General features: G+C 40.4%; 106 protein-coding genes (2 of these 106 cut by a window edge). 64 read left to right on the top strand and 42 right to left on the bottom strand.

The window, feature by feature from the left end:
• Positions 1-743 carry the 3' portion of a trans-sulfuration enzyme family protein gene (locus tag AAU57_RS13250; RefSeq protein ID WP_055413368.1) on the top strand. The gene continues 424 nt to the left of window position 1, outside the view, so only the last 743 of its 1,167 coding nucleotides appear in the window; the start codon falls outside the window, past its left edge; the stop codon is at positions 741-743.
• A 36-nt stretch (positions 744-779) separates the two neighbouring features.
• Positions 780-1,652 carry a cation diffusion facilitator family transporter gene (locus tag AAU57_RS13245; protein ID WP_055413367.1) on the top strand — a complete coding sequence of 291 codons (873 nt, stop codon included), beginning with the start codon at positions 780-782 and terminating at the stop codon, positions 1,650-1,652.
• A gap of 172 nt (positions 1,653-1,824) precedes the next feature.
• On the opposite strand, the gene AAU57_RS13240 is transcribed toward AAU57_RS13245, so the two are convergent.
• The 4 genes from AAU57_RS13240 to AAU57_RS13230 all read right to left on the bottom strand — a co-directional run bounded on the left by AAU57_RS13240 (position 1,825) and on the right by AAU57_RS13230 (position 5,367).
• Positions 1,825-2,244 (bottom strand): META domain-containing protein, encoded by a 420-nt coding sequence (locus tag AAU57_RS13240; RefSeq protein ID WP_055413366.1) that lies wholly within the window; start codon positions 2,242-2,244, stop codon positions 1,825-1,827.
• A 108-nt stretch (positions 2,245-2,352) separates the two neighbouring features.
• Positions 2,353-2,892: a DUF4136 domain-containing protein gene (locus tag AAU57_RS13235; protein WP_055413365.1), complete on the bottom strand. Its 540-nt coding sequence runs from the start codon at positions 2,890-2,892 to the stop codon at positions 2,353-2,355.
• 97 nt (positions 2,893-2,989) lie between these two features.
• Positions 2,990-3,145 carry a DUF5522 domain-containing protein gene (locus AAU57_RS15215; protein ID WP_172443334.1) on the bottom strand — a complete coding sequence of 52 codons (156 nt, stop codon included), beginning with the start codon at positions 3,143-3,145 and terminating at the stop codon, positions 2,990-2,992.
• Positions 3,146-3,222: 77 nt separating this feature from the next.
• Positions 3,223-5,367 (bottom strand): hypothetical protein, encoded by a 2,145-nt coding sequence (locus AAU57_RS13230; protein WP_055413364.1) that lies wholly within the window; start codon positions 5,365-5,367, stop codon positions 3,223-3,225.
• Between the two features lie 361 nt (positions 5,368-5,728).
• Here AAU57_RS13230 and AAU57_RS13225 point away from each other — a divergent pair, with 361 nt between their 5' ends.
• The 3 genes from AAU57_RS13225 to hemL are packed head-to-tail and all read left to right on the top strand — an operon-like array spanning position 5,729 to position 8,983.
• A complete protein-coding gene (locus AAU57_RS13225) occupies positions 5,729-6,859 on the top strand; it encodes a 1-aminocyclopropane-1-carboxylate deaminase/D-cysteine desulfhydrase (RefSeq protein WP_231717825.1) in 1,131 nt (376 codons plus the stop codon).
• The gene (locus AAU57_RS13220) at positions 6,843-7,688 is read left to right on the top strand and encodes a glucosaminidase domain-containing protein (RefSeq protein WP_055413363.1); all 846 of its coding nucleotides are present in this window, start codon (positions 6,843-6,845) and stop codon (positions 7,686-7,688) included. Before AAU57_RS13225 ends, AAU57_RS13220 begins: the two co-directional genes overlap by 17 nt.
• Positions 7,689-7,690: 2 nt before the next feature.
• Positions 7,691-8,983, top strand: a complete 1,293-nt coding sequence (gene hemL, locus AAU57_RS13215; RefSeq protein ID WP_055413362.1) for a glutamate-1-semialdehyde 2,1-aminomutase — start codon at positions 7,691-7,693, stop codon at positions 8,981-8,983.
• A 41-nt stretch (positions 8,984-9,024) separates the two neighbouring features.
• Here hemL and AAU57_RS13210 read toward each other — a convergent pair whose 3' ends face one another.
• A complete protein-coding gene (locus tag AAU57_RS13210; protein ID WP_055413361.1) occupies positions 9,025-9,405 on the bottom strand; it encodes a hypothetical protein in 381 nt (126 codons plus the stop codon).
• Between the two features lie 111 nt (positions 9,406-9,516).
• Positions 9,517-9,966 (bottom strand): hypothetical protein, encoded by a 450-nt coding sequence (locus AAU57_RS13205; RefSeq protein ID WP_055413360.1) that lies wholly within the window; start codon positions 9,964-9,966, stop codon positions 9,517-9,519.
• A 91-nt stretch (positions 9,967-10,057) separates the two neighbouring features.
• Here AAU57_RS13205 and AAU57_RS13200 point away from each other — a divergent pair, with 91 nt between their 5' ends.
• Positions 10,058-10,333, top strand: coding sequence for a hypothetical protein (locus AAU57_RS13200; protein WP_055413359.1), 276 nt, complete (start codon positions 10,058-10,060; stop codon positions 10,331-10,333).
• Positions 10,334-10,409: 76 nt separating this feature from the next.
• Here AAU57_RS13200 and lysS read toward each other — a convergent pair whose 3' ends face one another.
• A complete protein-coding gene (lysS, locus tag AAU57_RS13195) occupies positions 10,410-12,101 on the bottom strand; it encodes a lysine--tRNA ligase (RefSeq protein ID WP_055413358.1) in 1,692 nt (563 codons plus the stop codon).
• A 204-nt stretch (positions 12,102-12,305) separates the two neighbouring features.
• On the opposite strand from lysS, the gene AAU57_RS14910 reads away from it, so the two are divergent.
• The 3 genes from AAU57_RS14910 (at position 12,306) to AAU57_RS13180 (ending at position 14,387) form a co-directional block, all read left to right on the top strand.
• The gene (locus tag AAU57_RS14910; RefSeq protein ID WP_082438635.1) at positions 12,306-12,464 is read left to right on the top strand and encodes a YqaE/Pmp3 family membrane protein; all 159 of its coding nucleotides are present in this window, start codon (positions 12,306-12,308) and stop codon (positions 12,462-12,464) included.
• A 68-nt stretch (positions 12,465-12,532) separates the two neighbouring features.
• Positions 12,533-13,231 (top strand): lipoyl(octanoyl) transferase LipB, encoded by a 699-nt coding sequence (gene lipB, locus AAU57_RS13185; protein ID WP_055413357.1) that lies wholly within the window; start codon positions 12,533-12,535, stop codon positions 13,229-13,231.
• A 67-nt stretch (positions 13,232-13,298) separates the two neighbouring features.
• Positions 13,299-14,387 carry a DNA topoisomerase IB gene (locus tag AAU57_RS13180; protein WP_055413356.1) on the top strand — a complete coding sequence of 363 codons (1,089 nt, stop codon included), beginning with the start codon at positions 13,299-13,301 and terminating at the stop codon, positions 14,385-14,387.
• Between the two features lie 28 nt (positions 14,388-14,415).
• Here AAU57_RS13180 and AAU57_RS13175 read toward each other — a convergent pair whose 3' ends face one another.
• The 3 genes from AAU57_RS13175 to AAU57_RS13165 all read right to left on the bottom strand — a co-directional run bounded on the left by AAU57_RS13175 (position 14,416) and on the right by AAU57_RS13165 (position 17,993).
• Entirely contained in the window at positions 14,416-14,883 is a 468-nt protein-coding gene (locus AAU57_RS13175) for a hypothetical protein (protein ID WP_055413355.1), read from the bottom strand.
• Positions 14,884-14,893: 10 nt separating this feature from the next.
• Positions 14,894-17,326, bottom strand: coding sequence for a hypothetical protein (locus tag AAU57_RS13170; protein WP_156340183.1), 2,433 nt, complete (start codon positions 17,324-17,326; stop codon positions 14,894-14,896).
• Positions 17,327-17,393: 67 nt separating this feature from the next.
• Positions 17,394-17,993 carry a ribonuclease HII gene (locus AAU57_RS13165; protein ID WP_055413353.1) on the bottom strand — a complete coding sequence of 200 codons (600 nt, stop codon included), beginning with the start codon at positions 17,991-17,993 and terminating at the stop codon, positions 17,394-17,396.
• Between the two features lie 125 nt (positions 17,994-18,118).
• Between AAU57_RS13165 and AAU57_RS13155 the strand changes: the two genes are divergently transcribed.
• The 5 genes from AAU57_RS13155 to AAU57_RS13140 all read left to right on the top strand — a co-directional run bounded on the left by AAU57_RS13155 (position 18,119) and on the right by AAU57_RS13140 (position 24,741).
• The gene (locus AAU57_RS13155; protein WP_231717824.1) at positions 18,119-20,095 is read left to right on the top strand and encodes a putative porin; all 1,977 of its coding nucleotides are present in this window, start codon (positions 18,119-18,121) and stop codon (positions 20,093-20,095) included.
• A 179-nt stretch (positions 20,096-20,274) separates the two neighbouring features.
• Complete coding sequence (locus tag AAU57_RS13150) at positions 20,275-21,300, top strand: hypothetical protein (RefSeq protein WP_055413350.1); 1,026 nt, start codon at positions 20,275-20,277, stop codon at positions 21,298-21,300.
• 88 nt (positions 21,301-21,388) lie between these two features.
• Complete coding sequence (locus AAU57_RS15120) at positions 21,389-21,676, top strand: hypothetical protein (protein WP_156340180.1); 288 nt, start codon at positions 21,389-21,391, stop codon at positions 21,674-21,676.
• Between the two features lie 51 nt (positions 21,677-21,727).
• Entirely contained in the window at positions 21,728-24,169 is a 2,442-nt protein-coding gene (locus AAU57_RS13145) for a TonB-dependent receptor (RefSeq protein WP_055413349.1), read from the top strand.
• A gap of 11 nt (positions 24,170-24,180) precedes the next feature.
• On the top strand, positions 24,181-24,741 hold the full coding sequence (locus tag AAU57_RS13140; protein WP_055413348.1) for a hypothetical protein: 561 nt from the start codon (positions 24,181-24,183) through the stop codon (positions 24,739-24,741).
• 71 nt (positions 24,742-24,812) lie between these two features.
• Here the strand turns inward: AAU57_RS13140 and AAU57_RS15325 are convergent, their stop codons facing one another.
• The 6 genes from AAU57_RS15325 to AAU57_RS13120 all read right to left on the bottom strand — a co-directional run bounded on the left by AAU57_RS15325 (position 24,813) and on the right by AAU57_RS13120 (position 29,461).
• Positions 24,813-24,947, bottom strand: coding sequence for a hypothetical protein (locus AAU57_RS15325; protein ID WP_262491941.1), 135 nt, complete (start codon positions 24,945-24,947; stop codon positions 24,813-24,815).
• A gap of 30 nt (positions 24,948-24,977) precedes the next feature.
• Positions 24,978-25,145, bottom strand: a complete 168-nt coding sequence (locus AAU57_RS15115; RefSeq protein ID WP_156340177.1) for a lmo0937 family membrane protein — start codon at positions 25,143-25,145, stop codon at positions 24,978-24,980.
• 137 nt (positions 25,146-25,282) lie between these two features.
• Complete coding sequence (locus AAU57_RS13135; protein ID WP_055413347.1) at positions 25,283-26,824, bottom strand: cryptochrome/photolyase family protein; 1,542 nt, start codon at positions 26,822-26,824, stop codon at positions 25,283-25,285.
• 361 nt (positions 26,825-27,185) lie between these two features.
• Positions 27,186-28,496, bottom strand: coding sequence for a DASH family cryptochrome (locus tag AAU57_RS13125; protein ID WP_055413345.1), 1,311 nt, complete (start codon positions 28,494-28,496; stop codon positions 27,186-27,188).
• Between the two features lie 154 nt (positions 28,497-28,650).
• Positions 28,651-28,794 (bottom strand): DUF2256 domain-containing protein, encoded by a 144-nt coding sequence (locus tag AAU57_RS14905; protein ID WP_082438634.1) that lies wholly within the window; start codon positions 28,792-28,794, stop codon positions 28,651-28,653.
• 22 nt (positions 28,795-28,816) lie between these two features.
• Entirely contained in the window at positions 28,817-29,461 is a 645-nt protein-coding gene (locus AAU57_RS13120) for a flavin reductase family protein (RefSeq protein WP_055413344.1), read from the bottom strand.
• A gap of 83 nt (positions 29,462-29,544) precedes the next feature.
• On the opposite strand from AAU57_RS13120, the gene AAU57_RS13115 reads away from it, so the two are divergent.
• Together AAU57_RS13115 and AAU57_RS13110 are read left to right on the top strand one after the other, a co-directional pair.
• Complete coding sequence (locus tag AAU57_RS13115; protein ID WP_055413343.1) at positions 29,545-30,339, top strand: class I SAM-dependent methyltransferase; 795 nt, start codon at positions 29,545-29,547, stop codon at positions 30,337-30,339.
• An 85-nt stretch (positions 30,340-30,424) separates the two neighbouring features.
• Positions 30,425-31,951, top strand: a complete 1,527-nt coding sequence (locus tag AAU57_RS13110) for a GH3 auxin-responsive promoter family protein (protein ID WP_055413342.1) — start codon at positions 30,425-30,427, stop codon at positions 31,949-31,951.
• Between the two features lie 54 nt (positions 31,952-32,005).
• Here the strand turns inward: AAU57_RS13110 and AAU57_RS13105 are convergent, their stop codons facing one another.
• The 3 genes from AAU57_RS13105 to hemG form a co-directional block, all read right to left on the bottom strand.
• Positions 32,006-32,590 (bottom strand): hypothetical protein, encoded by a 585-nt coding sequence (locus tag AAU57_RS13105; RefSeq protein ID WP_055413341.1) that lies wholly within the window; start codon positions 32,588-32,590, stop codon positions 32,006-32,008.
• A gap of 134 nt (positions 32,591-32,724) precedes the next feature.
• Positions 32,725-34,935 (bottom strand): TonB-dependent receptor family protein, encoded by a 2,211-nt coding sequence (locus AAU57_RS13100; RefSeq protein WP_055413340.1) that lies wholly within the window; start codon positions 34,933-34,935, stop codon positions 32,725-32,727.
• A gap of 163 nt (positions 34,936-35,098) precedes the next feature.
• Entirely contained in the window at positions 35,099-36,406 is a 1,308-nt protein-coding gene (hemG, locus tag AAU57_RS13095) for a protoporphyrinogen oxidase (protein WP_055413339.1), read from the bottom strand.
• A 174-nt stretch (positions 36,407-36,580) separates the two neighbouring features.
• Here hemG and guaB point away from each other — a divergent pair, with 174 nt between their 5' ends.
• The 10 genes from guaB to AAU57_RS13050 all read left to right on the top strand — a co-directional run bounded on the left by guaB (position 36,581) and on the right by AAU57_RS13050 (position 44,190).
• Positions 36,581-38,056 (top strand): IMP dehydrogenase, encoded by a 1,476-nt coding sequence (guaB, locus tag AAU57_RS13090; RefSeq protein WP_055413338.1) that lies wholly within the window; start codon positions 36,581-36,583, stop codon positions 38,054-38,056.
• Positions 38,057-38,671 carry a fumarylacetoacetate hydrolase family protein gene (locus tag AAU57_RS13085; protein ID WP_055413337.1) on the top strand — a complete coding sequence of 205 codons (615 nt, stop codon included), beginning with the start codon at positions 38,057-38,059 and terminating at the stop codon, positions 38,669-38,671.
• Complete coding sequence (locus AAU57_RS13080) at positions 38,668-39,000, top strand: Hpt domain-containing protein (protein WP_055413336.1); 333 nt, start codon at positions 38,668-38,670, stop codon at positions 38,998-39,000. The genes AAU57_RS13085 and AAU57_RS13080 overlap by 4 nt, the downstream gene beginning before the upstream one ends.
• Positions 39,001-39,003: 3 nt before the next feature.
• Complete coding sequence (locus AAU57_RS13075; RefSeq protein WP_055413335.1) at positions 39,004-40,260, top strand: competence/damage-inducible protein A; 1,257 nt, start codon at positions 39,004-39,006, stop codon at positions 40,258-40,260.
• A 59-nt stretch (positions 40,261-40,319) separates the two neighbouring features.
• Positions 40,320-40,559: a 50S ribosomal protein L28 gene (rpmB, locus tag AAU57_RS13070; protein ID WP_055413334.1), complete on the top strand. Its 240-nt coding sequence runs from the start codon at positions 40,320-40,322 to the stop codon at positions 40,557-40,559.
• 20 nt (positions 40,560-40,579) lie between these two features.
• The gene (gene rpmG / locus AAU57_RS13065; RefSeq protein WP_055413333.1) at positions 40,580-40,762 is read left to right on the top strand and encodes a 50S ribosomal protein L33; all 183 of its coding nucleotides are present in this window, start codon (positions 40,580-40,582) and stop codon (positions 40,760-40,762) included.
• A gap of 6 nt (positions 40,763-40,768) precedes the next feature.
• Entirely contained in the window at positions 40,769-40,921 is a 153-nt protein-coding gene (locus AAU57_RS14900; protein WP_082438633.1) for a DUF4295 domain-containing protein, read from the top strand.
• A gap of 215 nt (positions 40,922-41,136) precedes the next feature.
• A complete protein-coding gene (gene ftsY / locus AAU57_RS13060) occupies positions 41,137-42,090 on the top strand; it encodes a signal recognition particle-docking protein FtsY (RefSeq protein WP_055413332.1) in 954 nt (317 codons plus the stop codon).
• A gap of 84 nt (positions 42,091-42,174) precedes the next feature.
• Positions 42,175-43,854: an amidase family protein gene (locus AAU57_RS13055; protein WP_055413331.1), complete on the top strand. Its 1,680-nt coding sequence runs from the start codon at positions 42,175-42,177 to the stop codon at positions 43,852-43,854.
• Between the two features lie 3 nt (positions 43,855-43,857).
• Entirely contained in the window at positions 43,858-44,190 is a 333-nt protein-coding gene (locus AAU57_RS13050; RefSeq protein ID WP_055413330.1) for a hypothetical protein, read from the top strand.
• Positions 44,191-44,207: 17 nt separating this feature from the next.
• Here the strand turns inward: AAU57_RS13050 and AAU57_RS13045 are convergent, their stop codons facing one another.
• A complete protein-coding gene (locus AAU57_RS13045; protein WP_055413329.1) occupies positions 44,208-45,395 on the bottom strand; it encodes a hypothetical protein in 1,188 nt (395 codons plus the stop codon).
• A gap of 256 nt (positions 45,396-45,651) precedes the next feature.
• Here AAU57_RS13045 and rimO point away from each other — a divergent pair, with 256 nt between their 5' ends.
• Positions 45,652-46,956 carry a 30S ribosomal protein S12 methylthiotransferase RimO gene (gene rimO / locus AAU57_RS13040; RefSeq protein ID WP_055413328.1) on the top strand — a complete coding sequence of 435 codons (1,305 nt, stop codon included), beginning with the start codon at positions 45,652-45,654 and terminating at the stop codon, positions 46,954-46,956.
• On the opposite strand, the gene AAU57_RS15110 is transcribed toward rimO, so the two are convergent.
• The 7 genes from AAU57_RS15110 to AAU57_RS13010 form a co-directional block, all read right to left on the bottom strand.
• Positions 46,953-47,117, bottom strand: a complete 165-nt coding sequence (locus AAU57_RS15110; RefSeq protein WP_156340174.1) for a hypothetical protein — start codon at positions 47,115-47,117, stop codon at positions 46,953-46,955. The two genes, rimO and AAU57_RS15110, sit on opposite strands and share 4 nt — an antisense overlap.
• Before the next feature lie 76 nt (positions 47,118-47,193).
• Positions 47,194-48,060, bottom strand: coding sequence for an outer membrane beta-barrel protein (locus tag AAU57_RS13035; protein ID WP_197275417.1), 867 nt, complete (start codon positions 48,058-48,060; stop codon positions 47,194-47,196).
• Between the two features lie 33 nt (positions 48,061-48,093).
• The gene (locus AAU57_RS13030; RefSeq protein ID WP_156340172.1) at positions 48,094-55,929 is read right to left on the bottom strand and encodes a hypothetical protein; all 7,836 of its coding nucleotides are present in this window, start codon (positions 55,927-55,929) and stop codon (positions 48,094-48,096) included.
• Positions 55,930-55,949: 20 nt separating this feature from the next.
• A complete protein-coding gene (locus AAU57_RS13025; RefSeq protein WP_231717823.1) occupies positions 55,950-56,543 on the bottom strand; it encodes a phage tail protein in 594 nt (197 codons plus the stop codon).
• Between the two features lie 480 nt (positions 56,544-57,023).
• Complete coding sequence (locus AAU57_RS13020) at positions 57,024-57,713, bottom strand: ABC transporter ATP-binding protein (RefSeq protein ID WP_055413325.1); 690 nt, start codon at positions 57,711-57,713, stop codon at positions 57,024-57,026.
• Positions 57,714-57,761: 48 nt separating this feature from the next.
• Positions 57,762-58,541, bottom strand: coding sequence for an O-methyltransferase (locus tag AAU57_RS13015; RefSeq protein ID WP_055413324.1), 780 nt, complete (start codon positions 58,539-58,541; stop codon positions 57,762-57,764).
• Positions 58,542-58,850: 309 nt separating this feature from the next.
• A complete protein-coding gene (locus AAU57_RS13010; protein ID WP_055413323.1) occupies positions 58,851-60,728 on the bottom strand; it encodes an ABC-F family ATP-binding cassette domain-containing protein in 1,878 nt (625 codons plus the stop codon).
• 951 nt (positions 60,729-61,679) lie between these two features.
• On the opposite strand from AAU57_RS13010, the gene AAU57_RS13000 reads away from it, so the two are divergent.
• The 6 genes from AAU57_RS13000 (at position 61,680) to AAU57_RS12975 (ending at position 69,120) form a co-directional block, all read left to right on the top strand.
• Positions 61,680-62,465, top strand: coding sequence for a polysaccharide biosynthesis/export family protein (locus AAU57_RS13000; protein WP_055413321.1), 786 nt, complete (start codon positions 61,680-61,682; stop codon positions 62,463-62,465).
• Positions 62,466-64,934, top strand: a complete 2,469-nt coding sequence (locus tag AAU57_RS12995; RefSeq protein WP_055413320.1) for a polysaccharide biosynthesis tyrosine autokinase — start codon at positions 62,466-62,468, stop codon at positions 64,932-64,934.
• 15 nt (positions 64,935-64,949) lie between these two features.
• Positions 64,950-65,804, top strand: a complete 855-nt coding sequence (locus AAU57_RS12990) for an ABC transporter permease (protein ID WP_055413319.1) — start codon at positions 64,950-64,952, stop codon at positions 65,802-65,804.
• 37 nt (positions 65,805-65,841) lie between these two features.
• The gene (locus tag AAU57_RS12985) at positions 65,842-66,786 is read left to right on the top strand and encodes a glycosyltransferase family 10 domain-containing protein (protein ID WP_055413318.1); all 945 of its coding nucleotides are present in this window, start codon (positions 65,842-65,844) and stop codon (positions 66,784-66,786) included.
• A 217-nt stretch (positions 66,787-67,003) separates the two neighbouring features.
• The gene (locus AAU57_RS12980; RefSeq protein ID WP_055413317.1) at positions 67,004-67,831 is read left to right on the top strand and encodes a polysaccharide pyruvyl transferase family protein; all 828 of its coding nucleotides are present in this window, start codon (positions 67,004-67,006) and stop codon (positions 67,829-67,831) included.
• Positions 67,828-69,120, top strand: a complete 1,293-nt coding sequence (locus tag AAU57_RS12975) for an ABC transporter ATP-binding protein (RefSeq protein WP_055413316.1) — start codon at positions 67,828-67,830, stop codon at positions 69,118-69,120. Before AAU57_RS12980 ends, AAU57_RS12975 begins: the two co-directional genes overlap by 4 nt.
• A 32-nt stretch (positions 69,121-69,152) precedes the next feature.
• Here AAU57_RS12975 and AAU57_RS15210 read toward each other — a convergent pair whose 3' ends face one another.
• Positions 69,153-69,971, bottom strand: coding sequence for an FkbM family methyltransferase (locus AAU57_RS15210; protein WP_197275416.1), 819 nt, complete (start codon positions 69,969-69,971; stop codon positions 69,153-69,155).
• 242 nt (positions 69,972-70,213) lie between these two features.
• Here AAU57_RS15210 and AAU57_RS12965 point away from each other — a divergent pair, with 242 nt between their 5' ends.
• From AAU57_RS12965 to AAU57_RS12840, 25 genes are all read left to right on the top strand, one after another.
• A complete protein-coding gene (locus AAU57_RS12965; protein ID WP_055413315.1) occupies positions 70,214-71,167 on the top strand; it encodes a glycosyltransferase family 2 protein in 954 nt (317 codons plus the stop codon).
• A 76-nt stretch (positions 71,168-71,243) separates the two neighbouring features.
• Positions 71,244-72,101, top strand: coding sequence for a glycosyltransferase family 2 protein (locus tag AAU57_RS12960; protein WP_055413314.1), 858 nt, complete (start codon positions 71,244-71,246; stop codon positions 72,099-72,101).
• Between the two features lie 70 nt (positions 72,102-72,171).
• Positions 72,172-73,014, top strand: coding sequence for a glycosyltransferase family 2 protein (locus tag AAU57_RS12955; RefSeq protein WP_055413313.1), 843 nt, complete (start codon positions 72,172-72,174; stop codon positions 73,012-73,014).
• Complete coding sequence (locus AAU57_RS12950; protein ID WP_055413312.1) at positions 73,011-73,943, top strand: glycosyltransferase family 2 protein; 933 nt, start codon at positions 73,011-73,013, stop codon at positions 73,941-73,943. Before AAU57_RS12955 ends, AAU57_RS12950 begins: the two co-directional genes overlap by 4 nt.
• Before the next feature lie 205 nt (positions 73,944-74,148).
• Positions 74,149-75,000 (top strand): glycosyltransferase family 2 protein, encoded by an 852-nt coding sequence (locus AAU57_RS12945; protein WP_197275415.1) that lies wholly within the window; start codon positions 74,149-74,151, stop codon positions 74,998-75,000.
• A 1-nt stretch (position 75,001) separates the two neighbouring features.
• Positions 75,002-75,877: a glycosyltransferase family 2 protein gene (locus tag AAU57_RS12940; protein WP_055413310.1), complete on the top strand. Its 876-nt coding sequence runs from the start codon at positions 75,002-75,004 to the stop codon at positions 75,875-75,877.
• The gene (locus AAU57_RS12935) at positions 75,877-76,659 is read left to right on the top strand and encodes a glycosyltransferase (protein WP_055413309.1); all 783 of its coding nucleotides are present in this window, start codon (positions 75,877-75,879) and stop codon (positions 76,657-76,659) included. The genes AAU57_RS12940 and AAU57_RS12935 overlap by 1 nt, the downstream gene beginning before the upstream one ends.
• Positions 76,660-76,673: 14 nt before the next feature.
• On the top strand, positions 76,674-77,738 hold the full coding sequence (locus tag AAU57_RS12930) for an acyltransferase family protein (RefSeq protein WP_082438632.1): 1,065 nt from the start codon (positions 76,674-76,676) through the stop codon (positions 77,736-77,738).
• A gap of 12 nt (positions 77,739-77,750) precedes the next feature.
• Positions 77,751-78,707 carry a glycosyltransferase family 2 protein gene (locus tag AAU57_RS12925; protein WP_055413307.1) on the top strand — a complete coding sequence of 319 codons (957 nt, stop codon included), beginning with the start codon at positions 77,751-77,753 and terminating at the stop codon, positions 78,705-78,707.
• A gap of 38 nt (positions 78,708-78,745) precedes the next feature.
• Positions 78,746-79,858 carry a glycosyltransferase gene (locus AAU57_RS12920; protein WP_055413306.1) on the top strand — a complete coding sequence of 371 codons (1,113 nt, stop codon included), beginning with the start codon at positions 78,746-78,748 and terminating at the stop codon, positions 79,856-79,858.
• Between the two features lies 1 nt (position 79,859).
• On the top strand, positions 79,860-81,320 hold the full coding sequence (locus AAU57_RS12915; RefSeq protein ID WP_055413305.1) for a hypothetical protein: 1,461 nt from the start codon (positions 79,860-79,862) through the stop codon (positions 81,318-81,320).
• Between the two features lie 22 nt (positions 81,321-81,342).
• Complete coding sequence (locus AAU57_RS12910) at positions 81,343-82,470, top strand: glycosyltransferase family 4 protein (protein ID WP_231717822.1); 1,128 nt, start codon at positions 81,343-81,345, stop codon at positions 82,468-82,470.
• A 56-nt stretch (positions 82,471-82,526) separates the two neighbouring features.
• Positions 82,527-83,687 carry an acylneuraminate cytidylyltransferase gene (locus AAU57_RS12905; RefSeq protein WP_055413303.1) on the top strand — a complete coding sequence of 387 codons (1,161 nt, stop codon included), beginning with the start codon at positions 82,527-82,529 and terminating at the stop codon, positions 83,685-83,687.
• Positions 83,684-84,838: an acyltransferase family protein gene (locus AAU57_RS12900; RefSeq protein ID WP_055413302.1), complete on the top strand. Its 1,155-nt coding sequence runs from the start codon at positions 83,684-83,686 to the stop codon at positions 84,836-84,838. The genes AAU57_RS12905 and AAU57_RS12900 overlap by 4 nt, the downstream gene beginning before the upstream one ends.
• Before the next feature lie 37 nt (positions 84,839-84,875).
• Positions 84,876-85,754 (top strand): N-acetylneuraminate synthase family protein, encoded by an 879-nt coding sequence (locus AAU57_RS12895; protein ID WP_055413301.1) that lies wholly within the window; start codon positions 84,876-84,878, stop codon positions 85,752-85,754.
• Between the two features lie 340 nt (positions 85,755-86,094).
• Entirely contained in the window at positions 86,095-86,403 is a 309-nt protein-coding gene (locus tag AAU57_RS12885) for a GIY-YIG nuclease family protein (RefSeq protein WP_055413299.1), read from the top strand.
• 352 nt (positions 86,404-86,755) lie between these two features.
• Positions 86,756-88,177, top strand: a complete 1,422-nt coding sequence (locus AAU57_RS12880; protein ID WP_055413298.1) for a hypothetical protein — start codon at positions 86,756-86,758, stop codon at positions 88,175-88,177.
• Between the two features lie 2 nt (positions 88,178-88,179).
• A complete protein-coding gene (locus AAU57_RS12875) occupies positions 88,180-88,893 on the top strand; it encodes a glycosyltransferase family 2 protein (RefSeq protein ID WP_055413297.1) in 714 nt (237 codons plus the stop codon).
• Positions 88,894-88,928: 35 nt separating this feature from the next.
• Positions 88,929-90,077 (top strand): glycosyltransferase family 4 protein, encoded by a 1,149-nt coding sequence (locus AAU57_RS12870; protein WP_055413296.1) that lies wholly within the window; start codon positions 88,929-88,931, stop codon positions 90,075-90,077.
• Positions 90,074-91,552: a glycosyltransferase family 2 protein gene (locus tag AAU57_RS12865; protein WP_055413295.1), complete on the top strand. Its 1,479-nt coding sequence runs from the start codon at positions 90,074-90,076 to the stop codon at positions 91,550-91,552. The genes AAU57_RS12870 and AAU57_RS12865 overlap by 4 nt, the downstream gene beginning before the upstream one ends.
• Positions 91,542-92,546: a glycosyltransferase family 2 protein gene (locus AAU57_RS12860; RefSeq protein ID WP_055413294.1), complete on the top strand. Its 1,005-nt coding sequence runs from the start codon at positions 91,542-91,544 to the stop codon at positions 92,544-92,546. The genes AAU57_RS12865 and AAU57_RS12860 overlap by 11 nt, the downstream gene beginning before the upstream one ends.
• A complete protein-coding gene (locus AAU57_RS12855; protein WP_055413779.1) occupies positions 92,543-93,091 on the top strand; it encodes a serine O-acetyltransferase in 549 nt (182 codons plus the stop codon). Before AAU57_RS12860 ends, AAU57_RS12855 begins: the two co-directional genes overlap by 4 nt.
• Positions 93,088-94,581 carry a glycosyltransferase gene (locus AAU57_RS12850; protein WP_231717821.1) on the top strand — a complete coding sequence of 498 codons (1,494 nt, stop codon included), beginning with the start codon at positions 93,088-93,090 and terminating at the stop codon, positions 94,579-94,581. The genes AAU57_RS12855 and AAU57_RS12850 overlap by 4 nt, the downstream gene beginning before the upstream one ends.
• Positions 94,582-94,774: 193 nt before the next feature.
• Positions 94,775-95,845, top strand: coding sequence for a glycosyltransferase family 4 protein (locus tag AAU57_RS12845; protein ID WP_055413292.1), 1,071 nt, complete (start codon positions 94,775-94,777; stop codon positions 95,843-95,845).
• Entirely contained in the window at positions 95,842-97,194 is a 1,353-nt protein-coding gene (locus AAU57_RS12840) for an O-antigen ligase family protein (RefSeq protein ID WP_055413291.1), read from the top strand. Before AAU57_RS12845 ends, AAU57_RS12840 begins: the two co-directional genes overlap by 4 nt.
• A 237-nt stretch (positions 97,195-97,431) precedes the next feature.
• Here AAU57_RS12840 and AAU57_RS12835 read toward each other — a convergent pair whose 3' ends face one another.
• Positions 97,432-98,184, bottom strand: coding sequence for a hypothetical protein (locus AAU57_RS12835; RefSeq protein WP_055413290.1), 753 nt, complete (start codon positions 98,182-98,184; stop codon positions 97,432-97,434).
• 632 nt (positions 98,185-98,816) lie between these two features.
• Between AAU57_RS12835 and AAU57_RS12830 the strand changes: the two genes are divergently transcribed.
• The 3 genes from AAU57_RS12830 to AAU57_RS12820 are packed head-to-tail and all read left to right on the top strand — an operon-like array spanning position 98,817 to position 101,595.
• Complete coding sequence (locus AAU57_RS12830) at positions 98,817-99,056, top strand: hypothetical protein (protein WP_055413289.1); 240 nt, start codon at positions 98,817-98,819, stop codon at positions 99,054-99,056.
• Positions 99,056-100,168, top strand: coding sequence for a glycosyltransferase family 4 protein (locus tag AAU57_RS12825; RefSeq protein WP_231717820.1), 1,113 nt, complete (start codon positions 99,056-99,058; stop codon positions 100,166-100,168). Before AAU57_RS12830 ends, AAU57_RS12825 begins: the two co-directional genes overlap by 1 nt.
• A gap of 35 nt (positions 100,169-100,203) precedes the next feature.
• Positions 100,204-101,595 carry a sugar transferase gene (locus AAU57_RS12820; protein ID WP_055413288.1) on the top strand — a complete coding sequence of 464 codons (1,392 nt, stop codon included), beginning with the start codon at positions 100,204-100,206 and terminating at the stop codon, positions 101,593-101,595.
• A 154-nt stretch (positions 101,596-101,749) separates the two neighbouring features.
• Here the strand turns inward: AAU57_RS12820 and lnt are convergent, their stop codons facing one another.
• Together lnt and AAU57_RS12810 are read right to left on the bottom strand one after the other, a co-directional pair.
• Entirely contained in the window at positions 101,750-103,357 is a 1,608-nt protein-coding gene (gene lnt / locus AAU57_RS12815) for an apolipoprotein N-acyltransferase (RefSeq protein ID WP_055413287.1), read from the bottom strand.
• 68 nt (positions 103,358-103,425) lie between these two features.
• Complete coding sequence (locus AAU57_RS12810) at positions 103,426-104,496, bottom strand: PorV/PorQ family protein (RefSeq protein ID WP_055413286.1); 1,071 nt, start codon at positions 104,494-104,496, stop codon at positions 103,426-103,428.
• Positions 104,497-104,614: 118 nt separating this feature from the next.
• Here AAU57_RS12810 and AAU57_RS12805 point away from each other — a divergent pair, with 118 nt between their 5' ends.
• Complete coding sequence (locus AAU57_RS12805; RefSeq protein ID WP_055413285.1) at positions 104,615-105,376, top strand: CDP-alcohol phosphatidyltransferase family protein; 762 nt, start codon at positions 104,615-104,617, stop codon at positions 105,374-105,376.
• On the opposite strand, the gene lptB is transcribed toward AAU57_RS12805, so the two are convergent.
• Positions 105,373-106,119, bottom strand: a complete 747-nt coding sequence (gene lptB, locus AAU57_RS12800) for an LPS export ABC transporter ATP-binding protein (protein ID WP_055413284.1) — start codon at positions 106,117-106,119, stop codon at positions 105,373-105,375. The two genes, AAU57_RS12805 and lptB, sit on opposite strands and share 4 nt — an antisense overlap.
• 83 nt (positions 106,120-106,202) lie before the next feature.
• Here lptB and AAU57_RS12795 point away from each other — a divergent pair, with 83 nt between their 5' ends.
• The gene (locus AAU57_RS12795) at positions 106,203-106,433 is read left to right on the top strand and encodes a hypothetical protein (RefSeq protein WP_055413283.1); all 231 of its coding nucleotides are present in this window, start codon (positions 106,203-106,205) and stop codon (positions 106,431-106,433) included.
• On the top strand, positions 106,426-107,001 hold the full coding sequence (locus AAU57_RS12790; RefSeq protein WP_055413282.1) for a phosphatase PAP2 family protein: 576 nt from the start codon (positions 106,426-106,428) through the stop codon (positions 106,999-107,001). Before AAU57_RS12795 ends, AAU57_RS12790 begins: the two co-directional genes overlap by 8 nt.
• Here AAU57_RS12790 and meaB read toward each other — a convergent pair.
• From meaB to AAU57_RS12740, 10 genes are all read right to left on the bottom strand, one after another.
• Complete coding sequence (gene meaB / locus AAU57_RS12785; protein ID WP_055413281.1) at positions 106,984-108,000, bottom strand: methylmalonyl Co-A mutase-associated GTPase MeaB; 1,017 nt, start codon at positions 107,998-108,000, stop codon at positions 106,984-106,986. The two genes, AAU57_RS12790 and meaB, sit on opposite strands and share 18 nt — an antisense overlap.
• Positions 108,001-108,039: 39 nt before the next feature.
• Positions 108,040-108,384, bottom strand: a complete 345-nt coding sequence (locus tag AAU57_RS12780) for a DUF3140 domain-containing protein (protein ID WP_055413280.1) — start codon at positions 108,382-108,384, stop codon at positions 108,040-108,042.
• Between the two features lie 70 nt (positions 108,385-108,454).
• Entirely contained in the window at positions 108,455-108,976 is a 522-nt protein-coding gene (locus AAU57_RS12775; RefSeq protein ID WP_055413279.1) for a hypothetical protein, read from the bottom strand.
• Between the two features lie 81 nt (positions 108,977-109,057).
• Positions 109,058-112,474 (bottom strand): preprotein translocase subunit SecA, encoded by a 3,417-nt coding sequence (gene secA / locus AAU57_RS12770; protein WP_055413278.1) that lies wholly within the window; start codon positions 112,472-112,474, stop codon positions 109,058-109,060.
• Positions 112,475-112,591: 117 nt separating this feature from the next.
• Positions 112,592-112,813 (bottom strand): DUF2795 domain-containing protein, encoded by a 222-nt coding sequence (locus AAU57_RS12765; protein WP_055413277.1) that lies wholly within the window; start codon positions 112,811-112,813, stop codon positions 112,592-112,594.
• 191 nt (positions 112,814-113,004) lie between these two features.
• On the bottom strand, positions 113,005-113,577 hold the full coding sequence (locus AAU57_RS12760; RefSeq protein ID WP_055413276.1) for a cob(I)yrinic acid a,c-diamide adenosyltransferase: 573 nt from the start codon (positions 113,575-113,577) through the stop codon (positions 113,005-113,007).
• A gap of 5 nt (positions 113,578-113,582) precedes the next feature.
• Complete coding sequence (locus AAU57_RS12755) at positions 113,583-114,050, bottom strand: PH domain-containing protein (protein ID WP_082438631.1); 468 nt, start codon at positions 114,048-114,050, stop codon at positions 113,583-113,585.
• 17 nt (positions 114,051-114,067) lie between these two features.
• The gene (locus AAU57_RS12750) at positions 114,068-114,424 is read right to left on the bottom strand and encodes a carboxymuconolactone decarboxylase family protein (protein ID WP_055413274.1); all 357 of its coding nucleotides are present in this window, start codon (positions 114,422-114,424) and stop codon (positions 114,068-114,070) included.
• A 3-nt stretch (positions 114,425-114,427) separates the two neighbouring features.
• On the bottom strand, positions 114,428-115,261 hold the full coding sequence (tatC, locus tag AAU57_RS12745; RefSeq protein ID WP_055413273.1) for a twin-arginine translocase subunit TatC: 834 nt from the start codon (positions 115,259-115,261) through the stop codon (positions 114,428-114,430).
• A protein-coding gene (locus AAU57_RS12740) for an SIS domain-containing protein (RefSeq protein ID WP_055413272.1) crosses the window boundary here: on the bottom strand, positions 115,262-115,343 show its 3' end. 887 nt of this gene lie beyond the right edge of the window; the window shows 82 of its 969 coding nt (coding positions 888-969); its start codon lies off the right edge, out of view; the stop codon is at positions 115,262-115,264. It lies immediately after the preceding gene.

The raw sequence follows: 115,343 nt of genomic DNA, 5'->3' as shown, positions 1-115,343 counted from the left end.
CAGAGACTAAGGTGCTTTACATTGAAACGCCTACAAATCCTGCGATTGATATTCTGGATATGGAAAAGATAGGTGCGATTTGTAAAAAGCACGATATCATATTCCTGGTGGACAATTGTTTTGCGACTCCATATCTGCAGCAACCCATCAAATATGGAGCAGATCTTGTCATTCACAGCGCCACGAAATTACTGGATGGTCAAGGCCGTGTTTTGGGTGGTGTAACCGTTGGCAGGAAAGATTTGATGCGTGAAGTGTATTTATTTGCACGCAATTCTGGTCCAGCGATGTCACCCTTTAACGCCTGGATACTTTCTAAAAGTCTGGAAACACTTGCAGTAAGAGTTGATCGTCATTGCGACAATGCTCTCAAAGTTGCTGAGTTTCTAGAGCAACAGGATAAAATATCCATGGTGAAATACCCGTTTCTCAAATCTCATCCGCAATATGAGACGGCCAAAAAACAAATGAAAAAAGGTGGTAACATCATTGCGTTTGAATTAAAAGACGGGCTTGAAGCTGGACGAACCTTTTTGAATAATATCAAGATGTGCTCGTTAAGCGCCAATTTAGGAGACACCAGGACCATCGTGACCCATCCAGCATCTACCACGCACGGCAGGCTTGCTGTAGAGGATCGTCTAGCTGTTGGTATCACTGATGGACTTGTACGTATATCAGTTGGCCTGGAGCATGAAGAAGATATCATAGCAGATATCAAGCAGGCGCTTGCAGCCGAGTGATAGAGCCGTACTTTTGCGATTCTATATTTGTAATTGATGAGTAACGAACAGTCTGCCATAAGAACCACCTATTTTAGTATCATAGGCAACACGTTACTGGCTATAATCAAAGGTCTGGCAGGAATTTTTGGTAATTCCTATGCGCTTATTGCAGACGCTATTGAATCTACTACAGATATTTTTGCATCGGTATTGGTGCTTTTGGGTTTCAAATATGCCAAACGACCTGCCGATGAAAACCACCCTTACGGTCACGGTAAAATAGAGCCATTGGTCACTTTTGCGGTGGTGGCTTTTTTGGTAGTTTCTGCTACGGTTATTGCTGTTGAAAGTATCGAGAATATACATACGCCTCATAAGGTTCCCAAAGCCTGGACGCTTATTGTTCTAGGCGTGATTATCATCTGGAAAGAAGTTTCCTATCAAATTGTGATCAGAAAAAGTCGAACCACCAATAGTTCCAGCTTAAAAGCAGACGCCTGGCACCATAGAAGTGATGCATTTACATCCATCATGGCTTTTATAGGAATTAGCATTGCGATTACTTTTGGAAAAGGTTATGAAACGGCAGATGATTGGGCAGCATTGCTAGCTTCTGGATTCATCCTTTACAACAGCTATTTGATTTTACGACCGGCATTAGGTGAGGTCATGGACGAGCAGATCTATGACGAGCTCATTGAGCACATACGTTCTAGATCCTTGGATGTCGAAGGCGTGTTGGACACCGAGAAATGTTTTGTTCGCAAGTCTGGAATGAAATTTCACATTGATCTACACGCTATCGTCGATGGAGATATTTCCGTGAAATCAGGCCATGATATTGCTCATGATTTGAAGGATTATCTAAGAAAGGAAATCCCTAGTTTAGGTCATGTGTTGATCCATGTGGAGCCTTTTGAAGAATAACTGGATTGCAAAAAATAAAAAGTTGAGAATTCTCGAAAGCTGTGATCACTTTCTGCATAGATCGCGTATTCAATTTAATTTTGAGATTTCGCAAAAGCTTATTTGATTTTCCATGAAATAAAAAACCCGATGCTTTCTCAAGCATCGGATACAATTCTTAAAACTAAATTAGTTAATTAGCCGCCGCAGCCTTGATCACAATGTTATTGTTGGCGTCTAGTAAGTTTAATGTCCCATCTGTCTTTTGGTAGGAAGTGACTTTGTCAAGAGCTGCTAGAAAATCATTTTCCGCTTTCATATCCGGACAAGATTTTCTGGTCAATGCTACATCACCTATGGTAAGCTGATAGGTCTCAATGGTAAATGAAGCATTGTAAGTATTGCACCCAGCATTTCCGCTAACCGTTTTACCCAATCCGTTGAAATTGATGGTTTGGTTGTTGTTGACCGTAGTGCCGTTCAATTGGGTCACATTGTAGCTGCCGTTTAATTCCACACGGCTACCAGTATTTAATACCTGGCGTGTCTCATCACAGCTGTTGAGCGAGATTAAGAGAAAACCTACTAGGAAAATTGAAACGAATGTTTTCATGATTTTTATTTTAAAAGTAATCTCTTTAGAAGATCGCTTATCTCAAATTATTGATAAAAAAAATGGCTGCGATAACTTATCGCAGCCGTTTTTTAATAATTGAATGTCTTATCTTTTAGGTTTTGGTGGGAATTGCATCAATATCTCACGTACCATTTCATTGGTGCGTTCGACCTTTTCCTCAGGAGAAGATTTTAGGGATGCAGTACCTACACCTTGCCAGATCAACTCCTTATCTTTTGCATCAATAAGATCTATATAGAGAACACCTTCAGTAGTTCTATTCACATTGTTGTTGAATGGGCCGTTGATTCCAAAGCCGCCCCAGCCGCCCCAACCCCAGCCAAAGCCCCAGCCGAAATTGTTATAAACATCTACACGTTCTTTAGTATCAGTAAAAATGCTTACCAAAACGTCTGGATTCTCAGACTTAGTAAAACCTCTTGCGCCCATCTCACTGTCAATGGCTCTAAGAATTCGCTTTTTATCCAATTCAGAAATCTTCGCCTCATCAACACCTTTCTTGAAGTAGGCATACGTTTTATATTGATTGAAATCAGTACCTATCGCATAATCTTGAGAGACACGCACGGTCTGGCATCCTACCAGAGCGACAAAGGCAAATAAAAGTAAAAATGTATTTTTCATAACTTGAATGAATTAGGGTAAGTTCGCTTTCGCGAAAGCGCAATTATTTTCAGTCTATAGCATCAAAATTAATGCCGCTTTACATTCTCAAGCCTATCTAATTCTTATTTTTCTTGTTGAAGCCATAAGGACAATGACGACAACCACTCTCGCAACAATAGCCTCGTTTTAAGTGATATTGCTCAGTAAAACACCGGTAACCATCTGGAGTTAGATAATAATCGCCATCCTCAAGAGGAATGAATTTTTTCATGTGGTAATGGTAACTTTAACCAAATAGATAAAAAAAAACCGCTGCACGGGCGCAGCGTTTTTTTTAATGAAAATGATTTATCTGTGAATTACAGCTTGAATGCTATCAAAAGTTGTACCTCCGAACCTGACATCATAATCATAACTTCCGCCTAATACTCTAGTTTTAAGCGTTATAGTATGTGTTCCTGCTGGAAGTTCTACATAACCGCTTCCACTTAGGTAATAAAATCCTGAAGCGTATGTTCCTGAAGGAGCGCTAGGGTTGTTAGTATAAGTACCTGTATCATACCCATAATGATTTGAAGTGTCTGAATTTACTTCAAACCAAGATCTATATAATCGTGAAGCCCCATCGGTGATAGCTGTTCCATCAAATCTTCTCAATGTGACACTAAACTGATAAGTGTAATGTACGAGAGATCTTTGTGTTAATACTATCGTCGAGGTATTAAGATTGGTATCAACTGTTGCACCAGTACTAGAACTAACAGAAGTTTCAGGAATTGGGTTTCTTAAGTTCAATGGCATAAAGCTTTGTACCAAAGAAGGTTGAGTAACAAGATCTCCATCGTTATTTACATAAACGGGTACAGGGTCTGCTGCAATATTGTTAGCATTGTTTGCCGTGCTCAACCCATCAATCCTCATGGTAGAGTTGGCACCTGCAATATGGATTTCTCTTTGAGGTGCATTATTTTTTATACCTACGTAACCTGCGGGATTTAAGTTAATATCATCTTGAAACTGTCCGGTACCGTCATTTTCAATTCCAATGGTTAATATCGCATTCTCATCTGTTGTGCCATTACCAGACCCATCGTCTTCAAACCTTATATATCCATAGTCGCTGTTGTTATTTACACGACTTTTGAACACAATGGAAGATGCACCACCTGTATTCCCGTGTTCCAAAGTAATGGAGCCGTTAGCGGCACTTCCAGCATTTCCAGTAGCTTCAACAATATGCAGTGAAGAAGCGGGATTATTGGTGCCAATGCCTACATTGCCATTGGTCCAGATGTTATCGTCAATACTTGCAGGAGCGGTTGTTGTATTAGAAGTAAACCAATCTGCATCACTATCGATGACAGGAGCGGAGCTAACGACGTTACCAGCTGCATCTAGACCCAAAATTCTAGTAGGAGTTTCGTTCTGGAAATTACCAACATAAGATGGTAAAGCAAGCTGAGAAGTATTAAGAATTGTTAATGCATCGGTATTATCCGTTCTAAAATTGAAAGCATTGTTTGTTTGGAAAGTAAAAGGAGTATTAATATCTGTAATGTCTGGTTGTAATATATTTAAGGGCCTCCCAGAAGATGTATTTATTTGAAATATGATGTGGTCCAGGTCGGCAGAGTCCTCGTCGATTTGTAAACGAGCATTAGGATTTACGGTACCTATACCAGTATCACCATTAGCGTTTACTCTAAAATTACCGCCAGTGTAAGTTCCGTTAGAGCTTGGTAAGGCACCTAGTTGGATACCGCCAGTAGACCAAAAATCATTATCGGTAATATCTACTCCCCAAAAGGGTGCGCCTTCATCTACAGTTCTACCAGAAATCCAATATTTGTTAGCTCCAGGATCTGAAGAAGTGCTAGCCAATTCAATTAGGCTAAAACCGTTATCACCAGAATTGATGGAACCGCTTTTTAAAACTTTTAAAACAGAGCTGTGATCCTGACTGCCACCACCTACATCTTGATCTTCAATGGTAAAAACATCTCTTTCGCCAGTAAGATTATCTGTTTGAACAAATCTAAAGGCGTCTTCATTTAGAGCGCCTCGAGCGTCCAGTCTTCCAGATGGGTTGGGATTGTTGATACCGATCGAACCATTTGTAAAATTGAGGTCTTGCCCATCAATATCATAAGTTCTCACCGCATCATCTTGGGTCAAGTCGGTATTTCCTAAATTTGTGTCTGGACCAGCGCCTACGGCGACCCAAAGAGTACCATTCCAATAATAGAAGCCTAAAGGATGCGCGCCAGCGGAGTTAAATACCATGGTTCCTACTTCTGGAGTAACTGTTAATGGAGCCATAGTATTTAGGTCATCAATTTGAACTCTTGGGATCAAAACACCTTTATCACCTTGGCCATCATCCACGTGCAACAAAGTAGCACCAGACGGCATAGCGGTACCAATACCTACTTGTGCGATAGCGGGTGAGCTAATGATTAGTAAAAAAATAAAATAGAGTAGACGTGTCATCATGTTATGCAACATTTGTAAAACAAATATAGCTACTACCATCGATAAAACGCTAATAATCAGGTTAAATGAAATATTAAAATACTTAAATATCTGAAAATTAGATAAATAACATTTAACCTTGTTAAGGTCAATTCAACCATTCATCGATAATTTGATCTTGAAGTACGAAATAATCCATTACTTTTAACTATTAGATGCATTTGCTGATTTGAATTATTTCATCACATTTCGATTCCTATCCGTATTCCGAATTTCAGGTATAACTCTATACCCATTTGTCTTAATTACAAGTAAGCATTTAACAAAGAATGAGACCTTTATCAATCATGAACGTATTCATCTAAGGCAGCAACTGGAGTTGTTGATTTTACCCTTTTACCTTTGGTATCTTGTAGAGTACCTCATCGGTCGTTTGACAATGAATCACGATCAGGCCTACCGCAATATCATCTTTGAACGCGAGGCCTATGCCATGGAAAATGACCTGAACTATTTATCTAAAAGGTCTAGGTGGAGCTTTTTAGACTTCTACGGTAAGTCTAACCAGCAAGAACTCTTTAAATGCGCCCGATCCAAAATCCAATCGTTCGCTTCATTTCCTGAACAACAGATCACTATTGATATCAAAAGAGAAGACCTGTTGCACCCAACAGTTTCAGGCAACAAGTTGCGTAAATTGAAATACAATTTGCAGGATGCTATAGACCACGGCTTTGACCAAATCATTACTTACGGTGGCGCTTATTCCAATCATATCGCTGCGACCGCAGCCGCGTGTCATATTTTAGGAATCAAATCCATAGGTGTTATTAGAGGTGAAGAGTTGGGGATTGATCTAGAAAAAACATTGTCACAAAACGAAACATTAAAAACAGCAGCCAGTAACGGCATGAAACTGGTTTTTGTCACAAGAGAAGAGTACAAAAAAAAGGATTCGGTACTTTTTGAGGAAAAACTAAGGGCGATGTACGGAACCAGTTATTTTATTCCAGAAGGTGGTACGAATGATCTAGCGGTCAAAGGAACGGCAGAGATTTTGACATCCAGAGAAAAACAACATTATCAGTTTGTTTGCGTTGCAGCCGGTACTGGTGGTACGGCCGCGGGAATCATCAACAGTACTGCAGATCACCAGCACGTTCTCGTTTTTTCTGCGTTGCAAGGTGATTTTCTCAAGAAAGAAATTGAAAAATATACCGACAACAAGAATTTCACGTTAATTCCTGAAGATGCATTTGGTGGATATGCAAAGTCTACAGATTCCTTGATAGATTATTTGAATGTTCGCTTTCGCGAAAGCGAAATTCCACTCGATCCCATCTACACGGGTAAAATGATGTATCGTATAGAACAGATGGTGGCAAGCGGCTTTTTTAGCGACAAAACCCGTATTTTAGCCATCCATACAGGCGGTCTTCAGGGTATCCCTGGATTCAATCGCAGACTAAGGAAAAAAGGACGTCTACAACTACAGTATGAAGATTACATTTAAGACTTTTCTCATTTTATTTCTAGCTTCGGGACTGCTGGTTTCCTGCGGTTCCAAGAACAAAGTGGTCACCACAAAGAAACGAAGCAGAACCACAAAAACGGTCAAGAAATCTCCAGATGAACGGTCTGTCGTGGTTAAGGAAACTGATGAGAAGGTCACCAGGACCGTCACGCCATCAGATAAGGATGATGTGAGTATCTACATCGACAATTTTGCTGCAGATGCCATGAAGGAAATGCAGCTGTATAAAATCCCGGCAAGTATCACTCTCGCTCAAGGGATTCTGGAAAGTGGATCTGGAAAGGGCCGCTTGGCCGTTGAGGCGAACAACCATTTTGGTGTTAAATGCCATACGGGTTGGACCGGTAATAAAATCTATCACGATGACGATGAAGACCAAGAGTGTTTTAGAAAATACAAGGACGCTTCTTATTCTTACAGGGATCACAGCCTTTTCCTGACTGAAAGATCTAGGTATCGTGATTTATTCAAATTGGATGCTGACGATTATAAAGCCTGGGCAAAAGGTCTAAAAGATGCCGGTTATGCTACAGATAGAAGGTATCCAGATAAATTGATAAGCCTCATAGAGCGCTATCGACTCGATCTGTACGATGCGCAGGTACTGGGCAAAGCACCTAAAGCCTTATCAAGAACAAACAACGATAGTTCTCAAATCAAACATACGGTTGTGAAAGGTGATACCTTGTACGGCCTTGCGACAAAACATAATACTACCGTAGAGCGTATCAAGCTTATCAACGGTTTAAGGGACAATTCCATTAGTCTAGGCTCGACACTTTTGATTGAGCCCAATACAAAAAATTAAGCATGTCATTTACTTACAAAAGAAGTAGCTCTCTATTTAATGAGGCTCAAAAATATATTCCTGGTGGTGTAAATTCTCCAGTTCGAGCATTTAACGCTGTAGGCGGTGATCCCGTTTATGTCAAAAGCGCCAAAGGCGCCTATTTGCATACAGAAGATGGTCATCAACTTATTGATTACATCGCTTCATGGGGTCCCATGATTTTAGGTCATGCCTTTGAACCAGTTGTAGATGCTGTGATTGAAGCTACAAAAAAGGGAACGTCTTATGGAATGCCAACAGAACTGGAAACTCAAATTGCAAAATTGGTAGTTTCCATGGCGCCTAATGTAGATCAGGTAAGAATGGTCAATAGCGGTACTGAAGCTTGTATGAGCGCCGTGCGACTCGCTCGCGGGTTCACAGGTCGTGATAAGATCATCAAATTTGCGGGCTGTTACCATGGTCACAGCGATTCCTTTTTGATCCAAGCAGGTAGTGGTGCGGTCACCTTTGGTAGTCCCAACAGTCCTGGAGTGACTAAAGGAACGGCTCAAGACACCTTACTTGCTGCTTACAACAACCTAGATCAAGTTGCGGAAATTTTTGAAAAAAACAAAGATCAGATCGCCTGTGTCATCATTGAGCCTATAGCTGGCAACATGGGTTGTATCGTACCTCAAGAAGGATTTCTGGAAGGAATACGAGAACTGTGTGATGCTAACGGTGCATTATTTGTTTTTGATGAGGTGATGACAGGTTTTAGACTAGCTCGCGGTGGTGCCCAAGAGACCACTGGCGTCAAAGCAGATATTATCACTTATGGTAAGGTTATAGGTGGTGGTTTGCCGGTAGGTGCTTTTGCCGCAAGACAGGAAATTATGAACCATCTGGCACCTTTGGGTCCTGTATATCAAGCAGGAACTTTGAGTGGTAATCCATTAGCGATGAGCGCAGGATTGGCCATGCTGGAGCATCTCAATGACAACCCAGATGTCTTTGTCAATCTCGCTCAAAAGACCGAACATCTACATAAAGGTATTGAGAGCGTGCTTTCAACAAAGGGAATCGATTACCAGATCAATAGGTACGGTAGCATGATGTCGGTTCACTTCACAGACCAGCCAGTAATTGATTTTGAATCGGCTGCCACGGGTAATAATGAGTGGTTCAAAAAATTCTTTCATGGCTTACTGGATCGTGGCATCTACTTGCCGCCTAGCGCCTTTGAAAGCTATTTCCTTAATGATGCGTTGAGTTATGAAGATCTTGACAGCACAGTGACTGCAGTAGAAGAGGTCGTTTCTAAGTGGTAGAAAGATTTTGGTTTTTTCGCTTCCGCGAAAGCGAATTCCAATTAATCGGTGTGAACAACGACCAGCAGCTTTCTGTAGTTATCCTCGCCTAACAATTGTTTGAGTTCAAACTTATAGCGAGTTTCCAGCTCTTTGAGTTCCATTTGTTGCTCACGCGTTAAAGTGGCACTCTTGCGATACTTGTTGGAAGCCTTGGCGTGATTTTTCACCAGCTGCTTTAAAACTGTTGCGGCTTCTTTATCAAGATCAGTTTTAGAAAGGATGAGTTGGGTTTCCTTTTTTGCATCCACGGGCTTTAAAGTGTTCTTGATGGGATACTGGACTTCAAAGTTGGTATTTTCTACGGTTTGCTGCTCCTGCGCGAGTCCTACAATAGGGAATGTGATAAGAAAAAGTAGAAAAAGTGATGTGAGATGGTTCAAGGTGATGACTGTTTAAATGCTGTAACGTAATATAAGAAAGGATCGTATACTAGAAAAGCTCTAAAATCTTAAAAGATTCTAGAGCCATTCATCAACCAACCAACCATTAATTTATTTTCTGGCAACGCGAGTTTTAGCCATGCGTCCACGCTTGTTGCGTTTTTTCATATGCGCCATTTTTTCAAATCGAGCATATTGTTCATCATTTAAGATGTCTTTAAAAGCACTTTTAGTGGCTATCTTTTCGTCCATTCTTGCTTCGGCTTGTGCTACTTTTTCTTCTTTAGAAAGTTCCTTGCGGTCTTTTCTGGTAGCCATTATTTCCTTTCTCTTGGTAGCGTTGGCCAGTAGTACTTTTTCTACTTGGGCTTCTTGCTTGTCACTCAAGTCAAGAGCTAGAGTCATTCTTTTGGCGTGCATAGAGGCCACAACGGCTGGATCCATTTTTTCCATACGCTCACTGCGTTTTTCCATGCGATTCTCTGCACGTTCTGGATTCTTTTGAGCGGTCATGGCAGTTATTCCCAGCAGCATCATGAAAGGGAGCATTAGATTTTTCATTTTTTCTTTGTTTTTATTTGTTCAACGGCATTGTGACCTATCATTAAAAGAAAAGTTTAATTTTATGAATTAACCAACCAAAACCAACTTTATGGAAAGTGATCAATTTTTACAGCACCATCAAACCGAACCCGTAATAACGCCTATGAAATGGGTTCTCTATTTTTTAGTTACCTCGCTACCGATAATAGGTACTGTTTTATTGCTGGTATGGGCTTTTAGCAATGATGGCAGACCTACCAGGCAAAATTGGGCAAAAGGCATGTTATTGTTCTATGTGTTGACCATCATAGTGCTAGGGCTACTCTTTTTACTTTTTGGAGCTGCAATTCTTGCCGCAGCCGCATCTAATGAGTCCAATTATTAATTAGAGTCTTAAATGAGAAAGCCCTTTTCAATTTTGAAAAGGGCTTTTTTTGATCGCAGCTGATAATTTATCTTTCCTAAACCACTTCTATAAAAAGGCCATCATCGGTTTTGGAGACTTTAGCAACCTTTTTGCCTGTCAATCCTTTGACGGCTTTATCCCATTTTTTGTTGGATAGACCACTTTCATCCTTGAGTTGATTTAGGTCTACTTTTTCATGTTTCTTAAGACGCTCGAAAACTACTTTTTCGTCTTCATTTAGCTCAACACCAGCTTTTTTCTCTGGACGCATCTGCGGGAAAAAGAGTACTTCTTGAATCGATGGATTATTGGTCAAGAACATGATCAATCGATCCATACCTATTCCTAATCCAGATGTAGGTGGCATACCATATTCCAGAGCTCTCAAGAAATCTTGATCGATAAACATTGCCTCGTCGTCACCACGATCTGCAAGGGCAGCTTGGGCTTCAAAACGTTCTCTTTGATCAATAGGGTCGTTAAGCTCGCTGTAGGCATTGGCAATTTCCTTACCGCAAACCATCAATTCAAAACGCTCTGTCAATTCTGGATTGTTGCGGTGAGTTTTACATAAAGGGCTCATTTCTTTAGGATAGTCAGTAATAAAGGTAGGTTGGATAAAATTGCCTTCGCATTTCTCACCAAATATCTCGTCAATCAACTTTCCTTTACCCATGGACTTGTCGACGTCGATGCCTTGCGCTTTCGCGAAAGCGAACAACTCTTCCTCACTTTTACCCGTGATGTCAAAGCCGGTAAATTGCTTGATCGCATCTGTCATGGTCACTCGTGGATACGGTGCTTTCCACTCGATCTCGTGCTTGCCAAAGGTGCTGGTCGTCTTTCCGTTCACTTTCATGGCGCAGTGCTCCAGCAAATTCTCGGTAAACTCCATCATCCAGTTGTAATCCTTGTAGGACACATAGATTTCCATGGCAGTAAACTCTGGATTGTGGGTACGGTCCATACCTTCATTCCTGAAGTTCTTGCTGAATTCATACACACCATCAAAACCACCAACAATCAAACGCTTTAAATACAGCTCGTTAGCAATTCTCATGTATAAGGGTATGTCCAGGGAATTGTGGTGCGTCACAAAAGGTTTTGCCGCAGCACCACCAGGAATAGGCTGCAAAATGGGCGTTTCTACCTCAAAATATTCACGCTCATTAAAAAAGGAGCGCATGGCGTTGAAAAGTTTAGTACGCTTGACAAAAACATCTTTTACTTTAGGGTTGACCACAAGGTCTGCATAGCGCTGGCGGTAGCGCATCTCGGGATCGTTGAACTCGTCATAGGTGTTGCCATCGGCATCAGTCTTGGGCAATGGCAATGGTTTCAATGCTTTGCTCAGTAGCTCAAAGTTTTTGACCATCACGGTTTGCTCGCCCACATTAGTGGTAAAAAGCTCGCCTTCAATCCCAATGAAATCGCCTATGTCGAGAAGCTTTTTATACAGATCGTTGTAAAGCGACTTGTCCTCGCCGGGACAGATCTCATCACGGTTAAAGTACACCTGGATTCTTCCCTTACCATCCTGAATCTCTGCAAACGAGGCTTTTCCCTGTATTCTTCTGGACATCAAGCGGCCAGCGATGACCACTTTTTTTCCTTCTTTAAAATCTGCTTTAATGGATGCTGTGGTAGCGTCCACATGATATTGAGCCGCAGGATACGGGTCGATTCCCATCTCGCGTATTTTCCCTAGTTTTTCACGGCGTACGATTTCTTGTTCAGAAAGTGGCATTTGGCAATTGATTTAAGCGTGCAAAGATAAGTTTGTAAAGTTGTGCTGCAAAACCTATCTATGGTTCGCAAGGCGGTTTTATGGGATATCGCTTTCCTGCCTGCCGGCAGGCAAGGCGCAAAAGCGAAACATCTATCAATCTTTTGCTTTTTCATGTAACAAAGTCTTTATTTTAAGGTCTATTACATCAAACACTTTTGCCGTATGTCCATCTGGAGAGTCATCCTAGCCATCATATTGCCGCCACTAGCCGTGCTGGACAAAGGCTGCGGATCCATTGTAATTGTTTTTATACTCACGCTACTGGGTTGGGTGCCCGGCGTGATCGCTGCGCTGATTATCTTGAATAATCCTAATCGATAGGTTCTAGCTGCAGTTAACAAAGTGCTGGCCGGTAATTTCTTCTGGTTTATAGATATTACCTTTGCCCCATGAACAAAACCGTCCATTTTCAAGATCTAGGCCGCAAGGATTACAAGGAGACTTGGGATTTTCAAGAACAACTTTTTAAGGATATTTTGGATACCAAAATCAAGAATAGGAGAGAAGACGCCGGTCTTGAAACCCAAAACCACCTTTTGTTTGTAGAACACGATCATGTGTACACTTTGGGAAAAAGCGGTGATGAGGAAAATTTACTGGCCAATAAAGAATTGCTGGAACAGATAGGTGCCACCTATTACAAGATCAATCGTGGTGGCGATATTACCTATCACGGGCCTGGACAGATTACGGGCTATCCCATTCTGGACCTGGAAAACTTCTTTACTGATATCCATAAATACCTACGATTCCTAGAGGAGATCTTTATAAAAATCCTTGCAGATTATGACTTGAAAGGCGAGCGCAGTCCTGGCGAGACTGGCGTATGGCTGGATGTAGGCACGCCATTTGCACGCAAGATTTGTGCATTGGGCGTACGTGCCAGCCGCTGGGTGACCATGCATGGCTTTGCCTTTAATGTCAATACAGATTTGGGCTACTTTGATCACATTATTCCTTGCGGGATTCAAGACAAAGCGGTGACTTCACTGGCGTCAGAGTTAAAGCGCAAAGTAGATCCTAACGCGGTCAAGGATAAAATCAAACAGTATTTTAGTGAGTTGTTTGAGGCGCAGCTCGAGGATTAAACTTCAACTCGATTAAATTGGCGTTTTATTAAGTGTCCGCTTTTTCCTACTGATTTATTTTTAGGTCATGACGCTTACTCCAGAACAAATTAAAAATGCCCTAACCGAGCCAGAAATGGCGGCGCATCTTGCCGATCTTGTGTATATACAGGACGAACATCTTTCTATTTACAGAAAAAAATACGGCAAGGGCTTCACCTATCTCATCAACAACAAGGATCGGGTGACGGACAAGAAGGAACTCAAGCGCATCAAGTCGCTAGTGATACCTCCAGGATGGAGCGATGTGCGTATTTCGGGAATTGAGAATGGGCACCTGCAATCTGTTGGGCGTGACGATAAAGGTCGCAAGGTGTATAGGTATCATGACTTATGGAATGTTCTTAGAAACCAGACCAAGTTTTTTAAAATGTCCGCTTTCGCGAAAGCGTTACCCAACATAAGAATCCAGCTAGAAAAGGACCTAGAATTGTCTGGAATGCCACTTAACAAGTGCCTCGCGATCGTCCTATCGGTCATGGATGCGACCCACATTAGAGTTGGGAATGAACAATATGCGCGCAAAAACAAAACGTATGGGCTTTCCACGCTTAGAACCAAACATCTGGATGAAACCGATGATGGTGTAGAGTTCCATTTTAAGGGAAAAAAGGGCGTGCAACAAACCAAAAGTATTATCGATGCAGACCTGGTAGAATTGATTCATCAGTGCGAGGAAATTCCGGGCTGGGAACTCTTTCAATATTATGACGAGCAAGGCAAGCATCACGGCATTGACAGCGGCATGATCAACGATTACATTCACAGAATAGGTGGCGAGATCTTCACGGCAAAAGATTTTAGAACTTGGGGTGCGACGACTACCTTTTTTGAAACAATGCTGGAACTTCCAGAACCAAAAACGGAAAAGGAAGTGGATAAAAATATTTTAAAAGGATACGACGCTGCTGCCGAAGAATTAGGCAATACAAGAGCCGTGTGTCGTCAATATTATGTGCATCCTGAAGTGCCCAACATATACAAGGACGGTAATTTTGAGCCTTATCGTAAAAAAGCCAAAACCTATAAAGACAAAAACCATCTCACGGCAACTGAGCGCTGCGTGAAGGAAATCATCCAAAAATTTGAAATTGAGTTTAAGGTAGAGGAAGATTAAAAGACCTTTTCATTTGGCTTGAAATGGGTTAATTTAAATCCAATTCGTGCCAACCTTTCTTACCACTCATTCCCATTCTGCGAGAATTGACACGACCTTTTTTAAACTTCAACTCGACCAGAACAGCTGCATTTTCAGTCACTCTATTCCAGACTAGATCATTTTTAATAAACTGTTCGAGGTCCGCGATGCCTATTTCGCTTGCTGTTTTGTTGGTTTTATTTTCATAGCTTAATAAGCACGAAGTATTGTCTTTGTACGCTATAATTTGAAGTTTAATGGTGCCCTTGAGTTTTTTGAAAGTTTCTTGGTTAATGTTCTCTACGATCAGCCCTTGTAACTCCTCCTTATCCATGATTGCAGTTGGTTTATCACGCTCCAGTGCAAATCGGCTGGTTTCACAACCTTTCAAGTGAGTTGAATAAATATGCTGGGCGTTAGACCATTGACTTAATAGTATTACGGCGATTGATATTAGAAGAAAGTTGACTTTCATTTATTTGTTTTTACCATTTATAGATTAAGACTTCATTCCCATCTAGAGTCACCAGATATCTAGATTTACCACCAGCGATTTGTGCAGCCGTATTTCCATAGACCGGTAGAAAAGGAACGGTTTCTCCTTGATCGTTAAGTATATAGACCTTGTTTTCTCCATTATCAATAATCGTCACGTAATCCTTGTTGTTGATTCTTGACAAACGAGCTGGAAGATAGGTGCCGTAAGGCAAACTACTCTTGGTCCCATTGATCTGCAATACATTTTTATTCTGGATGAGCTGGCTGCGTGAGGTAAAACCTATGTTTGAATCGGTATCAAGGGAAGTATTGGTAACAGTTACTTTTCCAGTTGATGGATTCACGTGCAGGAGCTTATCTTCAGAATTCACAAACTGAATTAGGTTGTTGTAAAAATAGAGGTCTGACTTGGCCTCGATTTTCGTTTTAACGCTGGTTCTGGTTTCACCGGTACGATTGATCAGTTTGAGCTCTTTTTGATCTGTAGTAAAAGCGATGTAATCCTTGTTTCCTTTTCTAAAATGTTGCGGGCTATTTAAAATAATACCATCTGGTCTATAATTAAAACCACTGACTTTGTTGCCTTTTGAATCAAGCATGGTGAGATCCTTACCTGTGGTTATGACAAACCTGTAGTTGCGGTTGTTGTCATAGTCAAATACACTCAATGGCTGAGTTATATCCTTTTTAGGATTGAACGGGAACTTGTCCACGTCGTTCCCTTTTCTGTCGAGTAGGTACACTTTCTCTTGGTTGGCAAACAATAGCTGCTTGCGATCATTTTTGTAAACATCAACACTTTGGATCTCTCCTAAGATTTTGGCATTTAATTCCTTAGTCCAGTGCACTTCGCCTGTTTCAGAAAGCAAAGTCAACTTAAAATCTTCAGTTTGTATCGCGACATCATAGGTGTTGTTCAAATGGTTGGGAAATAGAAACGGTCCTGCGATGATACTACTTTCGGATTTGCTAGAACCTATCTGGGCCACTAGCGGCTGCTCTGCAGCTGTAGATCCATAAGGGATCTCGAGTCTGTAAAATGCATACGCATCTTCATGCACATACTGACTGATCATGGCTTTAAGAGTAGTGTCATCCATGGACTTCAATACCTTGTCATCTTTCTCGTCAATACTTATGAAGGGATTTTTAAATTTTTCAAGACTTGTGACATTCAAAAGAGAGCTGCTGCTACTCATTTTTTCCCGAGCTTCTTTCCACCAGTTTTGACTGGAAAGCGTGGTGCCGTTTTGATAACCTGCAATAATTTCTTCCAATGTTTCCTGATTGGCAGAAAGTACCAGGAACCGATCGACCAAGGTCAAGTACCCAACAGAAAGATTGGGAACCAACGGTGCGATTGATTTTGACTCCAATGGTGCAGCCAATGTGTACAGCGCCACATCGCGATAAGTACTTTTCGCCGCGCTCAAGCTATCGAGATCCACAAATAAATCTTCAAAAGGCAATAGCGAGAATGCGACCGCAGTGCCGTTCTCCAATTCGATAGTCGATACCTCTTGAGAATTGACCATCAAATCCTTAAGTAATTCCGGAATGACTGGTTTTCTATTGTGGTATCTTAATAGATTGCCTATCAATTGTTCTGGATCGCTATACGTCGTTGAGGACAAAAACCTGAATGTCGCTGGCGCTACTTGATCCAACTGATTTTCCCTAGCATCCAGATCATTGTAAAGACTATGCTTTTGATTTAAACTATCCTTATAGACAATTAGCCCATCCATGTAAATGGAGTTACCGGTCATACTAGGTTCCAGCTGGTACCACTCACCATAATTGTGAGCATCGGTTTTGTTTTTACCTAGTAAAAACTGATATAACCATTGCTCGTCAGAGGCGTTAACGTAGACACTTATATCATCGTGAGTACGCTCATATAATGTCACAAAGGATTCATCAAAAACATAATCGGCTAGATTGCGGCGTATCAAGCTTTCCAGAACCAATATGGAAGAGCTCGCCATGTGTGATCCATTTTTATTGGCGCTGTAATACGTATTACCATCGGCTGTTTTTTCCAGGATCTCTACATCGTTATACTCGATACGTTTCACTACGGTAGTAGAATCGGATTGAGAATCGTGTACCTCAGTCAATAGCGTGATGGCCACTTGATTCTTTCCTTCTATACTTAAGGTCACAAAGGATTCTGACTTTAGATCGTAGGTATTCAAAAAAGAGCTCGCGCTTTTGATTTCCTTGACTCTAGAGAGCGACTCCAACTGGTCAAATACTGGGTTGTTCTCCAGTAGATCAGTCACTTCTTGTATGTCTGAGAGCGCGATGACAATTTTGGAATGGTCTGGAATATTGTAAACGAGAGCTGTATCCTTAACCTCATTATCGCAACTTATAAATACCGCGAGAAGAAAAAATAAAGTGAGTAATCTGTTCATACCTAGGAAAAATCGCATCTGGCAAAAATAGAATTTATGACCTCAAACGGCTTGGTTTTTAAGAAACTTATAGAGGCATTTTCAATTGCTCTGGCAATAGCTTGAAACTCATGCGGTGATAAGTAGTGGTACCGTGTTCCCGTATGGCGTCGCGGTGTTGTTTTGTGGGGTAACCTTGATTGTTGCGCCAGTGATACATGGGAAACTCTTGATGTATCTTTTCCATGAACTCATCGCGATAGGTCTTGGCAAGAATGGAAGCCGCAGCGATATGTAGGTATTTGCCATCGCCTTTGACCACGGTGGTGGCTGGAATATCTGGATATGGATGAAAGCGATTCCCATCCACAGCGATGTGCTCAGGTGTGATTTTAAGACCCTTTATGGCAAGGTGCATGGCCTGTATACTCGCGTTGAGAATGTTGATTTTGTCGATCATTGCTCTATCCACATGGGCTACATGGTATGATAAAGCTTCTTTTTCAATGACCTCACGTAGTTGGTTTCTTCGCTTTCGCGAAAGCGTCTTACTATCATTCAAACCTGCACATGAAAAACCTGGTGGTAGTATCACGGCTGCAGCAGTGACCGGTCCAGCGAGACAGCCGCGGCCAGCCTCATCTGTACCGCATTCTATTAAATTCGAATGTATTTTTTCAATCAGCATGGGTTGCAATGATATGGAATTTATCAAATCTGCTGATGCGCTGCAATATCCAAAGCAATTCAAAGTTCATAAAAGGTCGCTTAAAATTGGATGCGGCAATATGTATAATACCTATTTTTGGCATCGTGTCAACATTGATAAAATCCTTCTTATTATTCTCGCTACTCATGGCAACGGCCAGTGCGTATGCGTTGCAGCAACCGGTTAGAGATAACCTGGGCAATAATGGACGTCAACGTCCCTTGAACAATAAAGAAGTAAGTGTTGAGGGCGAGAAGCCACCTATTACAGATTACCTTATCATAAGTCAGGACAGAGACACGACCTATGTCGATACCACATTGTCCATGGCTAAGGAGTTTAAGTTCAACTACCTGCGTCAAGATAATTTTGAGTTGATGCCGTTTCCTAATATAGGGCAACCTTACAATAGATTGATCAAGCGCTTTGATATGGAGCAGCTCACGCCTCGCATGGGTGCCGAAGCGCGTCACGACAATTACTATGAAATTAGCGACATCAACGATTATTACGTCCCAACACCTCTTACAGATCTCTACTTCAAAACGGCGATCAATCAAGGACAGCAGCTGGATGCGCTTTTCACATCAAATATATCTCCTCAATTCAATTTTTCCATCAGTTATAAAGGGATGCGCAGTGCTGGAGACTTTGTCAACACCTTGACCAGTACGGGTAATTTTAAATTCACGTCAAATTATTTTAGTAAGGATAAAAGGTATCGATTACGACTACACACGGTCTTTCAGGATTTGAGCAATCAGGAAAGCGGTGGCCTGTCGCCTGATGCGCTTCAAGGTTATCTGGATCAAGATGAAAACCTTGATGATCGAGGTCGTCTGGAACCTAATCTGGATGATGCCGTGAGCTTACTGGACGGGAAACGATTTTACATCGATCAAGACTTTGAATTATTAAAATCTGCAGATAGTTTAAAGAATTACAGCTTGCGCGTTCATAACAAGATGTATTTTGAGGATAAATTCTATAGATATGAAGAGGACAACGCTTCTACCGAATTTTTAGGAGAGGCCTATCAGTCGACCAATATTAAAGACAAAACCAACTATGAGGAAAGCTATGTAGAAGTTGGGGCATCGCTCGATCATTACTTATTTGGTTATATGAAAGCTGGTATAGCTAGGTTGGATTACAATTACGGCTATGACCGCATCGTAAATCGCGGCACAGAAGTGATCACTAACCGACTCGCATCTGAGGTTTACCAATTCAAAGCAGCATTTGAAAAACGTCTAGGTGTCTTTGAATTTCAAGCCCATGGTGGTATCAATATCGCTGGAGAGTTAGACGGTCAATATCTCAACGCTATGGCCAGTGTGGATTTTAAAGATTTCACCGTTGCGGCTGGTGCAGGCATAAGTTCTAGAGCACCTAATTTTAATTTGTTGCTTCACCAAAGTGAATATGAGGAATACAATTGGCAAAATTCATTTAACAACGTAGAGAAGCAACAACTCAATCTGCAAGTAAAATCAGAGAAATATTTTGATGTGGAACTAGAGGTAAACACGATTCAAGATTACGCTTATTTCGGAGAAAGAAATCGTGAGGATGTTGCTCTCGATTTTACAGGTTATGTGGTTGGGCCTTTTCAAACCGACGAGCAGCTTACCTATCTCAAAATAAAAGCGCACAAATCCTTTGAGTTTTTAAGGTATTTTGGAACGGACCACACGCTGGCCTTTCAAACCGTAGACCAAACTGCTGATATCATTAATGTACCTAGCTTTGTAACTCGCAACAGTATATACTATAAGGATCGCTGGTTCAAGAAAGCGATGCTGGTGCAAACCGGTATTACTCTAAAATATTTTGATGAGTATAATATGGATGGATATGACCCAGTGTTAGGGGAATTCTATTCTCAAAACTCCGTCAAATTGGGAGCTTTTCCATTGGTAGATATTTTCTTCAATGCAAAAATCCAGCAAACTAGAATATTTGTTAAGCTGGAAAATGCAACCTCGCCGTTGGGTGAGCCTAATTTCTTTAGCGCACCTCGAACGCCATTTAGAGACTTAAGTTTAAGATTCGGTCTTGTATGGAATTTCTTTCTTTAGAAGCACGGACGCTCAATACAGAAAATTAAAGTTCTGCTAAAATCGTTAAATCTGCTTTGTAAAAACGCTTGTTTTTCAGTCTGTTGCAGGAATTTTTTGTTAATGTTTGGTTTTCCTTGAGAAACCGTTGAGAACTACGGTAAGCGATCTAGCGTAAGTTTGGGCAAAAATCAAATACTATGAAATTTACCAAATTAACAATCGCACTTCTATCTGCTGCAACTGTATTCGTATCCTGTAATGATGACGACGATCTAGGAGATGGACGTTTTGACCGTGCAGAGCTTTATGCTACCAGTAACACTAGTGGTAACATTACTGTTTATGACTTCTCTGACGATGATCAAACAACTCAAACTTCTTTAACTGTGGCAGGAACACAGAATAATGAAGGTATCGTTTATGATGAAGACAATGACCAACTCATCTTTGCTTCAAGAACTACCAACTCTGTTCACGTAGGTGACAACATTGAAGACCTTGTAACAGGAATCACATCTGCTTTAAGCGTAACTGCAACTAACGGAGAATTGGCTAGTCCACGCTCTGTAGCTGTAAACGGAAACATTGTTGTTGTTGCTGATAATGATGGTGATATGGCAGGACCAGATGGGAATGAGCTTTACGTATATGTACGTTCAGGTTCAACTTTGACTTTGAGAAATACACTCAATGTAAATTTCGGTTTGTGGGAAATCCAATTTAATGGAAATGACCTTTACGCTGTTGTAGATCAAACTAACGACATCGCAGTATTCAATAACTTTGCCGCTGCCAACACTTCAGACGGTACAGTAACTCCTTCTAAAAGAATTACTATTGAAGGAATCGTAAGAACTCACGGTCTTGTTTACAACAATGCTGATGACATCATGATCCTTACAGACATAGGTGATGCAGCTGTAGATAATGATGGTGGATTCCATATCATTACCAACTTCTCTAATAAATTTGGTAACGTAGCAAATGGAGGAACTCTAGCAGTACAAGGTAACCAAGTTAGAGTTGCAGGTTCAAACACTTTCCTAGGTAACCCAATCTCTGCTACCTACGATTCAGAAACTAATACCATATTTATTGCTGAAAGAGCAAATGGCGGTGGACGTATCCTTGCTTTTGATGCAAGTGCAAGTGGTAACGCATCTCCATCGATCAACAATCCATTAGCTGGTGCTAGTTCTGTTTACTTTTATGGTGAGGACTAATCCACGATAAAATTTAAAATTCTTAAAAGCCTCCTAATTTTAGGAGGCTTTTTTATGTTACAATTTTTGACACTCGTATCTTTAAGCCGTGCAAAAGGTTAGAACATACATATCTGTAGGCTTCATTCTACTATTTCTATCCATGCAACTGGGCTCTCTGCACCAGTTCACGCATGATGATGGTAGTTCGCCATGTACGATATGTTTGGTTTCCCAGCATGCACAAACTCTAGACTACACGCCGGCAAACTTCATAGAGGCGCCTGTTTTCTTTATGCCTCATGTAGAGCAGGATGTCGTTATAGAGTACGCTTTCGCGAAAGCGGAACATCTTTCCCACTATCATTTATCCAGACCGCCACCGGTAGATTGCTAAAAAGTCAAGGACACGTTTGCCGTGTCATTTTTAGTAATCAATTTTTATATCATGTTTAAACAACTAGGTATAGTTGCAGCAATGTTGTTTTTTGCCGTAACTGTAAATGCTCAGGACTGTCGTATTGAGCTTAAGGGAACTATCACAGATTTTCATGATGGTGAGCCGCTTGCATTTGCACAACTTTATATCAAGGACCTGCAAAAGGGTACTTCTACCAATGAAAAAGGTGAGTACGTATTGCGCAATCTTTGTGCAGGTGATTATGACATGGTCATCACACATTTTGAGTGCGAGACTAAAACCGTTCGCATAAGCATACGTGATGATATGGTTCAGGATTTTACTCTTGAGCACCATATCAATGATCTGGATCAGGTAAAAGTGGTTGCAGACATACACGATGACCATGAGTCGACTCAATCCTCCACACGCATAGATGAAAAGACGATCAATGAATATAGTGGTGCGACGCTGGGCGATGCACTGGCGACTGTTCAAGGAGTTTCTGTCTTAAAGACGGGAAATAGTGTGACAAAACCGATTATTCACGGGCTTTACGGGAGCCGTGTGGCTATTGTCAATGACGGTTTGCGCCAGCAGGATCAAGAATGGGGCGTCGAGCATGCTCCTAATATTGATATCAACAGCGCAAGCAATATTAGGGTTGTGAAGGGTTCCAGTGCATTGCGCTATGGTGGTGATGCCATAGGCGGCACGATATTGATTGATCCAGAACGAGTGATCGTCAAAGACACTTTGAAAGGAAAATTCATATCACAATTGCAATCCAACGGTCGTGGTGGTAGTGCAACAGCATCAGTGGGAAATTATCATGAATCAGGCTGGTACCAGCAAGGAACCTTGACCTATAAACGTCTGGGCGACTATGATGCTCCTGATTATGTGTTAAGCAATACAGGCAGTTCAACCTATGCCGCAAATCTGGCATTAGGCTATCAAAAGTTTGAATATGGTGGTAGTATCAAGTATTCTTTCTACGACAGCGAGTTGGGAATCCTGCGCGCCTCACATATAGGGAACAGTGCAGATCTAGTGCGCAGCATCAATTCTGGGCAGCCTACTGTTATCAACGAGTTTACCTATGATATAGAACCACCTAAACAAGCAGTGCAGCATCATGGCTTACAAGTGAATGCGTATAAGAGACTGGAAGGTCTAGGTAAATTAGAGTTGGATTATACGTTCCAATTCAACAATAGATTGGAGTTTGATATACGCCGTGGAGAGAATGCGGGCAAGGCGTCTCTGGATATAGATTTGCAAACGCAAACCCTAGGAACCTATTTGCTAATTGACCGTATTGACGATACTGAAATCGAATTGGGTATCGATGGTGTGACGCAAGCCAACAGGCCCAACGCAGATACAGGAATACGCCGATTGATACCTGATTATGACAGTTATAGAGTAGGTGGTTTTGCAGGTATCAATCATCGACCCAGTGATAATTGGTTGCTGGATGCAGGTGTACGGTATGATTATTATAATATCAGTGCCACAAAATTCTACTTTACCTCACGCTGGGAAGGTTTAGGCTATGATCAACAATTTCCTCAATTTGAGGTAGGTGAGATCAATAACCAGATTGAGACCGTTCCAGAGTTTGGTTATGATTTGTTTGCCTTTAGCGCTGGAGCCAAGTATTTTGCTGGAGATCATTACGATTTCTCTGTAAACTTGAGCAGTGCTAATCGTGCGCCTAATCCTAGTGAGCTGTTTAGTGATGGATTGCACCATGCACTAGCGACCATCGAGTTGGGGAAACTGGATCTGAGAAAAGAGCAATCCTATAAACTGAATTTTATAGCTCATAAATCAGCTTTGGAGCGTTCGACTGGTGTTGATGTTGAGGTGAATCCTTATATCAATTTTGTTCAAGATTATATCCAGCTTATACCTACCGGACTGGAGACGACCATACGTGGTGCGTTTCCCATCTATCAATACGAGCAGGTCAATGCGGTACTTGCGGGTGTTGATGTAGGTGCTAATTGGAATATTTATGAGAGTGCACTAGATGGTGTGGATAACCTAGATAAGCTGGCGCTCCATTCTAGGTTTTCATACATCTATGGGCAGAATCGTACCAACGATGAGCCGTTGATCAACATGCCGCCAGCCCAGTTTTTTAATGAGTTGATATGGAGCAACGGCCTGGTCAATAATCTTGAGTTGAGACTTTCCAATCAAAGTGTACTTAAACAAACCCGTTTTCCTGATAATGATTACTTGACTGACATTCGCATTGATCAGCAAACCATTGAAACGGTACTGGTAGAGATATCAGAATCACCAGCTGCCTATAGCTTGTGGAATGTAGGTGCTGGTTACGCTTTCGCGAAAGCGAAAATAAATCTAAGAGTCAACAACGTGTTGAACACCACTTACCGCAATTATTTAAACAGACAGCGATTCTATGCAGAAGATATAGGTCGCGACATTCAATTACAATTCATCTATAATTTTTAAAAATATCAATTATGAAAAAATCAATTTTCAAATTAGCTTTTGCCAGTATTTTATTTATCTCTTTAGCAAGTTGTGTGGACGACGATGCTCCTACAATCATCAATGAAGAAGAGTTGATCACGACGGTAGAGTACACACTTATTAACCGTGCTAATGTCAACAATGTTGTGGTTTATAGGTCTGTAGACCTTGATGGTATCAATGGTCCTGACATGCCAACGACAACGGTTACCGGTACACTCAATGCCAATGCGATTTATGATGGAACCGTACGTTTCCTAAATGAAACCGTATCGCCAGCAGAAAATATTACTGAAGAAGTTTTAGAAGAGTCACTGGAGCACGAGGTGTTTTATTTTAGCGATCTGGCGAGTGTACAGATAGAAAAAGTGGACACTGATAGCGATGGCAATCCATTAGGCTTAAGAACCGTATTCACTACTGGCGCGGCTGGCACTGGTAATGTTAACGTGGTACTGATTCATGAGCCTATCAAACCTAACAATGGTACGCTGGCAGATGCTTCTGGTGAGTCTGATGCAAATGTCACCTATGACATCGTGGTGCAATAAGCCTGTTTTATAGTCCATAAAAAAGCCGTTTCAGTCCAACTGAAACGGCTTTTTAATATAGTGAAAGTAGATTAGTCTACTGCATCTTCTACATCGTCAGCAACATCTTCCATTTTGTCACCTACAGATTCTTCCTCTTCTCTACAGCTTGTGATGCTTACAGCAAACAAAGCTATCATACTCAAAACTAGAAATTTCTTGATCATGGGTTTGAATTTAAAAAATTGGAAAAATGATTATAGTGGTCTACGACCAGATATAATATTAATTAGTATCACGATTACCGCGATTACCAATAAAACGTGAATCAAGCCACCAGTTCCTATTCCAGGTACAACACCTAATAGGCCCAGCAACCAAACAACGATACAGATTACAGCTACAAGCCAAAGAATACTTCTCATAATAGTTAGTTTTTTTAGTTAACAGGATGAATTTACTTACATTAAAAGGCAGCTCTTGTTAACAAAATGGCAATTAATTAAAATTTAATAGGATTCCTTGTAAGGTTTTTAATAAAACCGTTGCAGACGTTAATTTTTTAATACTTTGAGGGATTCTCTATAACATCCTGAGCGCGTTCTTGATGAGCCTTAATTGTATCATCGTCCATCTTTTTAAGTAACGACATCATCATATTCATACGCTGGTTATTGGCAAAGTGCTCTTTCTTTTCTTCCAAAAAATTCCAGTAGAGCGAGTTGAATGGACACGCATCATCCTCTGCCTTTTTCTTGCTCACCTTATAGGCACAACCCTTGCAATAGTTGCTCATTTTATTGATATAACTACCGCTGGAGACATAGGGTTTTGTAGCTACAAGACCACCATCTGCCCATTGAGACATACCACGAGTGTTAGTGATTTCTACCCATTCAATAGCGTCTATGTAAATGCCCAGATACCATTCATCCACATAGCTGGGATCTGTCATGGTAAGCAAGGCATAATTTCCCGTGATCATCAACCGTTGGATGTGGTGCGCATAGGCATTATCCAGTGAGTTGTTGATGGCATTGCTCAGGCAGTTCATCTTGGTCTCGCCAGTCCAGTAAAAATCGGGTAGAGGGTTCTTGTTTTCCAGTTTGTTAAGCGTCTGGTAGTCTGGCATTTCCTTCCAGTAGATGCCGCGCATGAATTCTCTCCAGCCCAGTATTTGTCGTACAAAACCTTCCACTTGCGAGATGTGTATGTCGGTATCGCTTTCGCGAAAGCGAGAAACCGCAGCCTCAATCACTTCTAGCGGGCTTAGTAACTTACTGTTCATGGCAAAACTCAATCGCGAGTGGTACAGATATTCCTGATCTGTGTGCATCGCGTCCTGAAAATCACCAAAGCGCACTAACAGATGCTCACAAAAGTAATTGAGCACGTCTAGCGCATCCTGCCGCGTAGTAGGCCAGTTGAAGTTGGTCTCGTCAATCCTACCAAAAGTCTTGACGCCTTCCTTTTCCAGTAGTTGTACAATCCCAGCAACATCCTTGCGGAAACCGCGCTCGTGCGGAATCTCTGTATCGCCATCCCATTTTTTGCGGTTGCTCTGATCATAGTTCCATTTACCGCCTTCGGGTTCTTTGTCGCCTTCTATCATGATGTCGTATTTCTTGCGCATATCGCGATAGAAATATTCCATGGTGAGTCGTTTTTTACCTTCAAAGAAGGTTTCAACGTCCTTGCGTTTAGTCAAAAAATGTTCTGTGTCAAATCCTTCCCATTCTATGTCCAGCGACTTACAAAAATCCCTTAGTTGCTGGTCCAGTCTCCACTCGTCTGGAGCTAGGTATTCAAATTTTTCAATATCGTGATCCCTGATCAGTTTCTTGAGATTCTTGACCAGGTCCTGGCTGTTGTCCTTATGGTCCAATTCATAATATAGCGTGTTGAAACCTCTGTCAATCATCCATTCATTGAAAGATCTCATGGCGCTAAAGAAGGCGACTACCTTTTGAATGTGGTGTTTGACGTAGTCGGTTTCCTGGCGCATTTCGGCCATGTGATAGGTGATATTGTCTTGATCACCATTAAACCAACTGTGTTTGTGGTTGAGTTGATCACCTAGGATGAGACGCAATGTTTTTGCCATGTTGTACTATTTTAAATTTTTAAGAATCACGATATCAATGTGATCTTGAACTTTTTAGATTAATAATAAAACGGAATCCAGTTGTTCGTTATCGTAGATAATTCAACAACTGGTTCACCTTTTGTAACAAATCATCTCTTCAAACTACTCATAGTTCAAATAGATGATCATGAAAAGAATTCCTAAACTTACTCTACTATTGACCGCAGCCTGGCTGCTTATTCTTTGTTATTTTTCTTTTTTCACGTCAGCCTCAGCAAATACCTTGATGATTATTTACATCACAGGTCAAGGTTTTTTGACGGCTCTTGTTATCAGTCAATGGAACAAGAAGCGTATTTCGTGTAAAAAGACCGCATAATTAGTCCAGCCACAAGTTTCTATACTCTTTGTCGCCATCATAACGATCTGCCTGTGACTGAATATTGAAGGTGCGGTTTCTGGGATCATTGCCCACGCCGCTATTGTACATCCAGTTTCCATAATTGGAATGCACGTCATAATCAATCAATATGTGTTCAAAATAGGCAGCGCCTATGCGCCAGTCCTGTTCTTGATGCATGGACCAGTAACTCGCCACATTTTGACGCCCACGATTGCTCATGAATCCTGTCGCAGCGATTTCTTTCATGTTGGCATTGACAAAATCCTCATGCGTCTCTCCTTTCATCCACTTTTCAAGCGCTCGCTCACTGGATTTCCATTCGTAATCCTTTTCTAAAATACCGCCCAAAGCGAAGATTTTTTCCTCATTTTTAAGGGAAACGTATTTGAAAAAATCTCTCCAGATCAATTCAAAGATGAGCCAATAGGTATCTTGATTTTTCTTGATTTCCTTTTCAAACTTTTTGACTTCCCAGTAGATCTGTCGGGCGCTTAGGTTACCTACGGCGAGCCAGGCACTAAACTTACTGCTGTAGTCAGTGCCCACAAGACCGTTGCGAGTTTTCTTGTATTCTTGTAGCTTTTTCGTTTCCCAAAAGTAATGTTGCAGTCGTTCCCAGGCGCTGGCCTCGCCGCCAGACCATGGAAAAGCACTGCGAGAATCTTTTTCAAATTTTTCTAATTCCAGATCTTCAAGGCTTGGAATAGTGGTCTCTGGCACATTTGGTTGTTCTTGTTTGTAATCATCAATGTTTACTACATCTCTTACTTCACATTCTTTCTCGAGTTTTTTTCTAAACTGAGTAAATACCTGTGGTATCTGCTTTTTGGAATACGGCACATCATCTGGATGATATAGAAATTGATCGTAGACTCGATGGCCCTTGGGTTTTTTGTCCAATTGATCCAGCTCAATCCCTAATAATTGTTCTTGGTCGGTTTCATCACGGGTCCACTCTTTTTGCAGAAAAATATCGGTGACATCGTATTCCTTAACCAATTGTGGGATCACTTGGTCAGGCGCGTCGTGGTAAACCATAAGTGGTATGTGATGTTTGGCAAGTTGGTTTTTTAGATCTTCTACAGCTTCTCTAATGAATTGAGCCCTGAATTTTCCTGTTTTACCAAAAGGCAGGTCGATTTCTAGATCCATCCCAAAATCACTTCCTTGATAAAATCGTGGGTCAAAAAAGTAAACTCCTATGACATCGCCATCTGCATCACAAGCTGCTTTCAAGCTATGATTGTCTCTTATCCTTAAATCGTTTCTAAACCAAACTAAGTTCATATCTCTTTATAATTACAAGTCCCATTGAACATTTAAAATTATTAGCCGCTATAGGCGAATAACTTTAAATCAAAACCTTTTCTCGACTATCGCTCGAAACAGGTTTGTCAACATCTTTCTTAACTCTTAACTCTTAACTCTTAACTCTTAACTCTTAACTAGACTTACTACACTTCTTGCTGCAATACTTCACATGTTCCCAATTCTTTTCCCATTTCTTGCGCCAGGTAAACTCGCGTTCACAAACTGGGCAAACTTTGGTAGGCAGGTTATTGGGGTTTCTGGCGCTTTGCTTCATTTTTTTATGGATAGTCGCAGTTTTAGTTGATATCCAACTCCTTGAGCTCTTCATCTACCTTGGCATAACTCAATCGTTTTTCCATTTGAGTTGTGGCATAACCGTCCAGACCGTTGATCGTAACCGTTCCGGCTTTTTCCAGATGCAGCCATCCATCTTCAGTTTGTATGCCTTCTTTGATAAAAATATCGGTGATGCGGCATATGACCAGGATGCAATCATTTTCCTTAAGATAATACTCGCTTTCATATTGCGCTGCAACTTGGATGGCAGCGTTTTTTACAAACGGAGCAGTAAAACCTTCTCGCACCTGTTTTTCTATCTGGAGATGATCAAATTCTGAAACATTGGGATCATACTTTGCGCTACTTTGGTGCGCACGATCCACGAGTTCACTATTAATGTGGTTGAGCGTTAAGATGCCGGTTTCCTTTAGGTTCTCATAGGTGTGATCTACACCATAGCCCAGCGGTCGCTGCACAAAACTAAAAAGCGGCGGATTGCTGCCCAAATGTGTCACACTACTAAATATGGCGACGTTATCAACGCCGTCTTTAGATTGGGTACCTAACAAATTTGCACTCTTGAAACCTGTCACGCAATTGATCAAATTACCGCGATAGATGCGTTCCATGGATGAGAGGTCTGCACTGTTAAAATGAGTCATGTGTGGAAGGTTTACACTCAAAGGTAGAACAAATGGCTAGCGACCTTAGGTTTAGCAATTCTAAAACTTTGCTAAATTGCCACATGGATCTGCATAAGGCGTTTGCTACAAATAAAGAGACTTGGAATGCTCGCACGCAGTTTCATTATGACAGTCATTTTTATGATAAGTTCGCTTTCGCGAAAGCGAAAAACTCGCTAAACCATTACGAGCAAGAAGCTTTAGGCGATGTCCTAGGCAAGAGTATGCTGCATCTCCAGTGCCATTTTGGGCAGGATTCCCTAAGTTGGGCGCACAAAGGTGCTGTAGTAACTGGCGTAGACATTAGCGACACGGCTATTGAACTCGCGAGACAGCTAAGTCAAGAACTTTCCATCCCAGCAGATTTTGTGTGCTGTAATGTGCTGGACACTTCACAATACATCCAGCAGAAATTTGATATCATTTTTACCAGCTATGGTACGATAGGATGGTTGCCAGACCTTAAACCTTGGGCAACCATGATTGCTCAATGCCTTCAACCTGGCGGCACATTTTATATGGTAGAATTTCATCCCATTGCCTGGATGTTTGATTACCAAACATCACCACCGCAAATGACTTATCCTTATGCCAATACTGGAGTGATCTATGAAGATTACAAAGGCAGCTACGCCAGTCCAGATGAATCATTTCAAAGTCGTGAATACTGCTGGAACCATAGCCTGAGCGAGGTCGTCCAGGCCTTGATTGATGCTGGTTTGCAAATCACAACCTTATCAGAGCATGACGGTAGCCCATACAATGTGTTCCCAAATATGATAAGTAAAAGCGGGTTGTTTTACCTTGAAGAAGCTTTGTATCCTACGATCTTTGAGGTCAAGGCCGTGCTCCAATAGTCTTTGGTTAAAGCTATATTAACTTTTGTGCATTGCGAATTATCGCACAATCAATAACCTTATTTTTGGATCAAAATCTAACCTTATGGCTATTCTCGGACCTATTATTAAAGCTGCACTTAACATCCATGAATTTTTCACTCATGTAGATGATCATAAAACAGCTCAAGAAAAGGTACTTAAGAAATTGCTGGAAAAGGCTGCTGATACGGCTTTTGGAAAAGAATATGATTTTAGTTCCATCTTGAAAGAAGATGATCTTCATGAGGCTTTTGACAATGCAGTTCCGTTTCATGATTATAACAGCATGGATGAAAAGTGGTGGAGCAGAATCAAAAACGGTGAGGAAAATGTAACCTGGCCAGGAATGCCTGGCTATATGGCACGCAGTAGTGGTACCACTGGCAAGAAAAGCAAAATGATTCCAGTTACTGATGATATGCTGGACGCCATAAGCTCTGCAGGGACAAGACAGGTAAGCGCTCTTACTAACTTTGAATTGGATGCAGAGGTTTTTGAAAAAGAAGCACTGGCATTAGGAAGCTCTACAGATCTTGATGATGTGGATGGTTTCAAGGTAGGTGAGATAAGCGGTATTGCAGCGAGTAACATTCCAGAATTTCTGGAAAGTAAATACCGTCCAGGCCAGGAGATTGCCAGAATAGAAGATTGGGATGAACGCGTTCAAAAAATTGCAGAATTATCCGGCGAATGGGATATTGCCATGATAAGTGGTATTCCATCATGGTTGGAATTAATGCTCAAAAAAGTAATGGATTATCATAAGGTTGATTCCATTCACGAGGTTTGGCCGTCATTGAGTGTTTACACTACTGGTGGTGTGGCCTTTGAACCGTATCGCAAAAGCTTTGAAAAACTCTTTACCAAGCCTGTCACTATCGTGGATACCTATCTAGCTAGTGAAGGATTTATTGCCTGTCAGCAACGTCCAGAAACCGATGCGATGCAGCTCATTACAGATGGCGGTATCTATTTTGAATTTGTTCCCTTCAAGCCTGAATACATTCTAGAAGATGGAAGCTTGAGGCAAGATGTAACGACACTTGATATTTCTCAAGTAGAAGAAGATGTGGATTATGTTTTGATTATCTCTACAGTAAGTGGCGCATGGCGTTATCTTATAGGTGACACCATCGCTTTTACAGACGTTAATCACGCAGAGATCAAAATTACAGGCCGCACCAAATTTTTCCTCAATGTAGTGGGCAGCCAGCTATCGGTATTGAAAATGGAAACAGCTCTAAATGAATTACAAGAAGAGCTAAATACGACATTTAAAGAGTTTACCGTTTTTGCCCGCAAAATCGACGGTGAGTTCTATCACAAGTGGTTCCTCGAAACAACTACAGACACTCCTGAAGAAGATCTAGCGGCATCGCTTGATGAAAAACTACAGGAAGCCAATAAAAACTACTCAGTCGCTAGAAGTAAGGCGTTAAAAGGAGTGAAGGTGACTAAAGTCCCTGAAGGATTTTTCAATGAGTGGAATGCGCACCAAAAGAAAATGGGCGGACAGGTAAAAATGGCAAAAGTCTTGAGCGAGGACAAACAAGACGAGTGGGAAGAGTTCGTAAAAGAAAAATTGGGATAGTCCCAGTTTTCAACGTCTAGAGATTCTGTTCAAAATTTGAATAAGTAGGTTTACCTAACTCATCTCTTCCATAGAAGGTTTTCTACCGGTTTCACCATATCTATTGATCAGGTCCGTGATTTCTTCTGGTGACAAATAGAATTGTCGCATATGGTTTTTGTAACTATCTGACAGGCTCGTGTGATTAAGAATGAAATTCTTGGTCTTTAAGATATAGTCACCCATTCCATGCTTCACGGCATAATCATCTGCAGCACGCTCCACTTCTTTGATGTGCGCTTTAGAATACAGATACTTTAATCCAAAAAATATCATCCCAATAGTAGACCTACTACGATAGTCCATCACGTGACCCAATTCATGACCCAACCAGCCAGTAAGGACGTCATCTGGGATTTCATCGATGGTAAAATAGTTGTTTTCTACCTTGAATTTCTTGCTGATTAGGATGATGTAGGCGCGATTTTTACGGGAACTAAAAAGGCTTTTCCACTTAGGTTGCGCCTGCATAAAATTCTTGCGCACCATATTATTGTACTTGAATTCTACCTCAGTATCGGCTAGTTCTGGATAGAAAGACATAGCCATTTCGGCCTCTTTGCGTATGTTTTCGGGTACGATTAATTTGGGGTACTTCATGAACGGGAAAGATAGCCGTTGAGGTGGTTTTTGCCGTGAAAAATGAGTTAAAAACAAAAATCGGTAGGACGTGTGATCCTACCGATTTTTGCTTGAAGCGATGTTGAAGGTTATTTCGCTTTCGCGAAAGCGAACTAAAACTGAGCTATTATCCCAGCATTGATCCCAAAAGGATGTCCAGGTCTCAACCCAGCAGGTTGTCTGGATACGGCATATTCATTATCCAATGCATTAATAATATTTGCGGTAAGCGACAGGTGATCGTTGACATGATACCTTCCAGAAAGGTCGAGTACAAAATTGCTGTCCACTTTTTCTGTTGCTGGTATCGTGCCTTGACCGGCAACCGTTCTCATGGCGCCCACAAATCTCGCGTTGAGGTTGATGTCAAAGGTATCGTGTGATACACCAGCAAGCACGTTAAACTGGTTTTTTGCGATGTAGGGAATCTCGTCGCCTATCTCCACTTCTCCATACACATCGCTGTCAAACGCATTACGGAACTCGGTGTCTGTAAAGGTGTAGTTGACGCTTACAGGTAGCGACCAGTTGTCGCTCATTTCAAGAAAGTCATAAGTCAATGCAAACTCAAGTCCGGCCACGTTTGCAGCTCCAGCATTGAACTGGTCTGTCGTACCGCCACCACCTGCAGCGGCTAGATCACTTCCTAACAGGTTGGAGTAATCATTGAAAAATAACGTGCTTTCACCACGTATTCCTGCGATGTTGAATCTGCTACCCAATTCATAGTTCACGCTTTCTTCCTGATCTACATCTGGAGCGCTGCCTGGAGGTGAGAAGCCTTTATGAACACCTCCAAAAAGTGAGATGCTGTTGTTGAATCTATAGTTAGCGCCTATTCCCGGAATAAACACATCGATGGTATTTTCTCTGGAGCTTAAATTAATACCGGTACGTTCTGGGTCTGCACTACCATAATTATCGCGTGTCAACTCAATACTTTCATATCGCAATCCTGGCGTTAGCGTTAGGTTACCTGTTTTGAATTTGTATAGTGCGTGGGCGGCAATTGCCGTTGCCTCGCTAATTCTATTAGCATCTGTGCCTGGTGTTCCAGGACTTGTGATAATGAGCTGGTTGTTTTCTACACCGTACAGATCCACATATTGAAAACGATCTTCTTGATCTTTATGATAACGCAACCCTACTTCTAATTCACTACTGTTAGTTGTTCCAAAGAAAATATTGGCTTTTGATTGAATGCCACGACCGTAATAGTTGCGGTTGTTTGCCTTGACGCCCAAAACATCTTCTGCCGTGTCAGCGCCGCTGGAAATGGCTAGGTATTCATTTTGGTTAGAAACAGGATCTCTAAGAATAGAGGCAAGACCTACATTTCCGTTTCCTGTATTGACATAATCTAATTTATACCAGTTGCGCGCAAAATTGTTGGAGTACGCTGTCGTGGTGATGAATAGGTTTTTGGCAGGTTGGATCAAGTGCGTTAACTGTATTTGATCGTGTTCTGTTGTGATATTGTCTGCGGCACTTCCCAAGTATCTTCTATAGGGATCTGTGTCAAAATCAGATTGGGTCAAACCTAGGTAGGTTTCATTGTCTAGGCCTTCGCTGTACTGAAGCTTTAAAGTTACCGATTGAAAAACATGAGCATCTGCTTTTGTGCTGTAGCGTATTTTGGCGCTATAATCATTGCGGTCAAAGCCCGTATTGCCGCCACCATCAAGACTTTTAAAGCCATCACTATTGAAGTTAAGGTATTCTACCGCATAACCCAATTGCTCGCCACTGTCGCCTACTTTAAGTTGGGTTTGCTTTGAGTTATAGTTTCCTATGTTCATTCTTGCAAAGCCTTTAAGCTCGTTAGGTATGGTAGTGGATACAAAATTGATGGCTCCACCAGTGGTAAATGGTCCGTATTGGACCTGACTACTTCCCTTAAGGACTTCAATGGCTTCCATACGTGCCACGTTAGGAAAATAATATGCTGCTGGAGCAGAGTATGGCGCTGGAGCGATAAGTACACCATCTTCCATAAGCGTGATTTTTGCAGATCGTTCTGCTTGAGTACCACGCAAAGAGATGTTGGGTCGCAGCCCAAAACCATCTTCTTCGGTAATATTGACACCAGGAACGGTAAGCAGCGCACGATTCACGTCGGTGTATTGAAACTTTGCAAGATCTTCTGATGACAAGAAATAGGAAGAACCAGTACGGTTTTGCGCCTCAAACTTACTGCCAAACAAAGAATTTGATCTAAGCTTGATGGTACGCAAGTTATTTATGGAATCCTGTTGAGTCGTTTGCTGGGCAGTACCATAAAGGCTTGCTAACACTAGAAATAAGAGTGAAAATCTGTTTTTCATTTATTTAGACTAAATATGAATAGTTGTTTTGAGCGTGCAAAACTAAAACCTTATTTAGATTAAATAAAAATAATACCGTATAATTTATATCGATAAAATCAATGAGAACTAATAATGGTATAAGAAATAACTTTTCTTATTGAATTACAGAAACTTGCGTGGATCAAATGTTTCTGGCAAGCTGGATATGGTCGTGGATACAGTCGCCTATAGAAACACCGTACACCGAGTTCCCAGCGATATGAAAACCTTTGTGGCTCGATTCCCAATCCTTAATGGCTTGTATTTTATCCTGATGTTCCACTACCTTTTGCGGAATCGCTTGCGGCCAATATCGACTATGGATAAGTTCAAGATCACATTGAATTCCCGTCCATCTTCTAAAAAGAGGTAGGCATAAAGTCTCAAATATAATCTCAGGCTCGTCAGTTTCACAATGATCAGGTCGCACAAAAAAGTTCATAAGTGCATCATCGCCATGGATGGCCGTTTCAAACACATTGCCATTAAACAATACCCCTATGAAGTCCTTACGCTCAAATGAGGACGCTAAAAATCCGAAACCTTGTGTTTTGGAACGCAATTCGGTTAATGGAATTTTAACCTGCAAGGTCAACATAGGATTGTACGGAATCTCTATTTCTGGAAAACCTGTGGATGACAATAATTTTTCCAGGCAGTAAAAAGGAATGGTGGAGATCACTTTTTGGGTGTGAATGGAATTTCCATCTTTTAAATGTAGCTTCCAACCATTGGTTACTTTTTCAATGGAAGCTACAGATGTATTCAAATGAATATGGTCGTTCAGCTTTCGCGAAAGCGAACTAATCAACGTCTCCATACCATCTTTAAAGCTTACGATCTTGCGAGGAGCAGATGGCGATTTGATGAGTCCCTTCAGCAAACTACCGTACTCTTTTTCCAATTCTACAAATCGAGGAAAAACAGAGGCCATCTCCAGTTGAGCCGCATCACCGGCATAAATACCGCTTACTATGGCACCTGCCATGCGTTGTGCTACTTGTTTTCCAAACCTGCGTGTAAAGAATTCCAAGACACTTTCTCCTGCCGGCGATTTGCTAGAAATAAACGGTTCTCTCAGGATACGTAGTTTTGCCGAGGTGGATAGGAGTCTGGTCGAGAGCAACGTTAGTGGCGATGCTTTCAATGTGTGCAACTGGTTGTCCCATAAAATCTGTCTTATTTTACTCTCTTCCATGGCCGGTAAGAGTGCGTCAAGAATGTCAAGTTCCTGGAGTAGGGCTTCAACTTCTGGAGTTAGCGCCATGCTGTTGGGACCGTGCTCTACCATCAAGCCATTGATGACTTCAGATTCTATGACGCCGCCGCATCTCGTACTGCCTTCAAGAATGGCAAAATCCCGATCCTCCTGAAAAAGAGAATAACCAGCACTCAAACCAGAAATACCAGCGCCTAAAATAACAACGTCATAACTAGATCTTAAAGCCATGGGACAAAGGTAATGCCTAGAAAGGTTGCACTATCATTTAACATAGGATTGAAATACAGATAAATTGTATATCGTGATCTTGAAAGAGATATGCGAGACTAAAGGCTACTGTGCTTTTCTCTCTTAAAGCATGCGTAAAAACCGTACCTTTGCATGCAATTAAATTGAATTGCAATGATTTCACACGATGCTAAGTTTGTAGGCGAAGGTCTCACTTACGACGATGTACTTCTAGTTCCTGGCTACAGCGAGGTACTGCCTAGAGAGGTAAGTATACAAAGTAAATTTTCCAAAAACATCACGCTTAATGTTCCTATTGTATCTGCAGCGATGGATACGGTAACAGAAAGTCGTATGGCAATCGCCATGGCTCAAGAAGGCGGAATCGGAATTCTACATAAAAACATGTCGATCGAGGCGCAAGCCCAGAAAGTACGTCGTGTAAAACGTGCTGAAAGTGGTATGATCATCGATCCCGTAACACTTACTGAAGAGGCGACCATAGGCGATGCCAAAGCCAGCATGCGCGAGCACGGTATAGGTGGTATTCCTATTGTTGATGAAGATGGATATATTAAAGGTATCGTCACGAATCGTGATTTGCGCTTTGAGAAAAAAGACAGCCGCAGTGTGACTGAGGTGATGACTTCAGAAAACTTGGTAACGGCCAAGGCTGGAACATCCTTGCAACAAGCTGAGATCATTCTACAGGAACATAAAATTGAAAAGCTTCTTGTCGTTAACGATGAAGGCAAACTCATAGGTCTAATTACATTTAGAGACATCACTAAGCTCACCTTGCAGCCTAATGCCAATAAAGACCAGTATGGTCGTTTGCGTGTTGCGGCAGCTATAGGCGTGACTGGCGATGCCGTAGATCGAGCAAGAGCGCTGGTAGAAGCTGGCGTGGATGCGGTAGTCATTGATACGGCACACGGCCATACTAAAGGCGTGGTTGATGTTCTAAAAAATGTCAAGAAACACTTTCCAGAACTGGATGTGGTAGTAGGTAATGTAGCCACTGCTGCAGCTGCAAAATATCTAGCAGATGCTGGTGCAGATGCCGTTAAGGTTGGTATAGGTCCAGGATCTATATGTACCACAAGAGTAGTGGCAGGAGTTGGTTTCCCACAACTAAGTGCGGTGATGGAAGCAGCTCATGCCTTAAAGGGAACTGGGATACCCGTAATTGCAGATGGTGGTATACGATACACTGGTGATATACCTAAGGCAATTGCTGCTGGTGCAGATTGTGTCATGCTGGGTTCACTGCTGGCAGGTACCACAGAATCTCCAGGAGAGACTATTATATACGACGGTCGCAAATTCAAATCCTATCGTGGTATGGGATCTGTAGAGGCCATGCAAACGGGTTCTAAAGATCGTTACTTCCAGGATGTGGAAGATGATATTAAAAAATTGGTTCCAGAAGGAATTGTAGGCCGCGTTCCTTTCAAAGGTGACCTAGTAGAAAGCATGACACAATTCATTGGTGGCTTAAGAGCTGGAATGGGGTATTGTGGTGCAGGCGATATTGAAAGCCTCAAGGAAAAAGGCCAGTTTGTAAAGATTACGGCTGCTGGTGTCCACGAGAGCCATCCGCATGATGTGACCATTACTAAAGAAGCGCCTAATTACAGCCGCAACTAGATGAAAATCATTTGTATAGGCCGCAATTATGTCGAGCACATCAAGGAGCTGGACAGCGAGAGGCCCGATGAGCCTATTGTGTTCTTAAAACCTGATACATCTATTTTGCTGGATAAGAATCCGTTTTTTATCCCAGATTTTTCCAACGATGTGCATCACGAGGTTGAGGTAATCGTCAAGATCAATAGATTGGGAAAGCACATTGATAAAAAATTTGCGCACAAATACTATGACGAGATAGGATTGGGCATTGATTTTACGGCACGAGACCTTCAAAATGAATTAAAGTCTAAAGGCTTGCCTTGGGAAAAATGTAAAGCCTTTGATGGTGCTACGGTGGTTTCTAGAAACTTTATTGATAAAGCAGAATTGGGAGATTTGAATCAGTTGGATTTTCAGCTTTATAAGAATGATGTCCTGCAGCAAGATGGCAATACCAGCCTCATGTTATGGAAGATTGATGAACTCATAGAGCACATCAGTAAATTTTTTACCCTTAAGATAGGAGATCTTATATTTACCGGCACTCCAGCAGGTGTTTCCAGAGTTCAAGAAAATGACGCCCTTAGAGGTGTTCTTGCTGGAAAGGAACTATTTTCAATACGCGTCAAATGAGCAAGTTGTACGATTTAAGTAAGATAAAGGAGTTGTCAGAGAATGACCCTGATTTTATCAAGGCCATGGTAGATACTTTTATAGAAGAGATTCCAGAAGATCTAGAGCAGCTCGCCATAGGCGTGGTCGAGGATGATCGCGCTGCTGTACATGAGTACGCGCACAAAATGAAACCTACGGTAGACATGTTTGGGCTTTCCTGCCTTTATGATGTGTTGGTGCTCGAGGCTTGGGGAAAGTCAGAAGACCAGATGGACATCAATGAGCATTTTATGCGCGTTCAAGAAGAACTGCAGAAAACCGTGACCCAATTAAGGGAAGATTTCTAGAACATGAAAGCAACCATAATCACTATAGGCGATGAGATTCTCATAGGCCAGATTGTGGATTCCAATTCCGCATGGATGGGTAAGGAGCTCAATAAGATTGGGGTTTCGGTGTATGAGATTATTTCTATTGGTGACGATAGGGATCATATTTTGTCCGCTTTCGCGAAAGCGGAACAGCAATCAGACATCGTGCTAGTTACCGGCGGTTTGGGACCTACCAAGGACGACATTACAAAGTCCACCATCTGTGAATATTTTGACGATGAATTGGTGCTGAACGAAAACGTTTTGACGCACATACGCGAGATGTTTGCCAAATACGTAAAAGATGCCATCGTGCCCGCTAATGAGTTACAGGCGATGGTGCCATCCAAAGCCAAGATTCTTAACAATGCCTACGGCACAGCTCCTGGAATGTGGCTAGAGCGCAACAATACTGTTTTTGTATCTATGCCTGGCGTACCTTTTGAAATGAAATCATTGATGAGTAATGAGGTGTTGCCCTTATTGCGAAAAACAGAAGGTTTGCCTTTTATATACCATCGTACCATTTTGACGGCTGGTCAAGGCGAGAGCACAATTGCCACTCGCATTGAAAAATGGGAAGATGAACTACCGTCAACTATAAAACTGGCGTATTTACCTAGTTTGGGATCGGTAAGATTGCGTTTGTCCAGTACGGGCATGGATCGAGATCTAGTGACCAGTGCCGTTGACCAGCGTATTTTGTCTCTGTACGAAATCATTGAGGACATTATTATAGGTGAGAGCAATGATGAGTCTATGGCTCAACAAGTTTCTGCCCTGCTCAAAAATGCTGGGTTGACGCTCGCTGTGGCAGAAAGCTGTACCGGTGGACAAATCGCACAACAACTAACGGAAAATGCCGGTGCCTCACAATTTTTCATGGGAGCATCAGTCACTTATGCCACCAGGTCAAAAATTGATTTGCTGGATGTAGATCCATCCATCATTGAGGAGCATAGTGTGGTGAGCGAGCAAGTAGCCATGGCAATGGCAAGAGGAGCGAGAGCAAAATTTCATTCCGACATTGCAGTGTCAACAACGGGTAATGCTGGGCCTAGCAAAGGTGACAGCGACGCAGATGTGGGAACTGTATATATAGGTATAGCTACAAGTAGTGAGTGTTTTGCCGTTCGTTTTAATATGGGAAATCATAGAGAAAGAGTCATCCAGAAGACCGTCAACAAGTCATTTGAATTATTGCAAAAAGAAATATTGAAAATACAGGCAAATTAGGTTTGTGTGTTCCAATTTATATTTGTTATTTTGCAGTCCGATTTTAAACACAGATAATCATGTCACGAGTTTGTGAACTTACTGGTAAGAAAGCGATGTCTGGAAACAATGTTTCCCACGCTATGAATAAGACAAAACGTAAATTTAACGTGAACTTGTTCAAAAAGCGCTTCTACCTTCCAACTGAAGATAAGTGGATCACGTTACGTGTATCTGCTAAGGCAATAAAGAACATCAACAAAAAAGGAATTACCGCAATGGTAAAAGAAGCTCGTGCTAACGGGATTCTTTCCAAGTAATTTCATAGAATAGCACTAAGATGGCAAAGAAAGGCAATAGAATACAGGTAATCCTTGAATGTACCGAGCATAAAGCAACTGGCGAACCAGGAACTTCTCGTTACATCACTACCAAGAATAAGAAGAATACTCCAGATCGTCTTGAAATTAAGAAATTCAACCCGATCTTGAAGAAGATGACTGTTCATAAAGAAATTAAATAATAAGACATGGCAAAGAAATCAGTAGCAACCCTACAAACTGGGTCAAAGAGATTAACAAAAGCCATTAAGATGGTTAAGTCACCTAAAACAGGTGCCTACACATTTGTGAGTGCTATCATGGCACCAGAATTAGTAAACGATTTCTTGGATAAGAAATAAGTTGGTTAGTTAAAATGATTGAGACCGCGTTGCCATGGCAACGCGGTCTTTTTTGTTTAACACATCAAGAAGTGACCACGGTGCATAGGTTTCAAGACATTGAATGCTGTTCCCTTGGCATAAATATTTCACCACATACCACGTCTCATTTCAATAAAAATTAGCAGCACCTCATAACCATCGATATCTTAACTTTGCATGACCAACTATAAGCTATGAGTTTTTTCAAGAATATATTCAATAAGGAGAAAAAGGAAACCCTTGATAAAGGGCTGGAAAAGACTAAAACCAATTTTCTCGATAAGCTAGGTAAGGCCGTTGCTGGTAAATCAAAGGTCGATGACGATCTGTTGGATGATTTGGAAGACGTTTTGGTTTCCAGTGACATAGGAGTGGCAACCACTATAAAAATCATTGACAGAATTGAAGAGCGCGTAGCTAGAGATAAGTATTTAGGTACAGAAGAGCTTAATAAGATCATGCGGGAAGAAATCGCAGGATTGATGAGCGAGGTCAATAGTGGTAATGCTACAGAATTTACCGTTCCTAAACAAGATACACCCTATGTGGTCATGATTGTAGGTGTCAATGGAGTAGGTAAAACGACAACCATTGGTAAGTTGGCGTATCAGTTCAAAAAGGCAGGTAAAAAAGTAGTGTTAGGTGCTGGAGATACTTTTAGAGCTGCAGCGGTGGATCAGTTACAAATCTGGGCAGATCGAGTAGGTGTGGATATTGTAAAGCAAAAGATGGGAAGTGATCCTGCAAGTGTAGCCTATGATACTTTGCAAAGTGCAGTAGCTAACAAGGCAGATGTGGTGCTGCTGGACACTGCTGGACGTTTGCACAACAAAGTGAATTTGATGAACGAGCTGACCAAAATCAAACGCGTTATGGATAAGGTAATTCCAGACGCTCCACATGACGTCATGTTGGTACTTGATGGTTCCACAGGTCAAAATGCATTTGAGCAGGCAAAACAATTCACGGCTGCGACTGAGGTTACTTCGCTAGCCATTACAAAATTGGACGGTACGGCAAAAGGCGGTGTGGTCATAGGAATCTCAGATCAATTTCAAATCCCAGTTCGATACATAGGAGTTGGTGAAGGTATGGAAGACCTTCAAGTGTTTAATAAAGTCGAATTTGTAGATAGTTTCTTCAATTAAATCAATCCGTACAAATTATATAAAAAAACTCCTAGGCCTTAATAGTTCTAGCGAGTGTTTTATTTTTAGAAAAAGAATCAATACATGAAAAAGTTACTTCTGCTACTGGCTTTGATGGCCACGATGTTGTCCTGTAAAACGTCAGATACAAAGCCTTCCTCAAGAGAAAAAGCCATAGAAAAGGCGCTGGAAAAAGCACAAGCAAATGGAACAGACACGCTTAGTCCTTTAAAACTAAAAGTGTTGGATTCTAAATACATCACTAAAGACGATGTGTTTGCAGGTCTTGAAGATGAAGTATTGCAGTTCAGTTTCAATTCACCTAACGGGACTCGCAAGGCCGAGCTGTTGAATGTGTTGGTTCAAGAAAAGAGCATTCCGCAAATACAGCAGGCGATTTATGATGGTAAGTTCACTTATAAGGACTTAACCTTATACTTCCTCAACAGAATTTACAACTATGACCGTAATAATGAATTGTCTTTAAACTCGGTCATATCGCTTAATCCTAATGCGATAGAGCAAGCCCGACAAGCCGATGCCACTCTTGCCACCATGAAGGAATATGGTGAGACGCTAGATACTTATGTCATCACTGGGATGCCTATTTTACTTAAAGACAATATCAATACCAGCGAGGTGCCAACAACAGCTGGAGCTGCAGTATTGATAGACAATCAAACCGCAGATGCACGATTGGTTCAAAATCTGAAGGATGCCGGTGCAATTATTCTGGGTAAAACCAATTTAAGTGAATGGGCTTACTTTTTCTGTGGAGATTGCCCTAGCGGATATAGTGCCGTAGGTGGACAAACACTTAATCCATACAAAAGAACGTATTTTGACACCGGTGGTTCCAGTAGTGGTAGCGGAGTAGCAGTAGCAGCAAATTTTGCTGTGGCAGCGGTTGGGTCAGAAACCAGTGGATCTATTCTATCACCATCATCCCAAAACTCCATCGTAGGCTTAAAACCTACGGTAGGAACAATTTCTGGCGAAGGAGTGGTACCCATCTCCAGCTATCTGGATACGGCTGGCCCAATGGCTAAAAACGTCGTCGATGCCGCGATCCTGATCAACGCAATGCGCGGTGATGAAGCTGACGTTATTGAAAGTAATCTGATCCCTAAATTGAAGGACTATTCTCTAGAAGGAAAGCGATTTGGGATTTTCAAGAGATTTTTAGAGAATCCATTATATGCAGATGCCATCGCAACCATCAAAAACCAAAGAGCTACCATCATCGAATTGGAAGATCGCGATCTAGAACTCAACGGCTTTCTAAAACTGCTTAATGCAGATATGAAACAAGACTTGCCTACGTATTTTCAAACTGCAGGAAACGCAAAGTATAAGGATTGGGATGTGGCTCGAGTAATGCAGGAAAACCTTAAAGATTCTATTAACGCTATGCCATATGGCCAGCGATTGTTTCAGGGAATCCTTGATGAGCCTGAAATGACTGATGATGAGTTTGCTAATTTTAAGGAGAAAATGACAGTTTCTGCTCAAGAATATCTCAACTACTATTATTCTAGATATGGGCTGGACGGCATCCTTTCTATAAACAACTACACGGCTGGTGTTGCTGCGGTTGGTTTCTTTCCTGCGATGACCGTTCCCATGGGCTATGACAAGGATGGCAAGCCATTTGGCCTGACTTTTATTGCGCCTTCTGGAAAGGACCGTGAATTATTTGGTTGGGCTGCGGCCTATGAACGCGTAAGTAAGAAGCGTCAAATGCCGACTGACTACTCAAAGTAATCCATGTCTCAAGATAACAAGCCACCTTTATTTTCAGCAAAGAGTCTACGCACCTTTACTAAGATTGTCGCTATTTACGCCGGGTTTTACATTCTGACGGTGGTCGCACAGACCATAAGCCAGCCGGTGAGTGAGAATCCAGACGCACCACAAAATGCCTACATGCCTTTGTATTTTTTGGCGGCAGTACATCTGGTGCTGGGTTTGGTTAACCTTGCGTTGATTTTACTCAAAAAATACAACTGGCTCGTTCCCTCGATCAGCGCAGCGGTAATGTTGCTTGCGAGGATGTACTATGAGGATATCGCATTGTGGGTGTGGAGCTGGACATTGTGATTTTTGAAATAAATGCCTCAAAAAATAGTATAGCCTATAGCAAACGTAATGCGTTTTAGATCGTTATCAATCGTTATTTGTCTTTCAAATTGATTTGCCATAGCTCTCATGTCTGCCATCGAACTATATTCGATGAAGCTATAAAAACTACTGAAAAAATCAAATTTTAGTCCAAGGTTGAAGCCTATTGAACTGCCTGTATAATTATTGGTAGAATATATCGGTTGTCCATCCTCGAAGTTGACTGAAATCTCTGTGTTTGATCCATAGAATATTGGTTCAAAGCTTACAAACGGTGCGATGCTTATAGTCTTCAAATGAAAATTATATTGAGCACCGATATTTAAAGAATAATAGTCGAATTGTAGTAGATATTCTGCCTTTGTATTATTTACCGATTCTGGAAACCTTACAGCATCGGCTCTGCCTTCTGCTATTGTGAAATAATCTACTCCAGCAATAAGTGTAAAATTATTTGTGATACGATTCAAGTTGAGCTCTGCTTTAACACCTATTCGGATATTAGATGCTTTTAGATTATCATATGAGATATCTGGTGATGATACAGCAAAATTATTGCTACTGTACCCAGCATGTAATCCTAAATTGAAAAACGCCACCTTTTTTTCCTGCTCCAATTTATTTGCGTTGGCGCTATTTGCAAGGTAATATTTCACCAAGTCGTCTTGACTGTACGACAGTCGAGTAAAGCTATCGATAGCGTTGTTATTAGGGTTGAGGTTATTATATAGCCACCTTTTATAACCTACAATAGGTTGCCCATCTTTTTCAAAAGGTGCTAGAACCTGGTAACCTTTTTCAAATGAACCGTTTACATAAAGCACTTGTTTTTGATTATTATATATGTATAAAGATTCATCCGCATCTACCAGCTTGCGAAGAACAACATTGTTTGATTCGATATTTTCAACGTAAGCACTAATTATCTCTAGGCTACCATCATCTGCAAGTATTTTCTTGAAATCTGAGGCTTTTAAAACGAGAATTGAAGAGTTATTTTTATCACGATAAACATTCACCGTTCCATCCTTATTGACAACTTCTTTTCTTAGTTTGAAATATATGGTTTCTTCAGACTGGTCAGAAGCTGTAAGCTTACCAGGGTAAAAATTAGACTGGGCGAAACTGATGTAGCCAAGAAAAAAATATATGAAGATTTGAGCGAAGTACTTTGATATGGTCATGATTATTATGTGAGCAGGATTTATCAATTAAAATCCGAATATAGCTAAATTAATAAGGTAAATAAGGAAACTAGGATTTGTTAAGATCTTCGCCGAAAAATTTGATTTGTACATCTATTGCGAGATTCCTTAAGTTAAATGTGAGTAGCAATTTTAAATTACATTATGGATTCACTGCCTTTTTAGCTTTCGCGAAAGCGATATTAACAACCACCTACACTGCAAACCAACTGCTTGTCGTAAATTTGCAGCCGCTATGAGAACAAAATCAAGAAAGAAGAATCGTATTAATGTGATCACACTGGGATGTTCCAAGAACGTCTATGACAGTGAAGTGCTTATGGGCCAGCTTAAGGCCAGTGGCAAGGATGTGGTGCACGAGGAAGAAGGTAACATTGTCGTGATCAATACCTGCGGTTTTATCGATAATGCTAAGGAAGAAAGCGTTAACACCATTCTTGATTTTGTGGATCGCAAGAGCCGTGGTGAGGTAGATCAGGTGTTTGTTTCAGGTTGTTTGTCAGAGCGTTACAAGCCAGATCTTCAAAAGGAAATCCCAGATGTAGATCAGTATTTTGGTACGACGGAATTGCCATCACTGCTCAAAGCTCTAGGCGCAGATTACAAGCACGAACTCATAGGAGAGCGTGTTACGACTACACCTAAAAACTACGCATATTTCAAAATTGCCGAAGGTTGCGACCGTCCATGCTCCTTTTGTGCCATTCCATTGATGCGTGGTGGACACAAAAGCACGCCTATTGAAAACCTGGTCATTGAAGCAGAAAAACTGGCCGCAAAAGGTGTCAAGGAACTCATACTTATCGCCCAGGATTTGACCTATTACGGTCTCGATCTCTATAAAAAACGCCGTCTCGCCGATTTATTGAAAGAGCTCGCCAAAGTCGATGGTATTGAGTGGATACGCATGCATTATGCATTTCCAACAGGTTTCCCGGTAGATGTTTTGGGCGTGATGAATGAGGAGCCTAAGGTGTGTAATTACTTGGACATACCATTGCAGCACATTTCCACGCCTGTACTCAAGTCCATGCGTCGCGGTACTACGTTTGAAAAAACGAATGCATTGTTGGATCGCTTTCGCGAAAGCGTGCCACAAATGGCCATTAGAACCACATTAATTGTTGGGTATCCTGGCGAGACTGAAGAAGATTTTGAAATCTTGAAACAATGGGTAAAAGACCAGCGCTTTGAGCGTATGGGCTGTTTTACCTATTCACATGAGGAAAATACGCATGCCTATAATCTGGAAGACGATGTGCCAGCCGAGGTGAAGCAGGAACGTGCCAATGAAATTATGGAGATTCAATCCCAGATCTCTTGGGAACTGAATCAAGAAAAGATCGGGAAACAGTACCGTGTCATGATCGACCGTAAACGTGGGAATCACTTTGTGGGTCGCACAGAATTTGACAGTCCAGATGTGGATAATGAGGTGCTCATTGATGCGAGCGAGCACTACTGTAGTGTTGGCGAGTTTGTAATGGTAGAAATCGCAGATGCTGAGGATTTTGATTTGTATGCCGTGCCAGTAGCCTAGTGCTCAGAATTCTTATCGCGCTCTGCACGTTTTTCTTTAAAGCTTTCTCTAAAATTGCGCCGCTTACGATCTTTAACTGATTTCTGACGTGACTTGTTCCAGCCCAGAAAAACAAAAAAGGCAACAATCACCGCTCCTATATAGATCCAATCTGTATTCATGTGGTAAAAATAATTCTTTTAAATAAAAAAGGGTCACTTCTCGAAGTGACCCTTTCTGCTTTTTGAATGTTGGTACCTATTGCTTAGCGCTCGGCGCTTTTGTACCAAACTGATACCTGATCTTGATGCCGCCAAAAATAAGTTTAGCTTCCTCAACCTGTCTTGAGTTACCATTACTGGCATTAAAGCTGCCATTGGATACAAAATCAGTTGGGCTCGTTGGATTAAAACTCAATGTCCCATCTATCACTGGTGAATCTACAACATCATTGAGACCGTAATCCAGAAACGCACCAAAGTACATCGCAGAATTATCGGCCAGAAGTTGTTTAACACCTATTTCAAAAGTCGCGTTAACGCTATTACTCAGTTCAAAATCCTGTTCTGAAAATTGAATATCGTTATAGGTTCCAAAACCAGCAAAAGCTGGTGCTGTCAACGTACCATTGAATCTAGGGAAATAGCCGCTGGTAGTTAGGCTGGAAGCTCTAGACTCCTGTCTGGCATTACTCAAAAGGTTGTAGGATGCTCCGGCTTTAACGTATAATCTAGTAACTCCAGAACCTTCATATTGTACGTTCAACGGTATGGAGACATTATTGAATTTTTGAGTCTCTGAATAACCGCTAATCTGGTAATTAAACGTGAAGTCTTCACCTTCAGAATCGACAGTGGTTTGTGAACCTTTCAGTCGGCTGCTGGAATTGCGGGCTTGATGAAACGCATATCCTACACCAGGGTTTAAACTCCAGTGTTCAGATAATTTCAATTGAATTACCAACTCAAGACCTGCTCCAGGTTCTATATCTGTATCACTCAACGCACCTTCTATATCAAAGGTGGAGAAATGAAACTGCGTTCCTAAAGAAAAATTGATTTCTTGAGCCTTGCTGATGATTCCGGTCAATAAGAAAAGTGAACCTACAAGTACTGAACTTTTCATTTTAAAATTTTTCATAATACGATTCTACTAATTTTAGTTTTTGATAAAGTTCAGGCTCTTATTTGATCCATTGATTCGTAATAATAAGCGATAAACGCCTACAGGAAGGTTATCTGGTAGTTCTATAGAAGTAACTATTGCTACGGCAGCTGTTTCTTTCACCAATCTACCATTCTGATCATAAATGAAGTAGACGGCGTTCTCAGGTTGTCCTTGAGGATAATCTGCTCTTACATTCAATGTTTTTCCTTGCAATACTGGGTTTTGAAGTATAACAAAAGAGAATGTATTTCCAAGGTTGATCGTGGATTCACAAGTTTGAAGCACATCATCATTTGCTAATGTCATTCTAACCATATACCTCGCGCTAGGATCTAATCGATCGCTAGCATTATCGCCTTCAGAGAAAAATTGATCGGTGCTTACCAGACGACCGTTTTTGAACCATTCGTAAGCTACAAAAGAATACCCGCCATTATTCGCTGGATTATTATTCACCACTAGAACGTTGCCGTACTTCTGCTCAACAATGGCGTCAAAAACAAATCTCTTTTCAATCAATAGATTAAAAGTTCTTGTATCACGTCCGTTTTCAGCAGTGATAACAATGGTTCGGCGATACAGACCAGGAGTAGCTGTTTCTACGATAAAAGATTCACCTGTTGATGCAGTGGCACCGGTTTCACTCACAATTTCTACATCAACGCTTTCAATGCTGTCGTCGCAGTCAATCAGATAGAAAATGTTCGTATCGGGATTCGTAAATACCTCACCATTGATAGATATAGATTCTATAGTAGTATCAGTATTCAAGAAAACTTCTAGCTCTTGGGAAACTGGTGTCGCGGCGAGGTAATTGTTATTACCAGGTTGCGTCGCAGTAATCAATAGGAATCCCTCTGATTGAAGCGTTACAAATCCACTAGCACTTACATCTGCCGCAGGCGGTTGTGTCAAGGCAGTTGTTTCATAGACAATTGGTAGTCCTGAAGAAGCACTTACTGTCAATTGGAAATCAGGATCTGTAGATAAACGTCTACGTGTAAGTGCATCAAAAGTAACAGTCTGTTCAGCTTGTTCAATGGTAAGTATACCATCAATAGTCACTTGTGGACAATCTGTGCTTGAGCTGGTAATTACTGCCGTGACTATGTACGTACCTGCTTCAGTCTGATCATTGTTTGTATAAGTCACAGTCGCATCTGCAGGGATGTTTTCTACGGCTAACGATCTCACGCTTCCGTCGTAAACAAATGTTGCATCGGTCAGCGTTGCATTTTCGATATCACTACCAGCGATAACAACGTTTTGGGTTTGAGTGGTTGTATTTCCATTTCCGTCATTAAAGGTCCAAGTCACAACGGTCGTTCCTTGAGTTGTGATAGGCAATACGGCATCGCTGGTCACTGTTACCGTGCCTTCACAGTTATCGGTGGCAGTCGGCGCGATAAGAGAAGTCACACTACACTGTGCCGTAACATCGGCAAGTACCGCAAGATCCGCTACCGGAGCCGTTGTATCATCGATGATCACATTTTGGGTTTGTGTAGAGGTGTTTCCGTTACCGTCGTCAAACGTCCAAGTTACTACGGTGGTTCCTTGAGTCGTGATAGGCAATACCGCATCGCTGGTCACTGTTACCGTGCCTCCACAATTATCGGTGGCAGTCGGCGCGACAAGAGAAGTCACACTACACTGTGCCGTAACATCGGCAAGTACAGTTAGATCTGGCGTTGGCGGTGTTATATCATCAATAATGATGTTTTGATTTTGGAATGTAATATTCCCATTTCCATCATCGTAAGCCCAAGTAATAACTGTTGTTCCTTGAGTTGTGATCGGTAATACCGCATCGCTGGTCACTGTTACCGTGCCTCCACAGTTATCGGTGGCAGTCGGTGTGACAAGAGAAGTCACACTACACTGTGCCGTAACATCGGCAAGTACAGTAAGATCCGCTACTGGAGCCGTCGTGTCATCGATAATCACATTCTGGGTTTGTGTAGAGGTGTTTCCGTTACCGTCGTCAAACGTCCAAGTTACTACGGTGGTTCCTTGAGTGGTTATCGGCAATGCTGCATCGCTGGTCACTGTTACTGTGCCTCCACAGTTATCGGTGGCAGTCGGTGCGACAAGAGAAGTCACACTACACTGTGCCGTAACATCTGCAAGTACAGTAAGATCCGCTACTGGAGCCGTTGTATCATCGATGATTACATTCTGGGTTTGTGTAGAGGTGTTTCCATTACCGTCGTCAAACGTCCAAGTTACTACGGTGGTTCCTTGAGTCGTGATCGGCAATACCGCATCGCTGGTCACTGTTACCGTACCTCCACAGTTATCGGTGGCAGTCGGCGCGACAAGAGAAGTCACACTACACTGTGCCGTAACATCGGCAAGTACCGCAAGATCCGCTACCGGAGCCGTTGTATCATCGATGATCACATTCTGGGTTTGTGTAGAGGTGTTTCCGTTACCGTCGTCAAACGTCCAAGTTACTACGGTGGTTCCTTGAGTCGTGATCGGCAATACCGCATCGCTGGTCACTGTTACCGTGCCTCCACAATTATCGGTGGCAGTTGGCGCGATAAGAGAAGTCACACTACACTGTGCCGTAACATCGGCAAGTACCGCAAGATCCGCTACCGGAGCCGTTGTATCATCGATGATCACATTTTGGGTTTGTATAGAGGTGTTTCCGTTACCGTCGTCAAACGTCCAAGTTACTACGGTGGTTCCTTGAGTCGTGATAGGCAATACCGCATCGCTGGTCACTGTTACCGTGCCTCCACAATTATCGGTGGCAGTCGGCGCGACAAGAGAAGTCACACTACACTGTGCCGTAACATCGGCAAGTACAGTTAGATCTGGCGTTGGCGGTGTTATATCATCAATAATGATGTTTTGATTTTGGAATGTAATATTCCCATTTCCATCATCGTAAGCCCAAGTAATAACTGTTGTTCCTTGAGTTGTGATCGGTAATACCGCATCGCTGGTCACTGTTACCGTGCCTCCACAATTATCGGTGGCAGTTGGCGCGACAAGAGAAGTCACACTACACTGTGCCGTAACATCGGCAAGTACAGCAAGATCCGCTACCGGAGCCGTTGTATCGTCGATGATCACATTCTGGGTTTGTGTAGAGGTGTTTCCGTTACCGTCGTCAAACGTCCAAGTTACTACGGTGGTTCCTTGAGTCGTGATAGGCAATACGGCATCGCTGGTCACTGTTACCGTACCTCCACAGTTATCGGTGGCAGTTGGCGCGACAAGGGAAGTCACACCACACTGTGCCGTAACATCGGCAAGTACAGCAAGATCCACTACCGGAGCCGTTGTATCATCAATAATCACATTCTGGGTTTGTGTAGAGGTGTTTCCGTTACCGTCGTCAAACGTCCAAGTTACTACGGTGGTTCCTTGAGTCGTGATAGGCAATACGGCATCGCTGGTCACTGTCACCGTACCTCCACAGTTATCGGTGGCAGTCGGCGCGACAAGAGAAGTCACACTACACTGTGCCGTAACATCAGTAAGTACCGTTAGATCTGGCGTTGGCGGTGTTGTATCATCAATAATGATGTTTTGATTTTGGAATGTAATATTCCCATTTCCATCGTCATAAGCCCAAGTAATAACTGTTGTTCCTTGAGTTGTGATTGGTAACGTAGCATTGTTCGTAACGGTAATCATACCACCACAATTATCAGTTGCTGTAGGTGGTGTAAGAGAAGTCACGTTACACTGTGCCGTAACATCTGCAAGTACAGCAAGATCCGCTACCGGAGCTGTTGTATCATCGATGATCACATTTTGGGTTTGTGTAGAGGTGTTTCCATTACCATCATCAAAGGTCCAAGTCACGACGGTTGTTCCTTGAGCCGTGATCGGCAATACTGCATCACTGGTTACCGTTACTGTGCCACCACAATTATCAGTCGCGGTTGGTGCGGTAAGAGCTGTTATAGAACACTCTGCTATAACATCAGCAAGCACGGCTGTATCAGGGACAGGTGCTGTGTTGTCCTCAATGGTTACAACTGTTGTGCTCAGATTTGGGCAATCACCGTTAGTGGTGTAGGTGATCGTATAAGTGCCTTGAGTTGAAGCGCTGAGATCAATTACTCCGGTAGAAGTGTTTATGCTAAGCCCAGCACTGGAACTAAATGTGCCTCCTGTAAGTCCAGTAATCGTAGGTGTAGGATCTACTTCATTAGGGCAATATTGCGCTTTCGCGAAAGCGAAACTGGAATCATCCAAACCATTTACGGTAATAGTAGCAGTAGAGCTGTTAGGACAAGTCCCAGCAGTCGTATAGGTTACCGTGTAGTTTCCAGGCGTTGAAGCCGAAAGATCTACCACACCTGTGGTTGAATTAAGGGAAAGTCCAGTTGTCGAACTAAAGGTTCCACCAGCAAGACCGGTAATGGTTGGCACAGGATCAGTCGCATCAATGCAGCCGGTGGTATCGCTGTACGCGAAAGTGGCATTGTCTAACGCTAACACTTCTATAGTATCACTCGCGCTATCAGCACAACCATTGGTATTTGTGGTATAAACAATGGTATGAATTCCAACTCCAGCAGTGACTGGATCAAAGGTATAAGTCGACCCATTACCGTCATCAGTCACTCCAGGACCAGAATATACACCGCCTGTCGCAGTACCACCAGAAAGTCCAGTTTGTAAGCCGGCATCAATGCAAACATCTGCAGGAGCTGTAAAAGTTGTTGATGGTGTAACACTTATTGTTACTTGAACTCTTTCACTTTCGCAACCATTTGCTGTGCTTGTAGCGTAATAATCTCCAGTTGCCAATACATCCGTAGAGCTTAGGGGTGTGGTAGATGTATTAGAGCTATAAATTTTAATATCTGTACCAGTTCCTATAGAAATTAAGTCGTTTACCGTGTCACCAGCGCAAAAACTATTAGTATCACTAGAATCGATAGTCATCGTGCCATCCGCACATCCAGTTCGTAGCCATCCGCTGGAAGGTGGGTTTAAGCCGGCTGGAACAGTGGTATTTTCATACCCGTTACTAGTAAAATCATTTAAGGCATACAATACCCATTTAGAACCATCAAAACCTATTTCAAAAATTGGATCAGCTTGGTATTCATAATTATTTTTTCCATTGATAGTTCCGTTCACAATATAAATACCGCTAAGATTGCTACATCCACCGGTGAAGCTGACATTAATAGAATTAGGGGTTGCAGAACTAAATATCGGTTCTGGAGTAGAAGTAATTTCAAGTGAGACATTAGACGAATTAGGACAAGTCCCAGCGGTTGTATAAGTCACCGTATAAGTCCCAGCTGTGGAAGCCGAAACGTCTACCACACCAGTGGTAGTATCAATAGAAAGTCCAGCCGTTGAGCTAAAGGTTCCACCACCAAGTCCAGTAATGGTAGGTATAGCATCTGCACCAGTCGCACAAAATTCTAGATCACCATAGCTGAATGACGCATCATCTAAAGTATTAATTGTAAGTGAGATTGAAGAGCTGTTCGGACAAGCTCCAGCCGTAGTATATGTCACTGTAAAAATTCCAGGCGTAGAAGCAGAAACATCTACCGCACCTGTCGTAGCATTAATGGAAAGTCCAGCCGTTGAGCTAAAGGTTCCACCAGCAAGGCCGGTGATAGTAGGTGTTGGATCTGAATCATTGGTACAATAAGCCGCAGCGGCGTAATTGAAACTCGCATCATCTAATGCGTTCACGGTAATCGTCTGGCTGGCTGTATTTTGACCAGGATTCGTGGTGATGTAGGTCACCGTATAAGTTCCAGGTGTAGAAGCCGAAACGTCCACCGCACCCGTTGTAGGATTAATAGAGAGTCCGGCTGTTGAGCTGAATGTTCCACCGGCTTCACCAGTTATCGTTGGTAATGGATCTACCTCATTTACACAAAAGGAGGCAGCACTATAACTAAAAGAGGCATCATCCAATTGCACATCAATGTCAAGATTAACCGAACCAAAGTTGATCGTCCCGCCGCCTCCAGATCCTGAATTACCATTGTCGCTTCCGGTTATAGTAAGTGCCGCGGCATCATTACCTGTTAATCCAGAAGCGGTAGTTACTTGAATGCTACTAGCTGTGTCTAAATATGTATTGATGCTAGCAATTGCACCTGATAAAGTAATGCTAGCGGTTCCAGAATTACTTACGGTAACACCTCCAGAGGTGCTAGCTGCTAATGTTCCAGAACTCGTTGCAATCGTCAAACTAACAGATTGTGTTCCGGCATCAACATCTGCTATAACAGCTGTACTTAGATCAATGTTGGATGCTGTGTTTTCAGTCACCGTCAGATCAGAAGGTAAACTGCTTAAGGTCGGGTCATCGTTTATAGCGGCAATAGATAAAAATGCAAAATTGCTGCTCGAGACCGAGTTACCACTTGCATCTGTCACTGTAAAAACAAAACTTCTATTGTTTCTGGTGTTACCAACGCTTGGGTCGTCACCAGTATTCACAAACGTAGCTGTCCTAATAGCTGCCTGTGCCTGTGCTGCGGTGCCAGTTCCTGTTAAAGTAAGCACTCCTGTAGTTGAATTGAAATTTGCCGTGTAGGGCCCAGGAGCGGTTACGGCAATAGATTCTCCATTATTAGGAAAAAAGGAAGTGATGCTTAGTGACACCAGATTGATATTTTCACCACCTGGTTCGTCAATAGTAAATGAATTGTTAATGGTTACAGCGGTTCCTCCTTCCAAAAATGATACACCTGGATTAGGATTGGGAATAGTCACCACTGGATCATCATTGACCGCAGTCACGTTTATAAGCACGGTGTCTGCTGTACCATTGACGGTTCCATCATTAGGTGTTACCGTCAAGGTCGCTGTGGTGGTATCATTAAGCGCGGTGGTATAGGTAATCTTTGAAGTATCATTAAGATATGTGTTAATATTTGCAACACTACCTTGTAAAGTCATCGATGCGGTACCAGAATTTGTAATGATCACGCCACTGGTCGTTCCATTACCATTGACGCTGGCAATCGTCCCGCGGTCAACGCCTAGGGTTACGGTAACAAGGTCACCATCTGTATCGGTGATGTTGTAGGCAGAAAGATCTATGGCTGTTGCAACATCTTCCGTTACCGTAACATCTGCTGGTGTTCCTCCTAGATCGGGCGCTGTGTTTCCTGCAAAGACGCTACCGGTATAAGTGCTTGGAGCAGAAGGAACATCGTTTGGATGGGTATACTCGCCAGGTGTCCAGTTACTTGTGGTGTTGAATTGTGTAGCACAAGCTTCTGCTGTTCCATTACATGTGGTTGGGCCAGTGTATCGTCCTTCAAGAAATCCAACAGAGCCAACTTGTGCATTGATTCCATCAGTTAAACCAGTTCCCGCCAGGGTTGCTCCGTTTTCCAGTGTACCATAGAAAGTAAGAAAGGTACCTGGTACAGCTCTGGTTCCTGTCACGGCATAAATCTGATCGCCAGTACCATTGATGTTAAAGCCAGCTTCGACCTCATCGACAATACCTATGGAGGCTGCTTCTCCTGGGCCATCAGTATCTGTTATATTCACCACGGTTCCTGCAGCAATCTGGCTGCCAGTATTATTTGTCCAGAGCAATTCTCCTTCTGCCGTGGGTGATTGGAAGGTGGTCCCCAACCATTCTTCATCAATGAATCTTATGGTGGCGCCAGCAGGTGCATTATCTAATAGTATAAAAGAAAAGCCGTCTTCTTCTCCAGCAGTACCATCATCACTATGTAAAGCAACGATGGCAATGTCACCAGGTGCGTCGATGAGGTTGTTTTGGGTTTGTGCTTTCGCGAAAGCGAACACAAAAAAAGTCACGGCAAACATTACGAGTTTGCTTGAGTAAAATTGTTTCATAGTATGGTTGGCTAAATAATCTAGTTGCGGGATGGGAAAATACCTTGAAGGGCGATGATATAATGTACGCCTTGGTAAGGGTTACGTATATCAAAAGACTGGTTACCACCAGTATTACCAACAGTAACATTTGCTGGCATCGAGTCTGCAGATGCAGATGATGCATATTGATCATCACCAGTATTACTTAATACACCGTTTGCTGGACTAACTTCATCATTATCACCAGAAATGGTGTTGACAGGAATACTTCCAGTAGCAATATGAGAATGAGAAGGCATTTCTGCAAGAGATAAGGTGTGAGTCTCAGTACCTCCTTTTTGCCCTACTTGAATGGTAGATAAACCTGGGCCATTTCCTGGTCCTACAGGCGTACGTCCTCTCAAGTCAGGTAATCCAAAAGTGGTGCGTCCATCACCGCCAAATTGTGTTCCAAGAATAGAAAACAATGCTGAGTTTTGATTAATAGGTAGAAGCTGCCCATTACATAAAGCCCAACCACGTGGGGCAAAATTACCAGCGAACATTTTAATCTCACCTATCATTGCTTCTTGTGCCTGACAGGTGATGGAACTAAGTGTTAGAAATGCGAGAAGGAGTAGAGTTTTTTTCATGATTGGAGGTTTTAGAATTAATTATTTTATTTAAGTGAATAATTCATAGTTTTCAGATAAGGACAGTTTTACCATTGTTGAAAATGATGCTCGTTTCTGTAGGAAAAAGGACCTTTTCTTATTTAAATGTTATAGGCTTACCTATCGGTGCTCATTTACATCTCATTATTAAATTAGTATTCGTTGACGGTTATTACCGTGTACAAACTAACAGTAGGGCCTGTTAGAACTGGTCATGCTCGGGTGCGTTTAAGCCCAAGATGGTTTTGTAAGGATGGAGCGAATTTAAAATACTTTTATTAAGAAATGTTAATTATGTTAATAAAATTAACATATATCGTGTAGGAATAAAGTCTGTTTGACATGTCCACAATAAACTTTTGTGACATAAAACGCTGTGCTAAGTAGCGTTCAAGAGATTTCAGAATAAGATTAACCTTCAAGATAGAATTTGAAAATAGAACAATATCGATTTTCCGTTTATCGATTCCTAACATCACTTTCCACCACGCCATCTCTCAAACGTATCACACGGTGGGCATGCTCTGCGATGTCCTCTTCATGGGTGACAAGAATTACCGTATTACCATCGGCATGGATTTTATCAAAGAGTGCCATGATTTCTACACCTGTTTTGGAATCCAGGTTACCGGTGGGCTCATCGGCTAGGATGATGGATGGGTTATTAACCAGGGCACGGCCTACGGCCACCCGCTGGCGTTGTCCACCAGACAGCTGATTGGGCTGGTGGTCCATACGGTCTGCAAGGCCTACGCTGGTCAAAACTTCGGTAGCTCTAGCGATGCGATCCTTTTTAGACATACCGGCATAAATCATGGGCAAGGCTACATTATCAAGAGCCGTGGTACGCGGCAAGAGATTAAACGTCTGGAAAACGAAACCTATTTCGGTATTTCTAATGTCAGCAAGCTGGTCATCGCTTAGACTGGAAACATCTGTTCCATTAAGTCGATAGGTACCTGAAGTAGGTGTGTCTAGACAGCCCAGCAGATTCATAAAAGTGGATTTCCCAGAACCTGATGGTCCCATAAAAGCCACATAATCACCACGTTTGATATCAAGGTCAATGCCTTTAAGCACTTTTACTTCTTCTTGCCCCAACTTAAAATTACGCACGATATCGCGCACCTCGATGACATTTTCACTCATAACTACTAGGTTGCTTATGCCTCATAGGACGCAGGATTTCTAGAGACGTTACACATGAATATGAAAAGCTTGCTGCCTCTGTTCTTTTCTAAAAAACAGAATACCCCATTGATAGGTATCAATGCTTGCGGTGACTTTGGGATGATGTATCAATTGTTCCCATGCTCTGGTCATGCCTTTTGACCAATAGATATCATCAATCACCACTACAGACTGCTCATTTAAGAAAGGCTGCAGTGCTTCAAAATAGCGCAGGGTTTCAGCACCATCATGGTGTCCATCTATAAAAACCAAGTCATAAACGCCACTAGGCTGTTGATGCAAGGTACCGTCCAAAAAATCTTGAAAAGTTCCAGTGACCAAATGCGCATTTTTTACACGAGCCGCCTTCAATCGTGCAGAGGCATAATCGCGAACCTCTGGACTCGCCTCAATACTGGTGACTTGCTGGCACGCCATCGCAAGCGCGTGAGTGCCTATTCCTAGCGAAGTGCCTAGTTCCAGAGCGCGTTGCACGTTCAAATAATGCGTAAGACGAGACAATAGCTGGGCTCGCTTCAAACTACTGCAATTGTGTTTTAAGATTTCGCTGCTTTTTCGCGTGTCCTCTTGTAAACGTTTACTGCCGGCACCATGATCTTCTATATGTAATAATTGGGGATGGTTTTTTACGCTTTCGCGAAAGCGAACTATTTCCTCATTCACAGCAAGATGTGATCTTTTTTGCAAGCAGTCACGATTCAAGGTAAAAACAAACGGAGAATGAATACCGTGCAGGTGGAAGGATTTCCAGCGATGTTTGAGGTAGTGTTTGAGTTGGTGCAGCACGATTCAAAATTAGAGAATTGTTTCATCATCTGTTCACCTTGAATATTCACACTTACCGACACCCTGAATTCATTTCAGGGTCTACTAGATGTTTAGGTAGGGCCTTTTGAAGATCCGTTTTCGTTTCTAAATGTAGCCGCTTCGAGCGGCAGTCGAGAAGGAGCGATTCTGAAGGAAAAACGATTTTTGGAAACTGTATCGAGACCGACACTCGATATCCGTTTAAGGAGCTGCTATCATAATATAACCAGTTCAACGGTGATAGGGCTAAGCAATTTTTTATGAAGGGTTACTCACAATGATAAACTATTAAACTCCCAATCGCTCTGTGAGTTCCAGCCACTCCATTTCCTTTTCTTCCAATTCTTCCTTGACTTTTCCCAGCTTGATACTGTTTTCGGTCATGGTCTCTGGATCTATGGATTCATCGAGAAAGCTGTCTTGTAACTTTTTGCGTTCCGCTTCCAGTTGTTTGACTTTATTTTCCAGTCGGCTCAGTTCTTTTTGATCCTCGCGGGAAATGCCGGTGTTGGATTTGGGTTTTTCTGGTTTTGGAACTGCCTTGACCTCTGGAGTCTTGACGGTTTCCTTTTCCAAAGCAATATCTGTAGTACCCACATAGGCTCTAAAATCAGAATAATTTCCAGGGAAATCTGTAATCTCACCAGACTGATTGAATACCAAAAGATGGTCCACAATCTTATCCATAAAGTAGCGGTCGTGACTTACCACCACGATACAACCTGGGAAATCCATCAAAAAGTTTTCCAGCACGTTCAACGTTGGGATGTCCAGGTCGTTGGTAGGCTCATCAAGGATCAGGAAATTGGGATTTTGAATGAGTATCGTACACAAATACAACCGCTTTCGCTCGCCACCACTAAGTTTCTCAACAAAGTCATGTTTCTTTTTGTTATCAAAAAGAAAGCGCTCCAGCAACTGACTTGCACTGATGATTTTTCCTTTTTGGAGCGGTATGTACTCGCCGTATTCTTTGATCACATCAATCACCTTTTGTCCCGGCTTGATGTCGATACCACCTTGCGTATAGTAGCCTATCTTGATCGTTTCACCTATGGTTACCTTACCGGTATCTGGAGGAAGATCACCATTAATGATGTTGAGAAAAGTAGATTTACCAGTCCCATTTTTCCCAATGATGCCCACACGTTCGCCACGCTGGAAGTTGTAATCAAAGTTTTCAATAAGTGTTTTATCGCCAAAGGATTTTGAGATCTTGTGCAGTTCTACCACTTTGGTTCCCATTCGTTGCATGTTGATTTCCAGCTCTACGTTGTGTTCCTTGCGACGGTTGGAGGCAGCCTCTTTGATTTGGTAAAAATCGTCGATTCGGGATTTGGACTTGGTGGTACGCGCCTTGGGCTGGCGACGCATCCATTGCAATTCCTTTTTAAAGAGTTGTTGTGCTTTTTCCTGGGTGGTTTGCTCGATCTCGAGTCGCTCTTCCTTTTTCTCTACGTAATAGGAGTAGTTTCCTTTGTAGGTGTAAAGATGACCGTTGTCCAATTCAATAATTTCATTACACACACGATCTAGGAAATAACGGTCGTGTGTTACCATCAATATAGTGTAGTCTTCCTGTTTAAAATACTCTTCCAGCCACTCGATCATCTCTAGATCCAGGTGGTTGGTAGGCTCATCCATGATCAACAATTGCGGATCGGACAATAAGGCGATCGCCATGGCGATGCGCTTTTTCTGTCCACCACTTAGCTTGCCTACTTTTTGCGAAAGATCGTCCAGCTTGAGTTTGGATAGGATCTGTTTGTACTTGGTTTCAAAATCCCAAGCCTGTACAGATTCCATCTGGTCAAATGCTTTTTGGTAGGCATCTGCATCATCCATGTTTTCCATCGCCTTTTCATATCGAGCGATGATCTGGATGGTAGGAATATCAGAGGCTAGAATGACCTCCTCAATGGTTTGGTTAGGATCCAGGTCTGGCTCTTGCGATAGAAACGCCATACGCAAATCGCTGCGTTTGTTGACGCTACCAGAGTCCGGTTGTTCCCTGCCGGCAATGATATTGAGCAGCGAGGTTTTACCGTAACCGTTTTTTGCCACAAAGCCTATTTTTTGGCCTTGGTTGATGCCCAGCGATACATTTTCAAACAGCGCTTTGTCTGCAAATGCACGCGATACATTTTCTACACTCAAATAATTCATGGAATTCTGCTCAGAAATAAGTGGCAAAGTTACGGTATTTCCTAGGCTTGTAATGCTATCAACTTTAACTTAAACCTAGATCCTAAAGTAAATGTTCTGCTATGTGGAACGCACCCAAATTATAGTAATGAAACAAAGACCTGGAAATAATTCCAGTTTTTTGATGGAAATACGCTTTCATTTTCGCTTTCGCGAAAGCGAAACATAAATCAAGTTTATGTCGTTGCACCTGGATAGAAAAGCGGACGGTAGCGATGAATTTCGTTTAAGTACCTTCATTAATAAAGAGAGTATTCTAACCGCCATTGTCAGGTCTGTCGTCAAAAATGAAGGAGATGAAGCCTTTGGAAAGAAATTTGTCGGTTGGCGATGCAGTATTTATCTTGTTATTAAGATCATCAGGATCGAAATGTTTTTGCAACCGAAAGCGTTTTAATTTCTTTCGCGGAAGCTTCGATAGTTGCAGGCAGACTTGCCACAGCCTAGCCTTTTTGGTTACTTTTTCGGTAATGGAAAAAGTAACAAAGCTATATAATCATTTATGAGGCTGATAAGATTTTCTCGAGTAAGTATAAAATAGGTATCCGATTCTTTTGTTGATACCATGAAATCAATTTACTCTTTTAGATTACCATAGTAGCGATTTTTTAACCGGCATTGGCAGGTCTGTCGCAAAAAAATGAAGTATTCACATTGTACCAAAGACCATCGAGATGAAAATGCTATTGCAACCGAAAACGTTTTAATTTCTTCGGCGGAAGCTTCGATAGTTGCAGACAGATATGCCACAGCCTAGCCTTTTTGGTTACTTTTTCGGTAATGGAAAAAGTAACGAAGACAATACTTTACCGCAATAAATTCCCAGACAGGTGTGTTGAAGCATAGAAGACATTTTAAATAGGCTATCTATTAAGATAATTTTATATTTACCGGCTATACACCAAAGAGAATATGCGTAGGCTCACGTTTGTATGGATGATAGGATTGCTGCTTGCAATATCATCTTGCATCCCTTTAAATAAAATCACTTACCTGCAAGAGTCAAAATCTGTAGCTGTGGATAGCTTAATGATGGCAAGACGTTTACAACCACCGTACCGATTACAGGTGAACGACGTTTTGAACATCAGCTTGTATCAAAGTGCAGACGAACGATTGACAAAGCTTTTTTCGCCAGCAAGTGGTGAATCCGTGAGCGGTGCTGGAATGAATGGATATGGGATTGATATACGTGGTGACATTAGACTGCCTGAGATAGGAACGGTAAAAGCCATAGGCCTTACTACCGATGAACTGCAGGAAAAGTTGAAACAAATTTTACTGGAAAAATATTTCAAACAGGAAGATGAGCTGTTCTTGACCGTAAAGCTCGCCGGTATTTCCTATACTATGGTGGGTGAGGTTGCTGGAACAGGACAGGTTAATGTAGAAAAAGAACAAATAAATATAGTTGAGGCCATTGCGGCCGGTGGCGGTGTCAGTGACGTGGGCGACTTGACCGCGGTTAAAATCGTGCGTAATTATCCAGATGGGGTAAAGGTACACAAGCTGGATTTGACGGATCTGGATGTAGTGTACTCACCTTATTACTATATCCAACCCAATGACATGATTGTAGTGGATCCATTGCCTCAAAAGGTGATAGGTACAGGCACCACTGGTTTATCGACTTTCGGCACGATCGTTACAGTGCTTAGCGCACTGGTGACATCAGTCCTTTTATTCACGCGTTTATAGATGGAAGAAGAAAAGGAAGTTAACGCATTATCAGGCATTTTTGATGTCAAACAGTTCCTGCAAAAGCTATTGAAACTTTGGTGGCTGTTTTTGCTGTGCATGATCATAGGCTTGTCATATGCCTATTACAAGAATCAATTTATTCAGACGTTTTACAGAATTGAGTCCTTGATCAGTATCAAGGACAACAATAACCCTTTATTTACGAGCAATCAAAGCTTGACATTTAATTGGGGTGGAACTACAGACAAGGTAACCACGGCCATCACCCAATTCAAATCCAGATCCCATGCAGAGGTGGTTGTGGATCAATTGCAATTCTACGTCAACTATATCAAAGAAGGAGATTATTACAATATTGACGCCTATAAGCAAACTCCATTCTATGTTTTTGTAGATACATCCAGTGCCCAATTGTATCAAAAAAATATACGGATTAAAGTGTTGGATAACGATAGGTTTGAATTGAGTACCACATTTGGTGGGACCACAGCTGGCGGATTTGATTATGCAGAAAAAGAACCCACAAGCGTCCAGGTGCCACAAGGAGACTGGAGTCAAACCTTCCGTTTTGGAGAAAAGATAGAGCTACCCTTTTTAAAAGTAACCATCGAGCGACGATCAGATCAGGTCAGTGCTGGAGAATGGCTGTTCAACCTAGGTAATTATTGGGGAACCGTCATGCGTTATAAAGGCATTGCGGTAAGCCAGCAACCCGATGGATCCTCCATTTTGAACCTAAGTATGCAAGGCCTGAACAAGCAACGACTTATTGATTATATCAACAAAAGCAGTGAGGTACTGGTCACAGAAGAGTTGCGCAAGAAAAATATGTTTGCGGTAAGTACGATCAAATACATAGACAGCAGCCTTCAAAAACAAAGTAAATTGTTGAAGGAGTCAGAAGAAGAGTTGTCAACTTTCAGGAACAACACACAACTGTTAGATGCTACGGTGCAAAACTCAGATTTTAATGAAAAGCTCACCAGTTTTGAAATCCAGAAAAGGGATTTGTTGAACCGATTGAATTATTATGAAAACCTAGACACCTATTTAAAGCGTAGATCTGATTATACGGCGATTCAAGCTCCGTCTGTGGTAGGTATTTCAGAAGGTAGCATAGGTGGATTCATTGGTCAATTGATAGGACTTTCAGAAGAACGTAAGCGTCTGGAATTCAGTTTGAAACCAGATGCTCCAGCCTTTAGGGAAATTGACCGTCAGATTGATGCATTGAAAACGGTGATCTATGAGAATATAGAAAACTCTACGTCACTTCTAGAAAGTGAACTTTCTCAGATCAATAGAGAAATAGGAAAGTTGGAAGGTCAGATCAAAAGGTTGCCTAAGGAGCAGCAGGAATTTTTAAAGATCCAGCGTCAATTTGATATTAATCAACAAGCCCTTGATATCTTTCTGCTAAAAAGAAAAGAGGCAGAATTAGTCAAAGCGGCTAATGTATCTGATGTGTACATCATCGATGAGGCAAAAGACACCGGTCAAGGTGGTAGCCAGCGGGATAGCAATATCAACTACTTGATCGCACTATTGATAGGAATCGCAGTGCCCGTGACAGTAGCGTTTATCCTAACGCTATTGGATAGTTTTATTCATTCTCCTAAAGATTTGGAAAAATTATCGCCAGTTCCATTGATAGGAGTCATAGGACAAGTCAAGCATGACAATAATCTTGTGGTATATGAAAAGCCAAGATCTGCCATTGCCGAAGCTTTTAGAGGTTTGCGATCCAGTCTGCATTTTATATACAATCAGGATACAAGTTCCAACACCGGCTCAAAAACCATTATGGTGACGAGTAGTGTCAGCGGTGAAGGAAAAACCTTTACCAGTATCAATCTGGCTACGGTTTTTGCACTAAGTGGCAAAAGAACCATATTGGTAGGATTGGATTTAAGAAAGCCTAAAATATTTGATGATTTCAATATTGAGAACACCATTGGAGTCTCCAATTACTTGGTTAAAGACGCAACGCTGAATGAGATCATAAAATCTTCGGGAATAGAAAATCTGGATCTAGCGCTATCAGGTCCTGTGCCACCTAATCCTAGTGAGCTTATATTAAAAAAGCAAACAGCTATCATGTTGGAAGAGCTGAAAAAATCCTATGATTATATCATTCTGGACACGCCGCCTCTGGGTCTAGTGGCAGACGCTATGGAAATATCAAAGTATTCAGAAGCCAGCCTGTATGTGGTGCGTCAGGGATATACTAAAAGGGGAATGCTGGACATCGTCAACGATAAATATGTAAAACGTGAGTTGGATAACGTCAGTCTGCTCTTCAACTATTTCAACGACCGAGCGAGATATGGCTATGGTTATGGCTACGGTTACGGGTATGGAGCCTACGGCAACGGCTACCATCAAGATAATGCCCCAAAAACCGCGGCATATCGATTGAAGCAACAGATTAGTAAGTTATTTACGCTTTCGCGAAAGCGTAGTTAGAAAAAGCCACAATTTATGAATGAAGAAAAGTGGTTATACGAAATCAAGCCTAAAGGGAAGTTGATTGACCTCAATCTAAAGGAGATATGGCGATATAGGGATTTACTAGTACTATTTGTTAAAAGAGATATTACTACAGCATATAAACAAACCATCTTGGGACCCCTATGGTTCCTGATCCAGCCGTTGTTTACCAGCGTGGTTTTTACCCTGGTGTTTAATGAGGTGGCTGGTATAGACAATGGTGCGATCCCCAACTTTCTTTTTAACTTAACGGGACTAACCTTATGGAGTTACTTCAAGGAAGTGTTGAGCGTATCTAGTTCTGCATTCACTTCAAATGCAGGGTTATTTGGTAAAGTATATTTTCCACGTTTCATTGCACCAGCTTCGCGCGTACTTTCAGGCTTATTCAAATTTGGTATTCAATTGATCATACTGATCATTTTCTATGTGTACTATTATTATAATGGGATGGATATCCTACCTAGTGTAGGCTTGCCTTTGATACTAGTAATATTACTTAACATCATCTTGTTAGGCATGGGATCTGGACTAATCCTTTCCGCCTTGACCACAAAATATCGGGACTTGAATGTATTGATAGGCTTTGGATTAAACCTACTGTTATATCTAAGCGCAGTAATGTATTCATTGGAAGCTGCACAGGATAAATTAAAAGAGTATTACTGGGCCGTAGAATGGAATCCCATTGCTCACGTCATAGAGAGCTATCGCAGTTTGTGGTTCAATAGTCTGGAGATTCACTGGACGGGCATCTATACTGGACTAGTCTTAGGGATAATCATCTTCTTTTTAGGATTGATTGTCTTTAATAAGACAGAGAAGACTTTTATTGATACGGTCTAGTCAACCTCCGTGATGAATAAATAAAGCTTAAGAGAATATGAAAGAAGAATTGAAAATTGATTTTGTTGATTTATGGAAGGATTTTGACAAAACAAATAACTTTTTTTTTCATCTTTTAAGCACTCGCTACCGATTGGTAATTACAGACTCGCCGGATTTACTCATTTTTTCAGGATTTGGTAATAAACATTTGCAATACAACTGCACTAAATTATTTTATACAGGAGAGAATTGGAAAACCAACTTTAATGCTTGTGATTACTCTATAAGTTTTGAAAACCTTCCTTCCATAAAGCAATACCAGTTGCCTAATTATGTGATTAGGGTTTTAGAAGCAAATAGCCTTCATCTTTTGCTAAAACAAAAGAGTATGGAAGAAGCGCATCAAATTTTAGAAGTCAAAAGTGAATTTTGTTGTACTGTAGTTTCCAATCCTAGCGCTCATGTACGAAATGACTTTTTTGAAAAATTAAATACTATCAAAAAAGTAAATTCTGGAGGTCGTTTCAGAAATAATATAGGTGGCCCAGTTGCTGACAAGCTAGAGTTTTGCAAGAACCATAAGTTTGTTTTTGCATTTGAAAATCAAAGAGCCACCGGCTATACTACAGAAAAATTGACAGATGCACTACTTAGTGACGCTATTCCAATCTACAGCGGTGATCCTGATGTTGCCAAAACATTTAACTCTAAACGATTTTTAAACTTTGATGAGTACAAAAATGCTGAGGATCTCATAGTTGACATTTTAGAATTGGATACAAATGACACGCTTTTTAAGAAGAAGATTTCTCAACCAGTTTTTGTGAATAATCAAGCCCCAGATTTCTTTGATGCCAGCAGGCTTTTAAACTTTATCACTACTTGTATTGAGGATGAAACCGTCAAAAAAAAGCAGTACAAAATCAAGAAAAATTTTCGATACTATGTAGAACGAAAATATAATGGACTCAAACGTAGATTAAATTTTAAATCACAATAGCAGGTAGTTTTTTTGTGGCAAGCAATTATTACCATACTAAGAATCTTGATAGGTTAGTTTATAAGAAATCGAATACTACAGGATAGACCATGTTTGTAAAATCTATGAATGAAAAAAGTTTTTTAGTTACTATTTCTAGTATAGGCTTCCGCTTCAGCGAGTGTAGGAACCCTAAAATGGATACTAGTACCTTTGTTATAAAATTTTCATTAGCGTTATGAATAAGGATATAAGGCTGTATTGGTGGAGTGAGCGATACATTCAAAAAAAGGATTTTGAAAATTATGGAGATCTCCTAGGGAAATATATAGTTGAAAAAATAACCAATAAAAAAGTGATATGGTTGAGAGCTAATAGGTTTTACATCAAAAATTTGTGGCGACCTGTCTATGTGACTATCGGCAGTATTTTGGAACACATAGGCAATCATTGTATTGTTTGGGGTAGCGGTGTGAGCCATCGGGATGCACAAATTGCAAGGGCAACTTTTACGGCAGTAAGAGGTCCGCTTTCGCGAAAGCGTATCCTTGAACTAGGCTATGATTGCCCAGAAGTTTATGGCGATCCCGCACTTTTACTGCCATTACACTATGACCCTAAAGTAGAGAGGTTATGGGAATTGGGCATCATTCCACATATCAACGATTATAAAGTGGTTTTACAAATGTTTCAATTCCTCCCTGAAATCAAAGTGATTGATTTTATGACCAATGATATAGAGCAGACCACTAAAGAAATAGTTTCTTGTAAGAAAATTCTATCATCATCATTACATGGTATTATAGTGCCACATGCATATGGAATTCCAGCAATCCAAGTACGTTTTTCTGATAACATTTATGGTGATGGAGTTAAATATCAAGATTATTTTCTTTCTGTAAATTTGAAAATCTATACGGCAGATGTGGTTAAAGAGCCTAAAAATATAAACTACTGGACCAATATAGTAGATCAACATGAGAGTAGACTGCCACAAAAAATGAAAATAGAAATGCTACAGAACGACCTGAAGGCAGTATGTCCTTTCAAAAAACAAGAACAATGAGCGATACCATCTTAAAGGTCGAAAATATCTCTAAACAATACCGTCTAGGTCTTGTAGGTACAGGATCATTGGTTCATGATTTAAATAGAACATGGGCACGATTGAGGGGCAAGGAAGATCCATACTCAAAGATAGGTGCAGTTAATGATCGTAATGCTTCTGCAAGTTCTGATTATGTGTGGGCGTTGAAAGATATCAATTTTGAGGTAAAACGTGGAGATATAATCGGAATCATTGGAAATAATGGTGCGGGTAAATCTACTTTGTTAAAAATCTTTTCTAGAGTAACCAGTCCAACTTCTGGTAGGATTAAAGTAGGCGGTCGCATGGCGAGCTTGCTGGAAGTTGGTACTGGAATGCACCCAGAATTAACGGGTAGGGAAAATATTTATCTAAATGGAGCCATTCTGGGAATGAGGAAGGAAGAGATAGCGAGTAAGATTGACGAGATCATCGATTTTTCTGGTTGTCTGATGTATATAGATACGCCAGTAAAGCGTTATTCCAGTGGTATGGGTGTACGTTTAGGTTTTGCTGTTGCAGCTTTTTTGGAACCAGACATTCTTGTAGTCGATGAAGTACTCGCGGTAGGTGACGCAGAGTTTCAAAAAAAGGCAATAGGGAAGATGCAGGATATTTCAAGAACTGGAGGTAGAACTGTATTGTTTGTTAGCCATAATATGGGAAGTATACTCCAGTTATGCTCTAGATGCCTAATCTTAGAAAATGGAAAAATTAGCTTTGATGGCAAGCCTAACATAGCAATTAAAAATTATTTAGCTTCAAATACAAAACTTTTAAAGGACACATCAGTTGTCGAATTCATTAATTCACAAACTGATCCTAATTTTAAGCTAATTAAATTTGAAACATTTCAACAAGATCATGACATTGAATCATACAATTCATCTTTGCCATTTGAAATTCATTTTGAATTTCAAATATTAAAGAAAATTGAAGGATTACGGATCGGTTTTGATTTGATTGATAGCTCAATGGATGTTTTACTGTTTAGAAGTTTTCAGGACGATTCATATTTAAAGCTGCAAGACTATAAACCGGGAATTTATTTTCACAAAGCAATTGTACCTCAGAATTTTCTAAAAAAAGGGATGTACTTTATCAAACCACTGGTAGCAGTGCATAATAATTATTGGATTATATACGATAATGCAGTAGGCATAAAAATAGAAATAGAAAGAGACCTTGTTCTTAACAAGGCTTACTCAGAAAATAGACCTGGTATATTGTATAAATTATTGCAATGGGAAGAATTGATTGTTCAATAAGTTTAAGATTATTGAGTTTTGTAAAATTTAGTTCAACTAGAAAACCATTCTTTTGGTAGAACTATGTGATTTCTAGAAGTATTATCTGAGTCAAGTGGATTTGGGTATAAGGTTTCATATTCTTTTGAGTCAACTCGATCTTTTCTCAAAAATGTAAACTCCATTACACGTGGTATGGTTAACCCGTCAAATTCTAATGTGCCACAACAATTATTTGGATGTGCATGTACACAATAATGACTTTCTAAGATACGATATATCGGTTCTGTTATATACTTGAAACCGACATTATCCCAAAGATGATTCAGCGAATGAACTTCAAGAACAATAATCCGGCATCTATTGATTAATGATCGGCTCATATTAATTAAAGCGGCATATTCACCGCCTTCAATATCCATTTGGAGAAGCAAGTCAGATTCTGGATTGACCTTACAACTATTTACCCAATCATCCATTGTAATATAGTTATCTCCGTTAGCAACTCCTATAAATTTTTTCAAGAAGGAAAATTGTGCCGCATTACCCTTAAAATTTGGTACATCAACAGAGGCATCTGCCATAAAAATTTTCATACCTCTGTTATAACATTCTAATTCGAATTCTGAAACTTGATCAACTCCAGGAGAAAAACATGCGTCAATCCCTTCAAGGTCGTTGGGAACTAAATAGCCACCATCACCAGAAGCTCCCATTCTTATTAATTTGTGATTAGTACGATAGGGATGTAAATCATTTATGAAAGTCAGGATATATTCTTTCTCCATCATACCTGTAAAATAAAAATGCCTCGCATTAATATTTTTTTTGATTATCGTGATGAGTTGTTTTTTAATCCATTTAATAAGCATGAAGTATTCTTTTAATGTTTTAGTGAATCCTACTTTATTGTAAAGATAGAAGTAAGCAATTAATTAATTTTATATTCTTGCTTTAGTATATTGCCATGTTCAAATCATAAGTACAACAGGCAAATTATTTTTAGTTTTTAAACTAATATTGTTGAATTTTCAAGAGCAGAAATTAGAGATCAAGCGGTGTGAAAAAATCGAACTCTTTGAAAATGATATAGCTCAGAATTAGCTTATAATAAATGACACATCAAAAAGTATCTGTAATAATCCCAGTTTATAATGCCGTTGATTATATTGAAAGGGCACTTAATTCAGCAATTAATCAAAAAGAAGTTGGGGAAGTAATTATTATAAATGATGGTAGTACTGATGGAACCACTGAGAAATTGCATCATTTAAGAAAAACATCCCTCAAAATCAAAATTTTTAAACATGAGGGTAATGTAAATAAAGGCAGATCTGCAAGTCGTAATTTGGGAATTAAAAAAGCGACTTGTGAATTTATAGCCTTTTTAGATGCAGATGATTTTTATTTGGAAAATCGTTTTACAAATGATATTGATATTTTTAGTAGAATAACAAATTGTGACGGAGTATATAATGCGATAGGTTCCTATTTTTATCGAAAAGCCTCTGCAAATGAGTTGCGTTATTTGAGTCTCGTAACGATAAATTATCATGTTGATCCTGAAAATTTATTTCATATCCTTTTAAATGGAGAAAACGGTCATTTTTCTATTGATGGTTTAACATTGCGTAAACGTATTTTTGATTCTATTATGCCATTTAGAGAGGAATTGGTCGTTGCAGAAGATACCGAACTTATCTGGCGCTTGTCTCTTAAATGTTTGCTTTATCCAGGTATCCTTGAATATCCTGTCGCAAAAAGAGGTGTCCATAACAACAATGTTTTTGACGATAAGAATTTATATAAGCCAAATATTCTTCGAATGTATGAATTTTTATTTTTCTGGTCGCTTAAAGAAAATTTCAAGATTGAAATAGTAGAGCAGTTTTTAAAAAGAATATGGACATGGAGATTAAGAGGTAATTATACTATAATGAGTCATTTCACTTATTGGATAAGTTTAATAATTAAGAGTTTACCATCTAGGTTTTTGTATCTTCATCTTAAATTCTCTCCCTTTAATAGAGTAGCGTTAAAATTGTCAATACTGTTTAAAGGTAAGTAGCTTGCATTATAATATAATTGAACTTGTTGTAACTTTTTAACTAAAAATATTTAAACTGATAATAAATAAATACTAGATGTGTCAGGTCTCCATCATAACTGTCAATTACAACGATAAAATAGGCCTTGAACGTACTATTAAAAGTGTTCAAGAACAGACCTCTAGTGATTATGAACATATCATTATCGATGGCAATAGCAACGATGGTAGCAAGGATATTATCACAGAACATCAAAATAATTTTAGTTATTGGATAAGTGAGCCAGACACAGGTATATATGAAGCCATGAACAAAGGTATTGATGTATCTAATGGGAAATATTTACTTTTTCTAAATAGTGGAGATGCTCTTTTCAAACCTGATGTACTCAAAACAGTAGAAATAAACCTCAAAAATAATTTTGATATAGTCTTTGGTGATTTATGGGTTTATAGAATTGATAAGACAGGTTTCAAGCATTCTTACGCTCAAGATGTTTCTACCACAGTTTTAAAAAGAATTGGGTTAGGCCATCCTTCAACTTTTATTAAAACAAAAATCTTTCAAAAATATGGTAAATATCGAACAGATTTAAAAATTGTTTCTGATTGGGAATTTTTTATAAAGGTCATTCTTAGAGAAAAAGTATCGTGTTTTAAAATAGATGAGATCATTTCTGTTTTTTATGAAGGTGGTATTTCTTCTTCTCCAGACTTTTCCGATTTACACCTAGAAGAAAGGAAAAAAGTTTTCATTGAGAATTTTGACATCTATGATCAGGACTTTGAAAAGATATATGCTCATTATAATAAAATTAATGCTTTATTGTCAAGTCTACATCCTGACATTGACATACTAATCACTAATAACAAATCCCTCCGTATACTAAATAAAACCATTGGTTTCTACGCATTTTTCTTGAAAAAGAAACGACAATGGTGGCGCAAAAAATAATGGTATTTAGTTTCTATTTACAGTAGAGTTTTAGCTTTTCAACATCACAATATATTTTCTAATTTTGAATATGCTTGTTACCGCTATTGTTCCATGTTATAATGCCGGAGAAACTATCGGCAAAGCCATTGATAGCTTGCTGTGTCAGTCCCATAAGATTGATGAGATTATTGTCGTGAACGATGGCTCAACTGATGATTCATTAAATATTTTAAATAAAATTCAAAAAGCCAATGAAAGCATCCTCATCATCGATCAAAAAAATCAAGGTGTGTGCCACGCAAGAAATACAGGGATTGAAAAATCCACAGGAACGTACATATTGACCTTAGATGCTGACGATTATTTTGAGCCAACATTTGTAGAAAAGGCACTCGATAAATTTGCCGAAAACGAATCTTACGGCGCGGTAATGTGCGGTTACACAAGAATAGTCAACGGCAAGAAAAAGCTTCCCTATATTCCGCCAGAAATATTTTTGAAATCCTGTTTGTTAAATAACGGTGCCTTGTCATGTTTGCTTTTTAAAAAAGAAGTGCTGATCCAGGCTGGCGGTTATGATGAAAATATGGATTTAGGTTATGAAGATTGGGATCTCAATATCAGGATTTTAAAATTGGGCTATACATTTGGTGTAGTAAGAGAAGTCCTTTTCCATTATACAGATCAAAAAACTTCCAGAAACTATAGGGCGTTTGAAAATGATCTAGAACTTCGCTTAAAGATTTATGAAAAATATCGCGAAGATTATGAGGAAAACAGCAAGTATTTTTTCAAAGAACTGATCGAAAAAAATAATATGCTGAAACGTGACAACGCGAAACTGTTGGAGAGCACTTCTTTTAAATTGGGGCATGCCTTTATAACTATCGCTTTAAAACCACTTACGTATTTCAAGCGTATTAAAAAATGATTTCAGTCATAATCGCCACATATAATAGGGCATTTACAATAGAAGAGACCTTGACTTCTATTTCAAATCAAACCTATAAAGATTTTGAATGCATTATCGTGGATGATGGTTCTACCGATACAACAGCTCAAATCGTTTCTGAATTTGTCAGACAAGATTCCAGGTTTCGCTACGTGGTAAGGCCAGATACAGTCAAAAGGGGAGCCAATTATTCAAGAAATTATGGGTATTCGTTAAGTAAAGGCTCTTACGTAAAGTTTTTTGACAGTGATGATATCATGCTTCAAGACCACCTAGAAGTTAGCATGGATTATATGCTCAAGGGTGAATATGACTTTGTCGTAGCTGACTGTATAAATTTTGATGAATCTGGCTTGCTACAAAGACCTTATGAGATTGATAGAGAAGTTGCAAAGTTGAGTGCCTATCAATTCACAACTTTCAAAACAGCATGGATCACAAACGATTTATTGGTGAAAAGAGAGTTTGCAGATCAAATTGAATTTGTAGGTGGAAAAAAAGATCAAGCTACAGAATACCAGTACAACATAAAATTACTGTTACTTACCGAAAATGGTTTTTTAATAAACAAAATACTGACATATAGGAGAGTGCACGATGGTGGCATAGTTGTAAGTGCAAAAAAAAATTTGATTGTTTACAATCAAATGAATGCAGACACTTTTTACGTAACTGCAAAATTATTTCAAGATTTAGCACCTGCAAAAATATTGAACTGGTTGCTCTCCAGTTATATTGAGCTTACCTTCAAAATCTCAACTTCAAAGAAGATTCCAGAGAATATTGTGGGAGCAACAATCCTATTGTTTAGGTTTAAAGGCCTAAAAGCCTTATTGTATCCATTAGCGATTATGAGTGGTTACTTTACAAAAAAGGGTTACAAAATAACCAAATATATACGTTCCTAATTCCGTTCTACAATCAGCTTTTTGAATGCTCCCATGGTGATACTCTTACTGGAATGTCACAATAATATGTTTGCTTTTGCGAAATCGAAATCCCTACGAAACACAGTTCTATCAACCAGCACCTGTGCCTGGAAGAACATTACAAATAAGTATATTTCTCAATTAATGAGAGCAAGCAACACTTTCCTTATTTTTATCATCTATGATGTCAAAAGATTACTCCAGCAATGTTACCGTAGTCATTCCATGTTACAATGACGGTAATTTTATAATGCAGGCAATAGATTCGGTTTTAAACCAAACCGTTGTGCCCGATGAGATTATTGTCGTAGATGATGGGTCAGGCGAGAAAACTCAAAAGATTTTAAAAGGTATTAATAATCGTTTGGTAAATGTAATCTTTCAAGAAAACAAAGGCGTTTGTGCAGCTAGAAATCGTGGTATTGATGCAGCAAGTACAGCATTTATCTTGACACTTGATGCAGATGACTATTTTGAAAATACCTTTTTAGAGAAAGCACTACAAGTTATTCAAGCATCTATTGATGTAAGCGTTGTAGGCTGTTATTACAAACGTTTTGGGACTAAGAAGACTAACAAGGTAATTATAAAACCATTAGGTGGCGTAGCTTCTAATTTTTTACTTAAAAATAATGGAGTAGCATCAGCATTGTTCAAAAAGGAATATTGGCATGAGGTAAATGGTTATGATGAGAGTTTTAAAAATGGTTACGAAGATTGGGATTTCTGGTTGTCTATTTTATCTATTGGTAACATAATGGAAATCATTCCAGAGCCTTTGTTCAATTACAGAATAAAAAAACAATCTAGAGATAAAACCGCCAGTTTAAATCATGATTTTGAGTTAAGAATGAAGTTATTTCATAAACACAGACATGTTTATGAAGAGCACTTGGACTCATTTGCCAAACAGGTGATCATGCGTAACTCAATTCTTACAAAAAATATTGAAAAGCATAAGGCCAGTTTGAATTACCGTTTAGGTAATAGTTTTCTGGCTCCATTAAAAGCCATAATAAGAATGTTCAAAGTATAAGATGGAAAAAAAATTAGTGTCCATCATCGTTCCCTGCTACAATCAAGCTCATTTTCTTTCGGAGTCCCTAGGGTCTGTGCTAGAGCAAATCTACACCGATTGGGAATGCATCATTGTCAATGATGGCAGTCAAGATCATACAGAAGCTGTAGCGCAACAGTGGATCAATAAAGACCCACGTTTTAAATACGTATATAAGCACAATGGCGGTCTTTCTAGTGCACGCAATACCGGGATTAAAGCTAGTAAAGGCCAGCTTATTCTCCCGCTTGATGCAGATGACGTATTACATCCAGTATATCTATCTAAGCTCGTACCTTTATTAATAGAAAATAAAAAACTGGCGATCATCTCCTGCTACACTGGTTTTTTTAAGTCCAAGCCTTCTAACACTTATTTTATACTCGAGCCAAAAGGTGCAGACATTAAAAACATGCTCTACTTAAATCAATTGGTAGCGACTTCTATTTATAGAAAATCTGATTGGGAACAAGTAGGAGGTTATGACGAACAGATGAAAACTGGTTTTGAAGACTGGGAATTTTGGCTACGCATTTTAAAGGCAACGGGAAAATCTTATCATATTGTCCCAGAAGTATTATTCTATTATAGAAAAGCAAAGCAATCCATGCTAGTAAATACGGTGAGCAACCACCAGGAATCCATTAAAAAATACATCATACAAAAACATCCCGAACTATATATTGCAGATTTCAAGAATTTTACCTCAGTACAATTTCACCACTTAATGACCGCTAGAGAAAAGGAGAAAAGCATAAAAAACTCTGCGGAATTCAAACTGGGTCGCCTCTTACTTAAACCCTATAGGTGGTTAACTTCGCTCGTTGCAAGGAATAACACTTCAAAGAAAGACTAATGAAATTGAGCGTCGTCATCAGAGCCAAAAATCAAGCGCCAGCGCTGGAGTTTCTCTTAAGAAACCTCACGCATCGATATGCGGCAGACGTTGACGAGATCGTGGTGATCGATAACTTAAGTACTGATGGCAGCAAGCAAACGACCTTGAAGTACGGCGCAAGATTTGAAACTATAGAACTCTTTAGCTACGGTGGTAGTGCCAATTTCGCTGCGGTTCAGGCCACCCATCCCATCGTGGTCATCTTCAGTGCGCATTCGTATCCTGTAAGTCATGATTTTTTCAGCCTGATTAAACAGCGATTTGCCGCAAACCCTAATCTAGCAGGATTGCGCTGCTTGCACAATTCCAATGATTATCGACAGTACATTAATGGCATTACAGCAAGTGAAGATCCCAATCGTTCTGGATTGATTTTTTCTGGTTCCGCTTTCGCGAAAGCGGTATGGCAAAAGCATCCTTTCAGAGAAGATGTAGCTACGTTTGAAGACAAAGAATGGTCAAAACGCGTGCTGGAAGCAGGTTATGACATTGAGCTTGTACCTGCTATTTTCAATTATCAGATCAAGCGAACTAGAAAACAGGAGCTGTTTAGATTCAAAAATGACCTAGTAGGTAATTATCAGTTATGGCATCAAGAGGTCTCGATATGGTCTGCTAGTAAGGGATGGATTGCGAGCAGCAGCAGGACTATTTTAAGGATGTTTGCAGATCTATGGCAAGCCCTGCAACGCTTGTTGATTGTAATAAAGTTTTATATTAAAAAACCGAATAAGTTTTAGAAACAACCGCCCACATACAGCAACAATACCGTAGTAACAACTTCGATTTTCTCAGGTTTGTCTTTGCTATTTTGGTAGTGATTTCTCATTCCTATCCGCTATCAGGTACAGCCGAAACTTCCCAGTGGATCGTACAGTTGACTGGCGGTCAAACAAATTATGCGGCCATTGGCTTAAATGGATTCTTTGTCATTAGCGGATTTTTTATCTATAGAAGTTTTGATCGCAGTCCATCCATCTGGGTGTTTTTAAGAAAACGGGCATTGCGCATTTTTCCAGGCCTGTTCGTAGTGCTGCTACTATCGGTCATGATGGTTCCCTTGGTTTATGAAGGTGATGTGCCTCTTTTGCATAATAGGGATTGGTTCACCTATCTACCTTATAATTTATCGCTCTATGGTTTTCAAGGTGTGGTTTCAGGGGTTTTTGACGACAATTTTTACCACGCAATCAACGGGTCTTTGTGGACAATACGTTATGAGTTTACACTTTATCTATGTATTTCGGTCTTTTTTTTAGTTCAGGGCAATCAGCTTTTGATCCGCACAACTTTATTAATTACTAGTTTGTTAATGCTGGTAGGTTATCTGTTTTTTAAGAATCAATTAGGGCCAGTCTCACTGCTAGGCTTAGTAGGATACAACATCCTTAATCTCGGGACTTTTTTTGTGCTAGGCAGTTTACTGGGCACTTTTGTTTTTGAGCAGTATGTTCGTTGGGTCTTTATGTTGGGACTACTTGTGCTGCTAGTTGTTTCTATATATTTCAATCTTTATGACCTTTTTAAGCATGTCCTGTTCACACCATTAATATTGATGATAGGCTTTTTGACTGTGCGTGGAATAAGTAAGTTTGGTAAATGGGGCGATGCATCATACGGCATCTATATCTATAGTTTTCCGATCCAGCAGCTATTGGTGTATTATTTTGCACCTAATGTTACGGTATTAATAGGTTGGTCTGTACCCTTATCGATTATATTTGGAATACTATCGTGGCACTTAATAGAAAAAAGAGCTTTGAAATTAAAGAACAAGCCGTTCTCCGTGTATCGCAGAAAATGGCTGTCGCCTCGCTAATTCTGCGGATTTATGAGTCAATTAGTATCCATTATCATTCCTACTTATAATCGTGCGCATGTCATTGCAGAAACCTTAGAGTCGATAAGTGTTCAGACCTATAAAAATTGGGAGTGCATCATAATTGATGATGGGAGTGAGGATAATACCAAACAATTTCTAAATGATTACGTAACGTCAGACGTTAGGTTTAAATGGTTTTCAAGGCCTAAACATCTTCCCAAAGGTCCTAGCGCCTGTCGCAATTACGGCGTCAGTATATCTTCAGGTCATTACATACAGTTTTTTGATAGTGATGATATCATGCATCCAAGGCATCTAGAAATGAAAATAGCTGCTATTGGCAACAATGATTTCGTTATCTGCAAAGTTCAAAGCTTTACAGGTATTTTTAAAAAGGAGTTTTTTAAAGATGAATCATCTAAAGCAATTATAAATCTTGAAAATCCTTTTAGGGCATTTATTTTAGGGGAGTTTTTAATGTGCATGGTGGCACCACTATGGGTAAAGAGTAAACTAAAAACCTTTCTACCTTTGAGGGAAGATTTAAAAATGCTTATAGATCGAGAGCTTCATGCCAGAGTTTTGCACAGTAAGCCAGCTTTTGTGATTGTTAACATGCCCCTGATTTATTATAGGCGAGATTTAAATACCATAAACACCCGTTTTAATAAGGATGTAACGACAGGTTTAGAATCGATATTGAAAACTTTTAAAACTATTCTTTCGCTAGGAAATGACGATGAAATAAAATTATATCATCTCAAGAAAATTCTTGTCTATTTTAGAATGGCTCTTGCCCAGCGCAATATTGAGGCTGCAAGATTGTGTTTGTCATTTTGTAATCAACAAGAATTATGGTACTCTTCAAATCTGAAATTTAAAAAAATTAGAATTTTATTCTTCTTTGGTCTTTTCAAAATTTTCAAAAAAGGAGATACTCGGTTCAAGTTTTTGTATAGAGTTTAATAAGCCTCAATTAGCACGAAAATGCCTAGTGAATAATAATGAAAGACACAAAACCATCGCTGCATGATATTACTGTTGTAATTCCCAATCGCAACCGTAGCATCGCTACAGTAAAAAGGACTTTAACATATTTAAATATACAGTTGGCTCATAATGTAGTTGCCGTTGTCGTTGATTATGGTAGCGATTTGTACTATCAAAAAGAATTGAGCATTTTAGTTGAAAAATTTCCATACATCCGGTTGGAGCTCTGTCCAGTTCAACAACAACTATTTCATAAAACCAGAGCCATCAATTTGGTGCTAAGGCAGTCAAGAACCCCTTATTTTATGGTGCTGGATATGGATTGTATTTGCCACCCAAGATTTATCAAAAAGGCAATAGCGCTTGTGGAAATGTCTAGGGTTGTGAATTTTCCTTATGGTTTTTTGTCAAAAGCAGAAAGTAAATACGAAAAGTCCTTCCAAGATTATAAGATTGATTTTGTAGGAGGTTTGACGGGTACAGCTATTTTCAATACTAGCGATTTGATGAATCTCAATGGCTTTGATGAGGTCTACCACAATTGGGGAGCAGAAGATGCAGATATGTTTGAGCGCCTTGCGAAATATGGAATTAAAACAACACACTATACTGACGAATTATTGTTGCTGCACCAATGGCATGCAAAACCTTATAGGCAAAATAACAGTACATCACCCTACCATTCTTCGTTGGAAAAAATAAATCATGAATATTTTTCGCTTTCGCGAAAGCTGAAAAGAATTAAAGTCAATCAAAAAATGGATTGGGGCCTCAGTTTTGATCAAGAGCTCTATAATCAATTACGGACTCCATCAACCTCAATAGAGTTGAACTCTACTTACGAGGAGCTAACAGCCTTATGTTTTCAACTAAATGAAAGCGTATTTGATGGTGTTCTTTCGATAACCATTAAAACGTCTAGTAAAGCCAAATCTCTCAGGTCACTCATTAAATCATTATTAGGTAAGAAACAACCCAAATATTTATCTTTGAAAGTCGCCAATGAACTTATCTTGCAGACCATTATCTCTGGTCTTCGTAATCAGCCGTATACATATCAAAGAAATGATGCATATATCAGGTTTGTTATTTCGCTTCCTAAAACGAAAATGGTAAATACGTTCTGAAATGCAAAGCCATCAAGATATTCATGATTATATAATTGCTATTGAGTCCGATTTTCCTGTAGACACTTGGGTGATTGATGGCATCCATGTGTGGCCATACTTAAGAATTAAAATATATTATGCACTCATACACCAAGTAGAAGGCATTTCGGCTGATGAGATAAATACGATTACTCAGGATAAGGTCGGTGGACTCCGTAGCTATAAACTTAAGTTAGGCGAACTCTTTTATTATCTCAAATCAATTCTATCGTCTAGACGACAACCAGTCATCTTTGCTACACTAGCGCTCTATCGCATTAATTACAATGGCACATTGTTTCATAAGTTCTTTGATGCCATGATTCAATCAAATCAATTAGAACAGAAGGTTGAAATAGTTGAAATTCAGGGATCAACATCAGGATGTTACAATCAAGCTGCCATCATTGATGGCATTCGCCTACGCAATGGCTACAGAGTACGGCAAAAACTCTTAAATTGGCTTTCAATAAATGAAAAACCTTCTGAGACCTTTTACGTACCTCAGTACGATTTGTTTCTGGAGCGTCTTATAAGCGATGGCTGGATAGATATAGAAAATAATCTAGAAAGTCATTCTATAATCAAATGGGCTCAAAAGGTCAAATTTACCTCAAAAGTATATAGAGAACTTTTTACGAAAAGAAATACAAAGCGCTTTGTGACAATCAGTTACTATGGTTTTGACGACATGGCGGCCGCTTTATTTGCAGCAAACGCCTTAGGTATAGAAACGATTGATTTTCAACACGGTCCTCAAACTAATGTACATATGGCATATAGTAGTTGGACTAAAATACCCGCAAATGGCTTTAATACCATGCCTAAATTCTATTGGAACTGGGATGAAAGATCTAAGAATAACATCCAGTCATGGTTGAAAAAACCAAATGCTAGTAAAAAAGTCGGTCATCCATGGTTAGCTATGACTCAAGAGAAAAAAAGTTTTGGTGAAAACCGTGATTTTCTGTACACTCTTCAATTGATCAATCACTCAAATATCACCTATTTTTTTCCTGAGCAGCTGCTCAAAGTGATGAAGCGCGAGCGATACTCATGGATATTAAGAGTTCACCCTAGAAACACCGTAGCTGTAGATCTCATTGATGCATTTTTAGAATCTAAAAAGGTGCCGAAAAATAATTATGCAATAGAGCTCCCGTCAGCTCGGTCATTAGCCAGTTCCTTAAACGCTTGTAGAGTACATATAACCAATTATTCAGGGTGCGTACTAGAGGCAAGTATGTTAAATAGAAAATCGGTGGTAATAGATAAAACAGGATATCAATTCTACAAAAACTATATTGATGATGTCAGCATTTATTTTGTGGATAAACAAAGGCCTGATTTTTCAACTGTACTTATGGATATTCATGCAATTAGTTCTTTCAATGAGAAAAATGTGAAATTGGAAATTTTCGATCCTTTTACTGGTTTGTAATATGAAAATCTTAATGGTCTCCATGAATAATCTACACTTCCAGCGCTGGACAGACCAATTGCGAGATAGTGGTCATGAAGTGTTTTGGTTTGACATACTGGATCAGGGATATGCTTCATCTTTATCATGGATGACGCAAGTTACAGGCTGGAAAAAAGAATTCCTTAAACGTCGAGGCCGGACCTTTTTAAAAACAAAACTTCCAAAGGTTTACAATTGGCTGGAGCGTAAATATGATGTTCCTGTTGAGGTTGCCTTTGAGCGAGCATTGCTTGATATACAACCAGATGTAGTGCATAGTTTTGCGTTGTATGTGTCTGCAGCTCCTATAAAAAATGTGATGCAAGCACATGATCACATCAAATGGGCATACAGCACTTGGGGCAGTGATTTGTTTTATTTTCAGCATCAACCTAATTATCTAGCAGATATTAAACAAGTGCTTCTCCGAGTCGATTATCTATTCACGGATTGTCACCGCGATCATCAAATTGCTGTCAGATATGGTTTTCAGGGTACTTTTTTGGGTGTTTTTCCAGGTGGCGGCGGCTATGAATTGGACGATTTAAAGCAATACCAACTTCCCTTGGAGCAGCGTAAGGTTATTGCTGTAAAAGGATACCAAAATCGGTCCGGCAGAGCCATTCCAGTTTTAAAAGCACTCGAGATGATTAAGGATCAGCTCGCAGATTACCAGATCGTAGTTTTTGGAGCCGACCATGAAGATGTGTTCCGCTTTCGCGAGGTCACAGAGCGCAGTCGAAGTGAAAGCGAGATTCCCAACATCACCATTCATGGTAAGCTAGCTCACAAGGAAGTTTTAAAGCTTTTCGGTAAGGCATTGCTTTACATAGGCAATTCAAATAGCGATGGTATGCCTAACACCTTGCTGGAAGCTATCTGCTGTGGCTGTTATCCTATACAATCCAATCCTGGCGGTGCAACTGCCGAAATTATTACGGACGGTAGCAACGGTAGACTAATTACGGATTGCGATGATCCAGAGCACATTTCCTTGATCATAAAGGAAGTTTTACAATCGCAAGATCAAATTAAGCAAGCCGTGAATCACAACCTGCTACACGTTATACCATCCTTAGACAGAAACACGATAAAGCAACAAGTAGTATCAGCTTACAATTCAATTTGAGACTATCAGCACGTTAACTAAGGTTCTTTCCCTAAATTTGCCCACAACAGTCCCGTATGAAATCAAAAGGCTTTATTCCGTTACGCAAGAATTCCAAAGGGATTCCTGGCAAGAACAAGAAGAAATTATTGGGCAGACCACTTTTCTGTTGGGTGCTGGGAGAAGCCATCGCCTCTCAACTAGATCATATATATGTTTTTACAGACGATCACGATATCATTAGGTTCATAGAAAAGGAATATCACTGGACAGGTAAGGTAAGTGCAATAGAACGCAGCGCTGCAAGTGCGACCGATACCGCATCTACAGAAAGCGCGATCCTCGAGTTTATGGACACACACAAAGAACCCATCGACTTCTTTTGCCTTTTACAAGCTACATCACCTTTTACAACGGCGGCTGATATCAACAAATGCCTGCAGGCGGTAACCTCTGGTGATTACGATTCCGCTTTGACTGTTGTTAATTCACATCGATTCACTTGGAATAAAAATGGTACTCCTAAAAATTACGATGTGTTCAATCGGCCACGTCGTCAGGACTTTGAGGGTTTATTGATTGAGAATGGTGCTTGTTACGTCTCAAGTGATACCGCTTTACGCGAAAGCGGAAATAGAATAAGCGGTAACATTGCTACCATACACATGCCGGAAGATAGTCTCACAGAAATCGATTCGCTAACTGACTGGAAAATTGTGGAAGAACTGCTGGCAGCTAGGTTGAAAAAAGAAAAGAAAGCAAGCAAAATAACGCACCTAATCCTAGATGTTGATGGGGTGTTTACAGATGGATGTGTTTACTACGGCAGCGACGGCGAGCTTATTAAAAAGTTTGACATGCGTGATGGTATGGGATTAGAAATCTTACGCCAGTATCATGTCAATGTCATGGTCATGACCTCAGAAGATTCTGCGATAGTCGCCAGCCGCATGAAAAAGCTTAACATCGCCGATGTCTTTCTAGGCGTTAAAGACAAATACAGCTTACTTTCAAGAATAGCTCATGAGCGCAATCTATCATTTTCAAACATGGCCTACATAGGCGATGATGTTAATGACCTAGCAAATATTTGTGCAGCAGGCTGGTCCTTCACTCCAGCAAATGCAACCCTAACCATAAAGAATCACGCAGATGTCATTTTGAATAACGATAGCGCAAATGGCGCCATCCGTGAGGCATGCGAATTCATCATCAAATATAATATGAGGTTTCTTTGAAAGATCAAACTCTTCTGAATAGTGTATTTGGTATTGCAATTACAAAGGAAAGAAACTATGGTCTTGATATAATAAGATCATTTGCAATTCTATTCGTCGTAATTGGACATGGAGGCTATTTGATTGAACGTGAGCGTTACCAATATATTGAATGGTTCATTTTTGATGGTGTTTCAATTTTCTTTGTTTTAAGTGGATTTTTAATTGGTGGAATATTATTAAGAATTTTGTCATCAAATAATTTTGATCTCAAGACTTTAGGAAAATTTTGGGCACGGAGATGGTTGAGAACACTGCCTAATTATTTTCTTGTCTTGTGGATATTGCTTCTGCTTGAATTGATATTCAATGAGAAATTTAATGTCTGGAATAAATTTGAATATTTCCTTTTTTCGCAAAATTTATACACCGCGCACCCAGCCTTTTTTCCAGAAGCCTGGAGTCTCAGTATTGAAGAATGGTTTTATCTTACCGCACCGCTTTTAATACTCTGTTTTAATAAATTGTTCCATTTTAGGATTACGCATTCTCTATTGGTAGCGATTATTTTGATAATTTTTTTTTCAATGTCTATAAGGTTTTATCGTTATGAAATTAATTTGATTAATGATATAGAGGATTGGGATTTACTATTACGAAAACAAGTAATTACAAGATTGGATAGCTTAATGTTTGGAATGATTGGAGCCTATGTATTCAAAAACTTCAAGTCAATATGGTATAAATACAAAGTACCTTTTTTCGTAATAGGAATTCTGTTGTTTGCCACGACTAAACTTTCTTTCTTCATTGAAAATGAAGTTGGTATTTATCAATCAGTTTTTTCCTTTACTACCGTTTCCATAGGTACATTATTTATACTACCGTTTTTAAGTTCAGTAAAAAGCGGGAAAGGAATTGTTTTCAAATATTTGACATTCATTAGTTTAATATCTTATCCGATGTATTTAGTAAACTTATCCCTAGTTCAATATTGGGTTTTGAAAGCTATAAATTGGACTCAAATGAATGCCTATTTGTCTATACTTGCAAAATATGGATTATATTGGATATTGACCATTTTGATTTCATATCTGATTACAAAGTATTTTGAACAACCAATCTTGAGGTTTAGAGATAAAAGTATTAAATCCAAGGAAAAATTCTTATAATATATATTTTAGGATTTTGAATAAATACCAATAAATAATGCTCAGTAAGTACAAAGTTCCCTACACCATTGCAGAAATAGGCGGCAATCACAAAGGCGATATGGACATCGCCAAAGAAATGATCCAGATGGCTGCTGTTTTTTGCAAGGTCGATGCGGTCAAGTTTCAAAAACGTCACAACATAGAATTATTGACTACAGAGCAATACAATGCACCGCACCCTAATCCTATTAATTCGTATGGAGATACCTATGGAGCGCACCGTGAGTTTCTAGAGTTCGACGTCCATCAACATGCAGAGCTTAAAGAATATTGTGAATCGCTGGGAATCACCTATGCGACAAGCGTTTGGGATTTGACCAGTGCCAAAGAAATCGCTGGATTACAACCAGAATTTATTAAAATACCTAGTGCCTGCAACAACCATTATGAGATGCTCGAGTGGTTGTGTAAAAACTACGACGGAGAGATCCATTGCTCTACAGGAATGACCACTCCAGATGAAATTGATGAATTGGTCAACTTTTTTGAAAAGCAGGACCGCGCGCAAGATCTTGTGTTATACAATTGTACATCAGGCTATCCAGTCCCATTTGCAGATATTTGTCTACTAGACATTTCAACCTTGCTGGAAAAATATGGCGATCGGGTAAAACATATAGGTTTTTCTGGGCATCATCTTGGGATTGCTGTAGACATCGCTGCCTATACATTAGGAGCAAACATCGTTGAACGTCACTATACCCTAGATCGCACTTGGAAAGGAACGGACCACAGCGCTTCTTTAGAGCCAGCTGGAATGAGAAAGCTAGCCAGAGATTTAAAAGCAGTACACCAGGCATTGACTCACAAAACCATGGACATTCTACCCATAGAACAAGTTCAACGCGATAAATTAAAGTACCGCAAAGCCTAATCTATACCTCACTGTAAGCCCAGGCCTGTTGAAGGCGTCTCACGGAAGAAAAAGCCCACTGTCAGCCTGAGCCTGTCGAAGGCGAGTAACGAGAAAAATGCTCTTCTTTCCATCAACCTGCTTCGACAAGCTCAGCATGACATCAGGGAAAATGTCAGCCTCAGCCTGTCGAAGGCGAGTAACGAGAAAAATCCTCTTTGCTCCACCAACCTGCTTCGATAAGCTCAGCATGACACCAAGGAAAATATCAACCAGAACCTGTTGAAGGTATATTCTAAAAAAGGCAGATATTTAAAAACAATAAAATCCCTAACTTCAATCTGTCAGAAATTACTAACAGATGAAATACTTCACCGTTTACATACTAGAATGTGCTGACGCAAGTTTCTACACGGGAATCACTTCAAATCTCGCAAGCAGAATAGCGATTCATCAATCTGGAAAAACAAGAGGTTATACTAGCAGCCGACTTCCAGTAATATTGGTATGGTATAAAGAATTTATTGATGATCCCAGCCAAGCTATTATTTGGGAAAAAAGAATAAAGGGATGGAGCAGGAGAAAGAAAAAAGCTTTGATTAATGGCGATTGGGATAAAATGGTGCAGTACTCCAAGAATTATACAGAATACAATCATAAGATTGATTAACCAGAATATCCGTATATAAAAGAAAGTATTCAATTCGTTTTACGGCTACGACGACCACTTTCAGCAAGAACCTGTCGAAGGCGAGTCACAGAAGAAAAAAACCTCACTGTCAGCCTGAGCCTGTCGAAGGCGAGTGCCTAGGAAAATGCTCTTTGCATCACCAACCTCTTTCGACAAGCTTAGAATGAATACGGAAATTCTCAACCTGAGCTTATCAATGGCAAAAATGAACAGTCCAATCGAGCTTTTGTTATGATTATAAACCCCATTACCCACCAACAATTACAACGCCGATAATTCACCAAAACCTAACTCGATAAAATTTATATTTGCTGCTCAAGCAAAAGCACTTTTGGCCTTAAATACCCCACAAAACAAGAAGATTTTTATTCTGTTTCCCGACGGCGTCGGCCTGCGCAACTTTGCCTTCACGCAGTTCAAAGAGATTGGTGAGGAGCAAGGTTTTGACATCACTTATTGGAACAATACCATATTTCCACTGCAGGAAGAGTTGGGATATCAGGAAATAAAGATCGCTAGCACAAAGATTCATCCTAAAACGCCTGTGTTAAATCATGCAAGAAAAAGGGTGGAGTTATCGCTTTCGCGAAAGCGAACTAACGACAAGGTGTATCGCACGTATCGATTTCCACTACGATGGAACAGCTTAAAGAATTTGGTCAAAAGCAGCTTTGTCAAATACCATGAGAAATTCAGCGCAAGCCAAAAGGGCTGGCAACAATTAGTAGATCAAATGTATGCTGCTGAACGATCAACGCAACGCTACCTAGAGGTAAAAGCACAGTTGTCAGAACACAGGCCTGATCTAGTTTTTTGCACCACACAGCGCGCAACTCAAGCGATTGCACCTATTCTTGCGGCACAGGATCTAGGAATCAAAACAGCCTGCTGGATTTACAGTTGGGACAATCTGCCAAAAGGAATGTCAACCATCGAGACGGATTACTATTTCGTCTGGTCAGAGTTGATGAAAGCTCAGTTGTTGGAGTATTATCCTAAAACCAAACCAGAGCAAATCTTTGTCACTGGCACACCGCAATTTGAGCCACATTATGATATGGATATCTTGCTTTCGCGAAAGCAATTCTGCCAAGAACATGGTCTAAGTGAAACTACAAGGTATATCTGTTTTTCTGGAGATGACCAGACTACTTCACCGTTGGATCAATACTACCTGGAGGACACGGCTGTGGCTGTAAGAAAGCTTAAAGAAGAAGGCTTTGATATCGGTATTATTTACCGTCAGGTGCCTATTGACTTTACGGGCAGATATGATGATGTTTTGGAAAAATATAGCGATGTGATCACACCTATAGCACCTTTATGGAAACCTATGGGACAACAATGGAATCAAGTAATGCCCACTAAAGCTGATTTTGCCAGGTTGGTCAACACCTGCTACCATAGCGAGCTGGTGGTCAATATTTGCTCGAGCATGGTTTTTGATTTTGTGATACACGGTAAGCCAACCATTTATCCCAATTACGAACAGCCGCAGCTTACCAACGGAACTCGTGATATTGGACAAAATTACGAGTACGTACATTTTAGATCCATGCCAGAACGCGAGAAAAGCGTTGTTTGGGCCTTTAACAAATTGGACATCTACAAAGGAATTAAGGGAATACTATGTGGCGAGCTAAATCCCGTTCCTGTAACCAGGCAGTGGTATGGTATCGTAAATAAGCCAGAATCACCAGAAAAGGCAAGTGAGCGAATTTGGGAAGAGATTCAACAAATTATGGAAAAGTAATCATGGTAGAAACACTGTCGATAATCATACCGGCTTATAATGAGGCGAAGACCATTCACCTCATCTTGGATAAGGTAAAAGAAGTTGAACTATTGAACGATCTCAAAAAGGAGGTCATAATTGTTGACGATTGTTCAACCGATGATACGTTTAATGCCATTCGTAATTATCAAAAAGTCAATAGCAATATGGCGATCACCTATTTTCTTCAAGAAAGAAACATGGGTAAAGGCGCAGCACTGCACCGTGGCATCAAAGAAGCTACTGGAGATTATATTGTGATTCAAGATGCAGACCTAGAGTATGATCCTGAAGAATATAATCTATTGCTTAAACCTATTTTAAAAGGTAATGCAGATGTAGTTTATGGTAGCCGATTTATGGGTGGTAATCCGCATCGTATTTTATTTTTCTGGCATAGTATAGGAAATAAATTTCTGACCTTTTTGAGTAATATGATGACCGATTTAAACTTGACGGATATGGAGACTTGTTATAAATTGTTCAGGTCAGAAATTATCAAATCCTTGAATCTTAAAGAAAAACGTTTCGGTTTTGAGCCAGAAGTGACCGCAAAGATCTCCAAAATCAAAAGGATTAGAATTTACGAGGTGGGAATAAGTTACTATGGAAGAACTTTTGAAGAAGGCAAGAAAATAGGCTGGAAGGACGGCTTTAGAGCGATGTATTGTATTCTAAAGTATAGGTTATTTTGACAAACTAGAATATAAAAATCAAGAATATTAAATAGATGCACATTGCTTACCTAACCCCTGAATATCCACACGAGCGAATCGGCTCCAGCGGTGGCTTAGGTACGAGTATTAAAAACCTAGCAGAAGAATTAATTGCTTCTAAAATTGAAGTAAGCATCGTCGTTTATGGGAAGCAGAGATCTGATCATTTTAAGGAAAATGGCATCAATTTTTACATTTTAAAACAGAAGTACTACAAGGTAGGCGGTTTCTATTTTTACCGTAAGCATATCAATGCTTACTTAAATAGACTCATAAAAGAAAAAGGCATCGATCTTTTGGAAGCACCAGACTGGACGGGTATCACAGCCTTCATGAAGTTCAAAGTTCCGCTGGTGATTCGTTTTCATGGGAGTGACACTTATTTTTGCAGCATAGAAGGAAGACCTCAAAAATGGAAAAACCGTTTTTTTGAGACCAACGCGATCAAAAGAGCGCAAGCATTCATAGCCCCAACAAATTTTGCAGGTCAAAAGAGTGCAGATTTGTTTAAAATGAACTTTAATAATGTGAAAGTGATACATTATGGTTTACAGCTAGATAAATTTGAAAATCCTCATCCTGATAATTATCAGGAATTTAATCTTCTCAACATAGGTACACTCATACGCAAAAAAGGGGTTTTTCAGTTGTTGCAGATTTTTACAAAAGTATTAGATCAATTCCCTGAGGCTTCATTAACGTTGATCGGAGGAGATGCTCCCGATATTGCAACAGGTAGCTATTCTACATGGGAGCTTATGAAAGCTAGTGTTTCGGCAGATGTTCTAAGCCGTATAGATTATGTTGGTAAGTTGCCTTATAACGAGGTGCAGGAAAAGATCAAGAATGCACACGTGTGTGTGTTTCCATCACTTGCTGAAACCATGGGAATGGTTACTATAGAATCTATGGCGCTACAAAAAACAGTGGTCAACACAAACATAGGTTGGGCAAAAGACATCATCAATCATGGTGTCGACGGATTGATGCATCATCCTGATGATATAAATGGCTATATTAAATCCATCTCCAGACTTTTTGATGATGAAATGTTGGTCAAGAAATTGGGATCAGGTGCCCGCAAAAAAGTGGAGAGAAGATTTGACATTAAAAGTATTGCTTTAAGGAATATGGAGTTATACCAAAAAATAATTATACAATGATTATTCTGGAGTACAAGCAGAATAAGATATGTGCTGGACCCTATCAAGGTAAATCGGTATTACCAGCTTTGTACGATTGCGCCAGAGAAAATCCAGAAGAACCAATTGTTGTAAAAGAAAGGGATCTTGATGGAACCTTGTTTATTGAAGCCCTAGGAGAGAACCTTTCGAGAAATTTGTTCATTTCCAATCATAACCCATTAAATCAAGATTTTGGATATGTAGAGGACAGCCCTTTTCTCAAAATATCAAAAACCGTGAAGTATCCTACCTGGATAAAGGGAACATCTATTTTTTACATTCATGCGGCTTTGGTCAATCAAGTTTCCGACCAGTTATCTGCAAGTCAAGACCTTTTGTATTGGGTCAATTCGCTGGGCAAGTTGGCTCAGTCGGCTGGTGTTTTCACATACCAATTGCCATATCACCTTAGTCATAATAAACTGTCAGATTCTTTGTTGTACCAGTTCGTTCAACAACATTATAAAAGACGTTGGACCTTGCTGTTATTGCTATGCCATATACTTTATGAAAAAAGATTTCCGTGGGCCGCTTTCGCGAAAGCGCAATTTTTTAAGACTAGAAAAATCAAAATCGACGCTGTTGTTTTACAAAAAAAGGTTTTTAAGCCTGATGAGTTTGATTTAGAATATGAGATTATAATTCCCACCTTGGGAAGGCCTGATTATCTGTATCAGGTACTTAAGGATATCGCAAGGCAAACCATACAGCCAAAAAAAATAATTATCATTGAGCAAAATGCAGATTCATCTTCTAAAAGTGAGCTGTATTATCTAGAAGAAGAGACCTGGCCATTTCAGATGGACCACCAATTGATACACAGAACTGGTTCTTGTCACGCTAGAAATCTTGCCATATCCAAAACGACGGCACCTTGGGTGATGTTTTTTGATGATGACGCTCGTTTTGATAAACTTTTGTTCGAGAAAATATTTCAAACATTGAAACAAACAGGCTTAAGTGTTATAAATACTGCATACTTACAAAATAACGATCAGGATAAAGTTACCGCTATGATACAATGGAAATCTTTTGGATCAGGTTGTTCCATGGTAAACCGTGATGTGTTTGAACAATGCTCTTTTGATCTTGCTTTGGAACATGGCTACGGAGAAGACGCGGATTATGGTATGCAAATCAGAAATGCCGGTTATGATGTAATTTATACACCTCAAATTCAAATTCTTCACCTTAAAGCACCAGTTGGCGGATTTAGAAGTGAATTTATTTTTCCTTGGCAATTTGAAAAATTCAAGCCAAAACCCTCGCCGCAAATAATGTACTTCAGACGTAAAAACACCACTTTACAGCAATTACAAGGATATAAATTAGTACTTTTTTTTAAGTTCTATCGTGGTTTTGGTACTAGTAATCCAATAAAGCATTACCGCTATTTTAGAAAGGCTTGGGATCGTAGTGTATATTGGTCTCATAAATTGTCAAATGGCTTATAATACTCTAGCATTAATCATTTGCACCTATCAACGACCTGATGCAATCATACGTTTGATAGCTTCAGTAAAATCTCAATCTAGGTGTCCAGATCAGATCATCATAGTAGATGGTTCGCAAGATCAAAAAACCAAAGCTAGACTAGGTGAAATAGAAATACCATACTTAAAATACTTTCAAGTCTCTGAAGGTGATCGTGGTCTGACTAAACAGCGTAATCACGGAATCTCAAAAGTTTCTGAAGAAATAGACATTGTAGCCTTTCTTGATGATGATGTCGTTTTAGAGTCAGACTACTTCGAACGGCTATTGGAGACCTATACTATATATCCTGAAGCTATGGGTGTGGGAGGCTATATTACCAATGAGGTGGTATGGGAAAAGGCTAATCACATTGAAGAGAACGATATACGTTATTTCTACTTTGACGGCTACCGTCGTAAAGAAAGTAGTAGGTATAAGCTAAGACGTAAATTAGGCCTGGTTCAAAATGAACCTCCAGGTTTTTATCCAAATTTCGGACACGGCAGGTCTATTGGATTCTTACCGCCTTCAGGTAAAATATATCAAACTGAAACCCTGATGGGTGGAGTTTCCAGTTTTCCTTTACGCGTGCTAAAAGAGCATAAGTTTTCTGAGTACTTTGAAGGTTATGGGTTATATGAAGATGCAGATTTTAGTTTACGGCTTTCTAAGTTAGGAAACTTATATGTAAACACTGCAGCACAGTTAGAACACCACCATGATGCGTCAGGTAGACCGAATTCCTTTAAATATGGGAAGATGGTCATCCGCAATGGCTGGTATGTTTGGCGTGTCAAGAATCCCAATCCATCGTTTAACGACACTATCAGGTGGTATCAAATAACGCTATTACTCACAGGCATAAGATTTCTCAATATATTTACTACCAGTCAAAGATGGGAAGCAGCAATTGAATTTGCAGGTAGATGCCTTGGTGTTATTTCGCTGCTATGGAACAAACCTGGATCATGAAATTCTCAAGCGACATAAAAAGATATACAGACTACAGCGGTAAGTCTAAACTTCTTATGCTGCTGACCCAGCAAGGTTTATGGGCGCTGTTTTATTACAGGATTTTTAATGCGGTACACAAAGCCCAACTACCTAAATTGCTAAAAAGGATACTTTTGATTGTGGGCGTTCTATGTCAAAAAAAAGTAGAGATATTCACGGGTATAAGCTTACCACACAGCGCACAGATAGGTGAAGGCCTATATATCGGGCATCATTCTGGCATAATTGTACATCCACAGGCTGTGATAGGTAATAACTGTAATATCTCCCAAGGCGTCACGATAGGAGTAAGCGGTCGTGGCCAGTATCGAGGCGTACCAGTCATTGGCGATCGAGTCTACGTTGGGGCTAATGCCGTGGTTGCGGGTAATATTCAGGTAGGCGACGGTGTCGTCATTGGTGCCAATTCCCTTGTGGTAAAGTCAGTGGAAACAAACACAACAGTCGTGGGTGTTCCCGCGGTGAAAATAAGCGATCACGACAGTCAAGACTACATATTATGAAATTGCTTGTCATATCTGACGCTCCTATTCTTTACGATAAAGGAACTAAGCAGGCCTATGCACCTTACGTTAAGGAAATGGATCTGTGGATGTCTCACGTATCTCATACAACATTTATAGGTCCAAATGAGTTTTCTCGCCCTTTGCTCTTGAAACCCTTCGACCGACAAGACTTTGAGCTTTTACCGGTCAAAAGACTTGAATATAACAGAATAAGCACAGCAATAAAATCATTAATAAACATTCCAGGCCAGATTCAATTATTGTATAAACAAATGAAAAAGGCAGACCATATTCATCTACGGGCTCCGGGAAATCTAGCCTTTTTGGCCGGGTTGGTAGCATTATCGTTTTCGCGAAAGCGTATATCCGTAAAATATGCTGGGAATTGGGATCCTAATTCAAAACAACCTTTATCCTATCGATGGCAAAAGCGCCTCTTTTCAAGCCCAAAATGGAGTAAGAATACCAATGTGATGGCCTACGGACAGTGGAAAAACCAATCGGAAAACATAGTGCCATTTTTCACGGCTTCGTATTCTAAAACTGACAGAAAGGTATTCCAAAAAGAGTTTGTGAGTCCGATACAAATCATCTTTGTAGGTACGCTATCAAAGAACAAAAACCCGCAATTGTTGATAGAATTGATAGAAGGACTACATAAGCACGGCATTTCCGCACAAGCTCATTTCTACGGCGACGGCCCCATGATGCAACAACTAAAACAACACGCCAGAACAGTCATGGTGACTGAGCGTAGCCGAAGTCAACCCCAAAGCAACCCCAATGCCGGTTCGAGTCTGTCGACTGAGCGCAGCCGAAGTCAACCCGAGAACGTTGCAACACCTCAAAGCAATCCAGTTTCGAGCCTGTCGACTGAGCGAAGCCGAAGTCAAGTCGAGAACCGTTCAGTACCTCAAAGCAATCCAGTTTCGAGCGAGAGTCGAGAAATGGATGGTCATCAAAACACCCGTTCCTCTCAGCAAAAATCTCCCTCTCGCACTGATCGAAGTCGAAGTAAGGACAATGGGGCCTTCACCTTCCACGGCAACCAGCCCGCTGAGGTGGTCAGAAAGGCCTATAAACAAGCCCATTTTGTATTCTTAGCCTCCCAAAGTGAAGGCTGGCCCAAGGCAGTGGCCGAAGCCATGTGGCACGGCTGTGTACCTATAGCCTCACCAGTGAGTTGCGTCCCTTGGATGCTGAATAACAATGGAGATCTTGATTTAAAAACCTTATTTATAATCACTTTAGGTCAGTTTGAGCCTGTCGAAGACGGTTTAGAAGCAAATAAGCTTATAGTTAAATCAGAAACTCCAAGAGGCCTCATTTTTACTAAAATAAATCGTACCATAACCGACCTGCAATGGCTGCTGAACCACCAAGATCATTATCAAATGATGTCCCAAGCAGCACAAACCTGGTCACAGCAATACACCCTAGAAGACTTTGAAAAGGAAATCGTAAAATTGCTAAACCATCAAACCTAAAAAAACCTAAAACACAACCACTCTATATTCTATTCTCTATTCTCTATTCTCTATTTTCAAATATCAAATATCAAATATCAAATATCAAATATCAAATATCAAATATCAAATATCAAAAATCCCTAATCCCTCATACCTCATACCACATCCCTAATCCCTAATCCCTCATCCCTCATCCCTCATCCCCAAAACCATGCGCATCCTACAAATCATCGACAGTCTACATCCTGGCGGCGCAGAGCGTATGGCGGTTCAAATCGCAAACGCTTTAACGGAAAAAGTAGAGCTGTCCGCTTTGTGCTGCACTAGGGAAGAAGGTGTGTTAAAAGAGCAACTTGACAATGAAGTGGCATATAGGTTTGCAAATCGTAAAGGCAGAATAGGAATTTCAGGGATTGCCAGAATGCACAAATTTGTGCAAAACCTTAAAATTACTCATATTCATGCGCACGGGACATCCTGTTATACGGCTTTTCTATTGAAAATCCTTAATCCTCATCTGAAGTTGATCTGGCATGATCATTATGGAAATGCCGAAATGCTGGATCAACGTCCGACACGCTTATTAAGGATCATGGCAAAAAAAATGGATGCCATTATAGTCGTAAATGAACAGCTGGAACGATGGGCTAGACAATTGAAACCAAAGGGCAACGTATTTTTTTTGGCCAACTTCTCTGTCAAAGATTCAATTTTCCCTGAAACAGAAGATAGGATTCCTGGAAATCATAGTCAGCGTGTGGTTTGTCTAGCAAATTTAAGACCTCAAAAAAATCACCCAATGCTCCTAGAGGTGTGGCGCGATATTGTCTCGCTACATCCAGATTGGAGTCTGTTGCTGGTTGGTATGGACTTTCAGGATCAATACAGTCAAAATCTTCAAAAGTTTATAACTCAAAATCAACTACAGGATCGCGTATTCATGTTAGGCACGAGAACAGATGTAGCAGATATATTAAAACAGTGTCAGATAGGTGTGTTAAGTTCAAAATCAGAAGGTTTGCCATTGTCTTTGCTGGAGTATGGAAATGCAGGTCTTCCGGTCGTGGCAACAAATGTAGGCGCGTGTAAACAGGTAATAGGAGACGATGGGTTCATAGCAGAACTAGAATCACCTTCCGTTTTCAAAAAATATCTTTTGGATTTGATCAACGATCCCGCTCTAAGGTCAGAAATAGGACTTAAATTTCAAAAACGAATAGAAAAAAAGTACAGCCAGCAGCCTTACTTGACAACTCTTAGTCAAATCTATAGTTCTCTATGATCAAGGTCGAAAAGCTTTCTTATCCCATACTTATAGGGGCCCATTTGATTATGGCGCTCTTGGTCGTCTTATTACCTTTAACGTCAAAACTGTTATTCTATAGCATTACCGCTTATTTGTTTTTAAGGGTGATATCCAGCAAAGACCGCAATCAGGAAGCCTTAATGGCCGCCTGCTATTTGACCTGTTGGGAGGTTTTTCTGCGCATGACAGATGCATTGTTTTTTTATGAATTGATTAAATATTTGGTGTTGGTCTTCATGTCCATCGGGATCTTTCATAAGGGATTTTCTATTAAATCCATTCCATTTGTGATGTATTTGCTTTTGCTTATTCCAAGTATCGTAATTGCTTCGCAAGTGATTCCTTTGGGCGAAAGTCTGCGTAAAGTAATTGCATTCAACCTTAGTGGACCGGTGACTTTAGGAATAGTAGCAATCTATTGTTATCAGCGAACGATTTCATTAAATAGGTTGGAAGAGATCCTCAAATTATCCGTAGGTCCTATAGCTATGTTGACCTTATATCTATTTCTGGTAACTCCAGATATAAGAGACATTGCTACGGGTACCGCTTCAAATTTTGCAGCCTCTGGCGGATATGGCCCCAATCAAGTGGCGACCGCTTTGGGAATTGGGATGTTTATATGTTTCGTAAGATTTTTAAGGGTTAAAAATTTTACGATCAATGTGATCGACATAATCCTGCTATTAGGAATGACCTATCGTGGTTGGGTTACTTTTTCTCGTGGTGGGATTTTTACGGCGGCTATGATGATTGTAGCAACCATCTTCACCATTTTTCTTTTAAAGCGTTCCTCGTTTAGAGTAGCCATGTTGCCTAAATTAGGGGTGCTCGTCGTTGGCCTTGGAATAGCTTGGGGCTTCACATCTATGGTGACCAATGGTCTAATAGATAAACGATATGCTAATCAAGATGCGGCAGGTCGTATGAAGAAAGATTTGAGTACGGGAAGATCAGAGTTGATAAGCATCGAACTAGAAGCTTTTACAGAAAATCCCATTGCGGGTATTGGGGCTGGTCAGGTAAAATATTACCGAGCAAGAAAGGACGGTATTGTGGCGGCTTCCCACAACGAATCAAGTAGATTGTTATCAGAACATGGTGCTATTGGTATACTTTCCATATTAGTTTTGATCATTACTCCATTGATATATAGATTGTCACATAGAGGCAATATCTATTTCTATGCGTTTTTGATATTCTGGTTTGCCACCATCAATCACAGCGCGATGCGTATAGCGGCACCATCCTTTTTTTATGGGTTGGCTTTATTAAAAGTAATTAACGTGAAAAAGAAAAGTCCTAGAAGGAAACCCTATCGTTGAACGCGTTTACCTCTTGATCAAAATAGGAACACCAATATTCTTGTCTTAAGTGAAAGGTTGTAACCATAAGAGAAGTATTGATTTTCGTGCATCGTTTCTACCATCGAAGATAACTATTGGGCGTCCTAAAAATGGATAAGGAAGAAAGTCTTAGAAATTTAATCACATACAAAAACCCTTATAGAAAGCTCTATAAGGGTTTTTAAGAAGACACCTAAAGGTAAATGGAATCGTTATCTATAAGACTTCGATCAAATTAAGCACGTTATACGCCCCATTTCGTAAATCATATAAACTGCCATTCACTTCTTGACTAAAACTCATTAAAAAGAACAACATAGAGGTTCCAGAGCCAGAAGGAACGGCTTGAGGTGTCAATACGACATCAACAGGATTTACATCGTGCACCGCAATAGTTTCGGTATTGCTTAGGGAAAGGCTAAAATCCTCAGTAAGAAAGTCTACATTGGCAGAAGCCGAAAGCAGGGTCACGTGGGTGCTACCTGAGGGCGCTGCGATTTCCAATTTTGGTCTCAATTGATTCAATGTAATCACGCCAGTACTGGAATCCACCTCCATAGCGCTATAGAGAATGCTACCTAAGACCGCTTTGTTATTAAAATCAAATCCTTTCAGATAGGATTTTCCCAGATCGGTAGCTAAACCGTTGAACACCGTTCGCTCTCCTCGTTGCGAAGTGGCATCAGAGTTTTTGACAGCGCCCATGACCTTAACTAATCTAGAGGTTACCTTAGTATCCTTCGCTTCCAATAGCAATGGGCGTATGGCTGTTCGTAAGACTTTGCCGCTACGGGCAATTTCTCCAAATTCTTTGCCATTTTCACGCGTTCTGGAAAATGCAGGATCGTTGTCAATGCGCTGTTTGCTTACACCGCTTTTGGTTTTCACTAGAAAACCATCTTGGGACTTATAGAAGGTAAGCTCTCCCAGCGTTCCTTCTATTTTTAATAGGCTTGTATTTTTTGCCATGATAAAAAAATTAAATGACGAATAATGGCCAAATCTAAAGGAGCTAAAAAGTGCATTGTGAAGAATATATCAAAAACTGAAAAGGATGATAAAATCAATTAAAAGGAATAAAAAAGGGTAAAAAATATCAATAGTTACCAGTTTGCGATAGAAAAGATCAAAAATGAAAAATTTATAAAAAGGAGAATGACGTAAATAGGTATTCAATTGAATCCAATCTGCCGCTTTTAGCGGCAATACAAAATCAAATGGGCATTAACAAATAGCCTTTTTACATTAAAATAAATAAGGTTTTTATTGATAAAAATGTACAGTAAAAACGGAGTATATTGATTTTTAAAGTGTTACATATTAAAAAGGCTCTAAATTTCAATGTTAATAACCATGTGGAGAACGTCCCAAGCATGACAGTTGATTCTTCTTTTAAGCCTTCTAAATTTGTCACTGTCTCTTGATGCTTTCTCGACGATCTTATATGAATTACTCGACTAGAGTGTATGCTGCACTCGACAAACAAGTATGGAATAAGTATAGATCAGGTAGGGAATAATAAAGGGATACTAATTTAACTTAAAGCAAAAACCAGACGAAAATGAGACCAATGAACAAATCACCACACAACAAAAACGGTTATGAAATCAAACAAAGAAAAAAAAGGCCTCAAGCCAGCACCGCTATTTATTAGCATGGAACGAGTAAGGGAAGTCATGCAATGTGGCATGACTAAGGCATACAAATTACTTAAAGAAGCTCGCGACTTTAAGGACATTACAAAACGTAAGCACGTCACTTTTGAAGAATTTGCAGAATTCATGGAGATTTCTGTAGAACAATTATATAGTAGATTAAACATTACCAAAGATGCCGCATAATGCTTACCATACGGCATCACCTAGTGGTACAGATGCAGACTAGGGTTCTATACATAGGCAACCAGCTTGCCAGTAAGAATAGAACAGCCACCACCATTGATACGCTCAGCGATCTTTTACGCAAGCAGGGCTATCAGGTAAAAACAGCTTCTTCCGTCAAAAACCAATGGTTACGTGGGCTTCACATGGCCTGGGTCACGCTATTTAATAGGAACTGGGCGCAGTTCGTTCTCATAGACACCTACAGTACTCGTAATTTCTGGTATGCGATATCCATCGGATACATTTGCCGTTGGTTGAATATCAAATATATTCCCATTCTCCACGGTGGTAATTTGCCAGCAAGGCTCAAAAAGAACCCTAAAGTATTTCATCACTTTTTAAGCAACGCACACCGAGTGGTGAGTCCTAGTGATTATTTGAAATTCGCTTTCGAGGAGCGCAGCGACGAAGAAGTTCATGCTGAGCACCTGACTGGACAGGCAGGTAGTCGAAGCACGAAAGCGAATTTTAATAAAATCACAGTAATCCCAAATAGCTTAGAGCTTGAAAATTATGGTTTTAACAAGCGATCACGCGTCCAGCCGAAGCTGCTCTGGGTAAGATCCTTTGCGGAGATCTATAATCCCATGATGGCTTTGAAGGTACTGGAGCGATTACTGGAACGATTGCCTAATGCATGCCTCACCATGGTGGGACCCGACAAAGATGGATCTTTGCAACGCTGTGAACTGTATGCATTGGAAAAGGATCTACCGGTTCAATTTACGGGACTATTATCAAAAACGGAATGGATTGCTCTAAGCCGTGAGCACGACATTTTCATCAATACATCACATTTTGACAACATGCCGGTCAGTATATTGGAAGCCATGGCTCTGGGATTGCCAGTGATTTCTACAAACGTGGGTGGCATTCCAATGTTTATCAAAAATGAATCTAATGGTTTGCTAGTAGATGATAATGATGTTACTAGAATGGTAGAATCCATAATATTACTTACCAAAAATCAAGAATTAGCCAATAGAATATCGACGAACGCACACGTATTTGTAAGTAAGTTCTCATGGAATACGATCAAAAATTCATGGAATGATCTATTAAGATCTTAAAGAATATATTTGAGGTAAGAATGCTAATCCCCTAAATGGCAAATTCTAGTTCCATACATTTTGAGATTTCAGAACGCAAGGTTTTACTGCGCGTTATTGATGTGTGCGTAATTCTGTTTTCTCTTCATTTAGTGGGTTATTTTTTTGACATGAATTATTTTATGATCAACCTTGATCAATGGCTGGGATCTGTAATTCTCTGTATCTACATTCTCTTTTTTGCAACCGTTTTTGAATTATACGATCTACAAAAGGCCAGCCGAATTACCAGTACTTTACAAGGTGTTTTTTATACAGGAATTCTTACCTCTCTTGCATATTTATTGACTCCATTTCTTACACCGGTATTACCAGATAATAGATTGCAAATATTTTATTTTACCGCTACGGTTCTCATATCACTCATGAGCTGGCGATCGATTTATGTGAAGCTGTTTGCAAGTTCTAGATTTGATAAGAAAATCATCATCGTGGCAGATGCGGTGGATGCTTTGGAAATCTCCAGTCAACTGCAGTCAGCAGATCCTAATTACACCATCATAGGTTACATCAATACAGATCGTAGCATCGATATGGGATATGATGACAGGATTGCGGTATTAACCGTAGCCGAAGCAGAAGAAAAAATAAGAAAGGAAAATGTGCGTGAGATTGTCATCGCTAGTATGAATTCGGCAGGTATTACTACTCAAATCTATACGTGGCTCATAGAGTTGGTAGAAAACGGCTTTTCAGTTAGGGAATATTCACAGGTTTACGAAGAGATGACAGATCGTGTTCCCGTCAATTTTGTGGGTAAGGATTTTTACAGGTATTTCCCATTTGCGAGAAGTAATCAAAATAGACTCTATCAGGTCTACCACCGCTGTTTTGACGTCTTCATTAGCGTCATAGGCCTCATCGGTTTTGTGGTGATTTTACCTTTGGTGCTGTTTGGAAATCTGCTGGCAAATCGTGGTCCACTATTTTACTCACAAACCAGAATTGGTCGTAATCGTAAAGAGTTTGAAATTTTAAAATTCCGTACGATGATTAGAAATGCAGAGGTCGACGGTGCGCAGTTCACCGTCAAGAAAGACAGCAGGGTTACAGCATTTGGTAAGCTATTGCGCAAGACACGCTTAGATGAGATCCCTCAATTTTTCAATATCCTACAAGGAAACATGAGCGTCATCGGGCCGCGACCAGAAAGACCTGTTTTTGTCAAAAAGCTTACGGAAAAGATACCGTTTTATGAAACCAGGCATGTCGTAAAGCCAGGATTAACCGGTTGGGCACAAGTAAAAGCTAGTTATGGGGAAAGCTATGAGGACCATCTTAAAAAACTACAATACGACTTATACTACATCAAAAAACGCAGCATTTTCCTAGATATCAGAATTTTGGTAAAAACCCTTAGTACCGTTATTTTCTTAAAAGGTCAATAGTAATTGCAAAAAGAAATAGAATAATTTAACATCACTAAGTTGATTACCAACAATCAAAAAATTTAATTACCACATTACCACATTACCACATTACCACATTACCACATTACCACATTACCACATTACCACATTACCACATTACCACATTACCACATTATTTCCGCTTCATGGTTCCTCTCTTGAAAATCCCAAACAGTAAAATAAATAGGCCCATTCCCATAGCAATGCGTGCAATGTAATCACCGTGTTTAGAGTAGAAGGTAAGCTCATCAGAGAGACCAATGGTCGCTTTGATAGTTCCTTGCTCTTCATAATCTAACCGTTCCACAACGACTCCAGATGGAGCAATCACGGCACTGATTCCCGTATTGGCACTACGGGCGACCCATTTTCTAGACTCAATGGCTCTTAACCTAGCAATACTTAAATGTTGCTGGTGACCTTGTGTATTTCCCCACCAGGCATCATTAGTGATGATAGCAAGAAACTGCGCACCGTTCAGTACATAGTCGGTCACATAATCGCCATAAACTGATTCATAACATATAATAGGAGCCACCTTGGAACCTTGTGTACTCTCAAATACCGCTCTTTCCGGCTGAGTGGTTTTCGTGGCTACCGTACCGCCTAGATCGATCATGGCATCACCTAAAATAGGTTGAAGAATACTCTTGTAAGGAAAGTTCTCGACACCTACCACAAGTTTGGATTTGTGATACAAGGCAGATTCACTCTTGTCTTTTAAAAATAAGGCACTATTAAAATCGTTGTAATAAAAATCACCGTCAGCATAGTAATTGCTTTGTGTGGTTACTTTTTCTTCATCCCTAAAACGTTCCAGCATCGATATCCCACCTACATAGGAGGTGTTGGGATGCTGCGTGATATATCCTTGGAGTGCATTCACGCTGGGATCAAAAGGAACTGTGTTCAATTCTATGGATCTCGCGAGCACGGTCTCTGGCGCGATGATGATATCAGTAGAATCGGTTATTTTTTGTTCAGTTAGGTTGAGTAAGAGATTGACAATACTAGAATTATCAGTATTGTACTTTTCAGCATACGGGTCAATGTTCGGTTGTAATATGACCACCTCGCTCGTGTCGCCATCTAGCGAGTCATCGGGCTTTAGGAAAAGGGATATCAGTATTGGGATTCCAATTAAAGTCAGTGAAATGCGAGTGACTTTAACAGATACAAACAGATTGAGTTTTGTTCCGCTTTCGCGAAAGCGTTTCCACAATAAAAACAGGGAAATGTTCGTACCCCAAACCCATAAGCTACCACCAAAGGTTCCTGTGTATTCATACCACTGGATCCAAGAGGTATACTCGCTAAAACCATTGCCCAGATTGAGCCAAGGCCATGAAAAATCCCAGTGTAAGTGAAGGTATTCAAAGCCTATCCATAAACAAGCGAGAAAGGTAAGTGAGGCGCCAGTAGTCGCCTTGCGGGCAAATAGATGATAGCACCAAAATACGATTGCCATCAATAAGGAGTTGACCAATACGGCAAACCACATCCCAAATGGTGTGGAAAAATACAGCCAAGAGGTCGTGCATATATTCCACGTGAAAAACGTAATGTAAGACAATCCCAAGACCTTCCAGCCAGCAGCTTTGACCGATTGATGCCGTATTCCATACTCAACAATCAATAGCGGAATAAACGCAAAAAACAACAATAATGGAAAGCCGTAAGTAGGCCAACCTAGCCAAAATAGTATTCCCGATAATAGCGCAAGTAGAATGTTTTTAAGCATAGAGGCAAATTGTTGAAACCACTAAAATACTAGGTTATTAAGAATAGAGAACTCTTGTTTGAAGAAACCTAACGACTAAAAACCGATAGGTCCACATTTACCGAAAAGATATTGGAATACAATGCTGCACTGGAATCTCCTATATCTGTCAAGGCATAGTCCACAGATATGCCCTTGTATTTAAAGCCTATGCCTATATTGGGCTGGAAAGTGACATTGTCATTGCCGTCCAGCTGCATTTCATTCTGGAAATTTCCCATACCGGCACGCACAAAGACAAGATCTGTATAACCATATTCCAGTCCCAATGCAGGCGTCGCACTCACACTACTGCTGGATATAATGTCATTGGTTTGGATAAACCTCATATTTAGATCAACCTCGGCGGTTAGGACATGATCATAGTGAAAGGTAAATTCTCGAGAGATTCCCAGTTGCAGTTTTGGGAGCGTGATCTCGGTAGTTTCTGGGAGTTCTTGATTTTGATTGGCGACGGCACCTTGCACGGTTGCAAATTCATCCTCGTCGATGGACCAGGTGTTATAAGTGGTAGTAATATCTCTAGCCATAAGTCCAAAACTCCAGTCACCGCGTTGCATTTGCAATCCTATATCCAGTCCAAAACCTAATGAAGTCGCAAAATCACCTATGATTCTGCGTATGACTTTGACATTACCACCATAAGAAAAACCGTCCAGTTTTGACTCACGTGCATAGGACAAGGTAAATGCCCAATCTGCCGTAGAGAATGTGGATATACGGTCATAATTGATATTTCCTTGATCATCGATAAGTTGGGTGGTATTCAAGATGTCGTCGACAGAGAATCGTATCACAGAAAATGCAAAAGCACTGCGGTCGTCAATAGGCATCGCATAGGCACCATAGTTATATTGGGCGATGTTAGCAAAATAACTGGCGTGCATGAGTGATAATTCACGCTCTTCCAATTGCATCAAACCAGCTGGATTCCAGTATCCAGAATTCACGTTACCAGTTTTTGCGACCACGGCATTGCTCATCCCTAAAGCTGCAGCATCGACACCTATGTTCAAAAACTCGTTGGAATAGGCTCTTGAGGTTTGCGCTTTCGCGAAAGCGAAACTCAGCAAAGTCAGTAAAACAAGGGGAAATCTCAAGGCAGCAATGATTCTAGTGGCAAATATCCAAAGTTATCCTCTAATAACTTCATAACCTTGTGGATATTGTCCTACAACAGCTACAATTCCAGCCGATTTTTACCGCATATTTGCAAATATGAAACAATGGATTCCCAATATAATAACATTACTTAATCTGCTTTGTGGTTGCATCGCGGCTGTTTTTGCCCTTAATGACGACTTGATTACCGCTGGAATCCTTGTGGCGGCAGGAATTTTCTTTGACTTTTTTGATGGTCTTGCTGCGAGAATGCTCAAGGTAAGTAGTGAATTGGGTGGCCAATTGGATTCCATGGCAGACCTTGTTACCAGTGGTCTCGTGCCTGGTATCGCTATGTATCAGATGCTCAATGATTCGCTAGGTGTCAATTTATTTGAGGACTCTTTGTCTTTTCAAAGTGCAACTGGCGATTATGCTATCGCCCATCCATTTCTCCCATTGATAGGTTTCTTGATCACAGCAGCCAGTGCGTTGAGACTGGCGCGCTTTAATTTAGACACCAGACAAACAGATTCTTTTATAGGAGTACCGACTCCAGCTAATGCTATTTTGATTATTTCGCTAGCTATTATCGTTCAAAGTACGCATGTAGACTGGATTTATGGATTGCTGAGTAATCCATATATACTCACTGGAATTATTCTTTTAAGTTGCTATTTGCTCAATGCAGAATTGCCTTTATTTGCTCTTAAGTTTAAAAACTTTGGATTCAAGGGCAACGAGATACGATGGATATTTCTACTGATCTGTTTGGTATTGATTGCCACATTACAACTTTATGCGGTTCCTTGCATCATCGTACTTTACATCGCGATGAGTCTGTTGAACAATACGATTCTAGATAAAAAAAGGGCTTAATCAAAGATCTTTTTCTTCCTCAGCTCAAAGTTTTGACCTAGATATACACGACGTACCACTTCGTCTTCGGCGAGTTCTTCTGGATTTCCCTGTTTTAAAATTTTACCTTCAAACATGAGGTACGTGCGGTCTGTAATCGCAAGAGTTTCTTGTACGTTGTGATCGGTAATCAGGATACCGATGTTTTTCTTAGTTAGTTGTGCCACAATACGCTGAATATCTTCTACCGCAACAGGATCGACACCTGCAAATGGTTCGTCCAGCAAGATAAAATTGGGATTGGTCGCTAGGGCTCGCGCAATCTCCGTACGACGACGTTCACCACCAGATAATAAATCACCACGACGTTTGCGTCGATCAGTCAAACCAAATTCCTCCAGCAGCATATCGCGACGTTCCAGCTGTTCTTTTTTGGAAAGATCTGTCAATTGCAAAACGCCCAAAATGTTATCTTCAATAGAAAGCTTTCTAAATACAGAAGCTTCTTGCGCTAGATAACCTATACCGTTTTGTGCACGTTTGTACATGGCATATTTGGTAATATCAGTCTGGTTCAAGAAAACCTTACCAGCAGTAGGTTTCACCAGTCCTACCATCATGTAAAACGTTGTGGTCTTACCAGCACCGTTAGGTCCCAACAAGCCTACGATCTCACCTTGATTTACTTCAAGGGAAACTCCTTTTACAACTGGCCTGCCCTTGTAGGCTTTCTGTAGATTATCTGCGGTTAGCTTTTCTTGCATAGGTGACAAATTTAAGGGTTACCATTCTGAATTCTGATTTCTGAATTCATAATTTAGTAGCTTGCACTATAATACCAATAATCATGCAACTTCCTAGATTTTTAATGGGCGACCATTCTGACCATCCTGACGACATCTTTGTGATCCATACAGAATACCCAAGATTTATCATCAACCTTATTGATGACGAACTGGAATTCATAGACGATATCCAAAAGGCTGATAAAGAAGACCTAGAAGCCGAAACCAAAAATCTCATTGAAGAGGCCAGCCGCTTCTATGATGAGCAGATGGAATTCTACGAGAATGAATGATCTTAAGGAGCTAGATTGGGAAGCTACCGTTGCCTTAAACGATTGGGGTAATGATACTGTCGATCTGTTCTTTAATATCGTGACCCACAAGCTTTATTCCATTCCTTTTTACTTGGTGTTGCTGTTCTTTTTCTATAACAAATTAGGCTGGAAAAACACCTTGATAAGCGTTGTAACCATAGCGATACTCATCGCAGCCAGCGACCAGATTGCCAATCTTTTCAAAGATGGCTTTGAGCGTCTGCGACCTTTTAGGGAACCAGCATTGGAAGGTGTCATTTCAAAAGTAGGTCGCAGTGGTGGTACTTATGGGTTTTATAGCGCTCACTCGAGTAGTGCCATAGGACTGGCCACCTTTGTATGTCTTTTACTTTGGAAGTCGCAACGCGTGCTCTGTATCATTACTATCATATGGGCAATCTTGGTCGCCTATAGCCGAGTCTATCTGGGCCTTCACTATTTAGGCGACATTTTGATGGGTGCCGTGATGGGAGTTCTACTTGGGATAATTTGCTTTAAGTTGTTCGCTTTCGCGAAAGCGAAATATGGATCAACCTCTATCCAATAAACGATCTGCTGCCTCAAAAGCGGTCATTTTTTTAGACATTATCTGCTCTTCGAGATCTGCCAATTGCTCATCCATTCCAGGTTGATGGTAAAATTCAGATTTTAATCGGTCTTCAATAGTTTGATGTAGCCAGTATATTTCCTGCTGGTTTCTTCGTTTCTCAATGCCGTTGTTAGTGTTGCTATGAGATTGAAACGCCTCAATTTGCTCTAAAACATCTGTAATGCCTTCCTGCTTTAAACCGCTGGCAGTAATTACTTTTGTGGACCAGCCATGGTTTTTGGGATGTAGCAGGTGCAAGGCGTTTTTGAATTCACGTTGGGCGTGTTTGGCTGCTGTACGGTTTTCTCCATCGGCTTTGTTGATGACTATGAGGTCTGCCATTTCCATGATGCCTTTTTTGATGCCTTGCAGATCGTCACCAGCGCCGGCGAGTTTGAGTAATAGAAAAAAGTCGGTCATGCTGTGTACAGCCGTTTCGCTTTGACCTACACCAACTGTTTCAATAATGATAAAGTCAAATCCAGCGGCCTCGCAAAGTATAATCGCTTCACGAGTTTTTCGTGCAACGCCTCCCAAAGTCGTTCCCGCAGGACTAGGTCTAATAAAAGCTTGATCGCTTTTGACCAATTCTTCCATCCGGGTTTTATCGCCCAGAATGCTTCCGCGAGAAATACTGCTGGATGGATCGATGGCGAGTACGGCCACTTTTTTTCCTGTCGCAATCAAACTAGATCCTAAGGCTTCTATAAATGTTGATTTTCCAACGCCAGGAACACCCGTAATTCCTAATCGGAATGATTTTCCCGAATAGGGTAGTGCCTTTGATAAAATCGCTTTCGCGAAAGCGATATCTTCACCAGCGGTACTTTCTACTAAGGTAATGACTTGACTTAATGCGCTAATTTTTCCTTTCCTTAACTGCTCAAACAGTGAATCGATATCCACAGCCTTTTTGTGGCGACGCAGGTTGGGATTGATATGGGAAGAATTAGGCAATGGTAGGATTTATGACCTAAAGATCGCAATAAATCTGGACTAACAATCCATTTCCTTGCAGGGATCGTGGCCCCAATTTTTAAGACTGTAGCGCCAGTCAGATTCCTTGATGTCGCTACTGGGCTTTTGTGCCTTATGACGATTGATGTAGCCTATGACTTTGTTCATGTGGTCATAGTTGGTATCTGTAAGTTCGTCTTTTTTCTTGTTTTTGATCTTGATGATCTTGCGCCCCGATTTGTGTCCAATGGCCTCACCGTCGCCGCTGTCCTGACCTACACCTTTAGACTTATCTGTATCCAGCCAGTCTTCCAGTTCGCTAGGCGTCATATTTACCAGATTATAGAATTCATCATAAATCTCATCCTTGCTTTTATCGCTCATGGTTTTTGTTTTGAAGATAAGAAGTGATTTGTATGTAAACTGCTACGGGAATGTTAACAGAATAGTTTTTCTAATGATTACTGCGAGTAAACAGATTGAAATAAGATTCGGATTCGATATTAACTTCACCGTGCCAAGTACAATAATCTACATGATTACTGGATATAAAATCTACTTTCCAATTCAGGCCTTCACCATTCTCAGATTCATTTGATAAAATCTTATAATGCTCTGGTAGTTCACAGAACACATTTATGTAAATACATTTTTCAGATCTGTCATTTAAATATGGAACATACTGAAAGTAGAAATTTTCATAAAGTAGTTTAACGGTTGGGTTTTTTAAAAATTCAAACTGATTTTTATCAATTGCTTGTCTCAAAACTTGCTTTACAATAAATAAATCATTGTTTCCCATTGAGACCAATTTTGACTCTTCCACAGGAAAAAATAAATTATCAAATCTAGGTTTAGGTAAGATAGTTTCTCGATCGGATAAAAAACTATCACCTTTAAAAGAATTGTTACATGATGACTGGAATATTATCATCGCAAAGGCAGCCATGATTAACGGTATAAGTCTTTTTATCATTTCACTAATTTAGATTTTAAACTAGAAATGCCCTGCAAATTGCAAGGCACTATCTATCAAATCGATTTCGCGAAAGCGATATTAATATTTATCCAGTACCCATTCACCTTTGTTGATCAATGGAATGGCTTGTTTGTATTTACATTCCTTGGCTTCTCCAGTCATGATGTTCTTGATGGTAACTTGATCGTTACGGCCTATTTTAGGTTGGTCGCGTGTGATGGTTTCCGTGACGGGCTGGCGTTGTTGCTGGCTTGCACCGGAACCAACGGCTCTATTGCGGGCTGCCTGCTCATCGCTGTTCAAGACTTCATCTTTTGAGGTGGTCGTCTTTTCAGCTTTTTGCTCGCGGGCTTCTTGGATGGCTCTGGAATCCTGAGTGGGCAAGTCGCCTTTAAACATGAAGCCAATAACTTCCTTATTCACCTTATCAATCATCTCTTTGAACAACTCAAATGCCTCAAACTTATAGATCAATAATGGATCTTTTTGCTCGTGAACGGCAAGTTGTACACTTTGTTTCAACTCATCCATCTTGCGAAGGTGCGTTTTCCAAGCATCGTCAATGATCGCAAGCGTAATATTTTTCTCAAAGTCAGTCACTAGGGACTTACCTTCAGAATCGTACGCGTCTTTCAAATTGGTGGACACATTGAGTGTCTTGATGCCATCTGTAAACGGTACGGCAATACGCTCATAGTTGCGCTCGTCATTTTCTACCACATTTTTAATGACTGGATAAACTTCTCTAGCCGTGCGTTCCATCTTCTCTTTGTAGTGCTGGTAAGCAGCTTTGTAGATGGCAGATGTTATTTGTGGCTCTGATTTGGATTTAAATTCTGCTTCTGTCAACGGGCTACTCATGGAGAAGTAGCGAATCAATTCAAAATCAAAGTTTTTGAAGTCCTGTGCGATCTTGTTGGTCTGTGTGATATTTTCTGCAATATCATAGATCATATTTGCAATATCCACTGCAAGACGATCACCGAACAATGCATTGTAACGACGCTTGTAAATCACCTCGCGTTGGGCATTCATCACATCATCATATTCTAATAGACGCTTACGCACTCCAAAGGCGTTTTCTTCCACTTTTTTCTGTGCACGCTCGATGGACTTTGAAATCATGGAATGCTGAATCACTTCGCCTTCTTTCATTCCTAATCTATCCATGGTTTTGGCCATACGCTCAGAACCAAATAATCGCATCAAGTTATCTTCCAGCGATACGTAAAACTGTGAACTTCCTGGATCTCCTTGACGACCAGCACGACCACGCAGCTGTCTATCTACACGACGTGAATCGTGACGCTCTGTACCTATGATGGCAAGACCGCCGGCTTTTTTAACTTCTTCTGATAATTTAATGTCTGTACCACGACCTGCCATGTTTGTGGCGATAGTAATTTGTCCAGCGTTTCCAGCTTCTGCAACGATTTCAGACTCTCGTTTGTGTTGCTTTGCGTTCAATACGTTGTGCTCAATACCAGCACGTTGTAGGGTTCTGCTCAACAACTCAGATATATCCACTGATGTAGTACCTATCAATACAGGACGACCAGCTTCTTTTAATCGAGTCACCTCTTCTATAACGGCGCCGTACTTTTCTCGCTTGGTTTTGTACACCAAATCTTGACGGTCATCACGAGCAATAGGTCTGTTGGTAGGAATCTCTACCACGTCTAGTTTGTAGATTTCCCAGAATTCGCCAGCTTCAGTTACCGCAGTACCGGTCATACCAGCCAGCTTTTTGTACATTCTAAAGTAATTCTGAAGCGTGATGGTAGCAAAGGTCTGCGTGGCATCTTGAATCTTTACATTTTCCTTTGCCTCAATCGCCTGGTGCAATCCATCGCTGTAACGACGGCCATCCATGATACGACCTGTTTGCTCATCAACGATCATGACTTGTTCCTCACTCACCGTTTTGATCGCGCCCGTAGTGGCATCGCGTGTCTTTTTATCTTTAGACATCACGACATATTCTGTATCGCGTTCAAATAGGGTATAAGCCTTCAACAGCTGATTCAACGTGTGAATACGTTCTGATTTTACCGCAAACTCACGGAAGAGTTCCTCTTTCTTCTCTGCTTCTTCTTCCTTGCTCAATCCAGCGCTTTCAATGCGACCTATTTCAACACCTACTTCTGGCATTACAAAGAATTCTGGATCATCATCTCCAGATAGGAATTCAATTCCTTTATCCGTCAATTCTACCTGATTGTTCTTTTCATCAATTACAAAATACAGCTCAGCATCTACGGTAGGCATCTCGCGATTGTTGTCCTGCATGTAGTGGTTCTCTGTCTTTTGCAATAATTGCTTGATACCTTCTTCACTCAAGAACTTGATCAAGGCTTTGTTTTTAGGCAAACCGCGATACACTCTTAGCAATTCAAGTCCACCTTCTTTGGTGTCACCTTCTGCAATTAATTTCTTGGCTTTCGCCAAAGTTTGCACGAGTTCTTTTCTCTGAACACTGACAATGTTTTCTACGGGACGTTTTAGGACATCAAACTCCTGGCGATCACCTTCTGGTACAGGACCAGAAATAATCAATGGTGTACGAGCATCATCGATAAGAACGGAATCCGTTTCATCAATGATCGCATAATTATGTTTGCGTTGTACCAAGTCTGCCGTGGCGTGAGCCATGTTATCCCTCAAGTAATCAAAACCAAATTCATTGTTGGTTCCATAAGTGATATCTGCTAGGTAGGCCTTGCGACGTGCTTCAGAATTGGGCTTATGATAATCAATACAATCAATACTTAAACCGTGAAATTCAAACAATGGTCCTATCCAGGCGCTGTCACGTTTAGCCAGGTAATCATTTACGGTTACAACGTGAACACCGTTACCGGTCAAGGCATTAAGGTACACAGGCAAGGTTGCCACAAGAGTTTTACCTTCACCAGTCTGCATTTCTGCAATTTTACCCATGTGAAGAGCGGTACCTCCTATGATTTGAACATCATAGTGAATCATGTCCCAGGTAATAGGCTTCCCAGCGGCATCCCAAGAGTTGGACCAGATCGCATGATCGCCATCGAGTGTCACATAATCCTTTTCACCGCTTAACTCGCGATCTCTAGAGGTTGCAGCAACTTTGATTTCAGTATTGTGATAAAAACGCTTTGCAGTTTCTTTCATTACCGCAAAGGCTTCTGGCATGATCTCGTTCAGGACAACTTCGGCTTCTTCATAAGCCTGTTCTTGAAGTTTATCTATTTGCTCATAGATCTCTTCACGCTTGTCAATGTCCTCTTCGTTATTGGCATCTTCCTGTAAAGAAGATATTTGCTGTAATGTGTTCGCTTTCGCGGAAGCGATCTTCTCTTTAAACTCAGTAGTTTTATGGCGCAGCTCATCAATCGATAGGCCTTCCATCTCTTTTTCAAAACTCAAAGTCTTAGTGACATTGGGCTGTAGCTCTGCCACGTCTTGTTTTGATTTGTCGCCTACGAATATTTTTAAAACGGAATCTAATAGTCCCATGTGGTGTTATATAATTGATTAATAGCTATTTAAATATTTTAAATCGCTCTTGCTAAGGTCTTAAATTTAAAGCAAAAAAAAAGCCTCATTACGAGACTTTTTAAAAGTTATAGGTGTCTAGTATTCATCCTCATTCCAGAGGTAATCATCGTCTGTAGGATAGTCAGGCCAGATTTCCTGGATAGACTCATAAGAATCACCTTCATCCTCAATAGCTTGCAGGTTTTCTACAACCTCTAGAGGTGCACCGGTACGGATGGCGTAGTCGATAAGCTCATCCTTTTCTGCTGGCCAAGGCGCATCGCTTAAATAGGATGCAAGTTCTAGTGTCCAATACATAATTTTACTCGTTTATTTTTTTGCAAAAATAGACCGTTTGTCCACTTTTCCAAATTTTTTTGATAATTTAAGATTCAAGATTTTAAAGAGCGGTTAAGCTTTTGGAAATCAAATTGTTTTGTCAAAATGTAAAGTGTGATTCCTCAAGGTTGAACTAGCAGATCGTCTTCAATGAAACTGCTAATTATGATCTAATGTTTTTTAGGAATCCACTTGATCTCTTCTGCTTGTAGATCTTTAGACAACTTGCGTGCCAATACAAATAGGTAGTCAGAAAGTCTGTTCAAATACTTGATCACTTGTGGATCGATGGGCTCGCTGGTATTCAAATCCACAGCGAGACGCTCTGCACGTCTACAAACAGTCCTTGTTATGTGACAGAATGACACAGACTGATGGCCGCCTGGCAAGATAAAATGCGTCATTTGCGGTAAACCTTCTTCCATATGGTCCATTTGAGTCTCTAGTTGCGCCACGTGATCGTCAGAAATTTTAGAGATGTTGAGTCTCTCTTGGCCATTTTTGAGCAATTCCTTTTCTGGTGGTGTGGCTAGAATCGCGCCTATGGTAAAAAGGTGATCCTGTATTTCTATGATGAAGTTTTTAGTCGCATCGTCTACTGGCTGGTCTCTAAGCAATCCCATCCATGAATTGAGTTCATCAACGGTTCCATAACTGTCAATTCTCATATTACTTTTAGGGACTCGAGTGCCTCCAAAAAGAGAAGTTTCTCCTGTGTCACCGGTCTTGGTATAAATTTTCATAGATTTTAATTGATAGGAGCACCTGGAAAAATATCATCCTTGTCGTCCTTGACGACAATATCAGGATTGAGCTCCAATAGTTTTTCAATGAACTTCTCATTGTTAGCTGGGCTAATGTAGAGTTCATTGTAATTATCATATTTAACGATGATACCGTTGCGAGCAGTTGCTGGTTTCAAGCCAACCCAAAGAGTTGTGTTTTTAATTACCTGTTCAATCCTCGCGATCTTGACAGATCCTCTTATGGGACCAGACACGTATTTAAGTTCACCATCTTCCAAAACGTAATAGGTCTGAACGTAAATCCATAGCAGAAAAACAGGAACTGCCAGCATCAACAGGATACTGGGAATCCACATTGCTAGGTTTTTTTGCGTATTGCTTAAAGATGAGAAAAGAAGATAGAGCAACAATGTGGTAACAAACACAACCACAATGAGCATTAAAACTCCTTTTTTGCTATTAAATCTCATCTTTAGCTCATTGGTTTTTATTCAGCTTTAGCATGTTGCTCTACAGCATCCCAATATTCATAGGCGCGGCGCAAATGTGGTATCACGATGGTACCACCTACAAGTGTTGCAATGGATAAAGCTTCCACAACTTCTTCTTTTGATAAACCTGCCTTGTAGCTTTCTTCAAGGTGATATTTTACACAATCATCACATCGCAGTACCGTACTGGCGACGAGACCCAACAACTCTTTGGTTTTCTTGTCCAGTGCGCCTGCTGTAAAGGCATTAGTATCAAGGTTGAAGATACGTTTAAGGATTTTATTATTATCCTGAGTAATGGCGCCATTCATGCGCTCACGATACTCGTTGAATTCTTTTACTAAGTCGCTCATTTTTTATGCTGCTAATTTTCTTTTTCTGCGTGCGTCTCTCATCAAGACAAACTTTGATATATAAATACTTACTTCATAAAGTAATAACACTGGAATCGCTACGATCACTTGGCTTGCAATGTCTGGCGGTGTGATGACTGCGGCTACGATCAAAACAATCACTAGGGCGAACTTGCGCGACTTGCGCATAATCTCTGGTGTAACCAGACCAATCTTTGTCAAAAAGTAAATGATGATCGGCAGTTCAAATAATAATCCAGAAGCCAAAACAGATGCTCGAATGTAGGCGATATAACTCGCCAGGCTAGGCTCAGTCACGACTTCTGCGCTCAAATTATAAGTCACCATAAAGTGAACCGATAAAGGTGCAATGATATAGTAGCCAAAAACCACACCTATGAAGAACAATAGCGAACTCACAAAGATGAAACCGCTGCTGTACTTTTTCTCATTACTCTTAAGTCCTGGAGCAATAAACTTCCATACTTGATATAACACCCAAGGAAAAGCAATCACAAATCCTAAGGTAATGGAAGTCCAAATGTGAGCCGAAAATTCATCTGACATCTCTTTGGACTGTACTTTAAAACCGAAGTTAGGATCGCAAAAGTCACTTTCAATCCCAAAGAACCTACCTATGTTACAAAAGAAGTCATAGGTAAAGAAATCGGCACGTTTAGGTCCAAAAATGATGGTGTCAAAAACAAAATCTTTTGCAATGAACACCACAACGGCACCAATCATAATGCCCACTAGCGACCTGATAAGACACCAGCGCAATTCCTCCACGTGGTCCAGAAAAGACATGTTATTGGGGTCAACTTTCTTTCTTGCCATCTAGATAATTCCTTCTCTGATTACATCATGAATGTGAACCACACCTGCATAATGATTTTGATCGTCAATGGTCACGAGCTGA

Origin of the sequence: Nonlabens sp. YIK11, from assembly GCF_001413925.1 — a bacterium.
Taxonomy (GTDB): Bacteria; Bacteroidota; Bacteroidia; order Flavobacteriales; family Flavobacteriaceae; genus Nonlabens.
Note: the sequence above shows the minus strand (reverse complement) of the source record. Positions and strands in the feature narration are given on the sequence as shown.

Excerpts from the sequence above, each read along its gene's own strand:
- AAU57_RS13245 (WP_055413367.1), top strand. The coding sequence starts at position 780 with ATGAGTAACGAACAGTCTGCCATAAGAACCACCTATTTTAGTATCATA.
- AAU57_RS13240 (WP_055413366.1), bottom strand. The coding sequence starts at position 2,244 with ATGAAAACATTCGTTTCAATTTTCCTAGTAGGTTTTCTCTTAATCTCG.
- AAU57_RS13235 (WP_055413365.1), bottom strand. The coding sequence starts at position 2,892 with ATGAAAAATACATTTTTACTTTTATTTGCCTTTGTCGCTCTGGTAGGA.
- AAU57_RS15215 (WP_172443334.1), bottom strand. The coding sequence starts at position 3,145 with ATGAAAAAATTCATTCCTCTTGAGGATGGCGATTATTATCTAACTCCA.
- AAU57_RS13230 (WP_055413364.1), bottom strand. The coding sequence starts at position 5,367 with ATGATGACACGTCTACTCTATTTTATTTTTTTACTAATCATTAGCTCA.
- AAU57_RS13220 (WP_055413363.1), top strand. The coding sequence starts at position 6,843 with ATGAAGATTACATTTAAGACTTTTCTCATTTTATTTCTAGCTTCGGGA.
- hemL (WP_055413362.1), top strand. The coding sequence starts at position 7,691 with ATGTCATTTACTTACAAAAGAAGTAGCTCTCTATTTAATGAGGCTCAA.
- AAU57_RS13205 (WP_055413360.1), bottom strand. The coding sequence starts at position 9,966 with ATGAAAAATCTAATGCTCCCTTTCATGATGCTGCTGGGAATAACTGCC.
- AAU57_RS13200 (WP_055413359.1), top strand. The coding sequence starts at position 10,058 with ATGGAAAGTGATCAATTTTTACAGCACCATCAAACCGAACCCGTAATA.
- lysS (WP_055413358.1), bottom strand. The coding sequence starts at position 12,101 with ATGCCACTTTCTGAACAAGAAATCGTACGCCGTGAAAAACTAGGGAAA.
- AAU57_RS14910 (WP_082438635.1), top strand. The coding sequence starts at position 12,306 with ATGTCCATCTGGAGAGTCATCCTAGCCATCATATTGCCGCCACTAGCC.
- lipB (WP_055413357.1), top strand. The coding sequence starts at position 12,533 with ATGAACAAAACCGTCCATTTTCAAGATCTAGGCCGCAAGGATTACAAG.
- AAU57_RS13180 (WP_055413356.1), top strand. The coding sequence starts at position 13,299 with ATGACGCTTACTCCAGAACAAATTAAAAATGCCCTAACCGAGCCAGAA.
- AAU57_RS13175 (WP_055413355.1), bottom strand. The coding sequence starts at position 14,883 with ATGAAAGTCAACTTTCTTCTAATATCAATCGCCGTAATACTATTAAGT.
- AAU57_RS13170 (WP_156340183.1), bottom strand. The coding sequence starts at position 17,326 with ATGAACAGATTACTCACTTTATTTTTTCTTCTCGCGGTATTTATAAGT.
- AAU57_RS13165 (WP_055413353.1), bottom strand. The coding sequence starts at position 17,993 with ATGCTGATTGAAAAAATACATTCGAATTTAATAGAATGCGGTACAGAT.
- AAU57_RS13150 (WP_055413350.1), top strand. The coding sequence starts at position 20,275 with ATGAAATTTACCAAATTAACAATCGCACTTCTATCTGCTGCAACTGTA.
- AAU57_RS13145 (WP_055413349.1), top strand. The coding sequence starts at position 21,728 with ATGTTTAAACAACTAGGTATAGTTGCAGCAATGTTGTTTTTTGCCGTA.
- AAU57_RS13140 (WP_055413348.1), top strand. The coding sequence starts at position 24,181 with ATGAAAAAATCAATTTTCAAATTAGCTTTTGCCAGTATTTTATTTATC.
- AAU57_RS15325 (WP_262491941.1), bottom strand. The coding sequence starts at position 24,947 with ATGATCAAGAAATTTCTAGTTTTGAGTATGATAGCTTTGTTTGCTGTA.
- AAU57_RS15115 (WP_156340177.1), bottom strand. The coding sequence starts at position 25,145 with ATGAGAAGTATTCTTTGGCTTGTAGCTGTAATCTGTATCGTTGTTTGG.
- AAU57_RS13135 (WP_055413347.1), bottom strand. The coding sequence starts at position 26,824 with ATGGCAAAAACATTGCGTCTCATCCTAGGTGATCAACTCAACCACAAA.
- AAU57_RS13125 (WP_055413345.1), bottom strand. The coding sequence starts at position 28,496 with ATGAACTTAGTTTGGTTTAGAAACGATTTAAGGATAAGAGACAATCAT.
- AAU57_RS14905 (WP_082438634.1), bottom strand. The coding sequence starts at position 28,794 with ATGAAGCAAAGCGCCAGAAACCCCAATAACCTGCCTACCAAAGTTTGC.
- AAU57_RS13120 (WP_055413344.1), bottom strand. The coding sequence starts at position 29,461 with ATGACTCATTTTAACAGTGCAGACCTCTCATCCATGGAACGCATCTAT.
- AAU57_RS13115 (WP_055413343.1), top strand. The coding sequence starts at position 29,545 with ATGGATCTGCATAAGGCGTTTGCTACAAATAAAGAGACTTGGAATGCT.
- AAU57_RS13110 (WP_055413342.1), top strand. The coding sequence starts at position 30,425 with ATGGCTATTCTCGGACCTATTATTAAAGCTGCACTTAACATCCATGAA.
- AAU57_RS13105 (WP_055413341.1), bottom strand. The coding sequence starts at position 32,590 with ATGAAGTACCCCAAATTAATCGTACCCGAAAACATACGCAAAGAGGCC.
- AAU57_RS13100 (WP_055413340.1), bottom strand. The coding sequence starts at position 34,935 with ATGAAAAACAGATTTTCACTCTTATTTCTAGTGTTAGCAAGCCTTTAT.
- hemG (WP_055413339.1), bottom strand. The coding sequence starts at position 36,406 with ATGGCTTTAAGATCTAGTTATGACGTTGTTATTTTAGGCGCTGGTATT.
- guaB (WP_055413338.1), top strand. The coding sequence starts at position 36,581 with ATGATTTCACACGATGCTAAGTTTGTAGGCGAAGGTCTCACTTACGAC.
- AAU57_RS13085 (WP_055413337.1), top strand. The coding sequence starts at position 38,057 with ATGAAAATCATTTGTATAGGCCGCAATTATGTCGAGCACATCAAGGAG.
- AAU57_RS13080 (WP_055413336.1), top strand. The coding sequence starts at position 38,668 with ATGAGCAAGTTGTACGATTTAAGTAAGATAAAGGAGTTGTCAGAGAAT.
- AAU57_RS13075 (WP_055413335.1), top strand. The coding sequence starts at position 39,004 with ATGAAAGCAACCATAATCACTATAGGCGATGAGATTCTCATAGGCCAG.
- rpmB (WP_055413334.1), top strand. The coding sequence starts at position 40,320 with ATGTCACGAGTTTGTGAACTTACTGGTAAGAAAGCGATGTCTGGAAAC.
- rpmG (WP_055413333.1), top strand. The coding sequence starts at position 40,580 with ATGGCAAAGAAAGGCAATAGAATACAGGTAATCCTTGAATGTACCGAG.
- AAU57_RS14900 (WP_082438633.1), top strand. The coding sequence starts at position 40,769 with ATGGCAAAGAAATCAGTAGCAACCCTACAAACTGGGTCAAAGAGATTA.
- ftsY (WP_055413332.1), top strand. The coding sequence starts at position 41,137 with ATGAGTTTTTTCAAGAATATATTCAATAAGGAGAAAAAGGAAACCCTT.
- AAU57_RS13055 (WP_055413331.1), top strand. The coding sequence starts at position 42,175 with ATGAAAAAGTTACTTCTGCTACTGGCTTTGATGGCCACGATGTTGTCC.
- AAU57_RS13050 (WP_055413330.1), top strand. The coding sequence starts at position 43,858 with ATGTCTCAAGATAACAAGCCACCTTTATTTTCAGCAAAGAGTCTACGC.
- AAU57_RS13045 (WP_055413329.1), bottom strand. The coding sequence starts at position 45,395 with ATGACCATATCAAAGTACTTCGCTCAAATCTTCATATATTTTTTTCTT.
- rimO (WP_055413328.1), top strand. The coding sequence starts at position 45,652 with ATGAGAACAAAATCAAGAAAGAAGAATCGTATTAATGTGATCACACTG.
- AAU57_RS15110 (WP_156340174.1), bottom strand. The coding sequence starts at position 47,117 with ATGAATACAGATTGGATCTATATAGGAGCGGTGATTGTTGCCTTTTTT.
- AAU57_RS13035 (WP_197275417.1), bottom strand. The coding sequence starts at position 48,060 with ATGAAAAGTTCAGTACTTGTAGGTTCACTTTTCTTATTGACCGGAATC.
- AAU57_RS13030 (WP_156340172.1), bottom strand. The coding sequence starts at position 55,929 with ATGAAACAATTTTACTCAAGCAAACTCGTAATGTTTGCCGTGACTTTT.
- AAU57_RS13025 (WP_231717823.1), bottom strand. The coding sequence starts at position 56,543 with ATGAAAAAAACTCTACTCCTTCTCGCATTTCTAACACTTAGTTCCATC.
- AAU57_RS13020 (WP_055413325.1), bottom strand. The coding sequence starts at position 57,713 with ATGAGTGAAAATGTCATCGAGGTGCGCGATATCGTGCGTAATTTTAAG.
- AAU57_RS13010 (WP_055413323.1), bottom strand. The coding sequence starts at position 60,728 with ATGAATTATTTGAGTGTAGAAAATGTATCGCGTGCATTTGCAGACAAA.
- AAU57_RS13000 (WP_055413321.1), top strand. The coding sequence starts at position 61,680 with ATGCGTAGGCTCACGTTTGTATGGATGATAGGATTGCTGCTTGCAATA.
- AAU57_RS12995 (WP_055413320.1), top strand. The coding sequence starts at position 62,466 with ATGGAAGAAGAAAAGGAAGTTAACGCATTATCAGGCATTTTTGATGTC.
- AAU57_RS12990 (WP_055413319.1), top strand. The coding sequence starts at position 64,950 with ATGAATGAAGAAAAGTGGTTATACGAAATCAAGCCTAAAGGGAAGTTG.
- AAU57_RS12985 (WP_055413318.1), top strand. The coding sequence starts at position 65,842 with ATGAAAGAAGAATTGAAAATTGATTTTGTTGATTTATGGAAGGATTTT.
- AAU57_RS12980 (WP_055413317.1), top strand. The coding sequence starts at position 67,004 with ATGAATAAGGATATAAGGCTGTATTGGTGGAGTGAGCGATACATTCAA.
- AAU57_RS12975 (WP_055413316.1), top strand. The coding sequence starts at position 67,828 with ATGAGCGATACCATCTTAAAGGTCGAAAATATCTCTAAACAATACCGT.
- AAU57_RS15210 (WP_197275416.1), bottom strand. The coding sequence starts at position 69,971 with ATGCTTATTAAATGGATTAAAAAACAACTCATCACGATAATCAAAAAA.
- AAU57_RS12965 (WP_055413315.1), top strand. The coding sequence starts at position 70,214 with ATGACACATCAAAAAGTATCTGTAATAATCCCAGTTTATAATGCCGTT.
- AAU57_RS12960 (WP_055413314.1), top strand. The coding sequence starts at position 71,244 with ATGTGTCAGGTCTCCATCATAACTGTCAATTACAACGATAAAATAGGC.
- AAU57_RS12955 (WP_055413313.1), top strand. The coding sequence starts at position 72,172 with ATGCTTGTTACCGCTATTGTTCCATGTTATAATGCCGGAGAAACTATC.
- AAU57_RS12950 (WP_055413312.1), top strand. The coding sequence starts at position 73,011 with ATGATTTCAGTCATAATCGCCACATATAATAGGGCATTTACAATAGAA.
- AAU57_RS12945 (WP_197275415.1), top strand. The coding sequence starts at position 74,149 with ATGTCAAAAGATTACTCCAGCAATGTTACCGTAGTCATTCCATGTTAC.
- AAU57_RS12940 (WP_055413310.1), top strand. The coding sequence starts at position 75,002 with ATGGAAAAAAAATTAGTGTCCATCATCGTTCCCTGCTACAATCAAGCT.
- AAU57_RS12935 (WP_055413309.1), top strand. The coding sequence starts at position 75,877 with ATGAAATTGAGCGTCGTCATCAGAGCCAAAAATCAAGCGCCAGCGCTG.
- AAU57_RS12925 (WP_055413307.1), top strand. The coding sequence starts at position 77,751 with ATGAGTCAATTAGTATCCATTATCATTCCTACTTATAATCGTGCGCAT.
- AAU57_RS12920 (WP_055413306.1), top strand. The coding sequence starts at position 78,746 with ATGAAAGACACAAAACCATCGCTGCATGATATTACTGTTGTAATTCCC.
- AAU57_RS12915 (WP_055413305.1), top strand. The coding sequence starts at position 79,860 with ATGCAAAGCCATCAAGATATTCATGATTATATAATTGCTATTGAGTCC.
- AAU57_RS12910 (WP_231717822.1), top strand. The coding sequence starts at position 81,343 with ATGAATAATCTACACTTCCAGCGCTGGACAGACCAATTGCGAGATAGT.
- AAU57_RS12905 (WP_055413303.1), top strand. The coding sequence starts at position 82,527 with ATGAAATCAAAAGGCTTTATTCCGTTACGCAAGAATTCCAAAGGGATT.
- AAU57_RS12895 (WP_055413301.1), top strand. The coding sequence starts at position 84,876 with ATGCTCAGTAAGTACAAAGTTCCCTACACCATTGCAGAAATAGGCGGC.
- AAU57_RS12885 (WP_055413299.1), top strand. The coding sequence starts at position 86,095 with ATGAAATACTTCACCGTTTACATACTAGAATGTGCTGACGCAAGTTTC.
- AAU57_RS12875 (WP_055413297.1), top strand. The coding sequence starts at position 88,180 with ATGGTAGAAACACTGTCGATAATCATACCGGCTTATAATGAGGCGAAG.
- AAU57_RS12870 (WP_055413296.1), top strand. The coding sequence starts at position 88,929 with ATGCACATTGCTTACCTAACCCCTGAATATCCACACGAGCGAATCGGC.
- AAU57_RS12865 (WP_055413295.1), top strand. The coding sequence starts at position 90,074 with ATGATTATTCTGGAGTACAAGCAGAATAAGATATGTGCTGGACCCTAT.
- AAU57_RS12860 (WP_055413294.1), top strand. The coding sequence starts at position 91,542 with ATGGCTTATAATACTCTAGCATTAATCATTTGCACCTATCAACGACCT.
- AAU57_RS12855 (WP_055413779.1), top strand. The coding sequence starts at position 92,543 with ATGAAATTCTCAAGCGACATAAAAAGATATACAGACTACAGCGGTAAG.
- AAU57_RS12850 (WP_231717821.1), top strand. The coding sequence starts at position 93,088 with ATGAAATTGCTTGTCATATCTGACGCTCCTATTCTTTACGATAAAGGA.
- AAU57_RS12845 (WP_055413292.1), top strand. The coding sequence starts at position 94,775 with ATGCGCATCCTACAAATCATCGACAGTCTACATCCTGGCGGCGCAGAG.
- AAU57_RS12840 (WP_055413291.1), top strand. The coding sequence starts at position 95,842 with ATGATCAAGGTCGAAAAGCTTTCTTATCCCATACTTATAGGGGCCCAT.
- AAU57_RS12835 (WP_055413290.1), bottom strand. The coding sequence starts at position 98,184 with ATGGCAAAAAATACAAGCCTATTAAAAATAGAAGGAACGCTGGGAGAG.
- AAU57_RS12830 (WP_055413289.1), top strand. The coding sequence starts at position 98,817 with ATGAAATCAAACAAAGAAAAAAAAGGCCTCAAGCCAGCACCGCTATTT.
- AAU57_RS12825 (WP_231717820.1), top strand. The coding sequence starts at position 99,056 with ATGCTTACCATACGGCATCACCTAGTGGTACAGATGCAGACTAGGGTT.
- AAU57_RS12820 (WP_055413288.1), top strand. The coding sequence starts at position 100,204 with ATGGCAAATTCTAGTTCCATACATTTTGAGATTTCAGAACGCAAGGTT.
- lnt (WP_055413287.1), bottom strand. The coding sequence starts at position 103,357 with ATGCTTAAAAACATTCTACTTGCGCTATTATCGGGAATACTATTTTGG.
- AAU57_RS12805 (WP_055413285.1), top strand. The coding sequence starts at position 104,615 with ATGAAACAATGGATTCCCAATATAATAACATTACTTAATCTGCTTTGT.
- lptB (WP_055413284.1), bottom strand. The coding sequence starts at position 106,119 with ATGCAAGAAAAGCTAACCGCAGATAATCTACAGAAAGCCTACAAGGGC.
- AAU57_RS12795 (WP_055413283.1), top strand. The coding sequence starts at position 106,203 with ATGCAACTTCCTAGATTTTTAATGGGCGACCATTCTGACCATCCTGAC.
- AAU57_RS12790 (WP_055413282.1), top strand. The coding sequence starts at position 106,426 with ATGAATGATCTTAAGGAGCTAGATTGGGAAGCTACCGTTGCCTTAAAC.
- AAU57_RS12780 (WP_055413280.1), bottom strand. The coding sequence starts at position 108,384 with ATGAGCGATAAAAGCAAGGATGAGATTTATGATGAATTCTATAATCTG.
- AAU57_RS12775 (WP_055413279.1), bottom strand. The coding sequence starts at position 108,976 with ATGATAAAAAGACTTATACCGTTAATCATGGCTGCCTTTGCGATGATA.
- secA (WP_055413278.1), bottom strand. The coding sequence starts at position 112,474 with ATGGGACTATTAGATTCCGTTTTAAAAATATTCGTAGGCGACAAATCA.
- AAU57_RS12765 (WP_055413277.1), bottom strand. The coding sequence starts at position 112,813 with ATGTATTGGACACTAGAACTTGCATCCTATTTAAGCGATGCGCCTTGG.
- AAU57_RS12760 (WP_055413276.1), bottom strand. The coding sequence starts at position 113,577 with ATGAAAATTTATACCAAGACCGGTGACACAGGAGAAACTTCTCTTTTT.
- AAU57_RS12755 (WP_082438631.1), bottom strand. The coding sequence starts at position 114,050 with ATGAGATTTAATAGCAAAAAAGGAGTTTTAATGCTCATTGTGGTTGTG.
- AAU57_RS12750 (WP_055413274.1), bottom strand. The coding sequence starts at position 114,424 with ATGAGCGACTTAGTAAAAGAATTCAACGAGTATCGTGAGCGCATGAAT.
- tatC (WP_055413273.1), bottom strand. The coding sequence starts at position 115,261 with ATGGCAAGAAAGAAAGTTGACCCCAATAACATGTCTTTTCTGGACCAC.